The following is a 113,278-nucleotide window of genomic DNA, read 5'->3' as shown; positions in this document are numbered from 1 at the left end:
GCGGCAGTTCGACACGCCAGAAGGTCTGCCAGTCACTGAGCCCGCAGACCGACGCCGCTTCAGCGAGATTTTCGGGTATCGCCTCGAAGGCGCGCTGCACCGGCTGCACGATGAATGGAATGTTGAATACCAGCGAGGCGATCAGCAGGCCGGCGAAATTGAAGGTCAGCCTGACATCGAAGCTGTCGAGCAGCCAGCGGCCCAACGGCGAGCCGGCGCCCAGCGACACCAGCAGGTAGTAGCCCAGCACGGTCGGCGGCAGCACCAGCGGCAGCACGACGAAGGCTTCGATCCAGGCCTTGCCGGAAAAGCGCGTGCGCGCCAGCCAGCGCCCGGCCATCACGCCGAAGGGCAGCAGCACCAGCAGCGTCACCACAGCAAGTTCGATCGACAGCGAAAATGCCTGCCAGTCCATGTCAGCTCCCGTTTCCGGATCAGCACACCGGCGTCAGCCGCAGTGGCGCACGCCGGGTCACTCCTTCGGCATTTCGAAACCGTAACGACGCATCACGTCCTGCGCCGCCGGCGTCGCGACGTAATCGTAGAAGGCGCGCGCGGCCGGCGGCGCATCGCGCAGCAGCACCATGCGCTGCGCAAGTCTGCGATGCCAGCTTTCGGGGATCAGCGCAAACTCGCCCAGCCCGCCCACCTGGGGCGCCATGGCCAGCGACAATGCGATGATGCCGCCCTGACCCGAGCCGGAGGTGGCGAACTGGGCCGCCTGTGAAATGTTTTCGCCCAGCACCAGACGCGGTTCGATATCGGCCCACAGTCCGGCATGCTGCAGCGCCTCCTTCGCCCGCGCGCCATAGGGTGCATGCTCGGGATTGGCGATGGCGAACTTCTTCAGTCGTCCGTCACGCAGCGCGAGCGCCAGATCCTTCAATTCGCCGTCGGCCTTCAGCGACGAACCCCTGGGCACCATCACGCCGATCCGGCCATAGGCATACAGCCGGCCGCGGTCCTTGGTCAGCCCCAGCTCGGCGAGCTTGAACACGAAATCCTCGTCGGCCGACATGAACAGATGAAACGGCGCGCCCTGCCGGATCTGCGAGAAGAAATTTCCGGACGAGCCGAACACCAGACGCAGCTTGTGGCCGGTGTCGCGCTCGAAGCGGGCCGCCAGTTCCTCAATCGCAAACTTCAGATCGGATGCGGCCGCCAAGGTCGGCGGCTCGGCAGCGCGCGCAGGCGACGCGACGGACAACGCAACGACGCACAACAGCAGGATTCGGTGGAGCAAGCGGACAGGTTTCACGGGCGATACGCCTCCGCACGGTTCGATATACATTCGTATGGATATCGTTCGCTGAGTATAACGAGTACCGTATGCCGTGCAGGGTCTTCCATGCATCACTCTGACTGAAGTTCGTCCATCGACAGCAATGGACCGCGATCAACGATGAACACGAACGCCGCGCCCGACACGCCCGAACACAGCACGCGGTTTCGCGTGCAGATCAAGCACGCCGTCGCGATCGGCCCCGGCAAGGCGGACGTGTTGCAGGGCATCGCCGCAACCGGCTCGCTGGCTGAAACCGGACGCCGGCTGGGCATGAGCTACCAGCGCATCTGGTCGCTGGTGGATGCGCTGAACAAGGATTTCGTCGAACCGCTGGTCATCAAGCAGCGCGGCGGCGCGGCGGGCGGCGGCGCCCGGCTCACCCCCACCGGACAGCAGGTGCTCGCGCTCTACCGGGCGATCGAGGAGGATGCGCGCGTCGCCGCGGCACGCCGACTGCCCGAACTCGTGGCGCTGATCCGGCCCGGTGCCGGTCCGCACGAGCAGATCTGAAACGACGCGAAGCGGTCTCGCGCGTGAGCGAACCGCCGCGATCAGGGCGTGCTCGGGTCCACCGTCCAGCGGCGCGACACATTGCCCAGGCTGCCGACGCTTTCCAGGTGCACCGGAAAGCCCCACAGCCGGGCGACGTGCTTGAGCACTTCGTACGCGTTGTCGTGCAGCGGGCGCTCGTTGTGCTGCGTGTGACGCAGCATCAGCGATCGGTCGCCGCGCAGATTGACCGACCACACCTGGATGTTCGGCTCGCGCGAGCCCAGATCGTACTGGCGCGACATGGCCTCGCGCAGGCTGCGGTAACCCGCCTCGTCATGGATGGCCGACACTTCCAGCGTCGGATCGGTCTCATCGTCGACGATGGAAAACAGCCGGAAATTGCGCATGACGCGCGGCGACAGATACTGGCCGATGAAGCTTTCGTCCTTGAAATTGCGCATCGCGTGATCGAGCGTTTCCAGCCAGTCGCGGCCGGCGATGTCCGGAAACCAGTCACGGTCTTCATCGGTCGGCGCCTCGCAGATGCGCTTGATATCGCTGTACATGGCAAAGCCGAGCGCGTACGGATTCATGCCGCTGTAGGCCGGGTGATCGACCGGCGGCTGGAACACCACATTCGTGTGCGACTTCAACCACTCGATCATGATGCCGTCTTCGAGATAGCCGTCGTCGTACATCGTGTTCAGCAGATGGTGGTGCCAGAACGTGGCCCAGCCTTCGTTCATCACCTGGGTCTGGCGCTGCGGGTAGAAGTACTGCGCGATCTTGCGCACGATGCGCACGATTTCGCGCTGCCAGGGTTCGAGCAGCGGCGCATTTTTCTCGATGAAATACAGCAGGTTTTCCTGCGGATCGGCCGGAAAGCGCGCCTGTTCCTTTTCCGCGGCGTCCTTGCCCGACTTCGGCGGCAAGGTGCGCCAGATTTCATTCACCTGCTGCTGCGCATACGCCTCGCGGTCTTTCGCGCGCTCCAGCTCCTGCGTCAGGCTCAGCTTGCCCGGGCGGCGGTAGCGATCGACGCCGTAATTCATCAGCGCATGGCAGCTGTCGAGCAGCAGTTCGACTGCGTCGACGCCGTGCCGCTCCTCGCAGGCCGCGACATAGTTTTTCGCGTAGACGAGGTAATCGACGATCGAGCCCGCATCGGTCCACATGCGGAACAGGTAGTTGCCCTTGAAGAAGCTGTTGTGCCCGTACGCCGCATGCGCGATCACGAGGGCCTGCATGGCCATCGTGTTCTCTTCCATCAGATAGCTGATGCACGGATTGCTGTTGATGACGATTTCGTAGGCCAGACCCATCTGGCCGCGCCGGTAGTTCTTTTCGGTGCTGATGAATTCCTTGCCGTAGCTCCAGTGCCGGTAGTTGACCGGCATGCCGACCGACGCGTAGGCGTCCATCATCTGTTCGGCGGTGATGATTTCCAGCTGGTTCGGGTAGGTGTCGAGACTGAAGCGCTGCGCCGTGGCGCGGATCACTGCGTGATACTGATCGATCAGATCGAAGGTCCAGTCGCTCGGCGCGGGCAGCGTCTGCGCCGGTCTGTCGGTCGGCGGCAGCGGCACGCGCAGCGGCGGACGCGGGCGGCGGCCGCCGTACTCGTCGGGCGTGGCCGCCTGACCGACATGCCGGCGATTGAAGGTGTCGCTCATTTTGCCGCTCCTTCCTTCCTGAACAGGTCGCGGAACACCGGATAGATCTGGTCGACTTCGCTCGCCTTGCGCATCGCGAAGGTGTCGGATTCTTCCGCCAGCGAGGCGTACTCATGCCACAGGTTCTGTTCCTGATCGACCACCTGGATGTAGGCGAAATAACGGCACAGCGGCAGGATGCCGTGTTCCAGCAGCTGGCGGCAGCGCGGGCTGTCGTCGTGCCAGTTGTCGCCGTCGCTGGCCTGCGCGCCATAGACGTTCCACTCGTTGCGCGGGTAGCGCGCGCGGATGATTTCTTCCATCAGCACCAGCGCGCTCGACACCACGGTGCCACCGGTTTCGGTGGCGTGGAAGAAGTCGTGCTCGTCCACCTCCTGCGCCTGCGTGTGGTGGCGGATGAACACGATGTCGATCTTTTCGTAGTGCCGCGTCAGGAACAGATAGAGCAGGATGAAGAAGCGCTTGGCCAGATCCTTGCGCGCCTCGTCCATCGAGCCGGACACGTCCATCACGCAGAACATGACCGCCTTGGCCGTCGGCACCGGCGTGCGCACCCGGCTGCGATAGCGCAGGTCTATCGGATCGAGGTAGGGAATGCGATCGATGCGTGCGCGCAACGCCGCGATGTCGGTTTCGAGCTGCTCGATTTCGTGCAGCCGTTCGGCACTCACCGGCTGGGCGCGCAACTCGGTCAGCAGGTCTTCGAGCCGGTGCAGTTCGCGCCGCGATTCGCTGCCGAGCGCGATACGCCGGCCGATGGCGCCGCGCATCGAGCGCACGACGTGCAGGTTGTTCGGCGTGCCGTCGCTGGAAAAGCCGGCGCGATGCGTCTTGTACTCCGGCGTGTCGGCCAGCGTGGTGCGGATCAGGTTGGGCAGTGCGAGGTCGTCGAAGAAGACCTGCATGAACTCTTCCTTCGACAGGTGGAACACGAAGTCGTCCTCACCGCCGCCGGAATCGCTCGCCTGGCCACCGCCACCACCCTTGCCGCCCTTGGGCCGCTCGATGCGGTCGCCGCGCACGAAGTCCTTGTTGCCCGGGTGCACCATTTCGCGCTTGCCGCCCTGGCCGTGACCGAACACCGGCTCGCTGATGTCGCGCCGCGGGATGTGGATGTCCTCGCCCTGCGCGATATCGCGGATGCCGCGCCCTTCCACGGCCCGGCGCACCGCCTCGCGGATCTGCTCCTTGTGGCGGCGCAGGAAGCGTTCGCGGTTGCCGATGGACTTGTTCTTGCCGGCCAGCCGTCGATCTATGATCTGCTGCAAGATGTGTTCTCCGAGCCGTCAGTCGATCCGACTTCTACGTAACTGCCTGTTTTCCCACTGTCGCCATCACGAGCTCTTGCGCACGCGCAGGTACCACTCGCACAGCAGTCTGACCTGCTTCGAGGTATAGCCCTTGGCCACCATGCGGGTCACGAAATCTTCGTGCTTCTTGGCATCGTCGGCGCTCGCCTTGGCATTGAAGCTGATCACCGGCAGCAACTCTTCGGTGTTGGAGAACATCTTCTTCTCGATCACCGTGCGCAGCTTTTCGTAACTGCTCCACACCGGATTCTTGCCGCCGTTGTTGGCCCGCGCACGCAGCACGAAATTGACGATTTCATTGCGGAAATCCTTCGGGTTGCTGATGCCGGCCGGCTTTTCGATCTTTTCCAGTTCGGCGTTCAGCGACGCGCGGTCGAACACCTCGCCGGTGTCGGTATCACGGTACTCGCTGTCCTGGATCCAGTAATCGGCATACGTGACGTAACGGTCGAAAATGTTCTGTCCGTACTCGCTGTAGCTCTCCAGATAGGCCGTCTGGATTTCCTTGCCGATGAATTCGGCGTAGCGCGGCGACAGGTGTTCCTTGATGAACGATATGTACTTCTGCTCGACGTCCTGCGGAAACTGCTCGCGCTCGATCTGCTGCTCCAGCACGTACATCAGATGCACGGGGTTCGCCGCGACTTCGGTCGAATCGAAGTTGAACACCTTGGAAATGATCTTGAACGCGAAGCGGGTGGACACGCCGCTCATGCCTTCGTCCACCCCGGCGTAGTCGCGGTACTCCTGATAGCTTTTGGCCCGCGGATCGGTGTCCTTCAGGTTTTCACCGTCGTACACCTGCATCTTGGAATACAGACTGGAATTTTCCGGTTCCTTCAGGCGGGTCAGCGTGGCGAACTGCGCCATCATCTTCAGCGTGCCCGGGGCGCAGATGGCTTCGGCCAGCGACGAGCCGCGCAGCAGCTTTTCATAGATCTTCACCTCTTCGCTGACGCGCAGGCAGTACGGCACCTTGACGATGTAGATGCGGTCGAGGAAAGCTTCATTGTTCTTGTTGTTGCGGAAGGCCTTCCATTCACTCTCGTTCGAGTGCGCGAGCACCACGCCATCGAACGGGATGGCGCCGAACCCTTCGGTGCCCTTGAAGTTGCCTTCCTGGGTCGCGGTCAGCAGCGGGTGCAGCACCTTGATCGGCGCCTTGAACATTTCGACGAATTCCAGCAGACCCTGATTGGCCAGGCACAGGCCGCCGGAAAAGCTGTAGGCATCCGGATCGTCCTGCGCGAAGGTTTCCAGCTTGCGGATGTCCACCTTGCCGACCAGGCTCGAAATGTCCTGGTTGTTTTCGTCGCCCGGCTCGGTCTTGGCGATGCCCACCTGCTTGAGCACCGACGGGTAGCGCTTGACCACGCGGAACTTGCGGATGTCGCCGCCGAATTCCTCCAGCCGCTTGACCGCCCAGGGCGACAGGATGCGGTTGAGGTAGCGGCGCGGAATGCCGTATTCCTTCTCCAGGATGGCAGCGTCTTCGGTCGCATCGAACAGCCCGAGCGGCGAATCATTCACCGGCGAACCCTTGATCGCATAGAACGGCACTTCCTGCATCAGCGACTTCAGCCGCTCGGCGATCGACGACTTGCCGCCGCCCACCGGCCCCAGCAGATAGAGGATCTGCTTCTTCTCTTCCAACCCCTGGGCGGCGTGGCGGAAGTAGCTCACGACCTGCTCGATCGCGTCCTCCATGCCGTAGAACTCGGCGAAGGCCGGATAGATCTTGATCACCTTGTTGGCAAACAGCCGCGACAGCCGCGGATCGTTGCGCGTATCCACCGTCTGCGGTTCGCCGATCGCCTTCAGCATGCGCTCGGCCGCGCTGGCGTAGCTCAGCGGGTCGCGTTTGCACTCCGCCAGATATTCTTCCAGCGAAAGTTCTTCCTCACGCGTGCGTTCGTAGCGTGCGGCGAAATGACTGACGATGTCCATGTTGATCTCCACAATCCGTTGACCTGCAAAACACGTGTTGCCCGGCATGCGCGACCGGCGGCGCACGATCGTTCGCCCTGCTTTCAGCTTGGTCTACGGCAGCGCTTGTGCAAAGTTCGATCAGCACTGCAATCACCATTCTGATCCGATTGAACGCCTGTGCCGCGCGACGTCGGAACACCTGTCGAGTCGATGTCGCGACGCCTTCTAAGTTCCCCGTTCCGGGCGGTCCGGTCAGCGCGCGACACACTTCCTTTTTCAAGCGGTTGACGCGCCGGCAATCCAGACCGTTGACCGGTGTTCAGCAAGTAGCGGTCCAGTTCGCACCGGGTATCCGGCCAAGTCGCTCGCGGCCGCTCCGGATGACCGGCAGGCCGGGTCGGGGACCGCCTCGCAGCGCGCCGCCTGCAGGCGGAAGTCGCTGCAGCCGGCCAGCCGGAGACCTGGCGGGCGCTTCGTACGGCTGGCGCTGCGCCGCCAGCCGTCATGCACTGGCAGCGCCCGGATATGCACCATCAAGGTGCCTGACCGATACCCGACCGACGCCGCTGCGCGCGACGCGCCGCACCCGGACTACTGCATTTAATTACAGTATATTCGTGCAACCCATTCGTCCGTGCCGATGCACCATGCCCGCCCCACCCGTCGACTACGCCGAACTGCATTGCCTGAGCCACTTCACCTTCCTGCGCGGCGCCTCCGCACCGGACGAACTGGTGACGCGCGCCGCGGGGCTGGGCTATGCCGCGCTGGCCATCACCGACGAATGTTCGCTGGCGGGCGCCGCGCGCGCCCACCTGGCCTGGCGCAATCTGCCCGAACCGCGGATGAAACTGATCATCGGCAGCGAAGTGCAGCTGGCCGACGGACCGAAGCTGGTCCTGCTGGCCTGCGACCGCGACGGTTACGGCAACCTGTCGGAACTGATCACGCTCGGTCGCATGCGGACGGAGAAAGGCCGCTACCAGCTGAGCTGCGCCGATCTGGACGACGGCCTGCCCGGCTGCGTCGCGCTGCTGGTACCCGGCGATCCCCTGCCCGACACGGACGCTGCACTGGCGGCGTACGCCGGCTGGCTGAAGCAGCGCTTTGCGGAACGTGCCTGGCTGGCCGTCGAACTGCACCATGGTCCGGACGACGCCACCCGGCTGCACCGGCTGCAGGCCATCGGTGCCGCCGGCGGACTGCCGCTGTGCGCCGCCGGCGACGTGCACATGCATGTGCGCAAGCGCCGCCGCCTGCAGGACACGATCACGGCGATACGGCTCGGGCGCACGCTGGCCGAGTGCGGCTACGCGCTGTACGCCAACGGCGAGCGCCACCTGCGCCTGCCGCACAAGCTGGCTGCCCTCTACCCCGCCGCACTGCGGGCCGAAACGTTGAAGGTGGCCGCATGCTGCCGGTTCTCGCTCGACGAACTGCGCTATGAATACCCAGAGGAAATCGCGCCGCCCGGCCATACCACCACCTCCTGGCTGCGCGAACTGACCGAGCGCGGCTACGTCGAGCGCTGTGCGCAGATCCGCCGCATCGTCACGCTGGACGACGTCACCTTCGCGCGCAAGGCGCGGGAGATGCGCGCACAGATCGAAATCGAGCTCGCGCTGATCGCCGACCTGGAATACGAGCCCTACTTCCTGACCGTGTACGACATCGTCGCCTGGGCGCGCACGCAGGGCATCCTGTGCCAAGGCCGTGGGTCGGCGGCGAATTCGGCCGTGTGCTACTGCATCGGCGTGACCGAAGTCGACCCGTGGCGCGCCAACATGCTGTTCGGCCGCTTCATTTCGCGCGAACGCAACGAGGCGCCGGACATCGACGTCGACTTCGAGCACGAACGGCGCGAGGAGGTCATCCAGTACATCTATGGCAAGTACGGCCGCGACCGTGCGGCCCTCGCCGCCAGCCTGACCACCTACCGGCCGCGCTCGGCACTGCGCGACGTCGGCCGCGCGCTCGGCTACACCGACGACGCGCTCGACCGCCTGACCCAGGGCCACATGTGGTGGGACGGCGGCCGGGTGCGCGAGGACCGCCTGCTCGAAGCCGGCTTCCGGCCCGAAGCGCCGCGCGTGCAGCTGCTGCTCGAACTGTCGAACGAACTGATCGGCGCGCCGCGCCACCTGTCGCAGCACGTCGGCGGCTTCGTCATCGCGCGCGGCCGGCTGTCAAGGCTGGTGCCGATCGAAAACGCCCGCATGGCCGGGCGCTGCGTCATCCAGTGGGACAAGGACGACCTCGAAGCGCTCGGCCTGATGAAGGTGGACGTGCTGGCGCTGGGCATGCTGACCGCCATCCGCAAGTCGCTGGACGCACTGGCGGCGTTCGAAGACGGGGATCCGGCCGTGGCACGAAAAGCCCCGCGCACCCTGGCCGACATTCCGCACGAAGACCCGGCGACCTACGACATGCTGTGCCGCGGCGAGTCGACCGGCGTGTTCCAGGTCGAGTCGCGCGCGCAGATGAACATGCTGCCGCGACTGCGGCCGCGCCGCTACTACGATCTGGTGATCCAGGTCGCCATCGTGCGGCCGGGGCCGATCCAGGGCGGCATGGTGCATCCCTATCTGGCGCGCCGTCACCTGCCGCCGGAGCGCATCGACTATCCGTCGGACGCATTGCGCCCGGTACTCGAACGCACGCTGGGCGTGCCGATCTTCCAGGAGCAGGTGATGCAGCTGGCCATGGTCGCCGCCGGTTTCACCGCCGGCGAAGCCGACCAGATGCGCCGTTCGATGGCCGCCTGGCGGCAGCGCGGCACGATGGAAAAATTCCAGCAGAAACTGACCGATGGCCTGCTCGGGAACGGTTACACGCCGGCTTTCGCGGAGCAGATCTACCGCCAGATCGAAGGTTTTTCCGGCTATGGCTTTCCGGAATCGCACGCCGCGAGCTTTGCGCTGCTGGTGTACATCTCGTCCTGGCTCAAATGCCATCACCCGGCCGCCTTCCTGTGCGGCCTGCTGAACAGCCAGCCCATGGGTTTCTACGCGCCGGCGCAGCTGATCGCCGATGCCCGCACGCACGGGGTCGACATCAGGCCGGCCGATGTGTCGGTCAGCGACTGGGACTGCGTGCTTGAAGCGGCGCCGCATGGCGCGGCACCGGGTGTCCGCCTCGGCCTGCGCATGGTCAAGGGGATGGAGCAGGACGCCGTGCGGCGCATCGTGGCGGCGCGTGCGCAGGCGCCGTTGTCGAATGTCGATGAACTGACCCGCCGCGCCCGGCTGGACCGCCGGCAGCTCGGCTGTCTGGCCAGCGGCGGCGCACTGCAGTCACTGGCCGGCCACCGCCATCAGGCGCACTGGCAGGCCGCCGCGCGCCGGCCCGACGCGCTGCTGCGCGACGCACCGGTGAACGAGCAGGTGCTGGCGCTGACCGCGCCGCGCGAAGGCGAGGACATCGTGGCCGACTACGCCAGCCTAGGCTTCACGCTCGGCCGCCATCCGCTGGCGCTGCTGCGCAGCCAGCTCGCCGCGCAGCGCTTCATCACTGCGGCCGAATTGCGCCGCCTGCCCGACCGCGCACTGGCGCGTGCCGCCGGCATCGTCACCTGCCGCCAGCGCCCCGGTACGGCCAGCGGCGTCATGTTCGTCACCGTCGAAGACGAAACCGGGCTGGCCAACATCATCGTGCACAAGGACCTGCAGGAGCGGCAGCGCAGCGAAGTGCTCGGCGCCACACTGCTCGGCATCTACGGCCAGGTGTCGCGCGAAGGCGAGGTGATCCACCTGATCGCCCGCCGGCTGGTCGACCGCTCGCCACTGCTCGGCGCTCTTGCTCCGCGCAGCCGGGACTTTCACTGACGCCGGCGGGTCGTCCGCATGGGCATCGCAACCGCGCGACGTCCTGACGCAAAATTGAAACAATCGGATGCGATCGTGAGGGGTTGTTCACCCGAATCGCAGCCGATGGCATGAGCCGACCCCGCTCAGGCGCATAACAACAATACCTACATCCTTCACATGAGTACGCCACCGCCGTCGAGCGCAGTCCCTGATGAACAAAAGCCGGTCGGACCACGGGGCTGGCGAAAGGAGATCGGCGCGGGCGTGACCGTTGCGGCCGGATCCATCCCGAACGAACTCAGCTACGGCCTGCTCGCCATGGCGCCTCTGGGTCTGGCGATGGAAGGGCGCGGCATCCTCGCAGCCATGCTCGCGGGCATGCTGGGCACGCTGGTCGCCCTGTCGCTGGGCAGCCGGGTCGGACAGATACACGGTGCACGACCGGCGCTGGCGCTCATCGTGTCGGCCCTGATCGGACATACGCTGATCAAGGCGAACTGGCTGCCCGGCATACCGCATCAGGACGGCGCACTCATCCTGATGGGCCTGGCACTGGCCGGCGCCGCCCTGCTGCAGCTGACGACCGCAGCCGCCGGCTGGGGCCGCTTCGTGCGCTACATCCCCTATCCGGTGCAGGCCGGGTTCTTCAACGGCGTCGCGCTGCTGATGCTGCTCGGCGGGCTGAAGCTGGTTTTCATGCAGGGCGGCACCTGGCATCTGTCACCCGGCCCGGCGCTGGTGGCGGCGGTCATCGTGCTGCCTGGCTTCGTGCTGCAGCAGCGCTGGCCGGAGCGGCCTTTTCTGCCCGTGCTGCTGTGTGTCGGCGCACTGCTGCATCACGTACTGGCTGCACGCGGCATGGCGATGGGCCTGACACTGGGCGCGCTGGCCGAGACCCGGCTCAGCGTCGACCACCTGCTGCACCTGCCCGACGCACTGGCGCTGCACGGCGCGGGAGACTGGCTGCGCGTGCTTGGCGGCTCATGCGTGGCCATCGCACTGGTGTCGGCACTGGAAACCCTGTTTGCGGCCAACCGGCTCGACACGTTGACCCACAGCCGGCACGACACGCGGCGCGAACTGGCTGCCATCGGTGGCGCCAATCTCGCCCTCGCCGCGGCGGGCGCCCTGCCGGCCGCGGGTGCGGTATCGCGCGCCAATGCAGCCTATTCGGCGGGCGGCCGAACCCGGGTTCCGGCGCTGTGCTACGCCGTGTTGATCGCGCTGCTGTGGCTGTTCGGCCTGGACATGCTGGCCATGCTTCCACACTCGACCATCGGCGCCGGTCTGGTGCTGCTGTCCGTCGGCGTGGCCGATCGCTGGAGCGTTGATGCGGTACGTGACTGCCTGCGCGGCCGATCGCTCCCGGAACGGCGGCTGATGTCGAATCTGGCCGTCAGCGCCCTGGTCACGCTGGTGGCGGCGTTTGTCGGTCTGCTGGAGGCGGTGTCGGCCGGACTGGTGGGCGCCATGTTCCTTTTCGCACGCGATCACAGCAAAAGCATCGTGCGACGCGTCGCCGACGGTTCGGTCGCGTCCAGCCTGCAGGTCAGGCCAGCCTGGCAGCAGATCAGGCTGGCGTCCCAATCGACGCGCTATGCGCTGGTCGAGCTTGAAGGATTGCTGTTTTTCGGCACTGCCGAGGAACTCGAAGAAGTCATCGAAACGCGCTTGGCGGAGGCCCGCTTCATCGTGCTCGATTGTTCCCGCCTGATCGACATCGACCTGTCGGCCGCGCAGGTGCTGTCGCGCATGGCGACGCGCCTGCGTATCCGTCACACACGGCTCGCACTGGCCGGCCTCGATCCGGCCGGTGCGCGGGCAACCTTTCTGGCCAGCAGCGGCCTGGCGCAGGGACTGCCTCGCAAGCGATGGTTCGCCAACGCCGATGCGGCGCTCGAATGGGCGGAAAACCAGGTGCTGGACTCGGGTATGGCAACGCGCCGACTCGACTCGGCCACGCGGCTGCGCCATCTCGACGTGTGCGCGGGCATGAGCGCGGACCAGGCCGCCACGCTGGAACGCCTGATGCGGCGAGGGCTTTACGTGCGCGGAGACGTGCTGTTCAACGCCGGCGACGCCAGCGATGCCATGTATGTGCTGCTGGCTGGCAGCGTCAGCATTCTGCGCGCTGGCGATGCCGGCACGCCGCGGATACGCATCGCCTGCCTCAGCGCCGGTCTGGTGGTCGGGGAAATGGGCCTGATCGAAAATCAGCCGCGCACGGCCGATGCGATCGCCGACACGACGGTTGAATGTCTGGTGCTGGAACGCACCGCACTCGAACAGTTGCAGGTACAGCATCCGCAGATTGCCAATCTGTTGTACGCCAATCTGGCCCGCACACTGGCGCAGCGGCTGCGCGACACGACGATACGGCTGCACGGCTACATGAGACCGCACTGAGCGTACCCGCATTGCGATGCCTTCCCGGCGGCGTTCGCCGCTAGCGTGCCGGAAACACCAGCAATGCGTCGCCGACATCGAAGATGAGCACGATGTCGGCCTCTGGATGGGCTGCCGCCGCCTGCAGCGTATCCGACCAGTTGCGGAAGAAGACCGCCCGGTCGGGAGCGCCGGACCAGCTGCACAGCGCCACGTGCAGCCGATCGGGTGCCATGCACAGATAGTCGCCGGTACCGGTGTGGGTCAGCGCGAAGCCGAGGAAGCACGCTTCGGCCGGCACATCGAGCAGGTGCTTGAGCTGCGCGACCGGCGAACCGTCCGCCGAACCGTCCGGGGCGTCTCCGGCCACTGATCTGGTTGCATACCTTTTCATGTCGCCCCTCCATCAACCCGTTTGTCATGATAACAAGCGGGGTCGGATGACGGAAGATGCCGGGAGGTTCAGAGGTCGCGCGTGACCGCCTGCCAGCGCAGGCGGCGCGCGTGCGCGTGACGCGCACGCAGGCGTGGGTCGGACGCCACGATGCTCAGCGTTTCGCCGATCACCATGATCACGCCGAGCACCGGCAGCACCAGCAGCAGACCGGCCACGCCGGCCACCGCACCGCCAACGAAAATCATCAGCACGGTGATCAGAGGATGCATGCGCAGGCTGCGACCGATGGTCAGCGGCATGAAGATGAAGTCGTCGAGCAGGCGCACCAGGATGAACAGGCCGATCGACGCGTAGGCAATCGACGGCGAACCGGGAAAATCGGTTGCCGCGACCATGACCACCAGCGCGCAGCCGATGACCGAGCCGACGAATGGAATCCAAGCCAGTACCGCGGTGATGATGCCCAGCGTCAGCGGCGAAGACAGTCCGATGACCCACAGCCCGGCCGCCAGACAGACCGCATCGAGCACGGTCAGCTTGACCAGCCCCTGGAAGTAGGCGCGCGTCGTGCGGTCGACCTCGTAAAGAAGATGCAGCGTGCGCTCGAAGTAGGCGTTGGGCACGGCGCGCGCAAGAAAGCGCTGGAAGCGGCGGCCGTCGCGCAGGAAGAAATAGGCGAGGAAAGGTGCGAGCAGCATGGACGGCAGCCAGGCGGCGACCGACATCATCAGCGACGGCAGGCGGTTCTGCGCAAAGCCCTCGCCGGCCACCGCAATGTAGGACGACACGGCGTCGGCCACATGTGCATCGCGCATGAAACGGGACTGCTGTTCCAGCGCACGCAGGGTCTGGTCGAGCAGCAGCAGGCCGCCCTGCAGATAGCGCATGCCGGTTTCCTGCACGCCGACCGCCTGCGCGGCAAAGCGCGGCAACATGAATGCGAAGGCGCCGACCAGCAGCAGCGCGAACACGCCCACCGTGATGTTGGCCGCCGATTCCTGCGACAGGCCGGCGAACATCAGGCGCTGCATCGGGTACGCAAGAAAGTAGTAGGCGATGAGCCCGAACAGGAAGGGCAGGACCAGCCACAGCACCTGCTGGAACAGGTAGAGCGCCAGGGTGGTGGCGAGCAGGATGCCGCACCAGGCCAGCGGCCCGGCACCGGCAGGTCGCAGCCGCCTCATGCCTCGGGACTCACAGATGACCGTCCTGCCGCTGCCCCGCGTTGGCCTGACGCAGCCGACCACCGAGGTGGCGCGCCAGCGACAGTGCGATCTTCGACGCGATCTTCGGATGGGTTTCCAGCAGGTTCATGAAGTCGGCGCGAAAGAACACGACCAGCACGCAGTCGGCCGTGGCACGGGCCTGCGCTGCGCGCGGCGCCTGATCGAGCAGCGCCAGTTCGCCGAACACCTCACCGGCGGCCAGCACGGCCAGACGCTGCTGACGCCCGCCGTCATGGCGCAGGATTTCGACCTCGCCCGACACGATGGCGTAGATGGCCTCGCCCTCGTCGCCTTCGTCGAACACCACCTCGCCGGCGAGGTAGTTGCGCTCGTGGCGCAGTGCCTGCACCACCGGCAGTTCGCGCCGGCTCAAGGTCGAAAACAGCTTGATCTGGCGCAGCGGATGCGGCGCTTCGTGTGCATCATGGCGGCCAAACAAGCGCACGTCGGACTCCGTCGGGTGGGGCGTGGATATCAACGCCGCAGCATACCGAGTTTTGTGCGCGCAAAAGTACGCCGGGCGCGGAATTCCCCCTATCCTTGCCGGTCACAGGCACGGCCATAACAATCATTACGGACATGACATCCCGACTGCTGCACTGGATAGACCTGAACATCCTGTCGCTCGGGCGCGACATGCGCCTCTCCTACCTGCCGCCGCTGATGGTCTACATGGCAGCCGGCATCCAGGGCCTGACCGGCATCGTCGGCACCTTCTTCGTCAAGGACTACCTCGGCCTGTCGGCGGAGTTTCTCGCCGCACTGGGTTTCTGGGTCGGCATTCCATGGGCGCTGAAGATTCCGATGGGCCATCTGGTCGATCTGGTGTGGCGCTACAAGAGCCTGCTGATCTACCTCGGCGCCAGCATCATCGCCGCCAGCCTGTTGATCATGGCCAGCCTGATCGCCGAACGCGATGCGATGGCGGCCATCCTGCCGATCAATACCTGGTTCGTGCTGAGCGCGCTGTTGAGCCCGATCGGCTACGTGCTGCAGGACGCGGTGGCCGACGCGATGACGGTCGAGGCGGTGCCGCACGTCGAGGAAGACGGCACGCCGGTCACGCCCGAACGCCTCAAGCTGATGCACACCACGATGCAGACGCTCGGCCGGGTCGCCATCATCGGCGGCAGCGTGCTGGTGGCGCTGGTGAACCTGTATCTGTTCTCCGGCACCGAGGCGCTGCCGGAAGCGGAAAAGGTGCTGCTGTACCGCGACATCTATCTGATGGCGCTGGTCATTCCGGCGGTGTCGGTGGCCGGTGTCGCCTTCGCGGCGCTGCTCAAGATGCGCCACATCCGGGCGCACATGGCGCGCGGTCTGTCGCGCGCAGAAGCGGCCGCGCTGCTGCGCGAGGCGGACGGAAATACCCGGCCCAACTGGTGGATCATCGGCGGCAGCGCAGCCTTCGTCGCGTTCACGCTGACGATGGGGCTGTCGGACCTGAAGTGGAACCAGGAAATCATCTTCGTCGGATCCTTCACCATCATCGCCTTCCTGATGGCAAAACTGACCCGGGAACTGGATGCAACGGCACGCAACACGCTGATCGGCACCGCACTGGTCATCTTCATGTTCCGCGCGACGCCGGGCACCGGACCCGGCGTGTCCTGGTGGTCAATCGACGTGCTGGGCTTCGACCAGGCCTTCTTTTCGGTGCTGTCGCTGATCGCCAGTGCGCTCACGCTGATCGGCATGTTCCTGTTCCGCCGCTTCATGGCGGAGCGGTCCATCCTGTACGTCGTCGGATTCCTCACGGCAGCCAGCTTCGTGCTGTCGCTGCCCACGCTGGGCATGAGCATGGGCCTGCATGAATGGACGGCGAGCGTGACCGGCGGCGTCGTGGACGCACGCTTCATCGCGGTGATCGACACCGCGCTCGAATCGCCGCTGGGACAGATATCGATGATTCCGATGCTGGCCTGGATCGCCAATTCGGCACCGGCCCACCTGAAGGCGACCTTCTTCGCGGTGATGGCGTCGTTCACCAATCTGGCGCTGTCGGCCAGCCAGCTCGGCACCAAGTATCTGAATCAGATCTTCACGCTGGCGCGCGAAGTGAAGGACCCGGCAACCGGTGCCGTGGTGACCGCCGCCAACTACAGCGACCTCACATCACTTCTGCTGACCGTGGTCGCCATCGCCGTGCTGATGCCCGTCAGCGCCATCCTGATCGCCCGCGCCCTGCACCTGCGCAGCGCGTAACGGATTCGGGCGACACCACGACCGGTCCTCGGCGCACCGCGTCGCGACGCGCCTTCATCGGCGCTGACTGTGGGAGCCTGCTGTGGGAGCGGCCCCACAGCTGCTGCAATACGGGTCAAAGGCCGGCGGGTCCGGCGGCCGGCGCTCCGCCGGAAAAATCCACCCGGTGCGGCGACGCGAGGTATTCACGCGTGCGCATTTCGATCAGGCGACTGACCGTGCGGGTGAATTCGTTGGCATTCGGGCCATCCGTGTAGAGCAGGTGCGCTTCGACTTCGGCCGACAGGATGAGCTTGACCCGGAAGTCATACAGCACATCGACCAACCAGGTGAAACGCCGCGCCTCGTTCGCCTTTTCGCGACTCATCTTCGGTACGTCGGACAGGACGACGGAGTGGAAGCGCCGCGCCAGTTCAAGGTAATCGTTCTGCGAGCGCGGGCCGCCGCAGATTTCCTGGAAGTCGAACCACACCGCACCCAGCGAGCAGGCATGGGTCTTCAGCGTGCGGCCGAGGATGTCCAGCGTGCCGTCCGATGAGGGCTCGCCGCACAGCTCGCGGAAGTCCTCTTCAAGCCGACGGTCGGCGTCTGCGCCGTTGGGCACCATGTAGATGTCCATGCGTTCGAGCGAGCGCAGCCGGTAATCGATGCCGGCATCGAGTTCGAACACTTCGAGTTTCTTCTTCAGCAGCTCGATGGTGGGCAGGAAGTTCTGCCGCTGCAGACCGTTCGGGTACAGACCGTCGGGCGGATAGTTGGACGTGGCGACCAGCACCACGCCACGCTCGAACAGCGCCTCGACCAGCCGGCCGAGCATCATCGCGTCGGCGATGTCGGACACGTGGAATTCGTCGAAACACAGCAAGCGGGCGGACTGCGCCAGATCTTCGGCCACCCGGGCCAGCGGATCGGCTTCCGACTTGTGCTGCTTGAGCGCCGCGTGCACCTGCTGCATGAAGGCGTGGAAATGGACGCGACGCTTGCGGCGGTAGGGCACGGCGTCGAAGAAGCAATCCATCAGGAAGCTCTTGCCGCGTCCGACGCCGCCCCAGAAATAGACGCCACGCGGCGGTTGCGCGCGCGACAGCAGCTTGCGCAGCTGGGTACGGCGCGCCGCCTTGAAGCCGAGCAGTTCGGTGTAAAGCTGCTGCAGCCTGTCGGCGGCGGCGCGCTGCGACGCGTCAGCCTGGTAGCCGTGCGTTTTGAGTGCCGCCTCGAAGGCGTCCATCATGCCCCGTTCGGGCACCTGGAGGATTTCGTGCGGCATCGCCCGGTGTCAGAAGTGCAAAGGTCGCTTGTCGCAGGCCAGTGCAGCTTCGTGCATGACCTCCGACAGCGTGGGGTGGGCGTGGCAGATGCGTGCGATGTCTTCCGAGCAGGCGCCGAATTCCATCGCCACGACCGCTTCGGCAATCAGCTCCGAGGCATTGTTGCCGATCACGTGCACGCCGAGGATGCGATCGGTTTCGGCGCAGGCGTACATGCGCACGAAGCCGGTGGTGTCACCCTGCCCCAGCGCGCGACCATTCGCAGCGAACGGAATCTGGCCCGCCTTGAATTCGATGCCGGCCGCCTTGAGCTGTGCCTCGGTCTTGCCGACCCAGGCGATTTCCGGGTGGGTGTAGATGACCCAGGGCACGGTGTCGTGATTGACGTGCCCCTTCTGGCCGGCGATGCATTCAGCCACCATGACGCCTTCTTCCATGCCCTTGTGTGCCAGCATCGGGCCCGGGACGACGTCACCGACCGCCCACACGTTGGCGAGATTGGTCCGGCACTGTTCATCGACCTCGATGAAACCGCGTTCGCTCACCTTCAGGCCGACCGCTTCGGCGTTGAGGCCATCGGTATTCGGGATGCGGCCGACCGACACGATCAGGCGGTCGCATTCGAGCACCTTCTGCTCGTCCTTCAGTTCGTACTCGACGCGCACGCCATCGGCCGTGCGTTCGACCTTGCCGATCTTCACGCCGAGCTTGATGCCGAGCTTCTGCTTGGCGGTGAAGGTCTTCCAGGCTTCCTTGGTGATGGCCGCATCGGCTGCCGAAAGGAAGTCCGGTGCGGCTTCGAGGATGGTCACCTCGGCGCCGAGCCGCTTCCATACGCTGCCCAGTTCGAGACCGATGACGCCGGCACCGATGACGCCCAGACGCTTCGGCGCACCGTCGAACGCCAGCGCGCCCTCGTTGTCGCAGATCACCTCGTTGTCGACCGGAATGTCCGGCAGATGGCGGGCACGCGAACCAGTCGCCACGACGACGTGCTTCGCCATCACGTGTTCGGTCTCACCGTTGCGCGTCACGGCGATCTTCCATTTTTCATCCTCACGGCCGGCGAAACTGCCCAGACCGCTCAGCAGCGTCACCTTGTTCTTCTTGAACAGGCCGCGGATGCCGCTGGTCAGTTGATCGACGATGTTGTTCTTGCGCTTCATCATCACGCCGACGTCCATGCGCGGCGAATCAACGGTAATGCCGTGCATCACGAAGGAATGGTTCGCCTGCTCGAACAGCTCCGACGACTGCAGCAGCGCCTTGGACGGAATGCAGCCCACGTTCAGGCAGGTGCCGCCGAGACGCACTTCGCCCTTCGGATCGGCATAACTGTTGTACTCGATGCAGGCGGCATTCAGGCCGAGCTGGGCGGCACGAATCGCTGCGACATATCCGCCGGGACCGGCACCGATCACGACGACATCAAATTCTCTGGACATCTGGATTTGCTCCGCAAATCAGATTCAAGTTTCAAGACGCAAGTCGCAAGGAACGACATCCTCGCATCTTGCATCTTGAATCTTGCATCTTTGGTTATACGTCAAACAACAGGCGGGCCGGATCTTCCAGCGCTTCCTTCATCGTCACCAGACCGAGCACCGCCTCGCGACCGTCGATGATGCGGTGGTCGTAGGACATGGCGAGATAGTTGATCGGACGGATCACCACCTGGCCGTTTTCGGCGACCGGCCGGTCCTTGGTCGCATGCACGCCCAGAATGGCCGACTGCGGCGGGTTGATGATGGGCGTCGACAGCATCGAGCCGAATACGCCGCCGTTCGAGATCGAGAACGTGCCGCCGGTCAGCTCTTCCATCGACAGCTTGCCGTCCTTCGCCTTCTGGCCGAATTCGGCGATCTTCATTTCGATGTCGGCGAAGCTCATCTGGTCGGCGTCGCGCAGGATGGGCACAACCAGACCACGCGGGCTGCCGACGGCGATGCCGATGTCGAAGAAGCCGTGATAGACGATGTCGTTGCCGTCGATCGAGGCGTTCAGCAGCGGGAACTTGCGCAGCGCCTGCAGCGCCGCCTTCACGAAGAACGACATGAAGCCCAGCTTGACGCCGTGCGTCTTCTCGAACTTCTCGGCGTACTTCTTGCGCAGGTCCATGACCGGCTGCATGTTCACTTCGTTGAACGTGGTCAGGATGGCGTTCTGCGCCTGCGACTGCAGCAGACGCTCGGCGACGCGGGCGCGCAGGCGCGACATCGGCACGCGCTGCTGCGGCCGGTCGGCCAGCAGCTCTTCGAGCCGGACCGGCACCGGCGGCTGCGGCAGTGCCGCTGCAGTCGGGGCCGGCGCGGCAGCGGCACGCGGCGCGGCGGGCGGCGCGGCCGGTGCGGGTGCTGCGGCACCGACGGCATCCGGCTTGGTGATGCGACCACCGCGACCGGTGCCCTGCACATCACCACCTGCCAGACCGCGTTCGTCCATGATCTTGCGTGCGGCCGGGCTCGCCGGCGCCGACGAGGACGCACTGGCTGTTGCCACCGCAGCGGCGGCGGGCGCCGCGGCAGGTGCTGCCGGTGCAGCCGCCGCCGGTACCGCCGCGGCTGCCTTGCCTTCGGTGTCGATCTGCGCGATCAGCTCGCCGCTGGTGACCAGGGCACCGTTCTGCTTGATGATGGCAACCAGCACGCCGGCGTCCGGCGCGGGGGTTTCCAGCACCACCTTGTCGGTTTCGATGTCGATCAGGTTTTCGTCACGGGCGACCGCTTCGCCCACCTGTTTGTGCCAGCTGACCAATGTGGCTTCGGCCACCGATTCGGACAGCTGCGGAACCTTCACTTCGATAAGCATTTGATTCTGTCTCCCTGTCGGGGGCGTCTTAGCGCCCCACTCCTGCGAACGCTGCTTCGATGACCGCCTTCTGCTGAGCCTGGTGCTTGGCGGCATAGCCGACCGCAGGCGAGGCTGCCGCAGGCCGTGATACCAGTTCCAGCTTCATGTCGCCCACTGCCTTGCCCAGGTGCTGACGCGAAATGAGCCAGTACCACATGCCCTGGTTGCGCGGCTCTTCCTGTACCCAGGTGATGCCCTTCGCCTTCGGATAACGGGCCACCTGCGCGGTCACTTCCGCTGACGGGAAGGGATAGGGCTGTTCAAGACGTACGATGGCGACGTTCTTGATGTCGTTCGCACGCCGGTGCGCCAGCAGTTCGTAGTAGATCTTGCCGCTGCACATGATGATGCGTTCGACCTTCTTGTCGTCCAGCGCATCGACTTCCGGAATGACCGGCTGGAAGCGGCCGTTGGCCAGTTCGTCGAGCGACGAGACGGCGTCCTTGTGACGCAGCAGCGATTTCGGCGTGATGATGACCAGCGGCTTGCGTACCTTGCGCAGCATCTGGCGGCGCAGCAGGTGGAAAATCTGCGCCGGCGTGCTCGGAATCGTCACCTGCCAGTTGTTCTCGGCCGACAGCTGCATGTAGCGCTCGATGCGCGCCGACGAATGCTCGGGGCCCTGACCTTCGAAGCCGTGCGGCAGCATCATCGCAAGACCGCACAGGCGACCCCACTTCGCTTCGCCCGACGCGATGAACTGGTCGAACACGACCTGCGCGCCGTTGGCGAAATCGCCGAACTGCGCTTCCCACACGACCAGTTCGTTCGGTTCGGTCGTGGCGTAGCCGTAGTCGAACGCCAGCACGGCTTCTTCCGACAGCACCGAGTCGATCACCACGCAGGGCGCCTGATCTTCCTGCAGGTGCTGCAGCGGCATGTAGTTGCCGCTGTCCCATTTCTCGCGCCTCTGGTCGTGCAGCACGGCATGGCGGTGGAAGAAGGTGCCGCGACCGACGTCTTCGCCGGACACGCGAACGCCGTATCCTTCGACCAGCAGCGTCGCATAGGCGAGGTTCTCACCCATGCCCCAGTCGACCGGCAGGTTGCCCTGCGCCATGGCGGCGCGGTCGTCGATGATCTTCTGCACCCGCGAATGCAATGCGAAACCGTCCGGTACCGTCGTCAGGCGCTTTCCCAGGCGCGCCAGTTCGTCCTTCGGAACGCGCGTGTCGCACTCGTCGGTGTAGGGCTGCTTCAGGAACGGCGTCCAGTCGACCGCAAAGCGGCGCTGGTGATTGGTCAGCACCGGGTCCTGCGCCAGCCGGCCTTCGTCGAGCGCAGCACGGTAGTCGGCAATCATCTGCTCCGGCTCCTGCTCGCCGATGACCGCCTGCGAAATGAGCCGGTCGGCGTAGATCTTGCGCGTACCCGGGTGCGCCGCGATCTTCTTGTACATCAGCGGCTGGGTCACCATCGGCTCGTCCTGCTCGTTGTGGCCGAGCTTGCGGTAGCAGATGATGTCGATCACCACGTCCTTCTTGAATTCGGCGCGGAATTCCATCGCCATGCGCGTCACGTAGGCCACCGCCTCCGGGTCGTCGCCATTGACGTGGAAGATCGGCGCTTCGACCATCTTGAAGATGTCGGTGCAGTACAGCGACGAACGGTAGTCACGCGGATCGGAGGTGGTGAAGCCGATCTGGTTGTTCACGATGATGTGCACCGTGCCGCCCACGCCATAGCCGCGCGTCTGCGAGAAGTTCAGCATTTCCTGATTGACGCCCTGGCCGGCCACGGCCGCGTCGCCGTGCAGGATGACCGGAATGACCTGGGTGCCGCTCTTGTCGCCACGGCGGCGCTGGCGCGCGTACACCGAACCGACCACCACCGGATTGACGATTTCCAGGTGCGACGGGTTGAACGCCAGCGTCAGGTGCACCGGGCCGGACGGCGTATTCACGTCGGACGAAAAACCCATGTGGTACTTGACGTCGCCGGCCGACAGGTCGGATGCCGCCTTGCCCTCGAATTCCGAGAACAGCATCGACGGCGCCTTGCCCAGCGTATTAACCAGCACGTTCAGCCGGCCGCGATGCGCCATGCCGATGACGATTTCCTGGGCGCCCTGCGTGGCTGCGACACGCACCAGTTCGTCCATGGCGACGATGGTCGATTCGCCGCCTTCGAGCGAGAAGCGCTTCTGGCCGACATACTTGGTATGCAGATAGCGCTCCATCGTTTCGGCCGCCGTCACGCGTTCCAGGAAGCGCTTGCGGTCTTCGACCGAGTAGCCGTAATTGCCGCGCATCGGCTCCAGCCGCGCCTGGATCCAGCGCTTGTGCGCGATGTCGGTCATGTACATGTATTCGGCGCCGACGCTGCCGCAATACACCTGACGCACCGCTTCGAGGATTTCGCGCAGGCTGGCGCGGTCATCCGGCGGGAAGCGGAAGGAACCGGTGCTGAACACGTCGCCCAGATCGGCTTCGGTGAAGCCGTAGTGCGACGGCTCCAGTTCGGAAATGTCGGGCCGTTCGGCGCGCTTGAGCGGATCGAGCTGCGCCCAGCGATTGCCGAGGAAGCGGTAGGCGTTGATCATCTGCAGCACGCCGACCTGACGCTTGTCGTCGGCGGCCGGGCCGGCCGAACGGGTCGGACCGCGCTTGGCCAGTTCGGCAAACGACGCGACGACCGGCGCATGGGCCACATCGGCAGCAGCGCCAGGCAGATGTTGCAGGGATTCGAAGTAGCTGCGCCAGGCATCCGGTACGGAACCCGGATTGGCGAGATAGGACTCGTACAGTTCCTCGACAAAGGGCGCATTGCCCCCGAAGAGGTAGGAATGACTCAACATCTGCATCATGACTCGCTCCCCCGCCCGGGGTTGCCCGGGCTTGTTATGGCGATGCCCACGCGGTCGGATGCCGGCGCACCTGTCGTGCTCCGGACCCTCGCGTCTCGTGGGCGTCGAGAAGGCCTCCTGCATGCGGTTGTTCGTATTCACCCTGCGGTCTCCGCATGACCGCAGGGTGTGTTGCACAAACTGCTCCGATCAGGGCTTGATGTCGCGTCGTGCCGGGCCGACGTAGAGCTGGCGCGGACGACCGATCTTGTATTCCGGATCGGTGATCATTTCGTTCCACTGCGTGATCCAGCCGACCGTACGGGCCAGCGCGAAAATGCAGGTGAACATCGAGGTCGGAATGCCGAGCGCCTTCTGCACGATGCCCGAGTAGAAGTCGACGTTCGGGTACAGCTTCTTCTCGATGAAGTACTCGTCCTCCAGCGCGATGCGTTCCAGTTCCATCGCCAGCTTGAACAGGCGGTCGTTCTGCAGGCCCAGTTCGGTCAGCACTTCGTGGCAGGTCTGGCGCATCAGCTTGGCGCGCGGATCGAAATTCTTGTAGACGCGGTGACCGAAGCCCATCAGCTTGAAGCTGTCGTTCTTGTCCTTGGCGCGTGCAATGAATTCGGGCACGCGCGATACGTCGCCGATCTCTTCCAGCATCTGCAGGCAGGCTTCGTTCGCACCGCCATGCGCCGGTCCCCACAGGCAGGCGATGCCGGCAGCGATCACTGCATACGGGTTGGCGCCCGACGAGCCGGCCAGACGCACGGTCGAGGTCGAGGCGTTCTGCTCGTGGTCTGCGTGCAGCGTGAAGATGCGGTCCAGCGCCTTGACCAGCACTGGATTCGGCTTGTACTCCTCGCACGGCGTGCCGAACATCATGTACATGAAGTTGCCGGCGTAGCACAGGTCGTTGCGCGGGTACATGAAAGGCTGGCCGACCGAATACTTGTAAGCCATCGCCGCGATCGTCGGCATCTTGGCGATCAGGCGGTTGATCGAAATGTCGCGATGCGCCTGATCGGAAATGTCCATGCCGTCATGGTAGAAGGCGGACAGTGCGCCGACCACACCGGCCATGATGGCCATCGGGTGCGCGTCACGGCGGAAGCCGGCGTAGAAACGGGCCAGCTGTTCGTGCAGCAGCGTGTGGCGCTTGATCTGACTGACGTACTCGGCCTTTTCTTCGACGTTGGGCAGTTCGCTGTTCTTCAGCAGATAACACACGTCGAGGAAGTCGCAGTGCTCGGCCAACTGTTCGATCGGGTAGCCGCGATACCACAGCTCGCCCTTGTCGCCGTCGATGTAGGTGATGGTCGACTTGCAGCTTGCGGTGGAGAGGTAACCGGTGTCGTACGTGAACATGCCGGTCTTGGCATACATCGAACGGATATCCACCACATCAGCGCCAGCGACGCCGCTCATGATCGGGAACTCGGTGGTCTGACCTTCGATGGTCAGCGTAGCAGTGCGTTGATTTGTCATGTCTAACCTCTTCACTTCCTCAAAATGGCCCGGATCGACTCCGTTGCGCGCTCACGCTGCACGCAACAGGTCAACCATCCCCTTCAGACGCGTCTCCTCGCACTGCTCGCGTCCGCTGACAATCGCCAACAAGGTGATGTCGTCGTAATGGAGCAGTTCGAACAACTCTGCCCTCTGTTCTGTAGTCAAGCTTTCAAGATGATGCTCGATGAAGCGCTGCAGGATCAGGTCGAGCTCCAGCAAACCGCGTCGGCAATGCCACAGCAGCCGACCGGGGCTGACCTGCTGATCGTTCGCGCTGTCCATGCTCAGACGGCCCGGCGGACCATCATGTCCTTGATCTTGCCGATGGCGCGCGTCGGGTTCAAACCCTTCGGACATACATCGACGCAGTTCATGATGGTATGGCAACGGAACAGTCGGTAAGGATCTTCCAGGTTGTCGAGCCGCTCGCTGGTTGCCTGATCGCGCGTGTCGGCGATGAAGCGATAGGCGGCGAGCAGACCGGCCGGGCCGACGAATTTGTCCGGATTCCACCAGAAGGACGGGCAGGCTGTCGAGCAGCACGCGCACAGGATGCACTCGTACAGGCCGTTCAGTTCCTCGCGATCTTCCGGCGACTGCAGGCGCTCGCGCTCGGGCGGGTGCTCCGGGTTGATCAGGTAGGGCTTGATCGAGTGGTACTGCTTGAAGAACTGGGTCATGTCGACGATCAGGTCGCGCACGACCGGCAGGCCCGGCAACGGGCGCAGCACGATCGGCGTGGCGATCGAATCCATGTCGGTCAGACAGGCCAGACCGTTCTTGCCGTTGATGTTCATGGCGTCCGAACCGCACACGCCTTCGCGGCACGAGCGGCGGAACGACAGCGTGTCATCCACATCCTTGAGTTTGGTCAGCGCATCGAGCAGCTTGCGTTCGGTGCCGTCGAGCTCGAGCGAGATCGACTGCATGTAGGGCTTCTCGTCGCGGTCCGGATCGTAGCGGTAGATACTGAATTCGACAGTACGGGCGGTCATGCTGTGATCCTCAGTAAGCGCGCTTCTTCAGCGCGATGGTGTCAACGGTCAGCGGTGTCATGTTCACCGGCTTGTAGTCGAGCTTGTTGCCCTCGCGGTACCACAGCGTGTGCTTGAGCCAGTTGGCGTCGTCGCGGCCGTCCGGAAACTCCGGGCTGTCGATCGCGTCGTCGCGCACGTGGGCACCGCGCGATTCGGTACGCGCATTGGCCGACACCATGGTCGCCTTGGCGACCTCGATCAGATTGTCCAGCTCAAGTGCTTCAAGGCGCGCGGTATTGAACACCTTGGACTTGTCCTTGATTTCGGTGTTGGCCACCTGCCGCTCGATCTCGGTGATCTTGCTGACACCCTCTTCCAGCATGTGCTTGAAGCGGAACACACCACAGTGGGCCTGCATCGTGCGCTGCATCGCCAGCCGGGTCGCGCCGACGGCGGTGCCGCCGGTTTGCGTTTCGAGCCGGTTCAGGCGCGACAGCGAATAGTCGGCCGCGTTGGCCGGCAGCGGCTTGTGGGCCACCGGCTGCGCCTTGATGTACTCGACCATCGACTCACCGGACGACTTTCCGAACACCAGCAGATCGAGCAGCGAATTCGTGCCCAGTCGGTTGGCACCATGCACCGATGCGCAGGCGCACTCGCCGGCAGCGTAGAAGCCGGGTACCGGCTCGCTCGGATTGCCATTCTTCGGAACCACGACTTCACCGTGGTAGTTGGTCGGAATGCCGCCCATCTGGTAGTGACAGGTCGGCACCACCGGCAGCGGCTCCTTGATCGCGTCGACGCCGGCAAACTGGATGCCGATTTCGCGGATGCCAGGCAGGCGCTTCATGATCGTGGCCGGATCGAGGTGGGTGATGTCCAGCATCACGTGATCCTTGTTCGGACCACAGCCGCGACCTTCGTTGATTTCGGTGACCATGGCGCGCGAAACGACGTCACGCGATGCCAGATCCTTGGCGTTCGGCGCGTAACGCTCCATGAAGCGCTCGCCGTCGGCATTGCGCAGGATGCCGCCTTCGCCGCGCACGCCTTCGGTGATCAGCACGCCCGCACCGGCCACGCCGGTCGGGTGGAACTGCCAGAATTCCATGTCTTCCAGCGGAATGCCGGCGCGCGCCGCCATGCCCACGCCGTCACCGGTGTTGATGAAGGCATTGGTCGAACTGTAGTAGATGCGGCCGGCACCGCCCGTGGCGAACAGCACCGCCTTGGCGTGAAAGATATAGACCTCACCGGATTCCATTTCCATCGCGGTCACGCCAACCACGTCACCCGCTTCGTCGCGGATCAGGTCAAGCGCCATCCATTCGATGAAGAACTGGGTGTTAGCCTTGACGTTGCGCTGATACATCGCATGCAGCATCGCGTGACCGGTGCGGTCGGCGGCCGCACAGGAGCGGCGCACCGGCTTTTCGCCGAAGTTCGACATGTGACCGCCGAACGGACGCTGATAGATCTTGCCGCTGTCGGTCCGGTCGAACGGCATGCCGTAGTGTTCCAGTTCGATGACGACTTCGTTGGCCTTGCGGCACATGAACTCGATTGCGTCCTGGTCGCCGAGCCAGTCGGACCCCTTGATCGTGTCATACATGTGCCAGTGCCAGTGATCCTCTTCAGAATTGCCGAGGGATGCTGCCACGCCGCCCTGCGCCGCCACCGTATGGGAACGGGTCGGAAACACTTTTGACAGAACAGCCGTGCGCAGACCGGCTTCCGACAACTGGATCGCGGCGCGCAGACCGGCGCCGCCGGCGCCAACGATCACTGCGTCAAACTTGCGAATGGGTGTGCTCACTTACAGTCTCCACAAAACTTGCGCTGCCCAGCCCAGATAGCCGATCAGCAACAGCAGGGTCACCGCATGCAGCACGAGGCGCACGCTGGTGGGCTTGATGTAGTCCATGTAGATGTCGCGCACGCCGACCCAGGCGTGATACATCAGTGACGCGAAGAACAGGAAGGTCGCGAAACGCATGAACCCACCCGCGAACAGACCACGCCAGTTGTCGTAGTTCAATTCGCCCATGAAAAGCACGCCAACGGCGAATATCAATGTGTAAACCGCCATCACGACCGCAGTGATGCGCTGGCCCAGCCAGTCCTTCAGCCCGTAATGGGCACCGACAACAACCCGAGTCACCACAGTTTCACCCCCAGAATCACCGTAAGCGTCAAGCTCACCACCAGCACTGCAACAGAACTTTTGCGCGCGGCAGCCAGATCCAGTCCCTGGTGCATGTCTAGCATCAGGAAGCGGATGCCGGCGCAGAAATGGTGCAGGTAGGCCCACATCAGGCCCAGAAGAAGGAGTTTGGCCAGCGGGTGACTCACCACCGTGCTGAAGGTATCGAAGGTTTCCGGCGAACCGAGGCTGGCGGCGAACAGCCACAGCAGAAGCGGCAGACAGAGGAACAGCCCGGCACCGCTGACCCGGTGCAGGATGGACACGATGCCCGGGATCGGCAGCCGTATTGCGGTCAGCTGCAGGTGTTTCGGTCGGGTCTTGCTGGCTGTATTGGCCATCTGGCTCGCTCTCCTAGAATGATCGTGTGGCAGGAAACGGGATTGCGCCGGGTCTGCTAACTCAGTGTGTTCAGGTAATAGTGGTCGGCGGTGGAGCACAGGCCGCGCCGCCATTCGACCGGTTCGTCATCGTAGGTATAGGCCACGCGCTCGACCGACAGCAGCGGCGTGTTTTCCTGAACCTCGAGGTATTCGGCGCTCTGGCGGTCCGCCGGCACGGCGCGCAGGCGTTCCTCGGCGCGCACCATACGCACGCCGAAGCGCGTTTCGAAAAAGGAGTACAGGGAGCCCTGGTGTTCCTTGAGCACATCGAGGTTGAGCCCGGGAAACAGGTCACCGCGCAGATAGATTTCGTCTATGACGACCGGCTTGCCGGCGAACTTGAGCAATCGACGCACGATGATGATCTGCGACCCCACCTCGACATTCAGCGTCCGGGCCACTTCCTGACCCGCACGGGCGCGCCAGCATTCGAGCGGTACGCTCTGCGACGTTTCGATGCCGCCGTTGATCGGGGCAAGACGGAGAAAACGGAAGAAGGCACGTGGATCGTGATGCGTCGCAACAAAGGTGCCCTTCCCCTGTTTGCGGACCAGCAGATTGTCGGCCGCCATCTCGTCGATGGCCTTGCGCACCGTGCCCTGACTCACGCTGAAGCGCTGCGCCAGTTCGGTTTCGCTCGGTATCGACTCACCCGGACGCCATTCGCCGCTCTGCAGCGCCTGCGTCAGCAGCACACGTATCTGGCGATACAGCGGACTGAACGTTGGGGATTCCTGTGCCATGCAACAATTTCAGCACAGAAATCCCATCACGTCTACAAGGTGTCTCATGTCTTATATATGATATAAATCGAACCCGCGCTGACAGGCGCCCGGAAACCGGCCTCGTCCGGCTCCGGGGCGACTGTTTTGTGCTGTGTGTCAAAACACTGCAGGTCGGCCATAATCCGGCCGCGCACAACGCACTTTTACGCACCCGTCCCATCCTCATCCAGGAGACTCACATGTCAAAGACGCCCCTCCGCGTCGCGGTGACCGGCGCCGCCGGTCAAATCGGTTATGCCCTGCTGTTCCGTATTGCCAGCGGCGAAATGCTGGGCAAGGACCAGCCGGTCATCCTTCAACTGCTCGACCTGCCGCAGGCCCAGAAGGCGCTGACCGGTGTGATGATGGAACTGGACGACTGCGCGTTTCCGCTGCTCGCCGGCATGGTCGCCACCGATGACCCGAACGTCGCGTTCAAGGACGCCGACTTCGCCCTGCTCGTGGGCGCACGTCCGCGTGGCCCCGGCATGGAACGCAAGGACCTGCTGACCGAGAACGCCAAGATCTTCACCGTGCAAGGTGCCGCGATCGGCGCGCATGCCGCCCCGACCTGCAAGATCCTGGTGGTCGGCAATCCCTGCAACACCAACGCCTACATCGCGCTGAAGACCGCTGCCAAGGCGGGTGGCCGCGTGCCGGCGAAGAATTTCACCGCCATGCTGCGCCTTGACCACAACCGTGCGCTGTCGCAGCTGGCAACCAAGCTGAACCGTCCGGTGGCGTCGTTCAGGAAGATGGCCGTGTGGGGCAACCACAGCCCGACGATGTATGCCGACTACCGCTTCGCCACTTCGAACGGCGACAGCGTGGCCCAGCTGGTGAACGACCAGGAGTGGAACGCCAAGACCTTCCTGCCGACCGTCGGCAAGCGCGGCGCCGCCATCATCGAGGCGCGCGGCCTGTCGTCGGCCGCCTCGGCCGCCAATGCGGCCATCGACCACATGCGCAACTGGCATCTGGGTTCGGACGGTGACTGGGTGACCATGGGTGTGCCGTCGGATGGTTCGTACGGCATTCCGGAAGGCCTGATCTTCGGCTTCCCGTGCATCTGCGCCAACGGCGAGTACAGCATCGTCAAGGGCCTGGAAATCGACGAGTTCTCGAAGCCCTATGTGGCCAAGACGCTGGCCGAACTGGAAGAGGAGCGCGCCGGCGTCGCCGACCTGCTCTGATCCGTCAGGCTTGAAACAGAAGAAGCGGCCCGGTAACGTGGCCGCTTTTTTGTTGCCCGGACATCCCGCATGACTCCAGCCGCGCCGATTCATCCACGCGACGTCCTCTATCAGGGCGAGCGGGCCTTCCCCATCCTCCCGGCCGTCGATCACTACGCCGGTTCGGAAAAGCTGATGCGCAAGGCGCTCGCGCTGCAGGGCGAACGGGGCCCGGTGTTCGACCTCACCTGCGACTGCGAAGACGGTGCCGCGGCCGGCAACGAGGATGCACATCGCCTGCTGTGTGCGTCCATCATCAATGACGCCGACAACCTGTACGGGCGGATCGGCGTGCGCATCCACGACGTCACGCATGCGCAGTGGAAAGCCGACATGGATGTGCTGGTCGGCGAAGCCGGCGACCGCCTTGCTTTCATCACGCTGGCCAAGGCGCGCTCCGCCGACGACGTACGCACCCAGCTCGACTGGCTGCGCACCTGCGAAACGCGGGCCGGCGTGAAGCGCGCCATTCCGGTGCATGTGCTGATCGAAAGCCACGGCGCGCTGCGCGAGGTGTGGGACATCGCGCGCCTCGACCGCGTCGAATCGCTCGATCTCGGACTGATGGATTTCGTCAGCGCCCATCACGGCGCGCTGCCGGGCGACGCGATGAAAAGCCCGAAGCAGTTCGAGCACCCGATCATCGTGCGTGCCAAGTGCGAAATCGCCGCTGCGGCGCATGGGTGCGGGGTGGTGCCGACGCACAACGTCACCACCGAGATCCGCGACATCGAGCACATCCGGCGCGACGCCGAACGGGCGCGCCACGATTTCGGCTTCATGCGTATGTGGAGCATCCATCCGAACCAGATAGAGCCTATCCTGAGCGCCATGCGACCGGATTTCAGCGAAGTCGAAGACGCCATCGACATCCTGTGCGCGGCGCAGGACGCGAGCTGGGGGCCGACGCGCCACCGCGACACGCTGCACGATCGCGCGTCCTACCGCTACTACTGGGAATTGCTGGCACGTGCCCACGCCACCGGCATGGCCCTGCCGGACGCGGTGCGACAACGTTTTTTCTGATCCCACATGCCGATCAGCCCGCCCCGTACCCGTGAATGCGCCGTGCTGTTTGCCGATCTGGTCGGCAGCACCCAGCTTTACGAGCGCATGGGCGACACGGCCGCGTTCGCACTGATCGACCGCTGCCTGCGCACCATGTGCGATTCGGTGATCGGCAGTTCGGGCACCGTCATCAAGATGACCGGCGACGGTCTGCTGGCGGTGTTCCGCGCCTGCGACCACGCAGCCGAAACCACGCTGGCCATCCACCGCGACATCGACGGACTGCCGCTGGCCAAGCACTTTTCACTCGGCGTGCGCACCGGCTTCCACTTCGGCCCGGTGGTCGAGTCGGGCAACGACATCTTTGGCGAGTCGGTGAACATCGCGGCGCGACTGTCGGAACTGGCCAGCCACGGACGCGCCATCGTGTCGACCGAAGCGGCGGTGCGGCTGAGCGAACACTGGCAGCCGAAGATCCGCCCGATGCCGCCGCGCGTCGTCAAGGGCGTCGCGCGCTCGGTCGAACTGTGCGAAATGCGCTGCGAACATTCCGACCACGTCACCCACATCGGCGGCCTGACGATGAGCAGCGGCCGCGTCGAAATGCGTGTCTATCACGGCGGCCGCGTCTGGTTGCTGGGCGATGAACACCCGCGGCTGCGCATGGGGCGCGACATCGATGTCGACATCGGCATCAAGGACGCGCGCGCGTCGCGCCAGCACTGCGACCTCGAATTCAGGCGCGACCGCTTCGTGCTGACCGACCGCTCGAGCAACGGCACCTTCGTCACCATCGAAGGCCGGCAGGAATTCGCGCTGACCCGCGAAGAAGTGGTCATCGACGGCCACGGCTGGCTGGCTTTCGGCTCGCCGCGCAGCGCGGCGAGCGATGTGGTCGAGTTCTTCTGCCTCGGCTGATCGCCGCTCCCGCGCCCCTCTTTCCGCCCCTTCACGCCTGTCCGCACCGGGTGCAGACCGTAGACTTTCAATCGTGAATTTTTGTCATCCGTCGATGACATTGCGATTCAACGTCTATAGTCCGCGCGCCCCGCAAGATTCAATTCGTTCTGCATATAACTAAAGTCGTATTTCACAACCGGCGGGGCATTTCATCATGAGGATTTCCCCTTGAAGACGTCCCTCCCCGCGCTGCTTCTGAGCACATTGCTGTTCGGTGGCTGCGCCACCATCACATCCAATGAAATGCAGTCCGTCACGCTCAACACGCTCTCCTCGAAAGGCGACAGGGTCGATCAGACCCGATGCACGCTGAAGAACGACAAGGGCAGCTGGACCGCCACGGCGCCCGGCAACGTCATGGTTCGCCGCTCGGCCGAAGACCTCAATGTGGAATGCAAGAAGGAAGGCATGAGCGACGGATTCCTGCGCGCGATCTCGCGTTCGGCCGGCGGCATGTGGGGCAACATCGTCCTCGGCGGTGGTATCGGCGCCATCATCGACCACAACAAGGGCACGGGGTACAACTACCCGAACGACCTTCCGGTGCGCATGGGTGAGTCGGTGACGGTTGATCGCCGCGATGAGAAGAATCCGAACGCGCAGGACACGACTGAATCGACAGCAACGAGTTCTTCTGCACGCTACTGACAAGACAACAAGGCCGATTACTTCGTCGACGTTCCACCCGTAAAGCAGGCGCTGAGCTCGATTTCCGGGATTGCCAATAGGTCGTCGATCGACACGGCCGCAGGCTAGCTTCACTACTTCTGGCGGAAAGTGAAGATGGACGTGCTGTACGCGCGCACCCGCCCGCACCTCGCCACCAAGGATGCGGGTCGCAAGGTCGTGCTCGAGTCGACACTGGCGAACGGCGTCGGCCCAGAGTGCCGATCCGGCGAAATCCCGGGGGCGACGCCCCCGGCGCTGGCAGCGTATTCTCGGGACATCACCCTTCAAGCCGCCAGCCATGACCCGCGACAAGAACGCACGCCTCGCCACCCGCGCGATTCACGGCCACACCGCCGATGATGCCTACGGCAGTCCCTACCCGCCGATCTACAACACCACCACCTTCGGTTTCGATTCGACGGCCGACCTGCTCGACGTGATCGACGGCCGCACGCGCGGCGGGCTGTACACGCGTTACGGGCTGAACCCGACGATCTACGCGCTCGAAGAGACGCTGGCCGGTCTCGAGTCGGCCGAGGCCGCGTGGGTGTTCTCTTCCGGCATGGCGGCGCTGAGCGCGCTGTTCCTGACGCACGGCCGCGCAGGCATCGTCTGCGTCGGTGACGCCTACGGCGGCACGCTGGAACTGCTGGAACAGCAGTTGCCCGGTCTCGGACTGCGCACGCACTGCATCCTCGGCAATGAGGGTGACAAGCTGGATGCCCTGCTCGCAGACGGCGTGAAGCTGGTGTTCTTCGAAACGCCGACCAATCCGACGCTGGATATCGTCGACATCCGCGCCATGGCTGCCAAGGCGCATGCGCACGGCGCGCTGGTCGCCATCGACAACACGTTCGCCTCGCCGGTGAACCAGCGTCCGCTGGAACTGGGCGCCGACCTGGTGATGCACAGCGCGACCAAATATCTGGGCGGTCACAGCGATCTCACCGCCGGCGTCCTGATGGGCAGCAAGGCGCTGCTCGAACCGGTGTGGGCGTGGCGCAAGAACCTCGGCACCGTGCCGTCACCGGAAACCGCCGCGCTGCTGTCGCGCAGCCTGCGCACGCTGGTCGTGCGCGTGCGTCAGCACAACGCCAATGCGCAGGCGGTGGCCGAGGCCATGGCGCGTCACCCGAAGATCGCGCGCGTGCACTACCCGGGCCTGCCGGATGCGCCGGGCCACAGACTGGCGAAGGCGCAGATGGACGGCTTCGGCGGCATGTTGAGCATCGTCGTGCGCGGCGACGGCAGCGAAGCCACCCGCGTCGCCGACCGCCTGCGCCTGATCAGGCTGGCGCCCAGCCTGGGCGGCGTCGAAAGCCTGGTCACCCAGCCCTGCACCACCACCCATCACGGCCTCGCACCGGAAGCGCGCGCCCGACGCGGCATTCCGGACGCGATGCTGCGGCTGTCCATCGGCATCGAAGACGCCGATGACCTGATCGCGGATCTGCAACAGGCGCTGGGCGACGCAGAGCGCTGATACGTGGGCGCGTGCAGGTGGGTGCGTGACCCGCCCTAGAACCCGAAGCCCATCTGCGCGCCGTCATCGGACTTCGCCTTGCGACGACGACGCACGCCTTCGCGATCGGGGTTGCGGCTGCCGTGCTGCACGAATACGCGGCGCGCTTCGGCACCGGCTTCCGGCAGTCGTCGAACCGCCCACACCGCATCGCGCGCCGCGCGGGCGGCAGCGAGGTGCTCGACCACCGGCGCCGGATAGTCGCGGCCGATCACACAACCCGCCCGCATCTGCTCACCCGGCGTCATGCGCCACGGTTCGGCCAGCGATTCGATCGGCACGCGCGCCAGTTCCGGCAGCCAGCGGCGAACGAAAATGCCTTTCGGGTCCTGATCGATCTGCTGCTTGACCGGGTTGTAGATGCGCAGGGTGTTGATGCCGGTCACGCCGGACTGCATCTGCACCTGCGGGTAATGGATGCCCGGCTCGTAGTCGGCGAACAGGCGCGCCAGATGCAATGCCGGCTCGCGCCAGTGGTTCCACAGCTGATAGGACGAAAACGCGATCAGCATGGCGCGCATGCGGAAATTGATCCAGCCAGTCGCATGGAGTGAGCGCATGCAGGCATCGATGAACGGGTAGCCGGTTTCGCCGCGGCACCACGCGGCGTGGCGGGCAGCAGAAAAGTCAGCCTCGCGCAGCCCTTCGTACAGGCGATTCACCGGGCGGAATTCGATGTCCGGCTCGGATTCCAGCTTCTGCATGAAGTGACAGTGCCAGTGCAGCCGGCTTTCGAACGACTTCAGCCCGGCCAGCGCCGCCGCACCCTGCGGAACGTGCGCACGGACCAGCCAGTCGGAACGCGCGCGCCACACCGCATGCACCACCTCGCGCAGCGACACGATGCCCAGTGCCAGATGCGGCGACAGGCGCGAGCAATCGTCGCCGGCCGACAGCGGGCTGGACATGCCGCGCCGGTAACGCAGCACGCGCTCATCCAGAAACTCATCGAGTTCGTTCAGCGCCCGCGCCCTGCCCGCGCGCTGACGGCCGTCGATGTCGCGCGACACCAGACCGACTGCCCCAGCGTCCGGCGGCGCCACGCTCATCATGCCGGCCAGCCTCGCCGGCGTGATGCGCGGCGGCGGGCCGGCCGGCGCCGGGCGCATGACCGACATCCAGTGCGCGGACCACTCGTCGCGATCGCGCAGGCGCCGGACCACCGCACCATTCGGAACCTCGCGCCACGGAACCCCCTGGGCACGGCACCACGCAGCCACCGCGCGATCCCTGGCAAAGCTCGACGCATTGCCAGTCTCTTCATGACTCCACAGGCCTTCGATGCGGTGGCGGCGATGCAGCGCATCGAACACCTCGGGCAGCGCGCCGCGCAGCCGCAGCAGGTTCAGGCCGATGCCCGCGAGCGCGGCGTCGAGGTCATCGAGTGCTTCGTTCAGGAAACCGAGGTGGCGGGCATCGGCATCGGGTGCGCCCAGCAGCGCGTCTTCGTAGACGTACAGGGCGAGCACCGCGCCGGCCAGCGCCGCCGCGCGCAGCGGTGCATGATCGGTGATGCGCAGGTCGCGCTTGAACCAGACGACCTGCATCGCCGGTTCAGGGCAACGCCAGCGCCGACGCGGCGAGGCAGATCGTGACGATGACGCTGAGCAGCGTGCGCAGCTCCAGGTACCAGGGTTCGAGCGTCAGCGTGCGCGCGAGCCGCGCGTCCATCCACCAGCAGACGGGCACGGCGGCGCACAGCAGCCAGAAGCCGGTGCCGAGTGGCGCAAGCAGCGCCAGCCAGGCCAGCAACGACGGCAGCACGCCCCAGCCCAGCGCCTGCCACAGTGCGGCGCGGTCGAGCGTGGCATCGCGCATCGCCAGCCCCCAGTGCAGCGCGCCGATGAAGCTGACGATGGTGGCCGCGTACGCCAGCTGGGCCAGCGCCACCCAGCCGCGAGGCGCGGCGTCGACATACATGGCGACGGTCAGGCCGACGAACGGGATCAGCCCGGCCAGACCCAGCACCCGGGCCGGCGCGCGCGCCAGCGGATTCAGCACGGTGTTCATCGGCGTCAGCGGTGCCAGGGCCGGCCCACCTCGGCTTTCGGTGCCACGCTTTGCCAGAAGCGCGTGAACGACGGCATGGCGCGCGGCGGGTCGTCGAACTGCCGCGCCACCGGTTCGGCCAGCATGCCTGATTCGGTGATCGCCTCCCGATAACCCGGGTTATGCGTCTGCATGGTCATCAGCCGGACACCGCCAAGTTGCCGATGCAGGGCCTTCGCATCGCCGACGACGATGCCGTCGCAGGCCTCCCGCATCCGGGCCAGCACGAACTGCCAGCGCGCTTCGTTCCACGCAAAGCGTTCATGGAACGACGGCTCGATCCAGCCGATCACCCGTCCCTGCGGCGGACAGCCGAGCGACCAGGGGTGCATCAGCCAGACTTCGTCATCCTGCGGCATGGACCAGTTGTCGGGGTCCAGCACGGCACCGACCGGCGGCTCATCGATCGCTTCGGCATGCAGGCTGTGCGGGCCGCAATCGCCGCCATGGCGGGCAAGCTGGTCAAGCGCGTCGTATCCGGCATCGAGCACCGTATCGCGACTGGTCCATTGCGGTGCGTAGCGCTCGACGTTTTCCGCGTTGAACAGATAGGGTTTTCCGGTCAGCGTGCCGGCCACCCACTGCCAGGACAGCGTGTTGGACGCCAGATCGCCGTCCAGCAGATGGCGATACATCCACATCGCGCCGGCGCGCCAGTCTGTCTTGCGCAGATGCACGACATAACTGGCCAGCCACATCCGGGCATGGTTGTGCAGATAACCGGTGCGGTACAGCGTGCGCACCGCCTGATCGATCACCGGCACACCGGTGCGTCCTTCGACGACATCCTGCGGCATGGCCGGCGCGTAGTGCGCAGCCGGCGGCGGGCGGCGCGACTCGAAGATATCGTCGCCCCAGTGCCGCCAGAGGTGATGGAAGTACTCGCGCCAGGCCAGCTCGAACACGATCTTGTCTTCCGGCGCCAGCGCGCAGCGCTGCGACAGGCGCTCGATCACCTGCGGCACGTCGACGAAGCCGTGCGTCAGGTAGGGCGACACGCGGCTGACCGCGCCATCGATGTGGTTGCGCGTACGGGCGTATGTCAGGGGCTGGATGGCATCGATGCGCGCGAGGGCCGCGGCGACGGTCGCCGGAAAGTCGGCCACGCCGACGGTGGCATAGGCAAAGTGCGGATCGGAAAAAAGATCTGTCATGTCAGGGCGTTCACTTGTGTCATCTGAGGACACAGACCCGAAGAAGCGGTAAAAAATCCCGCTGTCGCAGGGCAATACTCCGGCGACGCCCGGAATGAAATGACGCGGGGACTATCGGCTGACCAGCGCGAGCATCAGCGGTGTCGTCACGGCGGCCAGCGCGGTCGACATCAGCAGGCTGCCGGCCACCGGACCCTGCATGACCTGGAACTGGCGCGACATCAGATAGACATTGGCGCCGACCGACAGTGACGCAAGCAGCACGACGGTGCGCGTTTCGGTTTCGGGCAGGCCCAGCGCCACGGCCAGCCCCCAGACGATCAGCGGATGCAGGCCCAGCTTGAGCACGCTGATCGACGCGCTCTGCCGCCAGTGCGAACGCACACCGAATTCCGCCAGCCCCATGCCGAGCGCGATCAGCGACAGCGGCAGCGCGGCGTCGGCCAGCAGTTTCAGCGGCTGATCGATCAGCCCGGGCAGCGTCAGTCCGCTCAGACCGAACAGTGTGCCGGCAAGAATTGCGGCCACCAGCGGGTTGGTCAGCACACCGCGTGCGGTCTTGCCGAATCCGGCCAGGGTCAGCGCACCGTGGCGCGCCCATTCCACCGAAACGGTGACCAGCGTCCACAACATCAGGGCGTTGAACACGACCACCAGCGCCGCCGACGGCATGGCCGACTCGCCGAGCAGCGTATGCGTCAGCGGCAGACCGAGCAGCACATTGTTGGAAAACACGCCCCCCAGCGCGAACAGGGACTGCGACACACCGTCCAGACCGTACAGTCGTGCCGACACGAGACGGCCGATCACGAACACGATCAGGCAGGCACCGAAAAAGGCGATCAGCAGGCGTGCGTCAACCGGCGGCAGGTCGGCGAAGCCACTCATCAGGCGGAACAGCATGGCCGGCAGTGCGATCGTGAACACGAACTTCGCCAGCGCATCGGCGCCGGCCTTGTTCCAGCCACCCCATTTCATGATGGCGTAGCCGATGAACACCAGCCCGAACAGCGGCGCCGCCAGCAGGATCTGTTGCAGGACCGGGTTCATGACTGCGGCACCGGCCGGTCCGAGCGCCTTGCGGGATGGGAGAAACGGGGGGCTTCGAACACGGAAACGGACAGCGACGCAAGGGATGGACTACGCGCAGGATAGCAGCGGGTGCTGAGGGCATCGGCGCGACCGACATTCAAGAGTGCTGCATGCACTGCCGTTAACACCCTTAACTTCCCTATTCGAGCGCCCCTCATGGCCCAAGCAACGTTAGCAGTGGTAGCGGAGGCCGAAACGCCCTGCGGTGCCGATATCGTCCACAGCGCCAGTGGCGTGTCGGCGCGATACAAGGGTTTGAAGCTGACCAGTCACTTCCAGCCCATCTTCAGCCTGTCGCACTGTCGCGCCATCGGCCACGAAGGCTTGCTTCGCGCGGCCGACGCCGACCTCAACCCGGTTGCTCCGGGCCGCGTCCTCGCCAGCACGTCGGGCTACGAAGATCTGCGCTATCTCGACCAGCTGTGCCGCTATCTGCACGTGAACAACCATGAGATCCACGATACGCATGGCGGCTGGCTGTTCCTGAACATCCATCCGGAAGTGTTCCGGCGCGGACCGGACAGCGACCTGTCGGACTTCCTGCCCGAGTTGTGCGAACACCCGGACATCGATGCACGCCGCATCGTCGTCGAAGTGATGGAGCAGGCGGTATCGGAACACGCAGGCTTTGCCCGCACGGTCGAGTACCTGCGAGAGATGGGCTGCATGATTGCGCTCGACGACTTCGGCGCCGGCCATTCGAATTTCGACCGCATCTGGTCGCTGCAGCCGGAAATCGTCAAGCTCGACCGATCCTTCGCGATCAAGTCGGTAGAAGACCCGTCGGCCCGTCGCCTGCTGCCGCAGATCGTCAGTCTGATCCACGAAGCGGGCTCGCTGGTGCTGCTCGAAGGCGTCGAAACCGAAGCGCAGGCCCTGGCCGCGTTCGATTCGGACATCGATTTCGTGCAGGGCTTCTACTTCGCCATGCCGGCCGCCGTACCGGTCGATACGCGTGAAGTGAATCCGGTGATCAATGCGCTGTGGGACCGCTTCAACACCACGCGCGGCAACGGTGCCCAGCGGTACCGCGAATTGATCGGCCCCTACATCCACGCCATGGGCGGCTGCGCCGTGCTGCTCGAAGAAGGCATGCCGATGGCCGAGGCCTGCCAGGCCTTCCTGCAACTCGAACGCGCCGACTGCTGCTTCCTGCTCGACGACCAGGGCCGCCAGGTCGGACGCAATGTGCGTCCGGGTCATTCGGCCGGCCCCGAAGAAAGCCAGTACCGCGCGCTGTCGATCAATCGCCATGCCCGCTGGTCGCGTCGACCCTACTTCCGGCGCGCGGTCGACAATCTGGGCAAGGTGCAGGTCACCCGTCCCTACCTGTCGATTTCGTCCGGCGTGCTGTGCGTCACCGTGTCGGTCGCCTACCGCGACTGGGACGACGAATTGCGCGTGCTGTGCGGCGATCTGCACTGGCCGCAGGTGATCTGACGCACCGGGACGCCGCGGCACGGTTGAACCGACGCACGCGCGGCCTGTCTTCATCGTCGTTGCCGTGCTACCTTTTTCCGATGAATGCGTTCTCCAACCTGCTGCGCCCCTGGATGCGGACCCTGGTCCTGCTGCTCCTGATTGGCGCCGTGCCGCAGCAGGCATTTGCGCTGCAGTGCCAGGTTCGTTGCGCACTCGTCGACCCGGCGATGCCCGGGCATGTGCAGATCGATGCGGCCATGGGTGACGCCCTGTCCGGCCATGATTGCCACAGTGCGGCCGACGTGCCCGATGACTGCCCGAATGGCGGACAGTGCGGTGCGCAGTGCGCCGCCGCCCACGCGATCGCGCTGCCGCTGACCGGCGCCACACACTGTCCGGCGGCCATCGACCGGGTCAGCGCTCAGCCCGCGCCCGACCGGTCGTCGCATACGCCACTGCCTCCCGAACGTCCGCCCAGACACGGCTGAACACGCTGATCGCGACGCCTGCGCGTCGCAGCCGTTGTTCAACGTCCAGGAGTTCACCATGCTCGATCCATCGGGTTCGCCCGCGCGCGACATCCGCTCGCGCACGCTGGCCGCCATTGCACTCAGTGCGCTCGCCGGCCAGTCGCAGGCGGGTTTCTTCATCCCGCGCGACATCACGATGTTCATGTTCACCGCGTCGCCCGACGCGCAGATGGCCGAAGTGGCGCACGGTTTCCGTGCCGACCTGTCGGTGGCCGCCGGTCAGTCGCGCTACCTGTCGGACGACGAAAGCATCGAACGCCGTTACACCACGCTGCAGGCCAACTGGCTGGTGCATCGCCACTACGGCCGGGACGGCATCGCCAATGCATATGTATATGGCGGACCGCTCGCCGCACGCGGCAGCGCCTACGACGAAGGTGGCACCGACGGCGGCAGCCGCAGCGGTGTGCATGGCGGCTTCTGGATGGACTACGAAACCCGGCGCATCTACACCCGGCTGTCCACCCACCTGTACCACGCCGGCAGCCAGACCCAGGCGGTCACCACCGCCCAGGCGCTGTGGGCGCCCTACGCCGCCGACTACGAAGACATCGCGCTGTGGTTCGGCCTGCAGGCCGAACGGCGCAGCACCCTGTCGGACGCAACCCAGATCACCCCGCTGGTGCGGCTGTTCCAGCGCCGCTGGTGGGTGGACGTCGGTGTCAGCGTCAACAGCCAGCATCGTGGCGACGGCTTCGTGAACGTCATGCTTCTGTTTTGAATTCAAGGAGATATCAAATGAATATTCGTACCTTTGCCGCTGCCCTGTCGCTGTGCGCCCTGTCCGTCGGTCAGACCTGGGCGGCCCAGACCATCCGGATGCAGGTGGACGGTCTGGTCTGCGCCTTCTGCGGCTCGGCCATCGAGAAGAAACTGCGCGCCAACGCCGCGACCGACGACGTGCTGGTCAGTCTGGAGCACAAGATCGTTGCACTGAGTCTCAAGGACGGGCAGGACCTTGCGGACGACGTGCTGCGCAAGCAGATCACCGACGCCGGCTATCTGGTGAAAAGCATCGAACGCGTGCCTGACACGCTGGACAGCCTGCGCGCCGGCCTGAAGGCGCGCTGACATGGAGCCGGCGGAAAGTCTGCGCGCCACACTGGGCGCGAGCTGGCTGTCGCTGCTGACCAGCGGCTCGACCCTGGTGTGTTGCGCGCTGCCGGCACTGCTGGTGACGCTGGGCGCCGGCGCCAGCCTGGTCACGCTGACCGGCCACGTACCGCAGCTGATCTGGCTGTCGGAACACAAGGCGCTGGTATTCGGCGGGGCGGCACTGGCGCTGCTGCTGGCGGGCCTTGCGCAGTGGCGCGCCCGCTCGCTGCCCTGCCCGGCCGACCCGGCGGCCGCACGCACCTGTCAGCGGGCGCGCCGGCTGTCGGCCGGCGTGTACTTGGCATCGGTTGCGCTGTACGCAATCGGCGCGTTCTTCGCCTTCGTGGCGCCGCTCTGGCTGTGACCAGCCTCAGGCGGCGCGCAGGCTGGCCAGCGCCGGTGCGCGCAGCGCCGCACGCAGGCCCAGCATGCCGGCGCCGACCACGGCCAGCGTACTGAACAGCATGCCGCCCAGCGGCTGGACGATGGACGGCACGTAGGGCAGCTGGAACGCTTCGCGCGCCAGCACCATCGTCATCACGACTGCGCCCGCGGCGGCCAGCATGCCGGCCAGGGCACCGAGCAGCGCGAATTCGGTCAGCAGCGATGCCCGGAGCTGACGGTTGCGCGCGCCCAGCGTGCGCAGCACCGCCAGTTCGAAGCGGCGTTCGTCGTGCGTCGCCTCGATGGCCGCGAACAGCACGACCACGCCGGCCAGCAGCGCGAAGCCGAACACCACGCTGACGGCTGCCGACAACTGGTCCATCAGCGCGCGGAACTGGCGCACCACGGCATCGACATCGATCGCCGTCAGGTTCGGGAAGCGCGCCACCAGCTCGTTGGTGAAGCCGGCCGAGGCCGCCGGCAGATGGAAGGATGTGATGTAACTGGCCGGAAAGTCCTCCAGCACGCCGGGTGAGGCGACGACGAAGAAATTGACGTTCATCGAGTCCCAGGCCAGCTCGCGCAGGCTGTGTATCGTCGAGTCGACGCGCTGGCCCGCGATGTCGAAGGCCAGCCGGTCGCCGACGCGCAACCCCAGTTCCTTCGCCAGCCCGGCTTCGACCGAAAAACCCGGCTGGTCGGCCCGCCAGGCGCCCTCGACGATGCGGTTGCCGACCTGGAAGCTGTCCGACCAGGACAGGTTGAATTCGCGCTCGACCAGACGCTGCGCGCGCATCGAGTCGTAGTTGTCGGGCGACGCCGGCTTGCCGTTGATGGCGGCCAGCCGGGCGCGCGCCATCGGCAGCAGTTCCGGCGGTGTCAGGCCGGCGCGGGCGAATTCCTCCCGCACCGCGGCCAGCTGATCGGTCTGGATGTTCAGGATGAAGCGGTTCGGCGCATCGGCCGGCAGCCGGTTGTGCCACGCATCGAGCAGGTCCCCGCGCACGATCACCAGCAGCAGGACGGCCGTCAGGCCCAGCCCGAGCGCGGCGATCTGCATGACCGACGCAGCGCGGCGCCGGGTCAGGCTGGCCAGGCCGTAGCGCCAGCCGCCGGCCGTGCCGCCGCGCAGCCGCGCGACGGCGGCCAGCGCGAGCCAGGCCACGGCGGCATAGACCCCGCAGGCGATGACGAACCCGCCGACCACCACCAGACCGAGCGTCACATCACCCGCCATCAGCACGATCAACGCCGACAGGCAGGCCAGACCGAAGCCGTATGCACCCCATGAAATGCGGTCGGTTTCGTCCCATTCGCGACGCAGCACGCGCAGCGTCGACACCCGGCGCAGGCGCAGCAGCTGCGGCCAGACGAAGCCCAGCATCAGCGTCATGCCGACGGCGAAGCCGTACACCAGCGGCAGCGGTCCCGGCTGCGGCAGCTTCGCGACGAACAGCCCGGCCAGCAGCGCTTCGACGCCGAACTGAGTCACGTAACCCACCGCGCACCCGGCGGCACAGGCCACGATACCGACCAGCGCGAATTCGATCAGGAACAGCCGGGTCAGCCGCGCCTGCGTGGCGCCCAGGCAGCGCATCACGGCGCAACCATCCAGGTGCCGCTGCATGTATCGGCGCGCCGACAGGCCGACCGCCACCGCGGCGAACACCACCGCCAGCATGGCGGCCAGACGCAGGAACTTCTGCGCCCGGTCGAGCGCTCCGCGCACTTCGGGCTGCGCCTCATCGACGGTTTCGATCTTTTCGCCCGCCGTCAGCTTGGGCTTGAGCCAGGACGCATAGCTGCGCACGGCGGCATCTTCGCCTGCCAGATGCAGCCGGTAACTGATGCGGCTGCCCGGCTGGATCAGCCCGCTTGAGGGCAGGTCGGCGGCGTTGAGCATGAGTCGCGGCACGATGGCGAAGAAACTGGCGCCGCGGTCGGACTCGAACGTGAGCACGGCCGCCACCTTCAGCGTGAGCTGGCCCAGCGTCAGGGTGTCGCCGGTGCGCACGCCCAGCGCGCTGGTTGCGCGTTCGTCCAGCCACACGGTGCCCGGCGCGGGCAGCGAACGGGTTTCGGCGTCCGGCGCATTGAGCGCCGGTGCCGTGCGCAGCTTGCCGCGCAGCGGGTATCCGTCGGACACCACCTTGACGCCGACCAGCTGGGCGCCCTCGGCGCTCGACGCCATGCTGGTGAAGCTCCAGGTATTGACGGCGCGCAGACCGCGCGAGCGCGCCTCGTCGGCATAGGCGTCCGGCACCGGGTCGCGCGAGGCGACCAGCAGATCCCCGCCCAGCAGCTGGTTGGCCTCGCTGACCACCGAACGCGACACGCGATCGGTGAAGAAGGACACCGAGGTGAGTGCGGCCACCGCGAGCAGCAGCGCCACCAGCAGGATGCGCAGCTCGCCGGCGCGGAAATCGCGCAGCGCCATGCGCGCGGCAAACATCAGGTCAGCTTTCATCGGGTGCTTTCTGCTTCCAGTTTTCGGTGCGGGTTCTTGTCATGCACAATGCGCGCCTTTCGTGTCCGGCCGGTGAGACCTTCGATGTCCGCAAACGATCTCGACAATTTCGTGACCGCAGTCGTCGCCGGCGCGCTGATTCCCGACCCGGGCATGATGTTCAACCCGTGGGGCGACCACGACCCGGTACATGACTGCTCGCCGGACGCCCCGCAGATCCGCGCTGACCACCTTCATCGCTACCTGGCCGCCCGGCTGGGCCGCGCCCGCGTGCTGCTGATCGCCGAGGCACCCAGTTACAGCGGCGCCAAATTCTCCGGCATGGCGATGACCAGCGAACGCGACGTGCTGGCGCGCGGTGCCGACGGACATGGCGACGACCGCTTTGGTGACTATTTCGACGGGTGTTTCCGGCGCACCAGCCGCGAGCTGCCCCAGCTGAAGAACCGCGATGGCATGCTGGAACGCACCGCCACCATCGTGTGGGGCGCGATGCGCGACCAGCGCTGGCAGGCGCGCGACTTCGTGCTGTGGAATGCAGTCGCCTATCACCCTCACCTGCCGGACCAGCCGCTGACCAATCGCGCACCCAGCGTGACCGAGCGGCGCGCGCTGAGGCCTTTGCTGGAACGGTTCCTCGCGCTCTTTCCGGGCGTGCCGCGACTGGCGATCGGCCGCATCTGCCAGGCCAGCCTGGCAGACATGGGCATCGACGCGCTGCCGGCGCGTCACCCCAGTTACGGCGGTGCGCCCGAATTCCGCGCGGCGGTCAGCGCGCTGCGCGAACGGCTCACTGACGGGCAAGTTTGACGAAGCGCGCGTCCGGCTGTTCGAAATTGCTGCGCCAGGGATTGATGTCCAACCCGCCACGCCGCGTGTAGAAGGCGGTGACCGTCAGACGCTCGGGCCGGCAGCGCTGCAGCAGATCCATATAGATCCGCTCGACGCAGTGTTCGTGAAAATCGGCGTGGTTGCGGAAGGACACGACATAGCGCAGCAGACCTTCGCGATCGATGCGCGGACCGCGATAGCGCACCACCAGGGTCGCCCAGTCCGGCTGCAGCGTGACCGGGCAGTTGGTTTTCAGCAGGTCGGAGCGCAGGCATTCCTCGACCGGGTCACCGCCCGCCGACAGCAATGAGGCATCCGGCTGGTAGAGGTCGAAGCTCAGCTCCGGCGCATCGATCGAGTCGCCCGGCAGTGCGCCGCCCTGCTCCCCGACCCGCGCCGGCAAGGCGTCGAGCGCATACAGCTCGACCATCACGCCCGCCTGGCAGGCGGCCGACAGGTCGGTCTCGATCAGCGCCCGCACCGCTTCGCGCGACACCATGCGCTCGTTGTTGTAGCTGTTCAGGTAGAGCTTCAGCGATTTGGATTCGACCATGCACAGGCTGTCGGCCGGAATGTCGAAGCGTCCGATCGCCACCTGCGGTTTGCCGTGCGGGTCCAGCCAGGATATTTCCCACGCGTGCCAGCGATCGATGCCGGAAAACGGCAGCGGGTGGCCCTGCACCAGACCGAGCGACTGGCGCGATGCGGTGCGCTGCATCGGGAACAGCAGGCCGGCGTCGTAGCGGTCCGGATAATCGGAGCTGCGCCCGAGCGGCGAATGCGATGGCAACTGGCGTTCGTCGTCCATCACGGCCCCATCGACTTGCGGATCAGCGCCGCCGCATCGGTATTGCCGACCTTCAGCGCCCAGTCGACCGCCGTTTCGCCGTCGCGCCCGCGCACCCGGGCGTCGGCACGCGCCGCCAGCAGGACGCGCACGGTGTCGATGTTGTTGCTGCGCGCGGCCAGCATCAATGCGGTCGCGCCATTCGGCGCCAGTGCATCGACCGGAGCGCCGCGTGCGATCAGCGCCTTCAGCGGCGCGCTGTGGCCCTGCATGGCGGCGTAATGCAGCGCCGACCAGCCCTGCGTATTGACCGGGTCGGCGCCCTTCGCCAGCAGCAGGTCGACCACTTCGGCGTGGCCGTTGTAAGCCGCCACCGCGAGTGCGGTTTCGCCCACCGCATTGACGGCTTCGAGTCTGGCGCGGCGGTCGAGCAGTGCCTTGACCAGATCGAGGTGACCGGCGCGCGAAGCGATAATCAGCAGCGTTTCGCCGCGTGGATCGACCGAATTCACGTCCAGCCCGCGATCGACGAACGCGGACACGGTGCGTGCGTCGCCCAGATTGGCGGCATTGATCAGGTCGTCGTAGGCGGCGCCCAGCACGCCGCTGGTCGCCGCGAGGCAGGTACTTAGCACCACGATGCGCAGTGTCTTCATGCCGCCACTCCGAGGCGACCGGCCAGCCGCGCGGCGTCGCTGAACACGCGGAAGAAGTTGTCGCTGGTGACGCGGGCGACGTCGTCGAGCGACATGTCGCGCACGCGCGCCAGTTCGGCCGCCACATGCGGCACGAAGGACGGCTCGTTCATCTTGCCGCGGTAGGGCACCGGCGCGAGGTAGGGCGAATCGGTCTCGATCAGCATGGCGCGCGCCGGAATGGCTCTGGCCACATCCCGCAGCGACTGCGCGTTCTTGAACGTGACGATGCCGGAAAAGGAAATGCAGAAACCCATGTCGATCGCCGCTTCGGCCACTTCCAGCGATTCGGTGAAACAGTGCATGACGCCACCGACCTCGTGCGCCTTCTCCTCGCGCATGATGGCCAGCGTGTCTTCGGCGGCCGATCGGGTGTGGATGATCAGCGGCTTGCCGCATTCGCGCGCGGCCCTGATGTGAGTGCGGAAGCGTGCGCGCTGCCACTCGAGGTCACCGGTCAGGCGGAAGTAATCGAGCCCGGTTTCGCCGATCGCCACGACGCGCGGGTGGTCGGACAGCTTCACCAGCTGTGCGACATCCGGCTCGGTCACGTCTTCATAGTCCGGATGCACGCCCAGCGAGGCGAACACATTGTCGTGCCGGCCCGCCATCGCAGTGACGCGCGGCCACTGTTCGATATTGACCGACACGCACAGCGCATGACTGACCTGCTGCGCACGCATGTTGGCGATCAGTTCGTCCTCGCGGACGGCCAGGTCGGGAAAGTCGATGTGGCAATGGGAATCGATGAACATTGAAGAACCGGAAAAACGTATTCGTTGGGGTCACCCGGATCACGCCCGGGCGGCCCGGTCAAAGCGTGTGCGTCTGCCGCGTGGACGCCAGATGGCTGCCGATGACGGATTCGATCTTGGCGCGCGCCGCCTTGCTGCTGTCGTCTTCACCGAAGCGCAGGCCGATGCCCTGCTGCTTGCCGCCCTGCGCGTCCGGCGGTGTCACCCACGCGACGGTGCCCTGGATCGGCAGCTTGGCCGGATCGTCCATCAACTGGAGCAGCAGGAATACCTCGTCACCGATCTTGTAGACGCGGTTGGTCGGCAGGAATATCCCGCCGCCCTTCAGGAAGGGCATGTAGGCGGCGTACAGCACCGATTTCGAACTGACGGCGAGTGACAGTACGCTGCGGCGGTTGCCCGACGTGACCTGCGGTTCGCTCATTCCTGTTGTCCTGGGGTCTGCTGACATCAAGTACATCAAGTTTCGCTCAGCGTGCCGCCCGGAACAGCCTGGCGTAACGCAGCAGCATGTCTTCCACGAAAAGGCGGGCATTCAGCGGGTGATGCGCCAACGCCCGGACTTTCAGCAATTCATTGTACCCACGCAGCACGGTCGCGACATCGCTGCGTTGTGCAAGCGCTTGCAACGCCGCCTGACGCGCCACGAAAACGCGCGGTGCACCGGCCGTCGACTGCATGACCAGATCGGCCATCCAGCGCTGCAGCCAGGTCACCAGCGTCGGCAGGTCGGTCAGCCCCGGCTCGCCCTTCTTGCGGCCCTGCAGCCACCCAGCCCAGCGCGCCGCCACATCCAGCGGAGCGTCGATGGCGAGCCTCGATACATCATCGACAAACTGGCCTTGAATTTGAGCGTCTTTTGACGCGGCGAGATCGCGTGCATGCAGTGGCGCGCCAGCACACAGCGCCAGCGCATCGGCCGCCTGCGCAATGCCCTGAGCCTTGAGCCAGGCCATCGACTGGTCGATCGGCGGCAGGTGAAAGGGCAGCAGACGGGTCCGGCTGCGTATCGTGGGCAACAGATTTCTCGGCCGGTCTGAAATCAATAAAAACAATGTATTTACGGGCGGCTCTTCAAGTACCTTGAGAAGTGAATTGGCAGATTCGGACAGCATGGCTTCGGCCGGATACAGCAGCACCACGCGGTAGCCGCCCTGGTGCGATCCCACGCCGAGCCGTTCGATGACGGCGCGCACCTGCGCGATGCGGATCAGTTTCGACCTCGCCTTGCCGCCTTCGCCGTCCTCTGCCTCGTCGCCCTCGCCGGCTTCGTCGTCGAGCGCTTCCGGGCGTACCGTCAGCAGATCAGGATGATTGTCGGTCGTGATCAGCACGCAGGACGCACACGCACCACAGGCGGTTTCAGCGCCTCGGGCGCGCTCGCACAACATGCGCGCCGCCAGCGCCTCGGCGAATTCACGCTTGCCGACACCGGACGGGCCGGCCAGCAACAGCGCGTGCGGCATGCGGTCCGCGCCGGCGAGCACCTGATTCCACTGTGGCTTCAACCAATCATGAATCATTTAATTACAGTGCTTTGAAAGTATTTCTTCAAGTTGAATCGAGACCAGATCCGGGCTCGTTGAAGCATCGATGACGCGAATGCGCACAGCCTCGGCGGTGGCGCGTTCGAGATAGGCCGCCCGTACGCGGTTGAAGAAGTCGGCCTGCTCGCGCTCGAACCGATCCGGGTCGCCGCCACTCGCCGCCAGGCGCTTCGCCGCCACTTCGCACGGCAGATCGAACAGCAGCGTCAGGCCCGGCTGCAGACCGCGCTGGACCCACTGTTCCAGCACGCCGAGCCGTGCCGCAGCGATGCCCCGCCCGCCGCCCTGATAGGCGAAGCTGGCGTCGGTGTAACGGTCGCACAACACCCACTCGCCACGCGCCAGCGCCGGCTCGATCACCTGCGCCAGGTGTTCGCGACGGGCGGCGAACATCAGCAGGGCCTCGGTATCGGCATGCATGGCTTCGTGCAGCAGCAATGCGCGCAGCGATTCGCCCAGCGGCGTGCCGCCCGGCTCGCGGGTCAGCAGCACGGTGTCGCCGCGCGCGCGCAGCCAGTCTGCCGCATGGGCGATCTGGGTGCTCTTGCCGGCGCCATCCATGCCTTCGAAAGTGATGAAACGGTATGTCTGCATCCGTAAGGCGGCCTTGCCTGTGTTCATCGTGTCTGCGGTCATTCGTTATCGGCATTCATTTGCGCTCACTCTTCGCCGGACGGCGCTGATAGCGGTCGACGGCGCGGTTGTGTTCGGCCAGCGTGCGCGAGAACTCGCTGCTGCCATCACCGCGCGCGACGAAGTAATAATAGGGGCTGGGCGCCGGATTGAGGGCGGCATCGATCGCTGCCCGACCGGGCAGCGCGATCGGCGTTGGCGGCAGCCCACCCCGGGTGTAGGTGTTGTACGGCGTATCGGCACGCAGATGAGCGCGCGTGAGATTGCCATCAAAGCGCTCGCCCAGACCGTAGATCACGGTCGGATCGGTCTGCAGCGGCATGCCGACACGCAGGCGATTGACGAACACCGAGGCGATCATCGGCCGGTCGGTGGCGGTACCGGTTTCCTTTTCGATGATGGACGCCATGATCAGCGCGTCCTGCGGCGAGCGATAAGGCAGATCGGCCGGACGGTTCTGCCACGCCTGCGCAAGCTGGGCCTGCATCGCGTGATGCGCCCGCCTGAGCACCGAAAGATCGCTGTCGCCCCTGGCGAACAGATAGGTGTCGGGGAAAAACCAGCCTTCTGCGAAGGGCGCATCGCTGCCGATGCGGGCAAGCAACTGCGCGTCATCCAGCGCCGCCGCCTCCTGCAGCAGATCCGGGTGCGCCGCCAGCGCCGCGCGTGCCTGACGCCAGGTCCAGCCTTCGATCAGCCGCACTTCGCGCAGCGTCACGTCGCCGCGCGTCATCATTTCGAGCAGTTCGACCGGCGTCAGCCCGCTGCGGAAGGCATAGCTGCCCGCCTGCAGCTTCGTGCCGTCAACGGCCACCCGCCCGATCAGCCCCATCAGTACCGGCTCGACCGGCACGCCGGCTGCGGCAATCTGACGCGTCGCCTGACGCAGGGCCGTTCCGGGGCGCAGCGTGAATTCGACCGCCTCGCCGTCCCAGACCAGCGGACGCTGGGCATACCAGGCCAGTGCAGCGACGGCAGCGAGCGCGGCGACCAGCGCAAGCAGGGCGAGACGGACGAAGACACGGATCATGCGGAAAAGGCGTTTGGCGGGCGGCGCAGCACGCCGGGTCGCATATGTTAACCTCTCCGACGTGGTCGCCGACCTTCAGCATCAACCGCCTGACTTCCGTTTCCGCCTACCATGACCTTCACCGATCTTCTCCCGGCCGGCACCGTGGCCGACGATGGCCAGTTTCCGGCCATGCAGGATGCCGCCGCCGAAATGCGCGCGGCGCACGACGCCACCGTGCTCGTTCCGCTGAGCCACCTGTCGCGTCTGCACGCCGACGGCGAGGACGCCGCAGCCTTCCTGCACAACCTGCTGACGCAGGACGTCAAGGGCCTGCCGGCCGACACCGTACGGCTCGCCGGCTTCTGCAGCGCGAAGGGACGCCTGCTGGCCGCCTTCACCCTCTGGCGCGAAGGCAGCGCCGTGGTCGTGCAGTTGCCGACCGCGCTGGCCGAACCGATGCGCAAGAAGCTGTCGATGTATGTGCTGCGCTCGAAGGTCACGCTTTCGGACAGCAGCGCGGCGCGCCCGGCGCTCGGACTGGCCGGCGGCAACGCCGTCGCCGCTCTGGGTGCAGCCGGGCTGACGGTGCCTGCGGGTGTGATGTCCAGAGCCGCCACCGGCGACGTGACAGTGCTCAGGCTGGCCGAAGACAGATTCGAAATCGTGTTGCCGGCAGAACGCCTCGCATCGCTGTGGGGTGCGCTGTCGGCGCACGCAACGCCCGCCGGCACCCCGGTCTGGCGGCATTTCGACATCCGCGACGGTCTGGTCAGTGTCTGGCCGGAAACGCAGGAGTCCTTCGTGCCGCAGATGGTCAACTTCGAGCTGACGGGCGGCGTCAATTTCAAGAAGGGCTGCTATCCGGGGCAGGAAATCGTCGCCCGCACCCAGTATCTGGGCAAGCTCAAGCGACGCATGTACCGCGCGCAGGCCGACTGCCCGCCGCCGCCCGCCGGAACACCGGTGTATGGCGCCGACACGAACGATCAGGCCTGCGGCGCGGTGGTCGATGCGGTCGCCCATCCGGATGGCGGCTGCGAACTGCTGGCCGTGATCCAGATGTCGAGCACGACCGCCGGCGCGGTGAAGCTGGCCAGCCCGGATGGCGCGGCGCTGACGCTGCTGCCGATGCCCTACTCGCTGGGCGAGTGATGGCCGTGCGGATCGACTACTTCGTCTATTACCGCATTGAAGCCGGGCGCGAAGCCGAACTGCTGGCGGCGCTCGCCACCATGCAGGCCTCGCTGCATGCGGCGACCGGCATCGCCGGCCGGGTGCGGCGCCGGCTCGACGACCCGTCGACCTGGATGGAAAGCTACGAAGGCGTCAGCGACCAGTACGAATTCGAGATCGAGCTGGGCAGTCACGCGTTCCGCCATGGTCTGTACGAACTGCTGGCCGAAGGCAGCCGCCGCCACCTGGAACGTTTCCGCGCGCCCGGATGAGCGGCCGGACAGCCCCGTCATGTGCCTGATCGCGCTCGGCTGGCGGGTGTGGCCCGACATGCCGCTGCTGGTCATCGCCAATCGCGACGAGTTCTACCACCGGCCGACCGTACCACTGGCCTTCTGGCCGGACGCGCCGGACGTGCTGGCCGGGCGCGATCTGCAATCCGGCGGCACCTGGATGGGGGTCACCCGCGATGGCCGCTTTGCTGCGCTGACCAATTTCCGCAATCCGTCCGCGCAGCGCGCCGACGCCCGCTCGCGCGGCCTGCTGGTGTCGGATTTCCTGACCGGGCAGGCAAGCGGACCGGAGTACGCGGACGCGCTGCGTCGCGACGGCGGCGACTACAACGGCTTCAATCTGCTGCTGTGCGACGGCGCCTCGCTGGTGTGGATCGGCCATCCGGGCGACGGCGCGCTCGACGTACGGACACTCGAACCCGGTCTGCATGCCGTGTCCAACCACCTGCCGGGCACGCCGTGGCCCAAGCTGGTCAGGGCGATGGACGGCCTTTCGCGGATGCTGGGCAGTCCGGACGCCGCCGCGGCGCCCGGCTTCGACACGCTCACCGACCAGGCCTTCGCCGTGCTTGCCGATGCCACGCCCGCCGACGATGCCGACTTGCCGGACACCGGTGTCGGCATCGAGTGGGAGCGCCGGCTGTCACCGGTTTTCATCAGCGGCGACGAGTACGGCACCCGATCGGGCACAATACTGCAGCTGACCGATCTGCACCTGCGTGTCGAAGAACGCCGCTACGGCAGCGGCGGCAGGTACCAGGGCGCGTCGCGCTTCGGTCTGCAGCGTTGAAGGCCGGCGAGCCCCTTTTTCGTGCACGTCCGATCAAGTTTTGTGTCAAACATGTCGAAAAAGCAGATTGTTGCGGCCGTGCCCCCGCCCCCAGTCCCCGTCCAATGATTGCAGCACCCCTGCCCCCCACCGAAACGCAACGACTGGCCGCGCTGTACGGCACAGCGCTGCTCGACACGCCGGCCGAGCTGTCGTTTGACGACCTGACGAGGCTGGCGTCGCAGATCTGCGGCACGCCGATGGCGGTCATCAGTCTGGTGGACAAGGACCGGCAATGGTTCAAGTCGCGCGTCGGCGTCGAGGCGTCGGAGACACCTCGCGACATCGCCTTCTGCGCTCACACCATACTCAAGGCCGACGTGATGACGGTGGACGATACCCGGTGCGACGAGCGCTTTCACGATAACCCGCTGGTGACCGGCCCGATGGGTTTGCGCTTCTATGCCGGCGCGCCGCTCGACATCGGCATGGGCGAGCGCATCGGTGCACTGTGCGTGCTGGACACCGTGCCGCGCCAGCTCGACGCCGCCCAGCGCGAGGCGCTGGCTGCGCTGGCACGCCAGGTCGTCGCGCAGATCAGGTTGCGCGAAAAGGTGATTGCACTGCAGGAAGCCACGGCGCGCCAGTCGTTGTTCGAGCAGCAGTTGCAGCGCTTCAACGAGGAGATGCAGGCACTGGTGACGCTGCGTACGCGCGAGCTCCAGCAGGCACGCGACCGGGCAGAACTGTATTTCGACGTCGCCGGCAACATGATGGTGGTCACCGATCTGACCGGCCGGATCGAGCGCGCCAACTGCCGCACCGGCGAGGTATTGCGCCGACCGAGCAGTTCGCTGCGCGGCGAGGACTGGTTCGACCTGTGCTTCCCGGTACAGGAACGTGCCGCCGCCCGTGAATTCTTCACCGGCCTGATCGACGCCGGAAGCGACAGTTCGCGTCGTTTCCACGGCCGGGTGATGACGTCGGACGGGCAGTTCCGCACCGTATCGTGGCATACGACGCGGCTGGTCGATGAACGCGGCATCGGCATCGGTCTGCTCGGCATGGGTGAAGACATCACGGCCAGGCTCGAAGCCGAAGAGCACCTGCGCCGGACGCTGGACGAACTCGAGCGCAGCAACATGGGGCTGCAGCAGTTCGTGCATGTCGCCTCACACGACCTGCGCGAGCCGATCAACTCCATCCTCAATTTCGCCAAGCTGCTGGCGCGCGACCGCCATGAGGCGGACAGCGAACGCATCGACCGCTACATCGATTTCATCCTGCGCGGCGGTGAGCGCCTGCGCACGCTGGTCAATGACCTGCTTTCCTTCGTGCGCATCGACAACAGCGAAGCGCGGCTGGACCGCGTGGACCTGAACGAAAGCATCGAAGACACGCGGCAGGTACTGTCCGATGCGATCGAAAGGGCCGGCGCCACGCTGCACGTGGCCCCGCTGCCGGCGGTACGGGGCGACCGCACGCTGCTGGGCCTGCTGCTGCAGAACCTGGTGAGCAATGCGCTGAAGTTTCACCGGCCGGGCGAAGCCCCGGTCATCCGCATCCGGGCCGAATCGGATGAACACGAGCTGCGCATCCTGGTGATCGACAACGGTATCGGCATCGCGGACGGCTTTCACGAGAAGATATTCGGCGTGTTCCAGCGTCTGCACGCGCGCTCGGAATACGAAGGCACCGGTCTTGGCCTCGCGTTGAGCCGGCGCATCGCCGACATGCACGGAGCGCGACTGTACGTGCAGTCGGAAGAAGGCCGCGGCAGCTGTTTCGTGCTTGCGCTGCCGCTGTCGGCCTGCCTGCCGACCGCTCCGCCACGGATGGCAGCCGCATGACCCCGCCGCAGCTGCGCACCATCATGCTGATTGACGACAGCGAAGCCGACAATTTCTTTCACGGCCTGCTGCTGGAACGGTCCGGTCTGGCGTTGAGCGTGAAGGTATTCGAATGGGCGGAACAGGCGCTTGCATGGTTCGCCGACCATCCGTTCCACGACGTCGATCTCATTCTGCTCGACATCAACATGCCGCGCATGGACGGTTTCGAATTTCTCGACCGCTTTCATGAGCTGCCCGATGAGCAGCAGGGTGATGCGCGCATCTGCATGCTCAGTTCGTCGCCCCTCGATCACGAGCGCGAACGCGCGATGGGTTACCCACGGGTCACCGATTTCATCGTGAAGCCGCTGGAGGACGAAACGCTGCCTCAGCTGACCAGGGTGCGCACCATCCTCTGATGCTCGATGCCGACCTCGTCGAACGGCGGGCCCTCGGCGGTGAAGCCTGCCTTTTCGTAGAATCCGGTTGCGTGCATCTGGGCGTGCAGTTGCAGCAAGGGCATGCCGGCCTGCTGCGCCGAGTCGATCAATGCATCGAGAATGGCCCGGCCGAACCCCTGGCCGCGCCACGCTGCCCGCACCGCCATGCGCCCGATGTGTCCATCCGGCAGCAGGCGACCGCAGGCCACCGGCGCGCCATCGATGCAGGCCAGTGCGTGCCGGCTGGTTGCGTCATCGGCATCCCACTCCAGCTCGGCCGGAATCCCCTGTTCAAGGATGAACACCGCCTCGCGCACCGTCCGAAGTGCCGGTTCGAGCGACATCCAGTCGCCGACAACGACGGTGAGAGCGCTCAATCGCGGATATCCACCGGGGTGCCCGCCGGCACCAGATCGAACAGTTCGATGATGTCGCGATTGCGCATGCGTACGCAGCCGATCGACCCGGGCACCCCCATTTCGGCGGTGTCCGGACTGCCGTGCAGGTAGATGAAGCGGCGCATCGTATCGACCTCACCCAGACGGTTGAAGCCCGGCTGGCAACCGGACAGCCAGAGGATGCGGGTCAGTATCCAGTCCCGGCCCGGATGACTGGCCGCGAGTTCGGGCGACCAGCATTCGCCGGTCGGGCGACGGCGCACGAACACCGTGTTGGCCGGCACACCGGCGCCGATGCGCGCCCGAATGACATGGCGTCCGCGCGGCGTGCGGTAGCTGCCACGCTGTTCGCCGCTGCCGTTGCGCGCGGTCGACACACGGTAGCGACGGATCAGCACCTCCCGATCGTCGTACAGCTGCATCCACTGGGTGGGAATGTCGAGCACCAGGCGCATCAGGCGGTGTCGGTGCGACGCCGGCGGGCGGCGAAGAAATCGCTGAGCAGACGGCCGCACTCCGCTTCGAGCAGACCGGATTCGACCGTCGCGTGGTGATTCAGGCGCGCTTCGGCAAACAGGTCGGTGACGCTGCCGCAGGCCCCGGTCTTGGGATCGCGCGCCCCGAACACCACGCGCGCGATGCGCGCATGCTGGATCGCGCCGCTGCACATGGCACAGGGTTCGAGCGTCACGTACAGCGTGCAGCCCGGCATGCGGTAATTGCCGAGCGCCTGGCCGGCAGCGCGCAGCGCCATCACCTCGGCATGTGCCGTCGGATCGTTTGCCATGATGGGGCGGTTGTAGCCACGACCGACGATTTCACCGTCGCACACGACAACGGCGCCGACCGGTACCTCACCGAGCGCACCGGCCTCGCGCGCGAGCGCGAGTGCTTCGTTCATGAACACGAGGTCGGTATCGGTACCGCTCATGAACTTCGCGGACCCGGTCTCAGCTGGCGCGTGGCTCGGCCACCCGCACGCCGAAGCGCAGCATCGAGTCGACGCCGATGATCAGGATGAGTGCGCTGATGAACAGCACCATGCCGGCAAAGCCATGCAGGAAGCCCTGCCCCGCCTCGTCGCCGAAATGATAGGTGATCAGCGTGAGCACGATGACCCGGATGACGTTGGCGCAGAACGAGATCGGGACGATCAGGATGGCCAGCGTGATGTTGCGGCTCAGTGAATCGTGCTTCACCAGATTGAGGTAGAGCAGGCCGAGCGCTTCCAGGGTGAACAGCGAATGCAGGCCGGCGCAGGCGTCGGCCACCAGCAACTGGTACTGGCCGATGACGAGGATGACGCCGGTGCGTGCGATCGGATAGCCGAGGGCGTACAGCAGGTGTTCGGCCGCCCACGACACGCCCATCTTCATCGGCTGCGTGATGGTGTCGACCAGCACACCGGGCAGCGGAATCATGAACAGCATGAAGAACAGCGGAAACCACAGCCTGAGCAGCGTCGACTTGCCGAAGAACACCAGCAGCAGGCCGGCCAGCAGCGGAATCAGCGAGCCGATCTCGAAGATCAGGATGTCCTGCGAACGCCCGAGCGCGTACAGCAGCAACGCAAACACCAGTACCGGCCAGCCCAGCGCAGGCGCCGGGGCGTACTCGATGCTGTCGGCGATTTCGTTCCACTTGGTGTAGAGCAGCCACAGCGAAACCGCGAGCACGATCGGGCCGTGCGCGTTTTCATCGGTGGCCCAGATACCGTTGAACAGGTCGTGAAAGCTCGGCCCGTACATCGCCGCCATGCCGGCGATGACGATCCAGAATGGCGCCCAACCTGCGGACAGGGCATGCAGACCGAGCCGCATCGAAGTCTGGGAAGACATGGAAGGAAGACTCACGAGCGGGAAACCCTTTCGACCAAGTACATCAGGGCTCGTTCATCACCGAACCGACCACGGTGGCACTCGCGGTGACCAGTTCGTCAGCGAGGCGATGCAGGCGCGATGCACGGCTCACGTTCTTGCGTGCCACCATCAGCGCGCCACTGGCACGCACGGCGATGGTCTGCGCGTCGGCGTATTCCGCGCCCGCAGGCGTGTCGATCAGGATCACGTCGAAATCCTTCGCCAGCTGGGCAAGCAGCTGGCTGAACATCGGCCGCGACAGCAGTTCCTGCGGGTTCGGCGGCACGGCGCCTGCCGGCATGACGCACAGGTCAAGCAGCGCCGGCACGCGCTGAACGGCTTCCGGGCCGCCGCGTCCGACCAGGGTTTCCGACAGGCCGAGCCGGTTGCTGACGGAAAACAGGGTGTGCTGGCGCGGATTGCGCATGTCGGCGTCAATCAGCAGCGTACGTTCGCCCAGCTGCGAAAAGACCACCGCCAGATTGGCGGCGATGAAGCTGCGCCCTTCGCCGCGTTCCGGACTGACGATGGCCAATGTCTTGCGCTCGGCCTCGGCATCGAACCAGCGCAGCATCAGCTGGCTGCGCAGTGCGCGCAATTCTTCGACCTGGTGCGTGAACGGGCGGTAAGCCGCGACGACCTCGTCGCTGACACTGCTTTCGCCGGGTTGCAGGAAGGGGTAGTCGAACTGGCGCGACAGCGCAAACTGGATGTCCGATTCCTTCAGCAGCCCGAGCGAGATGGCCGCATCGCCAAAACGCAGGCCGCCATCGCGCTGCGCGCGCAGGATGCGTTCCGCACCATCCGGGCTGAGCCGGCCGGCGTCGATCAGGATGGCGCCGATGGCCCGGCCGGAGCCGGTGTCGAGCGAAGTGGATGCATTCATTCCAGAGTGTCCTTCAGGCGGCGGCAGCGCGGGCGCGCTTGGCGCCCTTGCCGAATTTGGCGGTCGAAATCAGACCCAGTACGGGCACCCCGAGAAGCTGCTGCAGGTCATCGTCACCGCGGATGCGCTGGTCGAGCAGTTCGAGCAGCAGCACGGTACCCACAGCCAGCAGCACGCCGAGGAATACGGCGACCAGCGTGTTCAGCAGCAGGTTCGGACTGGAATGTTCCAGCGGCGGCGTGGCCGGCGTCAGCACGACGATATTGGTCTGCGTGGTCTGACTTTCCAGGCTGGTCTGCGTGAAGCGCTGCGCCACCGCATCGTAGGCACGCTGCGCACTTTCGACCTCGCGCTGGAGCACCGCCAGATCGTCACGCTGCTTCTTCAGCTCCAGAACCTTGTCCTTCTGCGCCGCCAGGGATGCCTTGACCTCGGCTTCCCGCTGCACATTGACCCGGTTGCTGGTGCCCAGGGTGCTGGCCACCTTCTTCATTTCCGCTTCGAGCTTGGCACGCAGCGAATCCACTTCGCCCTGCGCGCGCTGGTACTCCGGATGATTGCGTCCGAAGCGCTGGCTGGCGTCGGTCATGCGCGCTTCACCGCGCGCAAGTTCGGACTTGAGTCCGATGATGAGCGAATTCTGCTGTACTTCCGGCAGCGTCTCGATCTGCGACTGGCTGACCTGTGCCTGACGCGACGCGCTGTCGCTGCGCTGCGCCTGGATCGCGGTGTATTGACTCGACAGCTCTGCCAGACGGGCGCTTTCGATGTCGAGTCGCTCGTCGGTGTTCACGATGCCGGTTTCCTGCTGGAATTCGGACAATTTGGTCTGCGCCTGTTCAAGCGCTTCGCGCAACGACTTCGACTGGCCGGAGAACCAGGCGGCGTACTGCTTGGCCGGCTCGATCTTCAGTTCGAGATTGGTATCGATGTAGGCCTGGGCAAAGGCATTCGCCACGGCCGCCGAGAACGCCGGATCCTGGCCGGAGAACGCGATCGACAGCACATTCGATTCACGCGACGGACGGACATCGAGCTTCTTCTTCAACAGCTCGGCGAAGTAGGCATCGATCGAACCCCTGCCTTCGGTCGCCTCGCGCCACTGTTCGACGGCCTGCGCGCTCTTTTCGAAACCGAGCACCCGCACGACGCGCTGTGCAACGCGGTCCGAGGTCACGATGTCGATCTGTGTTGCCATGTAACCCGGCGACACCAGGCCCGGCAGCGTCACACCCAGGATGGGGTCCGGCGACTTGACGTCGATCAGCACCGACGCGGCCGATTCGTACTGCTTGGGCAGAACGAGACTGACCGCCACGGTCGTCGCCACAACGACAAGAAGCACGGCCAGCCCGACCAGCCAGCGTGCGCGAAGAATCAGAAGAAACTGCTGGAAAGTCATGAATTCATCCGATCAGAAAAGGCTTTCGCGCACATACACGACATCATCACTTTGCAGTGGCAACGCCATTTCGGGTTCCATCGTGTCAACCTGACCCGAAGCGTTGCGGCGATGCAGCCGGATGCGCTTGTCGGTGCCGCGCAACGTGATGCCACCGCCCTGCGCAAGCGCCTGCATGACCGACATGCCGCGCTCCAGACGATAGGCACCCGGGCGATTGACCTCGCCGTAGATGTAGAACACCGGGGCGCGATGCACATACACCATGTCGCCGCCCTGCACTGCGATGTCAGATTTCATGCCGTCCGGCTGGAACAGTGAAGGCACGTCGATTTCCTTGCGGAACGGCTCGCCGTTGCGCGTACCGACCAGCGTCACGACGTCTGCACCATTGACCGACGCACCGCCGGCGATCGCAAGGATGTCCGTCACCGTGGTGCCGGCAATCTCGATCGGGTAACGGCCCGGGCGATTCACCTGCCCGAGCACTGAAACCTGGTTGCCGCGGATCTGCAGCACCAGCACGTTCACCTGCGGCTTCAGCACGAAGCCACCCTCGCGCAGCTTGTCGGCGATCAGCTTCTCGGTGGCCGGAAGCGTCAGGCCACCGACATTGACCGCGCCGATCAGCGGGTAGGTGATGCTGCCGTTTTCGGTCACCCGCGTTTCAACGGTGAGATCGGGATTCTGGAACACGGTCACGCGGACCACGTCGCCGGAACCCAGCGCGTACTCACGGGCATCGACCGCATGGGCCATCGGCAGCAGGAGTGCGCTGAACCAGAGTGCACACAGCAGGCGCAAAAACTTCGTCATGGTGGACATATCCAGGTGATGAAGGTGACTGAAGCCCTCCTGAAGAGGGCCGAAAAGCGCGGCAGGACGTCCTACTTGAGGCCCGACAAGCCCTTGTCCACCGCGGTGCCGGCATCCGGCGACGCTGCCGGAGCGGGTTCGGTCGCCGATACTGGCGCCGTGGTGGCCGCCGGCACATCGGCGGGCGCGCTGAACTCACCGAGGTACTCGATCTTCCCCGACTCACGCAATTTCTTGACCTCGGCCTTTGCCAGTTCGGTCTTGCGCTGGTTGAACAGGAACTGTTCGATCACCGGCTGGGCAGCCTTCTCGTCCACCGGCACACTGCGCGACGCGGCCACTTCAAGCAGCAGTATCGTGTTGCCGGAACGCACGATGCCGACCTGGCCATCCTTGAGCGTGTGAATGTTCTTGACCATTTCCAGCGGCAGCTGCTCGGCCGGCTTGGTCACCGCGTTGGCCGTGAAGCGCACATTCTCGGACCGCAGCCACTCGGCAACCTGCTGCATGTTGCGCGGTTCCGCCATGTACTGCTGCAGCTTCGGCATGAACTCCGGGCCGGCCTGGATCGCAAGCTCGCGCAGGCTGAAGATGCGTCGTTCGGAGAACAGTTCGGGGTGTTCGGCGTAATACGCGCTGATATCGGACTCGGTCGGCTTGGGCGCACCCGCCGAAACCTGCTCGAGGTAAGCGCGCGACAGCACTTCGCGCTTTGCCGCTTCGATTGCCTGCAGGGTTTTCGGGTCGCGATCGAGCTTCTTGTCGATCGCCTGCTGGACGAGCAATTCCTGGTCGATCAGTCGTTCCAGTACCTGACGGCTCGCTGCCTTCGCCTGTTCGGGGCTGCTCACATTGGTGCGCTGCATGACCTGGTTGATCTGATGCACCGACACTTCGCCGCCGTTCACCTTCACTGCGACCTGCGTCGCGACCTTCTTGTCACCGCTCTCTCCACCGCACGCCGCCAGCATTGCCGTCGCCAGAATGGAAAGAACGAGTGCTCGACCTGCGTGGTGTGACATGTTGTCCCCGAAAAATTTGTTGCGGATTTGTGACACTTAGGTCGATTGCCAAGATAGCCCAAGTCCTCAAGCATTAACAGTACCCGCGCTGTGTTACGGCGCCATTGCGTGAAATGTTTCCGTAATGGAGCGGACTCCGGATGCGGGTTTGCAGAATGTTTCAAGTCCGGCCGGCCACGCGTGCTTCGACGTCCGGTCGCGGGCCGTGTGCGATCGGGCCGATGTGGCGGGTATGGCGGCACAGGCTAGAATCGACGCTGATCCTGCATCCGGTTCCACCATGTCCATTCCAGCCGAATCATTTGTCAGCGCCTTGCAGGTCTTCGCGGCCCATGAACGCATGGATCCGCTGATGCTGCTGTGCAAAATGACCGAAGAGTGCGGAGAACTGGCCGAGGCCGTCCTGGTGGAGCAAGGCTTCAAGCCGCACAAGACGCTCGAACCGGAAGCCGCCATTAGCGAGGCCGCCGACGTACTGTTGTGCATGTTGCTGGTTCTGAGCCGGCTTTACCCGGGACTGACACCCGAACAGCTGGCCGCCCGGCTGTCGCAGCAGGCCGACCACAAACTCGCGCGTTACGTCGCGCGCCAGCCCGCACTGCGGGCCTGACCGACCATGCCGCTTTTTGAACTTTGTGCCCTGCTGCTCATCGGTGGCTTGATATGGTTGTGGCTGGACAGTCTCAGCGCGCGCGAAATCGGCATGGAGGCGAGCCGCGCCGCCTGTCAGGCCGACGGTGTGCAGCTGCTTGACGACACCGTGGCCATCCGCAAGGCCTGGCTGGCACGCGACGACGGCGGGCAGATGCGCATCCAGCGCACCTATGGCTTCGAGTACAGCGATGACGGCACGCGGCGCCGGCAAGGGTCCGTCACCCTGATCGGCAAGCGGGTCGTGGCGCTGTACATCGCCCCCCACATCATCTGACACGTCCGACATTGAAACGACCCAACGCACCCGCCTGCCCATGACCTTCATCCTGGATTTCGCGTCGCCCAGCCGGTTGCCCCGGCGCCTGGTGTTCGGCCCGCCGGTGGAGATCGTCCGTGCCGAAACGCCGGCTGCGGTCAGGCCGGCGCTGCAGCGGATTGCGCAAGCGGCGCGCGACGGTCTGCATGCGACGGGTTTCGTGGCGTACGAGGCCGCCCCGGCATTCGACCGCGCTGCCCGCGTACTGCCGGGCAACCGCTTGCCGCTGGTGTGGTTCGGCCTGCACGAGGCGCCACTCGATGCCCCGCCCCATGCGCCCGCCGCCTTCTCGGTGTCCGAGTGGACGCTGGACACCCCGCGCGAGCGCTACGAACAGTGCATCGAGGCCATCCATGCCGCGATCCGGCGCGGCGACGCCTACCAGATGAACTACACCATCCGCGCGCTGGCCTCGTTCGAGGGCGATGCGCGGGCTTTCTACGAGCGCCTGCGCGTCGCCCAGCAGGCCGACTTCTGCGCCTATGCAGACATCGGCAGCCACCGCATCCTGTCCGCCTCGCCCGAACTGTTCTTTTCCTGGCAGGACGGCGTGCTCACGACTCGACCGATGAAAGGCACGGCACGGCGCGGCCAGTTGCCGCGCGAGGATGCAGAACTGGCGCGCTGGCTACGTGACTCGGAAAAGAACCGCGCCGAAAATCTGATGATCGTGGACCTGCTGCGCAACGACCTGTCGCGGCTGTCGATGCCCGGCGGCGTGCAGGTGCCGCATCTGTTCTCGATCGAGAACTACCCGACCGTGCTGCAGATGACCTCGACCATCACCGCACGCACGCGCCCTGACGTGACGATCGAGGACGTGTTCGCCGCACTGTTTCCATGCGGTTCGATCACCGGCGCGCCCAAGCTCAAGGCGATGGACATCATTTCGGACCTGGAAACCACGCCGCGCGAAGTCTATTGCGGCGCGATCGGCCATCTCGCGCCGGGCGGCGCCGCCCGCTTCAACGTCGCGATCCGCACCGTCACGCTGGACGTGGCCAGCGGCCGGATGCGCTGCGGTCTGGGCGGCGGCATCACCTGGGATTCGGTGGCGGCCGACGAGTACGAGGAAGTGCGCACCAAGAGCCGTTTTCTGTCCCGGGCCGCGCGGGATTTCGAGCTGCTCGAAACCTTGCTGCTTGAAGATGGCCAGTATGCGTTGCTGGAACGACACCTGTCGCGGCTTGCCTCGTCGGCGCGCTTCTTCGGCTTTGACGCCCCGGATGCGGCCCGCGCAGCACTCGAAGCCCACGCGCTGCGCCACCCGACAGGGCGCTTCCGCGTGCGGCTGCTATATGGCGCCGATGGCGCCGTGCGGCTCGACGGCACGGCGGCCGGCAGCGCCGACACGCGTGCCTGCAGCGTGCGTCTTGCGGTCGAACCCGTGTCGCGCGCCGAACCTTTTCTGTATCACAAGACGACCCGTCGCTCGGTCTATGACGCGCACTTCTCGCACTGTGCCGGCTCCGCTTTCGATGTGCTGCTGTGGAACGACGCCGGTGAACTGACCGAGTTCACACGCGGCAACCTGGTGCTCGACATCGATGGCGAACAACTGACGCCCCCGGTATCCAGCGGCCTGCTCGATGGCACCCTGAGGCGCGATCTGGTGGACAGTGGCGTGCTGCGTGAGCAGGTACTGACACGCGACGATCTCGCCCGGGCGCAACAGATTTGGTTCATCAACAGCGTACGCGGCTGGATCCCCGTCCATCTCGACATGAGTCCGGCCGACACCACACCGGTGCCGGTACCCGCCTACGCAGACCCGTTCGCCGGTGACCGTGACCCGGGCTGAGTCAACCTTGCGACGCCTGTTCCTGCTGTGCCTGACGCCGCTGATCGTCAGCTGCAACGGCAGTTTCTCGCCGCGCTACTACTGGCAGGCCGCCAGCGGACAGTTCGAACTGTGGCGACTGGCCAGACCGGTCGGACAGATCGGTGCCGACCCTGCGACGCCGCAGACCTTGCGCGAAAGGCTTGCGCTGGCGGTCGAGATCCGCGACTGGGCCAGCCGCGAAATGGCGCTGCCGGACAACGGCAGCTACCGTCGTTACGCCGATCTGGGTCGGCCCTACGTCGTGTGGAACGTATTTGCCGCCGATCCGCTGTCGGTGCAGCCGGCCCAATCCTGCTTCCCCATCGCGGGCTGCGTCAGCTACCGCGGCTTCTTCAGCGAAGCCGACGCGCGGGCCTATGCCGAGGCACGCCGCGGTGAAGGGCTCGACGTGCATGTCGGCGGTGTGCCGGCGTACTCGACCCTCGGCTGGTTCGACGATCCGCTGCTGAACACCTTCATGCACTACCCGGAAATCGAACTGGTGCGGCTCATCGTGCACGAGCTGTCGCATCAGATCGTCTATGTGCGCGACGATACCGAGTTCAACGAATCCTTTGCCAGTGCGGTGGAAGAGGAAGGCGTCCGGCGCTGGCTGATGCGTCCGGGCAAGGACGCACTGCGCGCAGGCTTCGAACGCAACCAGCGCATCCGCGCCGATTTCGCCGCATTGGTGTTGAAGTACCGCGAAGCGCTGGATGAGGTCTATCGGTCATCGTCGAGCGACGCCGACAAGCGGCAAGAAAAGGCGCGCCTGATCGGCGCGCTCGGCGACGAATACGCCCGCGTGCGCGACCAGGACTGGGGTGGCTTTCGCGGCTATGACCGCTGGTTCGCGCAGGACATCAACAACGCCACCCTTGCGTCGATCGGCCTGTACAGCGCAGCCAAGCCCGCCTTCACGCGGTTGATCGACACCTCTCCCGACCTGCCTGCCGTCTGGGCAAGCCTGCGCGCGCTGGCCGCATTGCCGCGCGACGAGCGCCGCGCCCGCCTCGATCTGCCACCGGCAAAGGAACCGACCCGATGAACCTCGACGACGCACGCCACCTGCAGGCGCTGATCCGCACCATTCCGGACTTTCCGTCGCCCGGCATACAGTTCCGGGACGTGATGCCGCTGCTGGCCGATGCGCACGGCTTCGCGCGGGCGATCGAAGCGCTGGCCGAAGACATCGCACCGCACAGCATCGATCTGGTTGCCGCGATCGAAGCAAGAGGATTCCTGCTCGGCGGGGCCGTCGCGCAGCGACTCGGTTGCGGTCTGCTGCCGGTGCGCAAGCCCGGGAAACTCCCGGGTCCGAACCACGGCATCGATTACGCGCTGGAATATGGCAGCGACCGGCTGGAAATGCAGGTCGGCGCAGTGAAGCCGGGCGCCCGGGTACTGGTGATCGACGACCTGATCGCCACCGGCGGGACCGCGCTGGCCTGCGGTGAATTGATTGGCCTGGCGGGCGGCGAAGTCGCCGGCTTCCGCTTCCTGATCGACCTGCCCGATCTCGGAGGCACGGCGCGGCTCGCCACACGGGGCTGGGACGCGCGCGCGCTGCTGCGCTACTGAAGGACGTTCAGAACACGTACTGCAGCGACGCGGACACGCTGCGCACGCGGTACTGGAAGAACTGGTTGTTCGATTCGCGCTCGTCGCGGCGCACCTCGACATTGGCCGACAGGTTGCGCTCGATCGCCCACGTTGCGCCGAGACTGTAGGTGGTCAGATCCTCCTGACGCGGCGAGCCGTCAAACCCCAGCGCGGTGAAAAATGTGTCGCCCTCACCTTGTCGTGCCACCCACTGTGCACGGCCATCGACGCGGATCTTGCCGGTGGCCTGCCACACCGGCGCAACGGTGTAGGTCGTGGTGCGGAAATAGCTGGAAAAATTGTCATCCAGCGCCGAAATCTGCCGTTCGGCCTGGAAGTTCACGGCGGTGTGTCCGGTCGGCTGCCATTCCCAGCCGACCCGGCCGTAAACATCGTCGTAGTCGCGCTGCGGCACGTTCTCGTGCTCCCGCTTCGACTGGCCGATGGCGCCCGACAATCGCGAGTGACCGACCGGTTGCCAGCGCACGCGCGCCTCGATGTCCTTCTGCTTGTAGGAATTGGTCTGGTTCAGGATCGGCAGGCGCTGCGGATAGTCACCATCGCTGCGCCGTCCGAGCAGTTCGAACTGCGTGCCGCCACGCGTCGTGTAGCGCACACCGGCTTCCAGCCGTTCGATGTCGAAATCGTTGCGGCGCCGGATTTCCGTACTGTTGCGCTGGGTGTCCTTGCTCACGCCACCGAACAGCGACCAGTAGGCATCGATCTTGTAGGCGCCATCGAAGCGCAGGCTTTCCGCATCAATGATGTTCTTGGCCAGCACGGTCGATCTGAAGTCGCCGAATCCGCCGAGGTATTTGCGGTTGGTGTAACGGAGGTTGCCCGAGAAGTCGCTGCCGATCTGCATCTGCCAGCCAGCGGCGATGTTCTGGCCCTCGTAGTCGAGCAGCGTCAAATCGTTGTAGCGCACGGCCGACTGCGAAGCGCTCGCGGTCAGTCGCTGTCGCCCCACCATCTTGTCGGCCGTAAAGCCGAGCGTGGCGGTCCAGCTGTGGTCGCCGCGTGGCGTGTTCGGACCGAAAGACGTCGGCTCCAGTCCGTCGGGCAGATAGAACACGTTGTCCTGATACTGCCAGGCACCGGACGTCACGAGGCTGAATACGTCACCCTCCCCGGCAAGCGCGGAAAACGGGGTGATCAGCATCAGCAGGCACTGCAGCGAGCGCGGAAGAAGCGAGAAGTTATTGTTCATTGCACTAAAATAGTATGGCCGCAGACTGTGACGCTTTCCTTGCCAACGCGTAAATCGTAAAAATCGTATAACCGCGGTCCGCTATTCTACGGCGACGCATCTCCCCAAGATTTTCCCAAGTTTGAATACATCGGTTTCAATCTCAATGCTCGCCAAGTTTGAGCGTAACACTTCCGTATTGCGGGCACCGCTAAGTCTTCCCGGAATGGTCGAGATGTTCCTCGACCCGCTGTCGCTCATCCTTTCGCTGATTGCATGTGCCCTTTACTTCGGCGACACCGTCGACGCGCGCTACGTCGTGCTGTCCCTGGTGGTGTTCTCGCTGTCCTTCCCGGGCTCGTCGCTGCTCAGCATGCGGCCGCGTCGCGTTGTCCGGCAGTGCGTGATCAACTGGATGCTCATTGCGTTCATCCTGCTGTTCTTCGGTTACGCGAGCCAGTACATCGAGAACTTTCCGATCGACGTCGTGCTGGCGTGGCTCGTGGCCGCGCCGGCGACCCAGCTGGTGGCGCACTTCACCGCACGGGCCTACCTGAAGCGGTCTGCCGCGCAGGTGGAGAACCAGACCCGGGTCATCATCGTCGGCTGCAACGACATCGGCGTTCAGCTGGCTGAACAGTTTGCCTTCAACCCCTTCCTCGGCATTCATTGTCTCGGCTACTTCGATGACCGGTCGAGGGAGCGCATCACGCAACTCAACGGGCATCCGCTGCTCGGGCGGTTGAGCGAACTCGCCGCCTATGTGAAGACGCATCGCATCGACCAGATCTATCTGGCGCTGCCGATGGCCAGCCAGCCGCGCATCCTCGCGCTGCTCGACGATCTGAAGGACACCACGGCCAGCGTGTTCTTCGCACCGGATATTTTCCTGACCGACCTGATCCAGGGCCGCATGGACTACGTTGCCGGCGTGCCGGTCGTGGCGGTCTGCGACACGCCGTTCACCGGCATCAACGGCCTCGTCAAGCGCAGCAGCGACGTGGTGCTTTCGTGCCTGATCCTGCTGCTCATTTCGCCGCTGCTGCTGGCGATCGCCATCGGCGTGAAGGTGACTTCACCCGGACCGGTGCTGTTCCGGCAGCGCCGCTACGGTCTCGACGGCCGGGAAATCGTCGTCTACAAGTTTCGCTCGATGACGGTGCAGGACGACGGCGCGGTGGTGAAGCAGGCCACCCGGAACGATCAGCGCATCACGCCCTTCGGCGGCTTCCTGCGCCGCACGTCGCTCGACGAACTGCCGCAGTTCATCAATGTGGTGCAGGGGCGGATGAGCATCGTCGGTCCGCGACCGCACGCCGTGGCGCACAACGAAACCTATCGCAAGCTGATCAAGGGCTATATGGTCCGGCACAAGGTCAAGCCGGGCATCACCGGCTGGGCACAGGTCAATGGCTATCGCGGCGAAACCGAAACGGTGGACAAGATGCAGAAGCGCATCGAATTCGACCTGGAATACCTGCGCAACTGGTCGATCGGCCTTGACCTGTGGATCATCGTCAAAACCGTTGCGGTGGTGTTCAAGGATCGCAATGCGTACTGAGGCCGTGAAGCGCCCGCCGGTCGTCCAGTGGCTTGCGATGCTGGTCGCCACGGTGATGATTGCCAGCCTGGTCAGACTGGGCGAAACCGAACTGGCGGTCGGGCTGATCCCCAGCCCATGGGACAAGCTGGCCCACATGGTCACCTTCGGCACCATCGCCTTTTCGCTCTGGCTCGCACTCGGTCAGCGCTGGCTCTACAGCTGTGCCGTCTTCGCATTCGCGATCGCGCTGTATGACGAATGGCGCCAGCTCGCCCTGCCCGGTCGCGAAGCCGAGTTGGCCGACCTGCTTGCGAATGGCGTCGGCATCATTCTTGCCGTGCTGCTGGCCCGGTACATCGTCGCCCGGGGCCTCCGTCCATGACGCGCGGATGGTTCGTGCTGCTGCTTGCCGGTCTGCCGCTGCTGGCGCTGGCCAACGGCTCGGAATATCAGCTCAGGCTGGGCGACGGCACGACCTATCGCCTGCTTCAGCCGGAACAGTTGCGGATCAGTGAGGTGGAGAAACGGGAAGCCAGGCGGCAGGCCTTGAGCGGGCTGCCGTTCGCCGCACAGATCGAACAGGCGGCGGTGGCAGGCGGCATCGATCCCGAACTGCTGCATGCGGTCGTGCAGGCGGAATCCGCCTACAACCCGCACGCCGTATCGCCGAAGGGCGCGCTCGGTCTGGCGCAGATGATGCCGGAGACCGCACGGGCCTATGGCGTGACCGACGCGCTCAAACCGGTCGACAACCTGCGTGCCAGCGCACGTCACCTGCGCGACCTGCTTGATCACTTCGGCGACGTCGAACTGGCCCTGTCGGCCTACAACGCCGGTGCCGGTGCGGTCCGCCGGTTTGGCGGCATGCCGCCCTACGCGGAAACACGCGCCTATGTGCCGCGGGTGAGCGATCGCTACGAAGCGCTGAAGCGCCTCGCCACACCGCCTGAACCGGTCGTGCCGCCCAGCCCGTACAAGCTGCGCGCCGACAGCAACGAGATGCGCCTCATCCAGTCCGCCAACTGATGCACGCCAGTCTGTCGCCGGCGCTGGATGTCGCCATCGTCGGCGGGGGCCCGGCCGGCCTGATGGCCGCAGAAGTGCTGTCGTCCGCCGGCATCCGGGTCGACCTGTTCGATGGCAAGGCCTCGGTCGGGCGCAAGTTCCTGCTGGCCGGCAAGGGCGGGCTCAACCTCACGCACAGCGAAGCCCTGCCGCAATTCACCGGACGCTTCCGCGAGCGCAGCGACGAGGTCGCGCGCTGGCTGGCCGGCTTCGACGCCGACGCCCTTCGCGCCTGGTCGCACGGGCTGGGCGTCGACACCTTCATCGGATCATCCGGCCGCGTCTTTCCGCGCGACATGAAGGCGGCGCCGCTGCTGCGCGCCTGGCTGGTGCGACTGCGCGCGGCCGGCGTGCGCTTCCACATGCATCACCGCTGGACCGGCTGGGACGACGAGGGTCGGCTGTGCTTTCACGCGCCGGACGTCGATGTCGCCAGACCGGCTGCGGTCACCCTGCTTGCACTGGGTGGGGCGAGCTGGCCGCAACTGGGTTCGGATGGCCGCTGGACGACGCTGCTCGAAAGCCGCGGCGTCGCGGTGTCGCCGCTGCGCGCGGCCAACTGTGGCTTCGACGTTGCATGGAGCCCCCATTTCGCGCAGCGGCATGCCGGGGTGCCACTGAAGAATGTGCGCATCGGCTTCACCGACGCGACGGGCCGGTTTGTATCGCGCAGCGGTGAATGCCTGATCAGCGCGAGTGGTCTGGAAGGCAGCCTGATCTATGCGCTGTCGGCCGCGCTGCGCGAGCGGCTCGAGGTCGACGGCTTCGTCGAACTCTCACTCGATCTGCTGCCGGCCCACGACCCGGCGCGCGTGCTGGCCGAAGCCGCCCACCCGCGCGGCGCGCGCTCACTGTCGTCGCATCTTGCCGGGCGACTGGGCATCAGCGGGGCAAAAGCCGGATTGTTGTTCGAGATACTCGACAAGACGGCACTGACCGATCCGGCGCGCATCGCCGCGACGCTCAAAGCCCTGCCGCTGCGCCTCACCGCCACGCGGCCGGTGGCCGAAGCCATCAGCACTGCGGGCGGCGTGACGCTGGAGTCGCTCGATGCCGACCTGATGCTCCAGGCGCTGCCCGGTGTGTTCTGTGCCGGAGAAATGCTCGATTGGGAGGCGCCGACCGGCGGCTATCTGCTGACCGCCAGCATGGCGAGCGGCCGCGTCGCGGCCGCCGGCATGCTCAAGCGGCTTGCCGCCGGGCAACCTCAGGCCGCCATTCAGGCCGCACTTCAGGCCGAGTGATAACCGAGCACGCGCTCGACTTCGTTCTTCGAACCCAGGATGACCGGCACCCGCTGATGCAGTTTTTCGGGCTGCACGTCCAGGATGCGCTGATAGCCGGTAGTCGCCGCGCCGCCGGCCTGTTCGATCAGCATCGCCATCGGGTTGGCTTCATACATCAGGCGCAGCTTGCCCGGCTTGGTCGGGTCCTTCGTGTCCTTCGGGTACAGGAAAATGCCGCCGCGGGTCAGGATGCGATGCACGTCGGCCACCATCGACCCGACCCAGCGCATGTTGTAATCCTTGCCGCGCGGACCGGTTTTGCCGGCGATCAGCTCGTCGATGTAGCGCTTCACCGGTGCTTCCCACGACCGCGCATTCGACGCGTTGATCGCGTACTCCTTCGTATCGTCCGGAATGCGCATGTGGGCGGTGGTCATGACGAAACTGCCGGTTTCGCGATCCAGCGTGAATGCGTGCACGCCTTCGCCCAGCGTCAGCACCAGCTGGGTCGCCGAACCGTACACCGCATAACCCGCCACCCGCTGGCGCGTACCGGGTTGCAGGAAGGCGCTTTCATCCACCGGCGCAGCGCCGCCGTTGGCAAAGTCCGGGCAGCGCAGCACCGAAAAGATGGTGCCGGTCGAAATGTTCACATCGATGTTCGACGAGCCGTCGAGCGGATCGAACAGCAACAGGTACTCGCCCTTGGGGTAGCGGTTCGGAATCTGGTGCGGCGCATCCATCTCCTCCGACGCCATCGCCGCAAGGTGGCCGCCCCACTCGTTCGCCTCAAGCAGGATTTCGTTGGCGATCACATCCAGTTTCTTCTGCACCTCGCCCTGCACGTTCTCGCCGCCGGCTTCTCCGAGCGAATTGGTCAGTCCGCCCTTGCCCACCGCGTTGCCGATCGCCTTGACTGCGCGCGCGACCACCTCGACCAGAAAGCGCAACTCGGCGCTGATGCGCTCGCCGTCGCGTTGCTGCTGGATCAGGAACTGGCTGAGGGTGATGCGGGACATGGGGTACGGCTCCGTAGGGTGAGAAAATCGATTATCGTGCACAGCACCATGAAACGCCTCGCAGGATTTCACGCAGGCTGCCGTTTCGACCATGTTTCCGGTACCGGATCGGTGCTCACACAAGGAACCTGCAGACGGCTCCAGCGGTCCTGATGGCGTCCTCAAGAATCAGATCCGCATGCACATACTCGTTTTAGGTGCCGGCGTCGTCGGCATCACCACCGCCTGGTACCTCCGTCAGGCGGGACACACCGTCACCGTGGTCGACCGCCAGAGCCAGCCGGCCATGGAAACAAGCTTCGCCAACGGCGGCCAGATTTCGGTCAGCCACGCCGGCCCCTGGGCCACCCCGCAGGCGCCCGGCATCGGTCTGCGCGGCATGGGTCGCTCGACCGCACCCGTGCGCTTCTCGCCCACTGTCAACCACCGCCAGTGGCGCTGGATGGCGGCGTTCCTGCTGCAATGCCGCCCCGGACGCGTGCGGGCCAACACCGATGCACTCGCTCGGCTGGCCATCCGCAGCCAGGTCGAACTCGGCCTGCTGCGGCGTACCCAGCAGCTGGACTACGTGCACGCCGAAAGCGGCATCCTGCATGTGTTCTTCAACCGCACGGAACTGGCCCGGGCGCAGCAGCGTTCGCGCATCCTGCACAAGCACGGCATCCGGATCGACGTCTGCGATGCCGCGCGCTGCATCGACATCGAACCGGCGCTCGCGTCGACCACCCGCAACCTGATCGGCGGCCTGTTTGCGCCGAACGACGAATCGGGCGACGCCTGCGCGTTCACCCGCCAGCTGGCGCAGCGCTGTGCCGACGCCGGTGTTGTGTTCCACTACGAAACCACGGCGGACAGCCTCGACCTGCACGAAGGCAGGGTGCGCGGCGTGGCCGTCCGCGATGCACGCGGCGTGCGCGGGCTTTTGTGCGCGGACCAGATCGTGTGTTCGCTGGGCACCCACACGCGCGCGCTGGTCGAACAGCACGGCCCGCGCCCGGCGCTGTATCCGATCAAGGGCTATTCGATCACCTTTCCGGCCGGTCCGAATGCACCGCACGTCAGCATCACCGATGAAGAGCACCGCATCGTGATGTCCCGTCTCGGCGACACCATCCGCGTGGCGGGTCTGGCCGAGTTGGGCGGCCACACCGTCACCGTGGACGACGAACGGGTGCGGCTGCTGACCGGACTGACCCGCACGCTGTGTCCGGATGCCGGCGATATCGATGCCGCGCAGGCGTGGGCCGGACTGCGCCCATGCACGCCGGGCAATGTGCCGCTGATCGGCCGCAGCCGCATACCGGGGCTCTGGTACAACACCGGTCACGGCTCGCTCGGCTGGACGCTGGCCTGCGGCTCGGCCCGCCTGCTCGCCGATCTCGTCGACAGCGGCCGCTCGGACATCGAATTTCCCTACCTCACCGGCAAACGTCACTGACGCGCCGGCACCCGACAGGACACGTCCCATGCGCGCCGCCTTCTACGACCAGACCGGCCCGGCCCACCAGGTGCTGCAGGTCGCGGAGCTGCCCGATCCGGTTCCGGCTGCGGGCGAGGTGCGGGTCAGGCTGCAGTGGTCCGGCGTCAACCCGTCCGACGTCAAGGCGCGCGCCGGCCTGCGGGCGGGCGGCATGCCCTTCCCGCGCATCATCCCGCACAGCGACGGCATGGGCATCGTCGACGCGGTCGGACCGGGCGTCAGTGCTTCGCGCATCGGCGAGCGGGTCTGGCTGTGGAACGCCGCGTGGGGCCGCGCCTGCGGCACCGCGGCGCAGTTCATCACGCTGCCGCAGGCACAGGCGGTCGCACTGGCTGACGCGATCAGCGGCGAAGCCGGCGCCTGCCTGGGCATTCCGGCGACCACGGCACTGCACGCCCTGCTGACGCTTGGTGGCGTGGCCGGCAAATCGTTACTGGTGGCGGGCGGCGCAGGTGCGGTCGGTCACTACGCGGTGCAGTTCGCAAAGCTGCTCGGCGCACGGCAGGTCATCGCGACCGTCAGCAGCGCGGCCAAGGCCGGACTTGCCCGGGACGCCGGTGCCGACCGCGTGATCGACTACCGCACCGAAGACGTCGCTGCGCAGGTGGCCGACGCGACCGGCGGCCGGGGCGTCGACCGCATCGTCGAAGTCGATGTGGCCGCCAATGCCGTCATGGACATCGGACTGGTGCGTCCGGGTGGCGAATGGATCGTCTATGGCAGCGGAACGCCGCAGTTTGCACTGCCCTTTTTCGCCCTGGCTGCCCGCAACATCACGCTGCGCATCATCCTCGTCTATACGCTGGACGAGGCCGAACGCCGCGCCGTGATCGACACCCTGACACGGTTACTCGCGACCGGCCACGTGATCCACCCCATCGCGGAGCGCCTGCCGCTGACGCAGATCGCCGACGCGCACGCGCGGATCGAACAGGGGCAAGTGATCGGCAACATCGTGCTGGCGCTCGACTGAGCTTCAGGCACCCGGGCGCGCAACCCTGCGCGCAATGGATGTACGATGGTGCTGCGTTGCCGTGCGCTTTCGTGGGCACGCGACGGCAGCGCGACCCGGCATGCAAGCGGACATCTGCGTCGCCCCTCGCTGGTGCCCCTGGAGGACGGAACATGACTTCGAATGCGACGTCAGTACGCCGCTACGGCTTCGCGATGATGGTGGTCGCATGCTGCCAGGGCGCATCGGCCGGCGAAGCCGGCCAGACACCGTGTGACCTCGTCGACACCGCAGATCTGGCTGAAATGGGCTTCGGCATCGTGCGCCTTCCGGCGACGGACGTGCTGAACCTCTACAAGGGCCAGGCCGATGCGCCGGTCGATACCCACACTGAAATCTGCACCTTCCTCGCCGGGCGCAGCGGTGACCGCATGGGTCTGCAGCTGACGATAGAAACCTTCGGCGAGCGGGTCACACCCGCGCAGCTCAGCGCCTGGACGGCCCTGATCATGAAGGACGATCCGGCCTACTTCTCGTCCGTCCGCGTCGGCGACACCAACTGCGAAACCGGCGAATTCGACCTCATCGACGAACGCACCGACGCGCGCGAGGGCACGCAGCACTATGTGTCGTGCGACGCACTTGAGCCGTTCGGCAACCATCGCGTCAATCTGTACTTCCAGGCACCGGAATTCAAGGCGTTGCTGCCGACCCCGGAAGAAGTGAAGGCGCTGCTCGACAAGGCGACCGGCAAGGTCAGGGCACGTGGCGCGATCAGCATCTGACATTGCGCGCACGCCACGTGACAAGGCCCTTGCGCACATCGTGCGCAAGGGCCTTGAGTGCTGCGGACGGCTGCGTCTTACTTCAGGCGCATGTCGTTCTTGACCGACTTGACGCCGCCCACGGCGCGCGCCACCGCAACCGCTTTCGTGATGTCGGCGGCCGAATTGACGAACCCGCTGAGCTGAACCACGCCCTTGAAGGTTTCGACATTGATCTCGGCGACCTTGAGCGTCTCCTCGTTCAGGATGGCGGCCTTCACCTTGGTGGTGATGATGCTGTCGTCCACATATTCGCCAGTACCTTCCTGCTTCGAGGTAGCCGCGCAGCCTACTGCGCCGGCAAGCGCAACGGCCAGAAAGGCGGCCGACAGATATCGTCTGATGTCATGCATGAAAGACTCCTTTGAAAACTGCTTTACGAGCGCCTGACGTCGCTCGGCAAGGCGTCGCGCGCAGGCGTTCGATGAACGGGACAAGCGGTTGGCGACCCTGTCTGTCAGGAAACGTCCGGCCTTGCGGCATCGCTGGCCGGAACACCCGAAGCATGCGCGTGCCATAGTCGCGCGTCGGTGCGCTGCCGTACAGAATCACGGCGTCAGCGCCGCTTCGGCGGACGGGCACGGCAGTCGCCGGGCTTCGATGTCACGGCACAAGGTACCCAGTACCCACGGCGTACCCGGCAGCCAAGGCGCCTGAACGTTGCGCAACCCGGTGTGCCCGTCGTCAGCGACGCTGCCGTCCACACGCCCGGGCACGGATCCGATACCGGGTCGGGACATCAGCAACACCAGAACATCCGGCTTCACCCGGCGAACGCGATCGAGCATGTCGACGCTGTCGCCGGCACACAGACGGGTGTCCAGCAGCACGGCCTCGATTTCCGCCCGGCCAAGGCACTGAAGGGCATCGGGCAGCGTGGCAACCCATTCGACACGCAGGCAGGCGGTGGCCGGCCCGGCCAGCGCAAGCCTGATCTGACCCGCTCGCGCAGGGTCGGGTTCGAGCAGCAGGATCGTGCGCGGCACCCGATGTCCGAGGCCGCCGCCTGATGGCGCACGGCTGCCGTCAGGTGTCTGACCGGCAGTGCGTTCCGGACTCATTTGCCCGGATTTGAAGACGGGGCGGCGCCTGACGGCTCCGCCGCCGTGACCCGCAGATTGCCTTCCCAGACGCAATGTATCGATTCGCAGCGGAAACGCTGTATCGACACGAAGCGTCCGATCACGCGATCGACGAACCGTCGCCGGATGCGGCAGACCGTCGACGCGCAGCGTGGGCAAACACGCTTCAAGTCAGCCTGTCGGGCGTTCGCGTACCGTCTTCGTTCAGCTTTTCGAACTGCTCGATCTGACGTTCCGCTTCGTCCTTCGTAATGCCGTACGCTTCCTGGATCCGCCCGGCCAGTTCGATGCGTTTGCCGGCGATCACGTCGAGCTGGTCGTCCGTCAGCTTGCCCCACTGCGACTTGACCTTGCCCTTGAATTGCTTCCAGTTGCCTTCGGCGATATCCCAGTTCATTTCGTGTCCTTTCGGTTTCCAGCTACAGATTGAGCGCTGCAGGCAAGTCGCCCGCAGCCGTTCCGCGAGACAGTGGTGTTCAGCGGCGACGCATCAGCAGCGCCACCAGCAGTCCGGCGGCGGCGGCCACGCCGACCGCCTTCCACGGGTTTTCGCTGACATAGACGCGCGTGTTGTCCGCCGCGCGGTGCACCTTGTCCGACACCGCATGCGCCGCGCGATCCAGGCCGGCACGGGCATCGGACAGACGCGTTTCGATCTTCGTGCGCGCCGCGGAAATTTCACCCGCCGTGCTGTCGATCACCTGCTTGACCAGGGCATCGGCGTCGCTGACCACCGCTTTCACATCACTCACCAGTACATCCTTCTTGCCCTGGATGCCTGCGTCACCACCATTGAAATCCGTATTCATCGTGCCTCCTTGATTAAGGCGCAGCCGGCAAGCGGGCGCAGCCCTGAAACTCGCCACTGCATTGAAGATCCGGCGGACCCGCCGAGCGCTGACGACCCTGCAGGCAGGGTTCGCCCCGCGATGACAAGTGTGTGTCGCACACCAAACAGTGTCTGTTCGGCAGCGAACGCAGCGCCCGCGGCGTGACCTTACTTTCCGTCGCCCCGTGTCGCATCCTTGATGCTGTCGCCGGCTTCTTCGAGCTTGTCGCCCGCCTTTTCGGTCGCATCACCGATCGCGTCCGAGGTGTTGCCCACCGCAGCATCCAGCTTCTTGCCGGCGGTTTCGGCCGGGCCTTCCTTCTGGCATCCCGACAGCACCGCGAGAAACAGGCCGGCAACCATCACGGCACCCAGCTTTTGCGCATTCTTCTTCATGGAAAACTCCGTCGTTCAACTGCACATCTGAAAGGGGCCATGGGGCGGGACCGCTTCCGGTCGCGCCGCATGACCCCCTGTACCAAGCCAGCGCTCAATGGCCGGCTTACTTCTTGATTTCGCGTCCGATCAGGCCACCGACGGCGGCTCCACCGACGGTGCCCACCGCGCTGCCGCCGGTCAGGACCGCACCGCCGACCGCACCCGCACCCGCGCCGATGGCGGTGTTGCGATCACGCGCCGACATGCCCGAGCAGGCGCTCAGGCCGAGGAGCAATGCCGCACTGATGGCAATCGTTGCAATGTTTGATTTCGTCTTCATGTTGTGACCTCGTATCCGGATATCGCGGCCGGGCGGCCGCGAGGTGCTGCATGTGAGACTGATTTACTTGCCGGCGCGCATCTTTGCCGCGTCGATGCAACGATCCTTCGCGTCGCCCGCGAGGCTGTCGCACTTCTCCTGCTCGACGTCATAGCGCGCGTCGACCTTGTCTTCCTTCGCTTCCTTGCGCGTCTCGGCGTTCTGCTCGGCCGCTTTGCTGCGCGCGTCACTCGTTTTTTCGCCGGCTGCGGTATTGCTTTCCGACATCTTCATCTGCGCCGTCGCATCGGCCTTGGCAGTGGTGCGCGCGGCCTTGGCTTCCTCGACGCAGACATCCTTCGGGTTGCCGGCGAGGTCGTCGCAACGTTCCTTTGCCACCATGTAGGCCGCATCGGCACGTGCCACGCGAACGTTGTACTGCGCCGTACCGGACGGCGCACGTTTCGCTTCCAGATCGGCCTTGGCGACCTTCTCGGCACCCTTCGCTTCAGCCTCGCAGATGTCCTCGGCATTGCCGGACAGCGAATCGCAGGCCTTCTTCGCTGCCTTGTAATCGGATGTGATTTGCGCCTTGGCCGCTTTGTGCTCGGCCTTGGTCAGTGATTCAGCGATGGCGCCAGTGCTGAAGGCAAGGGCGATGGCAAGCGCCAGCGCATGGGTATGGAGTGTTTTCATGGGTGTCCTCGTGTCGTGATCTGCCGTCACGTCGCAGGCGCGGCCGGAGCGGCCACTGCATGGACGGACCCGGACCTGTGCAGTCCGGCAAGATCACGGTACGCAGTCATGCGGACGCTGTCTGTCTGCTGACACACAAAAGGTCTGTGCGTCACCGAGCAGACGTCGGTGACCTCCAGACCTCGAAATGAAGCCTGCATTTCCAGGCCCGACCGCTGCACTCCGTGGCTTCGGGCGCGCGTCCGCTCACCCCACCCTCGATACGGAAATCCATGATCCCCGACAGCCGGGCCCTGATCTTCTCTCTAGCAGCTGTCAGCGTCCTTCTCGTGACCCTGGAACTGCCCGCAGACAGCCGGCTGACGCTCGGCGCATTCAGCCTCGGCGCGGGTGTCTCCGCACTCGCGCTGATGGCCGCTGCAGCGATACTGGGCGCACGCTGGCAATGGATCGAATCCGCTTTCGGCGGTCTTGATCGCGTTTACAGCACCCACAAGTGGCTCGGCATCTGGGCCCTCGTGTTTGCGTCCGCTCACCTGTTGTTCAAGGCAGACGGCGACAGCTGGACAAAGGCGGCCATCTTCGCGCTCGACCCGGCGGTCGCGCGACTGGCCCGACAGTCCGGTTTCGTCGCACTGATGCTGCTGATCCTGCTGGCACTGAACCGGAACATTCCCTACAGCGTCTGGCGGTGGTGGCACAAGCTGTCCGGCCCGGCACTGCTGGTCGTCGTGTTTCACGCCGTCAGCATCAAGTCGCCGATCGCCCTGATCAGCCCGGCAGGTGTCTGGCTGGCGGCACTGTGTGGCCTCGGCCTGGCCGCTGCGGTCTACAAACTTCTGCTGTATCCGCTGATGTCGCGCCACGCGGCGTATGAAATCGTGGCCGTCGAGCACGGCCCCTCGGCGGTGCACCTCGATCTGCGGCCGCTGGGGCAACCGATCCGGTTCGAGGCCGGGCAGTTCGCATTCCTGTCGCTCAGCGAGGATGGACTGCGCGAACCGCATCCGTTCACCATCGCTACGGGTAGCCGGCAGGACGGCCGGATCCAGTTCGTCATCCGGGCTCTGGGTGACTACACGCAGCGACTGGTCTCGCGTGCGAGGATCGGCATGCACGCCGACCTTTATGCGCCATTCGGGCGTTTCGAGCGCCTGCCCGACTCGCGCTGCGAAATATGGATCGGCGGCGGCGTCGGCATTTCACCCTTCGTCGCCTGGCTGACCGATGCCGGCGGCAAGCACTTCGACCGGGTCAGCCTGTTCTACTTCTGCAGCCCGGGCCGCGATTTTCCCGATGTCGACAGCTTGCGCGGGCAGGCGGAGGAACGCGGTGCGGCGTTCTTTCCGGTCAAGGGGGGTGGCGGCGATCCGGCGTTCGGTCATGCGCTCGACGCCCTGGTCTTCACGCACCCGCCAGCGACGATAGACATCAGCTTCTGCGGTCCGAAAGGCTTGTTGCAGGCGGTCCGGGCCCGGATGCAGGAAAGCGGCATCCCGGCCGGCAACATCCGCTACGAAATCTTCGAGTTCAGATGATGCTGCAGGAAGAAACGCATCATCTGTCTCGATGCGTCAGGTCCCGAAGCATCGGTATGGGGCTGCATGCCGTCGCCGCCTGTCCATGCATGGCCGGCGCCGTGAATGATCCAGCGCTCGCTCCGACTCACGCCCGACGCGCCGAACATGGCGGAACGGGTGTAGCCGCGCTGCCCTTCGCCCGGAGGCGTCGCTTCGGACGATGCATGCCCGCTCGCCGCATCGTCGCCAGCCGGACCCGAAGCGGCGTACAGCGCATCGGCGTTCGACGGATGCACGGTGGTGTCCGCGTCGCCGTGGAAGACGATGCATGGCAGCCGAAGCGCCCCTTGTTCGGTCGGCGAAAGCAGGTCCTGCGGCAGCTTGTCCGGCCCGGACGCCATGATGCGCATGGCCGACAGCGCGTCGTGTGCGCGTCCTGCCGCAATGCCCGAATGCACGCCAAGCGCGGCAAACAGACCCGGATAGTCGCGCGCAAGCACTGCCGCCATGGCACCGCCGGCCGACATGCCGGCGATATAGACGCGCGCCGGATCGATATCCTGGTCCTGCATCACCCGGCGCGTGAGGCGGGCAATCAGGGCCGCGTCTCCGGCGCTGTTCGACACGTCCTGCAAGGCGTACCAGTTCCAGCAGCGCAGTGCATGGGCACCCATCGACTGTTCCGGGTACAGCACGACAACGCCCGAATCTTCCGCCACCTCGTTCATGCGCGTGCCGGCAGCGAATTCGGCGGCGCCCTGATTGCAGCCATGCAGCATGACCAGCAGCGGCGCAGGACCCGCGGTGCGGAATGCGGGTTCATACAGCATGTAATGGCAGTCGGCGCCCTCGGCCGCTTGTCCGGCCCCGAATCGGCCGATCAGCCGACCGACCCGCCGGCCGTCCGGCGCGGTCGGGCAAGCCGCCCCGTCTGCCACAGGCACATCCGGTCGCAAATGCGAAGGATGGCGCGGGCCGCCCGCTGCGTGCACCGGGGATGCGGCCCTGATCAGATTCATCATCGCGCCGCCCAGCCGTGCCAGCCGCGCACGCTGCCGTCGCCAGAAGGGTTGCCAGCCAGCGGCTGCCTGATGCGACCTTCGACCTGCCGCGCGCGGACGCGCTGCGGTCGCGTGCCCAGGCGCCGAGCCGTCCATCGGCGGAACGCGGCGCGCGATGCGCCGGCCGAGCAGTTCGAGCTTGCGCTCGTAGGCGTCGTCATCCGGATCGCATGACGCAAGTTCGTCCAGCAGACGCCGGATCACCCGTCGTCGCCGGGTCTGTTCGATCTGCGGGCTTGTTTGCATGAGGGTCCCCGGCGCGGCGCAAGTGTGGCCCCGCTCCGACGGGCGGCCGGAGCGTAGGCGTGCGGCGCCAGTGCGCGCGAGAAATCTGCGCGACAGGCCTCTTCCGGTCTGTGCGCTGCCGCACTTCGAGCGCGCGGCCCCATGGCGCGCGCCGGCACGGATGTGCGCAAACAGACAGACAGCGGACCGGCCGGCGTTCAGGCTGCGTCCGGAGCCTCACCACCACTGTCCGCCACCCGGCCGCAGTCGATGGACACATTGCCCAGGGAATCACCATGACCATGCACAGCCCGCACATCCGCGTCGCACCCACACTGCCAGCCATGGTCCGGACGACCTGGCCCCTGCTGGCCCTGGCACTGGCTGCCCTGTTGCTTGGCGCCTGCGCCTCCACGCCGCTGCCAGTGGAAAAGATGGCCGTCGCGGAAGCCGCTGTCGAACGGGCCAGCAGCGCCGGCACCCGCGAAAGCGCCCCGGCCGAACTGCAGATCGCCATCGGCAAGCTCACCCGTGCCCGCCAGGCGGTGGTCAACAAGGACTACGAACGCGCCGGCCAGCTGGCCGAGCAGGCCGAGCTCGATGCCCACGTGGCCGAGGCGCATGCGCAGGCAGTGCGCTCGCAGCGCAGCGCCACCGAGTCGCAGAACGCCGCCCGCGTGCTGCAGGAAGAAATCAACCGCAAGATCGTTCGCTGACCTGAACGTTCAGCGCATCAGGAGCCCCAGATGACACCCCATACCAAGATCCGCACCCTGTGCATCGCGCTGTTCGGCGCTTCGCTGGCCGCCTGCAGCAGCGTGCCGGAGCGCAACAGCGCGCTCGACCAGTCACGCGAACGCGTGGTCGCCGCGCGCAGCGATCCCCAGGTCAGCGCGCTGGCCGCCGACGAACTGCGCGACGCGGAAGCGTCCGTCAGCAAAGCCGAACAGGCCTGGACGGCGGGCACGCGCAAGGACACCGTCGACCACCTCGCCTATCTGGCCGACCAGCGCATCGTGATTGCCCGTGAAACCGCGACCGGTCGCGCGGCACAGGCCGTGACCGCGGGAGCGGCCGCCGAGCGCGACCGCATGCGGCTGGCCGAACGCACGGCCGAGGCCGACAACACACGCCGTCAGCTGATCGCCTCCGAGCAACGCAGCCAGGTCAAGAGCAATCAGCTTGCCGAGGCCGAATCGTCGGCTCTGCGCGATCAGGCGAGCATGGAACAGAGCCGGTCACGGGTCGAAACGCTGGAAGCCGAACTGACCGCCCTGAATGCGAAGAAGACCGATCGCGGCATGGTCGTCACGCTGGGCGGCGTGCTGTTCTACAGCGGCAAGGCGGATCTGCTGTCCAGCGGATCAGCCGACATGATCCGTCTGGCCGATTTCTTCAAGCGCAACCCGCAACGCAGCGCAACGATCGAGGGCTACACCGACAGCGTGGGCTCCGCTTCGAGCAACCTTGCGCTATCCGGGCGCCGGGCGAACGCCGTCATGGCTGAACTGGTCAAGCTCGGTGTGGCGTCGGATCGGTTGAGCACGCGCGCTTTCGGCGAAGATCAGCCGGTGGCCGGCAACGACACCGCCGCGGGTCGGCAGATGAACCGGCGCGTGGACATCGTGTTCGGACCGCCGCCGAGCGGAGTGTCCAGCAATTAACCGGCACGGGATGCTGCGCCCGGCCGCCCGACTGCTGCCGCACCGCAGGCAGCCCGGGGGCGTCGGCGCGAAAAGCCGAACGGAAGAACGGTCCCGGGGCGTACCATCAGCAAGCAGCCGCGAGCCAACCACCACCGGACCATCGATGCAAAGCGACTCACGAGACGTCGGGGAAGCGGGATCTCACCAGGCGGATGCCGCCACCCCACTGCCTTCGGCTGCATCCACGCTCGATGCGGCAGTCGCCGCATGGGAGACGCTGCACGCAAGTCTTTCACCCATCATCGGCCAGCGCGGCGTAGCCGCGCTCGTCAAGCGCAGCCTTTATCTGACGCGTGACACCCATCCCTGGCTCGCTCCGGTCTGCGATACCGCGGCCGGGCAGGATGTAGTGGCCACCCTGCGCAGTGCATTGCTGCTGCAGGCCGAAGCCGAAGCCGCCGCCGCTCATGGCGCGCTGCTCGAAAATTTCCGTGATCTGCTGTCGACACTCATCGGTGCATCACTGACCGAGAGGTTGCTGCGGCCGGTACTCGACAACACTTCAAGCGGCTCCGCCGCGCAGGACACCTCGCAATGAACACTGGCAAAGCAAGCATCAATCGCCTGAAGACGGGTGTTCCAGGGCTGGACGAAGTGCTCGGCGGCGGGCTGCCGGAGTTCTCCTGCAATCTGATCGCCGGCCCGCCGGGCTGCGGCAAGACCACGCTGGCGCACCAGATCATGTTCGCACTGGCCACGCCCGAGCGGCCAGCGATCTATTTCACCGTGCTCGGCGAGCCGCCGCTGAAGATGCTGCGCTATCAGCAGCAGTTCGATTTTTTCGAGCTGGACAAGCTGAACCGCTCGATCCGCTTCGTGAATCTGGCCGACGATGTCGCCTGCGGCAATCTGGACAAGGTGCTCGAACACATCGTGGCCGAGGTGGAAGCGCGCGGACCGGGGCTGGTGTTCGTCGATTCCTTCCGGTCGGTCATTCTGGCCAGCCAGAACGAAGGCACGTCCTTCATCACGCTGCAGCACTTCATCCAGAATCTCGGCGTGCTGATGACGAGCTGGCAGGCGACCACCTTCCTGATCGGCGAATACTTCAGCGATTGTGATCCGAACCCGATCTTCACCGTCGCCGACGGCCTGATCTGGCTGCGCCAGAGCGTCGAACGCAATTCGATGGTGCGCAAGATGGAAATCATGAAGATGCGCGGCCAGCCTTCGCTGCCCGGCCTGCACACCTTCCGCATCGGAAGTTCGGGCATCCAGGTGTTTGCGCCGCCGCAGGTATCCGGCGCACCGCGCGTCGACCGCGCGGCGGCCGGTGCGGCCCGGGTGGGCATGGGCGTGCCCGGTCTGGACGACATGATGGGGGGTGGCCTGCCGCGCGGCTTTTCGCTGCTGGTCGCCGGCCCGTCAGGTTCAGGCAAGAGCACCCTGGCCACGGCCTTTCTGACCGAAGGTGCGCGCCAGGGTGAAACGTCGGTCATCGCCGCCTTCGAACAGCGGCCACGGCTGGCCCAGGGTGCAGCGCTCGCCCCGCTGATCCGGGCCGACCGCATCGGCGTGGTCGACAGCAGCGCACCCGGTGTATCGGTCGATGAGATCGCCCGTCTGCTGATCACCGAAATCAACCGCCTGAAAGCCAGCCGGGTCGTCATCGATTCGCTGTCCGGCTTCGAACTGGCGCTGGCGCCGACTTTCCGCGCCGACTTCCGCGAATCGTTGTCCCGTCTGGTGTCGGCACTGGCGAGCACCGGTGTCACCGTGCTGATGACATCGGAACTGGAAGATCGCTTCAACGACCTGCGCTTCAGCCCCTATGGCACCGCCTTCATGACCGATGCCATCATCGTGCAGCGCTATGTCGAGGTCGACAGCCGGCTCAGGCGCGTGATGGCCGTGGTGAAGGTGCGCGGCAGCGCGCACTCGAACGAGCTGCGTGAGTTCACCATCGGCGATGCAGGCATCTGCATCGGCGACCGGATCACCGGCCAGGAAGGACTGCTCGGCGGGCAGCCGGCGCGGCGCGATGCGGACGGACTGGATGGTTCGGCGTTTCAGGGTTCGGCAACCTGACTCGCCACGGCGGGTTCAGGTCATCATGAGCAACCGGCCGCCGGATGAAGCGCCGGCCGCCGCAGCCGACGCGACCGTTGCGCATTTCGAAGCGCAGGCCCATGCGCTGAAAGGCGAACTGACGCGCCTGCAGCGCGAACTCGATGAGCTGAAGCATGCCTTCAGCGCGACACAGGCCGCCGATCTGCTTGAAGCGAACGAAAACCTCGTGCTCGCCGCCCTGCAGGCGGAGGCGATCGCCGAAAGCGCCACACTGACGCTGGACGAACTGGCGCGCAACAGCCAGCGCGACCCGCTGACCGGCATGCCCAACCGCGCCCTGATGAATGACCGGCTGGACAGCGCGATCACGCTGGCCCGACGGCGCGGTACGCACATCGCGGTGCTGTTCATCGATCTGGACTACTTCAAGCCGATCAACGACACGCTCGGCCATCCGGTCGGCGACGCCGTGCTGTGCGAGGTCGCGCGCCGTCTCGAAGATGTGGTGCGCGACTCGGACACCGTCAGCCGCTACGGCGGCGACGAATTCCTGGTGCTGCTGGCTGAAGTGACCCAGGCGTCGGATGCGGCCCAGATTGCCGCCAAGATGCTGGCGTCGCTGACGGAGCCCTGCCACGTCGGAGACACCGTGCTGCGTCTGTCGGCCAGCATCGGCATTGCGCTGTTTCCGGAAGATGGTGATGACGCCGGCACCTTGATCGACCGCGCCGATGTCGCGATGTATCGCGCCAAACGCGAAGGCGGCGGCTGCTTCGACTTTCACCGTGAAGACACCGCCCGCGCGGTCGGCCTGATACCGCGCGTCGGCCCGGTCAAGCCGCTGCCGATGTCGCGCCACGAATTCGTGCTGGCGGAGCGCGAAATGCACGTGCGCGATCTGCGTGAAGCCAACGAAAACCTGACGCTGGCACTGCTCGCCGCACGGGAGCTCGACGAGCACGCCGATCAGGTGCGCTGGCGGCAGATCCGCTTCCTGTCGATGGTGGCCCAGAATCTTCGCAAGCCGCTGCACCCGATCCGCACGGCGGCCGGACTGTTCAGCCGCGCGCGGCAGGACGAGGCGATGCGCGCCCGGCTGCCGGCCATCATCAAGCGACAGGTCCGTCGCATGTCGCGACTGGTGGATGATCTGGTCGCGGCGGCCCAGCCCGGTGGCGCCGATGTCATGTTCGAGCGGCGGCCGATCGACCTGATGACGGTGCTGGGTCAAGCGTCAGAACAGGCACGCCGCACGCTCGAAGGCAGGCGTCAGCGTCTGGTGACCTCCTGGCCGGCCGGATTGCCGGCTGCGCGGGGCCATGCGGTGCGCCTGATCGGCATCATCGCCCGGCTGCTCGACAACGCATCCAGTCATTCAGCCGACGGCAGCGAAATACGCCTTTCGGTCGACACGCTCGATGGATGGGTGCGGATCACCGTGTCCGACGACGGCGCAGGCATCGCAGCCGACGCGCTGCCCACGATCTTTGCGCCCGCCGAGTCGACCCTGCCTTCTCCACGCCGCCGCGGCATGGCCCTGTACATGCTGCGCGATCTGGTCGAAGCACAAGGTGGCAACCTGCTCGCCACCAGTGGCGGACACGGACGCGGCAGCCAGTTTTCGATCAGCCTGCCGCAGGACGTCCATGCGGTCGCCAGACCGAAGGGGTGAAGGCGTTCAGTGCCCGCGGGCTGCGGCTGACCCGCCCGCGCGCGGCGGCGCGGCCGGTATGACTTCCACCGCCAGCGCAGCACCGAGCAGGAAGATCTGGCTCGATCCGTAGAACCAGATCAGCAGCGCAGCAAAGGAGCCGGCCGCACCCAGCGCCGATTCCGTGGCGGTGGTCGCGATGTACAGCCCGATGCCGTAGCGCCCCAGCATGAACAGCATGGCGGCGAAGCAGGCGCCGACCGCGGCGTGCAGCCACGGCATGCGATGGTCCGGCAGCCAGCGCAGCAGCGTGGCGAACAGCAGCGCGATCACACCGAACGAAAACACCGCTTCGACCAGCAGCACCACCGGCAGCAGCACTGGCCAGTGGCTGGTCACCTTGTGCATCGCCAGCAGCACCGCGGTCTGTGCGACCAGCGCCACCGCGAGCAGAAAGCCGCCGCCGAGCACGATGCCCAGCGCCAGCAGCCTCACCTGCAGCAGACGGAGCCACGAAAATGGCACGGCCTTTTCGCCCAGCATGGCCTGCAGTGCGGCGCGCAGTTCGATGAACACACCGGTCGCACCGATCAGCGTGCCGCCGAGCGCCAGCCAGGGCCCCACCGAGCCGTTGCCGTCACCGTTCGAACGTTCGCTCGCACGCTCCAGCAAGTCCGCCACGGTACCGGCTTCGCGCGGCCCGATCAGCCCGGACAGTGCATCGATGAGCGCCACCTGCGCACTTTCGTCGCCGAGCACCCAGAACATGACGCGGGTCACGACGACGATCAGCGGCGCGATCGCAAACGCTGCGTAGAACGCCACCGCCGCGCCGTACGTCATGCCGCGCGCGTCGTCGTAGCGGCGCAGGGTCGCCAGCGCGATCCGCCAGACTTCGGTCAGCGCGCGCGGCGGCGTCATGCCGTGACCGCCTGTACCGGCGGGCGGGTGGTCGAGGTCACATTCGCCGCAGCGATCACCAGATGGCGGCTGAGATCGCCGGCAGACGCCAGATCCAGCCATTCGCCGACCGCCAGCGGCAGCAGGCCGGCCGCACGCGCGCGGGCGATCTCGGACAGCGCCCCCGCCGCACACACGGTGACTTCGTGCCGACGACCGGCGCGCAGCACCGTCAGCGTCACGGTCGGCCAGTGGCTGGGCAGACGAGGCACCACGCACAGGCGGCTCTGACGCACCCGCAGGCCGCATATCGATTCGATGGCCGCGTGGTGCATCCAGGCGGCCGAACCGGTGTACCAGCTCCAGCCGCCGCGTCCGGCATAGGGGGGCTGGGTGTAGATGTCGCCCGCCATCACATAAGGTTCAATGCCATAGGCGGCGCCCCGCACCTCGTTGTCCGAGCGGTGAGCCGGACTGAGCCCGGTGAACGTGCGCCAGGCCGCGTCGACGTCACCCAGTTCGGCCTGCGCCATCAGTGCCCAGACCGCGGCATGTGCGTACTGGCCGCCGTTCTCGCGCACGCCGGGCGGATAGGCCTGGATGTAGCCGGCGTCGGGCCGGGCGTGCTGCAGCGGCGGATCGAGCAGTCGCACGAGGCCGTTCGTCTCGTCGGTCAGCAGTCGGCCGACCGATGCCATCGACGCCTGCTGCTGCGCCGGTGTCGCCACGCCGGACAGCACCCCCCAGGCCTGCGCGATGAGGTCGATGCGGCATTCTTCGTTGCGGCGCGAGCCGAGCGGCGTGCCGTCGTCGAAGAAGGCACGCACGAACCATTCGCCGTCCCATGCCTCGCCGTGCAGGGCATCGCGCCAGCCGGCCGCGGCCAGCTGCCATCGTTCGGCGCGGCCTGTTTCGCCCTCGGCATGCGCAAGCACGCTGAAGCGGGCCACCACCTGACACAGGAACCAGCCCAGCCAGACCGACTCGCCCCGTCCTTCATGACCGACCCGGTTCATGCCGTCGTTCCAGTCGCAGGTGCCGATCAGCGGCAGCCCGTGCGTGCCGACCGCGAGACTGCAGTCGATGGCCCGTGCGCAGTGTTCATACAGCGACACCGGCTGCGTGCCGACCCGCGGCACGAAATAGGCATCTTCCGCACCGTCCGGTATCGGATCGCCTTCGAGGAACGGCACCAGCTCGTCGAACACCTCGACATCGCCTGTGACCTCGATGTAGCGGGCCGCGGCAAACGGCAGCCACAGGCGGTCATCGGAACAGCGGGTGCGCACGCCGGCACCGGTCGGCGCATGCCACCAGTGCTGCACGTCGCCTTCGGGAAACTGGCGCGACGCCGACAGCAGCAGCTGGGCACGCAGCAGCGCGGGCGCGGCGACGCACAGCGCCATCGCATCCTGAAGCTGGTCGCGAAAGCCGAAGGCGCCGCCCGACTGGTAGAAGCCGGCACGCGCCCACAGGCGGCAGGCCACCGTCTGGTAAGGCAGCCAGCGATTCACCAGCACATCGAACAGCGGGTCGGGACTGCTCACCGTGACGGCATCGAGCAGGCCGGCCCATTTCGCGCGCACGGCCTGTTCGCGCTGCACGGCGCCCTGCTCCGCGGCGGCGCGCGCCAGCGTGCCGGCGGCACGCGGCGAGTCCCCGTGACCGAGCAGGAACACGTGGGTGCACGCCTCACCCGGCGCCAGGCTGACCGTCGCAGACAGCGCGGCGCACGGATCGACGCCGAGGGCGTCCTGCGCGCCGAACCGGTCCGGCATGACTTGCCGGCCGTCCGGGCCGAACAGTTCGCGCCGATCGCAGGTCCAGTCGGCCAGCGTGGCGACAGCCGGTCTGCCGTCGGCACCCTCGCGCTGCAGCACGACAAAGGCGGTGCTGTTGCCGAAGCCGGCATGGCCATCGCACTGGGTGGCCAGCAGCGCCTCGATCGGCCGCGCCGAAGCCTCGGGCGGCGCCAGCCGCATGAACATCGTGCGGACCGACTGGCGATCGGTGCGCAGCGCGCCGATCACCCACTCGAACAGACCGATCACCCGCAATGACTGTGCGCGGGTACCCCGATTGGTCAGCACGATGCGCACCTGCTTGACCGACTGCTCCGGGTCGACGCACCAGGTCGCCTTCACCTCGATGTCGCCGCGCCGGTGACGCAGCGTCGTCAGGCCCTGCCCGTGTTCGATGCGGTAGGGCACGTCGGCTGCAGCGGCGCCGGCGCCGATGCTCCAGATGTCGCCGCTGCGCAGGTCCTGCAGATGAAAGGTTTCGCCGCCCGCATCGCCGACCGGGTCGTTGGACCAGCCGGTGAGCTGGTTCAGCCGGCTGTTGCCGGCCCAGGAGTAGCCGGTGCCGGCTTCAGACACCTGGCTGCCGAAATCCGGATTGGCGAGCACATTGATCCACGGCCGCAGCGTGCGGTGCGCATCGGTCACGGTGAAGAGGAAATCGCCGCTTGCACCGTCGAACGCACCCTTCGGCGGCAGACCGATGGCGCCGTGACGTGGGGCGGGCAGCGCCGTCGCCGGCTGGTCGGCGCGCGCCTCAAGCGCGCTGTCATGCCAGTCGACCAGATCCTGCACGTGATGCGACAGGGGCCGGCCGTCGGCGTGCAGGCTGGCCCGGGCCAGCGCATTCAGCGCGGCGCGCTCGGCCGGCGACAGTTCGTCGGCGTGCACCAGATACAGGCCGCAGGCACGTGCCGGTGCCGTCGCGACAACCTCGGCCGCGTAGCGCTCGCGCAGCGCGGCCAGTTCGGCCTGCAAGGGCATCAGATAGGAGCGGGCCTCGCTGTTCATCACCACCAGATCGCAGGTCAGTCCGCCCCACGACCACCAGCGCAGCGCCTGGAACAGCGACCTCAGCATGCGCACGCCCTGCACGGCGCTGGCCCACACGACGATGATCGGCCGGTCGCCCGACATGCCGAGCCGCCACAGCGTGCGCCGGTCATGCAGCGCGTCACCCGCCGGCGCTTCAACCGGTGCCGGACGCGACATCAGCAGCGCCAGTGTCGTCGTCAGCAGCTGGATCGCGGCGCGATCGTCGGCATTGACCCGCATTTCGCGCAGCCGGATGCTCGCGAACGTGCCGGACATCAACGATGAACGTTCGACCATGGCGTCCTGCCGGTAGCGCTCGACCAGCGCCTGCAGCGTGTCGCGCGCATCCGCAGCCGCGGTGCCGACAGTGAGCGACGCCATGCCGTGCGCCGGCAGATTCAGGCGCATCGAAAGCGAAGCCAGCGGGTCGAGCCCGGTCACGCAGTCCTGTTCCGCTGCGTGCGAGGCGATCGACGGATCCGCCGCCCTGCCGTAATCCGCCCGCGGATGCGCGGCGTCGCAATGGCGCCCGAGCCAGCGCGCGCGGTCGGTCTGCACCGTGACCGACGTCAGGTGCAGGTCGGCGTGCGCGATGAAATGCACCGCGTGCAGCCCGGTTTCGGTCGACAGCCGCGGCTTGCGCGAAAAGTAGGCGGCACGGCTGGCTTCATCCCAGGTCGCCTGGACGAACAGCTTGGCGAAGGCCGGATGCATTTCGTCGGCGCGCGCCTCGGACAACGACACTTCGAACATCGACATCAGTTCGACTTCGATCGGCTCCGACGAGGTGTTCCACAGCTCGATGCGGCGCAGCTCGACGTCGTCTTCCGGGCTGACCCACACGGTGCAGCGCGTGCGCAGGTCGGCCCACTGCGCGTCGAGACAGACGCGGTCACTGTGGAAGGTGGCGCTGTAGTCCGCCAGCGGGTCGGCCGCCGGATGCTGGGTGATCGACACCGGTGCGGCCTGCGGCGTGCGCCGCAGATAGAAGAAGGTGCCGTAGACGTCGCGCAGCGCGTCGTCGCGCCAGCGCGACACGTCGGCCGTGCCGAAGCGGCTCCAGCCGGCACCGTTGGCGCGCAGCGCGACCGAATAGCGACCATTCGACAGCAGGTGGGTCGGCTGCAGCGCCGACGCGCCCGGACGGACCAGGCGGGTGACGCCGGGCAAGGCATCGCGCCGGTCGTTGCGGGTCGGCGCCGGCGGCGGCGCGAGCAGTCGCGACACCTCGCGCGGCACGCGTTCCTGCAGCAGCGACGCGACGGCGTCGATGCGCGGCTCGGCCATGCACCAGCGCCGGGGCGCACCGTCGAGCAGCAGGTTGGCCAGGGCGACGATGGTCATGCCCTGATGATGCGCCATGAAGGTACTGACCACCGTGAACGCGCTGCCGTCGGTCTGGCGGTCGGCCACGAAGTCCAGCGCTTCGGCGAACCCCATGTCGCGGCGGGCATTCAGGCCTTCCATGCGCCGCAGGTTGTCGATGGCGGCCGCCGGTTCGAACATGGCGGCCAGCGCCGTGGCATAGGGCGCGACGACGATTTCGTCGGCCGGCGTGCGGCGCAGCGCCAGTCGCGGCACGCCCTGCGGCGAATACTGGTAGGCCAGCGTGTGGTCGCTCGCGGCATAGGCCGATTCCGACAGGCCCCACGGCACGCGGTGGGTGCGCCCGAACGCCCGGTGCTCGCGCACGGCGGCCTGCGCGGCGCTGGCCAGTGCGCTGCCCGGCAACTCTTCGAGCACCAGCGACGGCATCAAGTATTCGAACATCGAACCCGACCAGGAGCGCAGCCCCGCTTCGCTGCCGGTCGCGAAGAACGGCCGCCCGAGCGCCGCCCAGTGCTTGACCGGCACGTCGCCCTTGGCAATCGCCCACAGGCTGGCCAGCCGCGCCTCGGAGGCGAGCAGGTCGTAGTAACTCTTGTCGAGCGTCTGTTCCTCGACCAGATAGCCGATGTGGAACAGGCGCCGGCGCTCGTCGTACATGAAGGCGAATTCCGCTTCGAGCGCCAGCCGGCGGCACTGTGCCGCCAGCGCGATCAGGCGCAACGGTGCGTTGCAGGCGCGGTCGGCGTCGTCTGCCGGTCGCGCCGCCAGCGCGTCGCAGGCACCAGCCAGCGCGATCAGGTGACCGCACAGATTGCCGCTGTCCACCACCGACACATAGGCCGGCGCCAATGGCGCGAGCGTCTGCGTGTCGTACCAGTTCAGGAAGTGGCCGCGATGTCGCGGCAGCACCGCCAGCGTGGCCAGCGTACGTTCGCAGCGGGTCAGCAGTTCGAGCGTGCTGATCCAGCCGAAACGCCGCGCGCAGGCGGCCGACAGCAGGTAGAGGCCGATGTTGGTCGGCGAGGTGCGCTGCGCGACCATCACGTAGGGCACGGTCTGCACATTGTCCGGCGGCAGATAATTGCTGGCCGGTCCGACGTGGCGCTCGAACAGCCGCCAGGTATGGCGTGCCACATCGAGCAGGTAGGCGCGATCGCCGGCGGGCAGTCGGTAGCGATGGCGGTGCGCCGATGCGCGGCTGGCCAGCGCGATCCACAGCGGTGTGCCCGCCCACAGCGCACACACCGACAGCGCCAGCACCGGCGCAGACGTTCCGCGCCACCAGAGCAGCGCGAACACACCGATCGCCAGCGCGCTGACCGGCCAATGCACGCGCCACAGGCCGGTCAGGCTGTGCCGTGCCGCGGACTGCGCATCGGCTGCGGTGGTCCATTGCAGCAGGCGCCTGCGGCTGATGGCCGTGCGCCAGAGCGCGCGCACGATGGCGTCACCCAGATGCAGCGCATTGCGCAGCAGCAGCGCCAGATTCCACAGCATGCCGCCGAGCGCGCGACCGATGTCGACCAGCCCCTGATGATAGAAGTGACGCAGCGCAAGGTCGTCACGCGCCGGTGCCATGCCGGCCAGGGCGCCGAGCAGCGGGCCACCGCCGAACGCGGCAGCCATCAGCGCGAGCACGCCCCAGGGCGACAGCAGATCGCTGCCCAGTGCGAGCAGCAGCAGCACGACCGAGAACGGCGCGACCAGCGAACGGCGCAAGTTGTCGATCATCTTCCAGCGGTTGATCGCATCGAGGTCGAACCGGCGCGCCCGCCACAGCAGCGGCCACAGCTGCCAGTCGCCGCGCGTCCAGCGGTGCACGCGCGAGGACGCGACGTCGGCGTGCATCGGCGCCTCCTCGATCAGCGTGATGTCGCTGACGCCGCCGCAGCGCGCGATCGACCCTTCGATCAGGTCGTGACTGAGCACCTGGCCCTCGGGCAGCCGCCCTGACAGCACCGCGTGCATGGCCTTGACATGAAACAGCCCCTTGCCGGTGAACGTGCCTTCGTCGAACAGGTCCTGATACAGCTCGGAGGTTTCGGCGCTGTACGGGTCGACGCCGCAGCGTCCGGCGAACAGGCTGTGGAAGGGCGTGGCATGCAGCGGCGACGGCAGCGGCGTGACGATGCGCGGCTGCAGCACCGCGTAGCCGGCCACCACGCGGCCGCGCGCAGCATCGACCCGCGGACGGTTCAGCGGATGCGCCGCCACACCGACCAGTTCGCGCAAGGCCCCCGGCGGCAGCAGGGTGTCGCTGTCGAGCGTGACGACAAACGGCGTGTCGAGCGCCGGTTTCGAGCGGGGCCCCAGATCGACGAAGCCCGACAGTCCGCCCGCCAGCAGGTCGATCAGCTGTTCGAGCTTGCCGCGCTTGCGTTCCCAGCCCATCCAGCACTGTTCGCTGTCCGACCAGCGCCGGTCGCGGTGCAGCAGCAGGAAGCGGCGCTGCGGCAGGCCCTCGTCGACGGCGTCGGGCGGATACAGCGCTTCGAGCCGGTCGATTTCGGTGACGGCGCTCGCCAGCAGTGCGGCGTCCGGCCCGTCGTGCGCGACCTTCGAATCGCTGAAATCGGTGAGCAGCGCGAACTGCGCGTACGGCTCGCAGTTCGCCAGGTGGTGGCGTTCGAGCTGGCGCGCCAGTGCGCGGATGGCCGTGGCCGACGACAGCATGGCCGGGATCACGACCAGCACGCGCAGCGTGGGTGGAATGCCGGCGAGCAGCGCTAGCCGGGGCAGGCGGCGCGGCGGCACCCATTCGCTGATGAGCCGGTTGAGCACGGCGATCACCGCCTCGCTCGCCGGCAGCAGCGCCAGCACCGCCAGCATCGCCCACACCGGCGCCGTGACGGACGGTGCCACGGCGTGCTGCAGGAACGCCAGCGCGAGCAGCGCACTGCCGACACCCAGCACGGCGAGATAGACCGGCACCGCACAGCGGTTGCGCAGCTCGCCGAAGCCGGACAGCAGGGCCGGGCGCAGGCCGAGCGACCGGCGCATCGCACCGGCCCCGCCGCCGCGCAGCCAGAAACTTGGCGACTCGATCGGCGCCGACGGGTCGAGCTGCGGATCGCTGACCGGTACCCGCATGTGCTCGAGCAGCCGCTCCGCCACCGCCAGTTCGCTGTGGCCGCTCGTGCGCGCCAGCCGCTCGATGGCGTGCAGCGTGGCGTCCTGCGTGTCGTCGCGCTCGGCGCGGAAGGTCGCTGAAGCCAGCATCAGCTGCATCAGCATGCTGGTCTGCGCGATCAGCGCGCGCCAGTCGGCGTCGCCCAGCATGCGCAGTGAACCGATGGCGTTGCTGACGCTCAGGTTGTCGGCCGCTTCGTCGGCCTGCTGCCTGGCCTGCGCGCTGGCCGGATCCGGCAGTGCGCGCGCCAGCGCTTCGCGCACCGACTCCCGGCCGCGCAACCCGGCGGCGGAGCGCGATCCGGAATCGGAATGCAGCCGCTGCATCACCTGCAGCGCAAACACGGTACCGACACGACGCGCCTGCATCAGGCCGAACATCGCATCGGCATCGATCATGCGGGCGTGGCCGCCCGCGCGGCCGCTCGCTTCGCGTTCCAGCCCGTCGCACCACAGATTGGCCAGTTCACGTGCCGCCTTGTCGGCCGCCACGCGCTCGGACAGGCGGCGCAGGTTTTCGATCAGCACCACGCGCAGCGTGGTCGGCAGGGCCCACAGTTCGCCGAGGTTCAGTTCGCTGGTCTGCTGGTAGGCATTCAGGAATTCGATCAGCAGATCGTCGTTGAAGGCGCTGTCGGTGTGCGCGACGAAGGCCCAGGCGACGCCGTAGATGCGCGGCAGGCCGGCCAGATGATCGCCGACCAGCACCGGCAGGTCGCGAAAGTACCGTCGCGGCAGACCGTCATGCACGGCCTTGATCTGGGCGGCGACCAGATGGAAGTTGTCCAGCAGCCATTCACCGGCCGGACTGACGTGATGGCCGATGCGTTCCTGCAGCCCGATGTAGTGCTGCGCCTCGCGCAGCACCTTCATGTTGTCGTGCAGGCGCGGGAAGAAGGCGGTCGAGCGCGGCGCCTTGAGCCGCGCGGTCTGCGCTTCGCCCAGGCTGCGGCCGTGCTGCCGGAAACGTTCGGCGCTGAACAGCTCGCCGCGGATCGGTGACTCGATCACGCCGCGTGACGGATCGATCAGTGCGAGCGCCTCGGCGCCGGCGTCGGGTATCTGCCGGCGCAGTCGCGCCCGGCTCATGTAGACATTGGCATTGGAACCCTGGGCCGGTCTTACAGCGACAGGCCGCCGAGCAACAGCGCCGACATCACCAGCAGAAGACTGACGAAGCGCGGCGCCAGAAAGGCGTCGACCGCCTCGGCTGCACAGCGCATGCGATGCATCGGTCCGAGTGCCACGACGCACTGGCTGAGATGATCGTTCAGACGGGTCGGGTCCGGACTGGCGGAAGAGAGGGTATTGGCAGGCATGTGATCTCCCGTGACGTGAAGCGATATGAAGGTTCGACCGGGCGCAGCGCCGACGGCTGCGCGGTCATGGTTGCCGGACGCGGCGATCGACGCTTTCAGTCGCGCGGCTTTCCGGTCCGTCCGACGACCGACAGCAGCAGCGTTGCCACGGCGCCCAGCGCGGCGGCGAACAGCAGGGACCTGACCGGCTTCTGGCGCACGTAACCCAGCGTCGAGTCGGTGGCGCGTACGGCCTGATAGCGCATTCGCTGCGAGCCATCGCGCATCGCTGCCATACCGCGATACTTCATCCCGTCGGCGCGGTGCGCCAGGCGATCGAACACCGGTGCAGCCTGCAGGCGGGCGCTGTCCACACGGTCGGCCAACTGGTCCAGCGTCTGATGGGCGATCTGGTTCGAAGAGCGGACCGCTTCCCCGGCGGTATGGACGAGCGCGTCAGCGAAGCTATCTGCCGCAACAACGGAACCTTCTCGGCGGTCGTTCCTGGTGCGATCGTTCATGGGATACCTGCTTTCTCTGATCAGGGGAGGCCAGCGGCCCGCGAACGCCTCATCCACGACGGACAAGACCGAACACGAAACTTGCAACAGCAAGCACGATGAAGATGAAGAACAGGATTTTCGCGATGCCGGCGGCGCTGGCTGCGATGCCTCCGAAGCCGAACAGCGCGGCGATCAGGGCGATGACGAAGAACACGATGGCGTAATGCAGCATGACAAACCCTCCTCGATGACGATGCTCCCGGCCTCTGACGGGTTGCAGCGCGAAGCCAGGGAAGAAACGGGGTGCGAGGCTCACTTTTCCGAGGCATCCCGCCACAAGGCCTATTGAGCGCTCGGCGGCCGTGACCGTCTGTGCGGTGGCGAACGTGGACCATGGATTGCGCGCTAAGTGTTCCACCGCACGGACCAGGCGGTTTCATCCCGCCAGAGTGGACCGATGTCCGGTCACCCCCGCCCGGGTGGATCGGGTCGGACCCCCGCTTCCACCTCCCCCGCTGTCCCAGACTTTTGCCGAGGAACGCCATGAACACCGAATCACAGCTGTCAGAGGTTGCCGACCTGCGTAAGCGCGCCCGCAAGCATGTCGAGGATGGCGCCGTCACCGCCGGCTACGACGCCGATCGCATGCAGGTGCTCAAGCTGCTCAACGAAGCGCTGGCCACCGAACTGGTGTGCGTACTGCGCTACCGCCGCCATCACTTCATGGCGAGCGGCATTCACTCGCAGTCGGTCGCCGGCGAGTTCCTGACGCATTCGAAGGAAGAACAGGGGCACGCCGACGAACTGGCCGGACGCATCGTGCAGCTGGGCGGCTCACCCGATTTCTCGCCCGATACGCTGACCGCGCGCAGTCATGCCGAGTACGTCGAGGGCGGCACACTGGCCGAAATGATTCGCGAAAACCTGGTCGCCGAGCGCATCGCCATCGACAGCTATCGAGAATTCATTCTCTACCTGGGTGAGCAGGACCCGACCACGCGTCGCATGCTCGAATCGATACTGGCCGTGGAGGAGCAGCACGCCGACGAACTGGCCGATCTGCTGCAGGGGGTGGCGGTGTAAGGGCCGATGTCCCCGACGCCCTGTTCCTGGATGACGACGGGGCCGGGACAGGCAGCGCCTGTCCCGGCCCCCTGTGCAGCCGCAAGGCTGCCGCGTTCAGAGCTTCGAGTCGTCCGAATACGGACGGGTGCCGTAATAGTCGTGGATCTGCTGCGACCACGACTGGTCGGCCATGTCGGGCCAGCAGTCCTGATTGAAGCCCGGCGCGCCTTCGAGGCGTTCCTTGGCGACGTCGAGCGTGAAGCGCTTGTTTTCGGTGTCGAGCGTCAGCGCGCTCCACGGCACGGCAAAAAGCTTGTCGCCGATGCCGAGAAATCCGCCGAAGGACAATACGGCATAGCTGACCCTGCCGTTGCGCATGTCGAGCATGATTTCCTGAATGTCGCCGAGGTCATCGCCTTCCTTGTTGAACACGTCGTTGCCCATCAGCGTGTCAGCCCCCATCAGGCCCGGCCCGGGGCCATGGCGCATGAGCGGTCCCGGTGCGGCGCCTTCGCCTTTGTACATGCCGTGCTTGTCCCTGTCTTGGTAGCTCATGGTCGTCTCCTCTGGTTGATGCTGCTGTGCAGCGTGGTCGAGCCCGGTGCAGGGCTCGTCTTTCGGGTCGCCGTAGCCCGCCTTGATGCGACGGATCAGCCGGCGAACCCTGATGCGGTGGCGCCGCAGCAGGCCGGGGTCGAAGCGGGGCACCTCAGGGGGCGAGTGAGCTGGCCCCACAGGCGACGCCTCCGCCTGGCGCGGTTGAGCGGCATGCAAGGCAACTCGTTGATTCGGCTGCATCCGGAAAACCTCCGTCGGATCGGTCGCCCCGGGAAGCACGTCGGGGCAACAGGGTCAGAAGCGATGCAGTGCATGATGAACAGGGGGCCCTTCGGGGTCTGTACGGTGTCGCACCCCCGGCAGGCGGCGGACAGGAGATGTGGCTATACTTTCATCGCACTTCGGCGCCCCGACCGCATGTTGTTGAAGGCTGCAGCGCCTTTCGCTTCATCCGCGTGATGCGGTTTGAACAGGCTCCCTGCCCCACCTTGACCGACCTTGATCGATACGCGATCGGGGCCTCCACACGAGACCGCTGAAGATGCAAATGAAACCTCCCACTGTTTTCGCCCGCACCAACGAACTGCTCGCCGCGCTGCCCGATGCCGAATGGGAACGCTGGCTCCCGAACCTCGAACCGGTGGACATGCCGCTGGGCAAGGTGCTGTACGAGGCCGGCACGCGCCTCAGCCACGTGTACTTTCCGGTCACGGCCATCGTGTCGCTGCTCTACGTGATGGAAGACGGCGCCTCGGCCGAAATCGCCGTGGTCGGCAAGGAAGGCCTGGTCGGCGTATCGCTGTTCATGGGCGGCGAATCGACGACCAGCCGTGCCGTGGTGCAGAGCGCCGGCGAGGGTTATCGCCTGAAGTCCAACCTGATGATGGTGGAGTTCAACCGCGCCGGACCGGTGCTGCACCTGCTGCTGCGCTACACGCAGGCGCTGATCACGCAGATGGCCCAGACCGCCGTGTGCAACCGCCACCATTCGCTCGACCAGCAGCTGTGCCGCTGGCTGCTGCTGAGCCTCGACCGGCTGCCGACCAACGAGCTGGTGATGACGCAGGAACTGATCGCCAACATGCTCGGCGTGCGTCGCGAAGGCGTGACCGAAGCGGCCGGCCGGCTGCAGGAATGCGGTCTGATCAGCTACCGGCGCGGCCACATCACCGTGCTCGACCGCGCCGGGCTGGAACAGCGCACCTGCGAGTGCTACGCCGTCGTGAAAACCGAGTACGACCGGCTGTTGCCGGCGCTCAAGGCTACCTGAGGGGAACATCAGGCGGCGTGGCCAGCCAGCGCCAGTTGCGGATGTCCGGCAGGTCTTCGCCATGCTCGGCGATCCACGCCTTGTGGGCGGCGATGCTGGCGCGATGCCTTGCCTTGGCCTCATCCACCTGATCGGCCAGCCGCGGAATGCGGCAGATCGCGTCGAGCGCGAGCTGGTAGCGGTCCATGTGGTTCAGCACCACCATGTCGAACGGCGTCGTGGTCGTGCCCTCTTCCTTGTAGCCGCGCACGTGCAGCTTGTCGTGATTCGTTCGCCGGTAGGTCAGACGGTGGATCAGCCAGGGATAGCCGTGGAAGGCGAACACGATGGGCGCATCGCAGGTGAAGAGTGCGTCGAACGCCGTATCGCTCAGGCCGTGCGGATGTTCGGACGCCGGTTGCAGCGCCATCAGGTCGACCACATTGACGACGCGGATGCGGATGTCGGGCACGTACTCGCGCAGCAGCATCACCGCGGCGAGGGTTTCCAGCGTCGGCACGTCGCCGGCGCAGGCCATCACCACATCGGGTTCGCGTGCGTCCGTGCCATGCTCAGTGCCTGCCCAGTGCCAGATGCCGGCGCCGATGGCGCAATGCAGCGCGGCGGCTTCGGCGTCGAGCCACTGCCATTCCGGCTGCTTGCCGGCAATCATCAGATTGACCTGATTGCGGCTGCGCAGGCAGTGATCGGCAATTGACAGCAGACAGTTGGCATCGGGCGCGAGGTAGATGCGCACGACATCCGGGTTCTTGTTCGCGACGTGATCGATGAAACCCGGGTCCTGGTGCGAAAAGCCGTTGTGGTCCTGCCGCCACACGTGCGAGGTCAACAGGTAGTTGAGTGACGCGATCGGTGCGCGCCACGGAATGTCGTTGCACACCTTGAGCCACTTGGCGTGCTGGTTGAACATCGAATCGATGATGTGGATGAACGCTTCGTAGCACGAGAACAGGCCGTGGCGGCCGGTCAGCAGATAACCTTCCAGCCAGCCTTCGCACAGGTGTTCGCTCAGCACGTCCATCACCCGGCCATCGGCCGACAGGTCGATATCGACCGCTTTGCACTCTGCCATCCAGGCCTTGCCGGTCACCTCGATCACCGCGCCCAGGCGGTTCGACGCGGTTTCGTCCGGCCCGAACACGCGGAAATTGCGCGCCTGCAGATTCGCGGTCATCACCTCGGCGAGAAAGCTGCCCAGCACGCTGGTGGCGCTGGCCTGGACCGCGCCGGGCGCGTCCAGTGCGACGGCGAAGTCGCGCCAGGGCGGCATGCGCAGCGGCACCCGCAGCAGGCCGCCGTTGGCATGCGGGTTGGCGCCCATGCGACGCGAGCCGGACGGCGCAAGGCTGGCAATCTCGCGGTACAGCGCGCCGGTGTGATCGAACAGCTCCTGCGGCCGGTAACTGTGCAGCCAGTCTTCGAGCTGGCGAACGTGTTCCGGCTTGCTGAAATCGGTGATCGGCACCTGATGCGCGCGCCACGTGCCTTCGGACGGCAGGCCATCGACCTCGGCCGGACCGGTCCAGCCCTTGGGCGACTCGAACACCAGTACCGGCCAGCGCGGTCGCGGCGGCGGCACCGGGGCATCGACGGCGCGTGCGGCGCTCTGGATGGCGCGGATGTCCGCCAGCACGGCGTCCAGCGTGTCCGCCATCTGGCGGTGCATCGTCATCGGATCATCGCCCGACACGAAATGCGGCGCGTAACCGTAGCCACGCAGCAGATCGGCCAGTTCATCGCGACCGATGCGTGCCAGCACTGCCGGATTGGCGATCTTGTAGCCATTCAGATGCAGGATGGGCAGCACCGCGCCATCGCGCGCCGGATTCAGGAATTTGTTGGAATGCCAGCTGGCGGCCAGTGCGCCGGTTTCCGCCTCGCCGTCGCCGATGACGCAGGCGACGATCAAGCCGGGATTGTCGAAGGCGGCGCCATAGGCGTGCGCCAGCGAGTAACCCAGCTCGCCGCCCTCGTGGATCGAGCCGGGCGTTTCCGGTGCGACATGGCTCGGAATGCCACCCGGCCACGAAAACTGGCGAAACAGCGCCTGCATGCCAGCGCGGTCCTGCGTGATCGCCGGATAGGTTTCGCTGTACGAGCCTTCCATATAGGTCGACGCGACCAGCGCCGGCCCACCGTGCCCCGGACCGATGATATTGATCAGGTCGAGGTCGTGCGCCTTGATCAGCCGGTTCAGGTGCACGTAAAGAAAATTCAGCCCGGGCGTGGTGCCCCAGTGGCCGAGCAGGCGCGGCTTGATGTGTTCGCGCGTCAGCGGCGTTTCGAGCAGCGGATTGGCACGCAGATAGATCTGCCCGACCGACAGGTAGTTGGCGGCACGCCACCAGGCATGCATGCGGACCAGCAGTTCTTCGCGCGGTGCGCGGTGCAACAGCGCGGCGGTCACGATACGGCCACCCGGGGCGTGAGTGCGGTGCCAGGGCTGGCGCGGCTTTCGATGCGCTTGAGCAACTGCCGCCAGGCCTTGGCGAACGCGCCCACGCCATCGCGCTGCAGCCGGTCTGCCAGCACTGCGACCTTCACGCCTGCGGCATCGATGCGCGCGATCACCGCGTCGCAGTCGCCGCCGTCGTCGGGCATCACGGGCTGCGGCCGGCCGTGATCGGCGAACGCCAGCAAGGTGGCTTCAGGCAAGGTGTTGATGCTGCCGGGCGCGATCAGCGCATCGACATACAGGGTGTCGGACACGGCCGGATCCTTGCTGCCGGTGCTCGCCCACAGCAGGCGCTGCGGCAGGGCACCGCCCGCCAGCGCCGTCTGCCAGCGCGGCGACGCAAGCGTGTCGACACGGCTGCGCCACACCTGGCGGGCGACCGCGATGCCGAGCCGGTTCTGCAGCGACACCGAAATCACGCTGTTGGCCGCCACATCCCAGCGGCTGACGAACAGCGATGCCACGGTGGCGACCTTCGGATCGAGCCCGGCCGCAATGCGCCGTTCGATGCCGCGCAGGCAGGCGTCGTTGGCGGCCAGATACTGCTCACGCGAAAACAGCAGCGTCACATTGACCGGAATGCCGGCGAATACGGTGTGCTCGATCGCCTGCAAGCCTTCCGGCGTACCCGGAATCTTCACCAGCAGGTTGGCGCACGCGGCATCGGCATGGATCTGCCGCGCCGCGGCGACGGTGGCCGCACTGTCGGCAGCGAGCAGCGGCGACACCTCCATCGACACCCAGCCGTCGGCGCGACCGCTGGCGTCGAAGCACGGGCGCAACAGCGCCGCCGCACGCCTCAGGTCGGCCAGCGCCAAGCCGGCAAACAGCGCTTCGCCGGACAGACCGTCGCGCGTACCGGCGCGGATGTCTTCGTCGTAGGCGCCGCCCTCACCCAGTGCGGCGTCGAAAATCGCCGGATTCGACGTCAGTCCGGTGATGGCGTACTGGTCGATGTAGCGCGCCAGCCGCCCGTCATCGATCAGGGTGCGGCTGATGCTGTCCAGCCAGAGACTCTGGCCGGCGTCGCGCACGTGCTGTAGTGCCGTCATGCAGGCTCCCCGTGTATCACTTCCGCCTGCCGGGCCAGATGTCCCCGGCAGCAATCGTCAGGATCAGCCTGCGCGGGCCACACCGGATGGTCTGTGCGCTGACGCACCCGCATCGGTGCGCCGGGCAGGCATTCAGATTTCCAGCAGCGCGCTCGCCTGCTGGGCGATCACCCGCGCCTCATGGGTCGGAATGACCCAGGCCGATGCGCGACTGCGCGGCGTGCTGATGCGGGTCTCGCCCGCGTCGTTGGCGCCGGCCGACAGCTCGATGCCGAGCCAGGCCGCGTCGCGGCACACGCGTTCGCGGATCTGCGCACTGTGCTCACCGACGCCGGCAGTGAACACCAGTGCATCGAGACCGCCGAGCAGCGCGACCATGCTGCCCAGCTCGCGCGTGATCGCATGGACATACAGATCGATGGCGAATCGGGCAGCCGGCTCGGTGCTGGCTTCGAGCACCCGCATGTCGCCTGAAATGCCGGAGGCGCCCAGCAGTCCCGAGTGCTCGTACAGCAGGGTCTGGACCTCATCCGGCGTCATGCCCAGGCCGCGTATCAGATGCAGCACGGCGCCCGGATCGATGCGGCCGCAGCGCGTGCCCATCACGAGGCCGTCCAGAGGCGTCATGCCCATGGTGGTCGCCACGCTCTTGCGGCCGCGCATCGCGCACAGGCTGGCACCGTTGCCCAGGTGCGCCACCACGACGCGCCCACCGGCCAGTGCGCCCAGGTGCAGCGGCAGCACGCCGGCGATGTACTCGTACGACAGGCCGTGAAACCCGTAGCGCCGGACGCCGGCGTCCTGCAACGGCTGCGGCAGTGCGTAGGCCTGCTCGACAGGCGACCGGGTGGCGTGGAAGGCGGTGTCGAAGCACGCGATCTGCGGCACGTCGGGCCAGCGTGCCGCTGTGGCGCGCAGCGCGGCCAGGCAGTGCGGCTGGTGCAGCGGCGCCAGCGGCACGAAGTGCTGCAGCTGCGCCAGCACATCGGGCGTGACGCGCAGGGGACGCGCGAAGGCCGACCCGCCATGCACGACGCGGTGCGCGACCGCATGCGGACCGTCCGGCCATTCGGGTCCGGCGATGCAGTCGAACAGTGCGGCCAGTGCGCCGGCGTGGTCGGCGGCCAGATCGCCGGTCGGCTGGAGCACGCGCTGCGTCATGCAGCCGCCCAGCCGGTCATGGACGACCAGCTGAGGCGCACGGCCCAGCCCTTCGATGTGGCCCTGCATGCCGCGAACGGGCTGCACGCCCGAAGCCAGCTCGAACTGCGCGAAGCGGATGCTCGAAGAACCGGCATTGATGACCAGCAAGGATGTTTTCAAGGTGACGCGCGACGCGGTGGATGAGCAGACATGACGAAAGCGCAGGCCCCGACACCGCGCGGCAGCTGCGCCTTCACTGAGATGCCGGACCGGACAGCCATGAGGCGTTGCGTCATGAAGCCGTTGGGCGCAGCAGCTTCGTACCGTTCAGGCGGCGATCGTGATGTTGTCGGCCACCTTGTTCACGCCGGCAGCACTCCACGCGGCACGTCGCGCCAGTTCGCGTTCCGGCGCGCTCGACACCTGACCGGTCAGCGTGGCCTGCGAGCCCGTGACGGCAACGTCGATCGGCTTGGCACCGGCCGTCGCGCAGCGCTTCAGTGCGGCGGCGATGTCGGACTGCACCGTGGCGTTGCACGAACGCGGCGTGAGCACCAGATTGTTGCTGACATCGGTCACGCCCTGCAGACGGCTCACGGCGGCATTGGCGGCGTCGATCTGGTAGGCCCAGACCACATCGCCGCTGAGCGACATCATGCTGTTGTCAACCTTGACCTTGACCGAACCCTTCGGCAGACCGGCCATCCAGTACAGCGCGATCTCGGCGTTGCGGGCGACCTCGGTGTCATCGCGACCTTCGCCCTTGACCAGTTCAACCTTGATTTTGGACACCAGCGACACAACGCCCGACACGCGCTGTGCGGCGCACCCGGCGTGCCACTTGTCGGCAAAGGTCGCCAGGTGGCCGCCCAGCGTGACGACGCCGTCCTTGACCTTCACGCTCACGTCGTCAGCCTTGATCGACGGATCCCATTTCAGTTCGGCCTGCCATCGGCCAGCAGTTGTTCGTCGGTCTTCATGTTGGTGTGCTTCATGTTGTTGCCTTTCCTCGTTGTTCAAGCGAGGACTGTGGGCGTGCGGCGTGCCGGTGTATGTACGCCGGCACGCATAGCGGGCCGGCTCGTTTCAGCACGGTCACTGTTCGCCAGCGAACGGAAACCCGCCGTGGCACGCGTCATGCTTCGCTCTTGGCAGTGCTGTGACAGATCCGCTGCCGGCAAACCGCCGCGTTCTACCCTTTCCGACAACCTCCCGGGTCGCGCACGCGACCCCACCCCGCGGAGCCCGCACCATGATCCGCATCGAATTGCAGATTGAACTGAATTACCAGATCGACTTTCAAGGCGCCGACTTCGTCTTCAACATCCATGTCGCGCAAACCGCCAGCCAGACCGTGTCGGGCGAAGTCCTGACGCTGAGCCAGCCGATCGAGCCGCACATCCACGTCGATCCGCTGACCGGCAACCGCTACATGCGGCTGCGCGCCGAGCCCGGACCGCTCACCGTTTCGTACCAGGCGACGGTCGATCTGGTGCACCACTGGGCCGACCCGGCACAGCTGGCCGAAGTGCCGGTGCACCGCCTGCCGCCTGAAGTGATGGGCTACATCTACCCCAGCCGCTATTGCCAGTCCGACCGGCTGATCCGGCTGGCGACGCGCGAATTCGGCAGCATGTGGCAAGGCCACAGCCGGGTGCAGGCGATCCGCGACTGGGTGCTGAGCCACGTCGCGTTCACGTCGAACAGCTCGAATTCGAGCACCTCCGCCGTCGACACCGTGATCGAGCGCGTCGGCATCTGCCGCGATTTCGCTCACCTGATGATCGCGCTGTGCCGCGCCATCAACATACCGGCCCGCTTCGTGACCGGCACCGACTATGGCGCCGACCCGATACTCGGCCCGCCGGACTTCCACGCCTACGTCGAGGTGTATCTGGGCGACCGCTGGTACATCTTCGATCCGTCCGGCACCGCCATCCCGATGGGCCTGGTACGCCTGGGCACCGGTCGCGACGCCGCCGACGTCGCGTTCGCCACGATTTTCGGCGGCGTGCTGTCGCAGGCCCCGTTCATCCGCGCCACCGCGGTAGACGATCCGTCGCGCAACATGGTGCTGCCGCAGCACTGCCACGAAGCGCTATCGACCGACGGCATCGGCTGAGCGTTATACGGGGCACGCGCAGCGATCCCGATATCGCTGCGTGAGCGGCTGTGGGATGGGCTGTGGGATGGGCTGTGGGAGCGGCGGCCTCGCCGCGATCGTGCCGCGACTGTCGTTGTGCGGAGTGCGTATCGCGGCGAGGGCGGAGCGGGGGTTTCGGCGAGCTCTGCTCGCCGCCCGCAGAGCCGGCCAGCCATGCAGGGCCGGCAGTGGATCGCCGCTCCCACAAAAAACATCAATGCTCGCCGCTCTCACAGGCTGCCGCGCCCGCCGGTACAGCTCCAATAAAGGCCGACCCCACAAAGCCCGGCGCTGCCGGTAAGCTGCGCCGCCATGTCGAACACCCTTGCCGCTGCGGTTCACAGCGAACTGCTCATCAAGAAGAGTCGTTTCATCGGTTGCGTCGAGCCGATGCGCGACCGCGCGGCGGCGCAGGCGCGGGTGATCGAGCTGTGGCGGCAGCATCCGGGGGCGACGCATGTGTGCTGGGCGCTGCTGGCCGGGGGGCAGTCGGCAGCGGTCGATGACGGCGAACCCAGCGGCACCGCCGGTCGGCCGATGCTCGAAGTGCTGCGCCATCAGGATCTGGAAGGCGTGCTGGCCACCGTCGTGCGCTACTACGGCGGCATCAATCTCGGCGCGGGTGGCCTGGTGCGCGCCTACACCGACGCAGTGGCGCAGGCGCTGCTGACGGCGACCAAGGTGCCGCTGACCCGTCGCATCACGCTGCGCTGCACCCTGCCCTATGCACTCGAAGGCACGGTGCGGCGCGAAATCGAAGCGGCCGGTGCCACGCTGGGCGCGGTGAGCCACGGCTCGCTGGTCGACATGCGCATCAGCCTGCCCGAACCCGCGGCCGCAGCCTTCATGACGCGCCTGAACGACGCCACGCAGGGACGCATCGGCTGGATCCGCGACGACGCCGGCTGAGCGTCAGTCCGGCCTGACCGCCCGGACAGAACGTGCCTTCACCGCAAATATAGCGCGGCACATCCCTCACGCCGCTCAATGCAAGCACCCACCCCCGGCAAGCACACCGCCCCTTGCACCTTGCACCTTGCACCTTGAATCTTGCATCTTGAATCTTGCATCTTGCATCTCAAGCAGCGACCAGCGTATGCAGGCCGCTCCACAGCGCGCCGGGCGCCAGTTCGAGCGGCTTGTCGGCGAGCGCCGGTTCGAGGCATAGAAAATGGCGGAAGTCGCGGTCCGGCAGGTCGGTCAGCGCGCGTGCCTTGTGTTCCCAAGGATTCCACACGACGAGATCCGGAAAGCCGGTGCTCTGAAGCCCGAGCGCGCGGCCGGGTTCGTTCAGCACGACGCTGTCGGGTGCGCCGACATACACGCGGTCGATTTCGTCCTCGACCACCACCGCATCGAACTTGTCCTGCGTCGCCCGGTCGCCCGCGGTCGCGTCCAGGTAGCGCTTGCCGCGCAGCCCTTCGACACGGCAGTTTTCGACTTCGCCGACGCGCAGATAGGTGTGCAGTGCGGCGGCGAACACGAAAGGCGCCTCCCCGGTGTTTTCGGCGCTCAGTTCGAGGTCGAGCCGGTTGCCGCTCAGCATGACGGTCAGTTCGAGCAGGAAGGCATGCGGCCACAGTGCGCGCGTGGCCGCGTCATCCTGCAGCGTCAGCGTGACGGTGACGAAATCGGCGGCCGCCCGTTGTTCGGTCAGTTGCCACACGCGAGTGCGCGCGAAGCCGTGGCGCGGCCCGTCGCCGCGCGCCGCGAACTGCGGAAAGATGACCGGGATGCCGCCGCGGATCGCCGCCTGCCCGTCGAAGCGCGCCTCGGGCGACAGGTAGAGCCGCTCCTTGCCGCCGGCCGGGACCCACGACAGGATGTGACCGCCGAACAGGCTGACGACGCAGCGCGCGCCGTCAGCCGCTTCGAGCGACAGCGCAGGCTGGCCGTGGAATTCGGTGGGAAGGATGTGTCCGGTCTTGTCGGTCATGGTGTCGCCAAAGTAAGCATTCAGTCGTCGAGCCCGGCGCGCACGCAGGCCACATAGGCCGCGCCATCGGGCGGCTGGCGATCGCGCTGGGCGCGCCAGATGCTCTCGCCCAGGCAGTCGAGCACCCGGTGCAGCGCCTCGTGCTCGTCACCCATCTTCGCGCGCTGTGCCTCGAAGGCGGCGCGCAGCCCGGGAGGCTGGTCGATGGCGAGTTGTTCCTCGATCGCCAGGTGCAGCGACAGGTGCAGGAAAGGATTCGTCTCGCCCAGTTCCGGCGGATATTCGCGCGTCAGCGCGCGTTCGCCCTGGTCGAGCAGCGCGTGGTATTCCGGGTGGCGGCCGATCAGCGTCAGCGCGATGATTTCCATCTGCGTCAGCGGCTGGCCGCTGTCGCGCTTGGCCCAGGTGTCGAGAAAGAACTGCCGGGCCTGGTCGCGGGTGGGATTGAACATGGGGTGGAGCGGGATCGTGCGGGCGGTCATTGCACCACAAAGCGCCGCCTGGCGTCATCGGCGCGTCAGCTGTCGTCTTCGACATGCACCGCCTGCAGCACGACAGCGGCAATCTCCTCGATCGACTTGTGGGTCGATTCGAGCCAGCGTATGCCTTCCATGCGCATCAGCTTCTGCGCCGCATCGACTTCAAAGCGGCAATTGGAGAGCGACGCGTACTGACTGCCGCGCCGCCGCTCTTCGCGGATCTGCGCCAGCCGTTCGGGCGCGATCGTCAGGCCGAACAGCTTGGCGCGGTACTTCACCAGTTCGGTCGGCAGCTTGCCGCGCTCGAAATCTTCCGGAATCAGCGGGTAATTGGCGACCTTCACGCCGAACTGCATCGCCATGTACAGGCTGGTCGGCGTCTTGCCCGAGCGCGATACGCCAACCAGGATCACGTCGGCCTTTTCCAGTTCCTTGTGCGACATGCCGTCATCGTGCGCCAGCGAAAAATTGATCGCCTCGATGCGGTTCTGGTAATCGGCGCTTTCTTCCAGACCCTTCTGCCGGCCGACGTTGTGATTCGCGGCCTGCCCCAGTTCGTCTTCCAGCGGCCCGACGAAATGTTCGAACAGATCGAGGAAGAGCGCATCGGCCTGGCGCACGGTGCGCGCCACCTCGGCATTGACGATGGACGTGACCACGATGGGCCGCACGCCGTCGCGCATCTGCGCCTCGGTGATGCGTTCGACGCAGTCGAGCGCGTTATCGACCGAATCGACGAAAGGCACGCGGGTGTGCCTGAACTTCACGCCCTCGAACTGCGAAAGCAGGCTGCGGCCGAGCGTTTCGGCGGTGATGCCGGTGCTGTCGGAAATGAAGAAGACGGTTCTCATGATGTGTTCTGATCCAGTTCGGTGCGCAAACCGCACAGTCCGCGCAAAATTTTCCGCAGTGCACCACCGACATTAACTAAAATACCGCGTTTCCGCGCACCCATCCGGTGCATCGGAGAAATGCACGGTCGCCGCAACAAGCGATCGCCCCATGTTCAAGAGAGGATACCCATGTCTCGCTACGTCATCCCGTTCGAACAGCTGCGCATGACCGACGTCGAAAGCGTCGGTGGCAAGAATGCGTCACTGGGCGAAATGATCAGCCAGTTGCCCAAGTCGGTGCGCGTACCCGGCGGCTTTGCCACCACGGCAGAGGCCTTCCGCGAGTTTCTCGCACAGGACGCACTGGCCGATCGCATCCACGCCGCTCTCGAAGCGCTGGATGTGGATGACGTGAATGCCCTCGCGCGCACCGGCGCGCAGATCCGTCAATGGATGATGGACACGCCCTTCCCGGCCGCACTCGAAGCCGGCATCCGCGCGTCGTACGCCGAGCTGGATGCCGCCGGCAACGGCTCGTTCGCGGTGCGCAGCTCGGCCACCGCCGAAGACCTGCCGGACGCGTCCTTCGCCGGCCAGCAGGAAACCTTCCTGAACATTTCCGGCATCGACAACGTGCTGCACGCGATCCGCGAAGTGTTCGCCTCGCTCTACAACGACCGCGCGATCAGCTACCGCGCGCACAAGGGCTTCATGCACGCGGGTGTCGCGCTGTCGGCCGGCGTGCAGCGCATGGTGCGTTCGGACAAGGGCGCAGCCGGCGTCATGTTCACGCTCGACACCGAATCGGGCTTCCGCGACGTCGTGTTCATCACGTCCAGCTACGGCCTGGGCGAGACGGTCGTGCAGGGCGCGGTCAATCCGGACGAGTTCTACGTGCACAAGCCCATGCTGGCCCAGGGTCGCCCGGCGGTCATCCGCCGCACCCTCGGCAGCAAGATGATCAAAATGGAATTCACCGCCAGTGCGTCGGCCGGCCGCAGCGTGCAGACGGTCGATGTGAGCGACGCCGAGCGCCAGCGCTTTTCGCTGACCGACGAACAGGTGCTCGAACTGGCGCGTTACGCGATGACGATCGAGGGGCACTACGGCCGCCCCATGGACATCGAGTGGGGCCTGGACGGCATCGACAGCCAGCTCTACATCCTGCAGGCGCGTCCGGAAACCGTGAAGTCGCACGAGTCCGGCATGACGCAGCATAAATTCCGCCTCAAGCAGTACGGCAAGGTGCTGGCCAGCGGCCGCGCCATCGGCCAGAAGATCGGCGCCGGCCCGGTGCGCATCGTCGAAAGCGCGACCGAGATGGACAAGGTGCAGGCCGGCGACGTGCTCGTCACCGACATGACCGACCCGAACTGGGAGCCGGTCATGAAGAAGGCCGCCGCCATCGTGACCAACCGCGGCGGGCGCACCTGCCACGCCGCCATCATCGCGCGCGAACTGGGTATTCCGGCCATCGTCGGCTGCGGCGACGCGACCGAAACGCTGACCGAAGGCGAACTGGTCACCGCCAGCTGCGCCGAGGGCGACACCGGCAACATCTATCGCGGCCGGCTCGATTTCGAAGTGGTCACGTCAGACCTGTCGAACCTGCCCGACCTCGATCTGAAGATCATGATGAACGTCGGCAACCCCGAACTGGCCTTCGATTTCGCGCAACTGCCGAACGAAGGCGTGGGTCTGGCGCGGCTCGAATTCGTCATCAACAACACGATCGGCATCCACCCGAAGGCCATCCTCGAAATCGACCAGGCACCGGCCCGGTTGCGCGAGGAAATCCGCCGCCGTGCGCGCGGCTACGCGAACCCCGAAGCCTTCTTCGTCGACAAGCTGGTCGAGGGCGTGGCCACCATCGGCGCCGCCTTCTGGCCCAAGCCGGTCATCGTGCGCCTGTCCGACTTCAAGTCGAACGAATACAAGAAGCTGCTCGGCGGCGACATCTACGAGCCGGACGAAGAGAACCCGATGCTCGGCTTCCGCGGCGCGTCGCGCTACATCGCGCACAGCTTCCGTGACTGCTTCGAACTGGAATGCCGCGCCATGCGCTACGTGCGCAACGAGCTCGGCCTGACCAACGTCGAAATCATGGTGCCCTTCGTGCGCAATCTGGGCGAAGCGGCCGAAGTGGTGAAGCTGCTCGGCGAGCACGGCCTGAAGCGCGGCGAGAACGGCCTGCGCCTGATCATGATGTGCGAAATCCCGTCCAACGCGCTGCTGGCCGAGCAGTTCCTCGAATACTTCGACGGCTTCTCGATCGGCTCGAACGACCTGACCCAGCTCACGCTCGGCCTCGACCGCGACTCCGGCCTCGTCGCCGGCGCCTTCGACGAGCGCGACCCGGCGGTCAAGATGCTGCTGTCGATGGCCATCCGCACCGCCAACCGCCTCGGCAAATACGTCGGCATCTGCGGCCAGGGCCCGTCTGACCACGCCGACTTCGCACTGTGGTTGATGGACGAAGGCATCCAGAGCATGTCGCTCAACCCCGACACCGTCGTCGAAACCTGGCTCAAACTCGCCGCCCACGCCACCGAGAAGTAAACACCGCAGTCCCTGCGGGAGCGACGCGCAGCGCTGCTTTGTCTGTACGAATCGCGATGCTCATCGCTCCGGTTGTGGGTACCACGATGCTCGACGCTCCGGCTGTGGGAGCGGCGTCCTCGCCGCGATATGCACTTTGATCAACGGCCATCGCTGCACCGATTACGGCGAGGACGCCGCTCCCACAAAAACTTCGCTGCTCGCCGCCCGCAGAGCCGGCTGACCATGCAGGACCAGCAGTGCATCACTGCTCACACAGGAAAGCAGTGCTACTCGCCGAACACGGCGCCACCGGACCGGAGCGCTGATCCCACAGGACAACTGCACTGCCGGCCAAACAGCGAGCCAATTGACCGGAGGGCTGTGGGAGCGGCGTCCTCGCCGCGATATGCACTTTGATCAACGGCCATCGCTGCACCGATTACGGCGAGGACGC

The 113,278-nt window shown here is 66.1% G+C and carries 105 protein-coding genes (1 of these 105 cut by a window edge); 43 read left to right on the top strand and 62 right to left on the bottom strand.

All coding sequences use genetic code 11. The annotated features are described in order from the left end of the window. Positions 1–415, bottom strand: the 5' portion of a protein-coding gene (gene modB / locus ACTIFF_RS10310; RefSeq protein ID WP_439536749.1) for a molybdate ABC transporter permease subunit. The gene continues 251 nt to the left of window position 1, outside the view; the window shows 415 of its 666 coding nt (coding positions 1–415); the start codon lies at positions 413–415; its stop codon lies beyond the left edge, outside the window. Positions 416–472: 57 nt separating this feature from the next. Next, positions 473–1,243, bottom strand: a complete 771-nt coding sequence (gene modA / locus ACTIFF_RS10305; RefSeq protein ID WP_439536748.1) for a molybdate ABC transporter substrate-binding protein — start codon at positions 1,241–1,243, stop codon at positions 473–475. Between the two features lie 159 nt (positions 1,244–1,402). On the opposite strand from modA, the gene ACTIFF_RS10300 reads away from it, so the two are divergent. Then, on the top strand, positions 1,403–1,795 hold the full coding sequence (locus tag ACTIFF_RS10300) for a winged helix-turn-helix domain-containing protein (RefSeq protein ID WP_439536747.1): 393 nt from the start codon (positions 1,403–1,405) through the stop codon (positions 1,793–1,795). 41 nt (positions 1,796–1,836) lie between these two features. Here the strand turns inward: ACTIFF_RS10300 and ACTIFF_RS10295 are convergent, their stop codons facing one another. The 3 genes from ACTIFF_RS10295 to ACTIFF_RS10285 all read right to left on the bottom strand — a co-directional run bounded on the left by ACTIFF_RS10295 (position 1,837) and on the right by ACTIFF_RS10285 (position 6,707). Further along, positions 1,837–3,450: a SpoVR family protein gene (locus ACTIFF_RS10295; protein WP_439536746.1), complete on the bottom strand. Its 1,614-nt coding sequence runs from the start codon at positions 3,448–3,450 to the stop codon at positions 1,837–1,839. Further along, positions 3,447–4,718, bottom strand: coding sequence for a YeaH/YhbH family protein (locus ACTIFF_RS10290; protein WP_439536745.1), 1,272 nt, complete (start codon positions 4,716–4,718; stop codon positions 3,447–3,449). Before ACTIFF_RS10290 ends, ACTIFF_RS10295 begins: the two co-directional genes overlap by 4 nt. Positions 4,719–4,784: 66 nt before the next feature. After that, entirely contained in the window at positions 4,785–6,707 is a 1,923-nt protein-coding gene (locus tag ACTIFF_RS10285) for a PrkA family serine protein kinase (protein ID WP_306477853.1), read from the bottom strand. A 629-nt stretch (positions 6,708–7,336) separates the two neighbouring features. Between ACTIFF_RS10285 and ACTIFF_RS10280 the strand changes: the two genes are divergently transcribed. Further along, positions 7,337–10,513 carry an error-prone DNA polymerase gene (locus ACTIFF_RS10280; protein ID WP_439536744.1) on the top strand — a complete coding sequence of 1,059 codons (3,177 nt, stop codon included), beginning with the start codon at positions 7,337–7,339 and terminating at the stop codon, positions 10,511–10,513. Between the two features lie 159 nt (positions 10,514–10,672). Further along, positions 10,673–12,901 (top strand): SLC26A/SulP transporter family protein, encoded by a 2,229-nt coding sequence (locus ACTIFF_RS10275; RefSeq protein WP_439536743.1) that lies wholly within the window; start codon positions 10,673–10,675, stop codon positions 12,899–12,901. A gap of 40 nt (positions 12,902–12,941) precedes the next feature. On the opposite strand, the gene ACTIFF_RS10270 is transcribed toward ACTIFF_RS10275, so the two are convergent. From ACTIFF_RS10270 to ACTIFF_RS10260, 3 genes are all read right to left on the bottom strand, one after another. Next, entirely contained in the window at positions 12,942–13,274 is a 333-nt protein-coding gene (locus tag ACTIFF_RS10270; protein WP_439536742.1) for a hypothetical protein, read from the bottom strand. Positions 13,275–13,342: 68 nt separating this feature from the next. Continuing rightward, complete coding sequence (locus ACTIFF_RS10265; RefSeq protein ID WP_439536741.1) at positions 13,343–14,461, bottom strand: AI-2E family transporter; 1,119 nt, start codon at positions 14,459–14,461, stop codon at positions 13,343–13,345. Positions 14,462–14,471: 10 nt separating this feature from the next. Continuing rightward, on the bottom strand, positions 14,472–14,948 hold the full coding sequence (locus tag ACTIFF_RS10260; protein ID WP_439536740.1) for a cyclic nucleotide-binding domain-containing protein: 477 nt from the start codon (positions 14,946–14,948) through the stop codon (positions 14,472–14,474). A gap of 134 nt (positions 14,949–15,082) precedes the next feature. Between ACTIFF_RS10260 and ACTIFF_RS10255 the strand changes: the two genes are divergently transcribed. After that, positions 15,083–16,708: a hypothetical protein gene (locus ACTIFF_RS10255; RefSeq protein ID WP_439536739.1), complete on the top strand. Its 1,626-nt coding sequence runs from the start codon at positions 15,083–15,085 to the stop codon at positions 16,706–16,708. 115 nt (positions 16,709–16,823) lie between these two features. On the opposite strand, the gene zapE is transcribed toward ACTIFF_RS10255, so the two are convergent. The 11 genes from zapE to ACTIFF_RS10200 form a co-directional block, all read right to left on the bottom strand. Further along, positions 16,824–17,975, bottom strand: a complete 1,152-nt coding sequence (gene zapE / locus ACTIFF_RS10250; protein WP_439536738.1) for a cell division protein ZapE — start codon at positions 17,973–17,975, stop codon at positions 16,824–16,826. Positions 17,976–17,984: 9 nt separating this feature from the next. Then, entirely contained in the window at positions 17,985–19,421 is a 1,437-nt protein-coding gene (lpdA, locus tag ACTIFF_RS10245) for a dihydrolipoyl dehydrogenase (protein ID WP_439536737.1), read from the bottom strand. Positions 19,422–19,515: 94 nt separating this feature from the next. Next, positions 19,516–20,784: a 2-oxoglutarate dehydrogenase complex dihydrolipoyllysine-residue succinyltransferase gene (gene odhB / locus ACTIFF_RS10240; RefSeq protein WP_439536736.1), complete on the bottom strand. Its 1,269-nt coding sequence runs from the start codon at positions 20,782–20,784 to the stop codon at positions 19,516–19,518. 28 nt (positions 20,785–20,812) lie between these two features. Continuing rightward, entirely contained in the window at positions 20,813–23,632 is a 2,820-nt protein-coding gene (locus ACTIFF_RS10235) for a 2-oxoglutarate dehydrogenase E1 component (protein ID WP_439536735.1), read from the bottom strand. Between the two features lie 189 nt (positions 23,633–23,821). Then, positions 23,822–25,102, bottom strand: a complete 1,281-nt coding sequence (gene gltA / locus ACTIFF_RS10230) for a citrate synthase (protein WP_069037592.1) — start codon at positions 25,100–25,102, stop codon at positions 23,822–23,824. A 51-nt stretch (positions 25,103–25,153) separates the two neighbouring features. Beyond that, on the bottom strand, positions 25,154–25,408 hold the full coding sequence (locus tag ACTIFF_RS10225; RefSeq protein WP_439536734.1) for a succinate dehydrogenase assembly factor 2: 255 nt from the start codon (positions 25,406–25,408) through the stop codon (positions 25,154–25,156). A gap of 2 nt (positions 25,409–25,410) precedes the next feature. Beyond that, positions 25,411–26,121: a succinate dehydrogenase iron-sulfur subunit gene (locus tag ACTIFF_RS10220; RefSeq protein ID WP_439536733.1), complete on the bottom strand. Its 711-nt coding sequence runs from the start codon at positions 26,119–26,121 to the stop codon at positions 25,411–25,413. A 10-nt stretch (positions 26,122–26,131) separates the two neighbouring features. Next, positions 26,132–27,919 (bottom strand): succinate dehydrogenase flavoprotein subunit, encoded by a 1,788-nt coding sequence (gene sdhA / locus ACTIFF_RS10215; protein WP_439536732.1) that lies wholly within the window; start codon positions 27,917–27,919, stop codon positions 26,132–26,134. Further along, on the bottom strand, positions 27,920–28,267 hold the full coding sequence (gene sdhD / locus ACTIFF_RS10210) for a succinate dehydrogenase, hydrophobic membrane anchor protein (RefSeq protein WP_257096550.1): 348 nt from the start codon (positions 28,265–28,267) through the stop codon (positions 27,920–27,922). It lies immediately after the preceding gene. After that, positions 28,261–28,647 carry a succinate dehydrogenase, cytochrome b556 subunit gene (gene sdhC, locus ACTIFF_RS10205; protein ID WP_439536731.1) on the bottom strand — a complete coding sequence of 129 codons (387 nt, stop codon included), beginning with the start codon at positions 28,645–28,647 and terminating at the stop codon, positions 28,261–28,263. The genes sdhD and sdhC overlap by 7 nt, the downstream gene beginning before the upstream one ends. A gap of 56 nt (positions 28,648–28,703) precedes the next feature. Beyond that, positions 28,704–29,432, bottom strand: a complete 729-nt coding sequence (locus ACTIFF_RS10200; protein ID WP_439536730.1) for a GntR family transcriptional regulator — start codon at positions 29,430–29,432, stop codon at positions 28,704–28,706. 221 nt (positions 29,433–29,653) lie between these two features. Here ACTIFF_RS10200 and ACTIFF_RS10195 point away from each other — a divergent pair, with 221 nt between their 5' ends. The 5 genes from ACTIFF_RS10195 (at position 29,654) to ACTIFF_RS10175 (ending at position 34,805) form a co-directional block, all read left to right on the top strand. Beyond that, positions 29,654–30,646 carry a malate dehydrogenase gene (locus tag ACTIFF_RS10195; RefSeq protein WP_069037599.1) on the top strand — a complete coding sequence of 331 codons (993 nt, stop codon included), beginning with the start codon at positions 29,654–29,656 and terminating at the stop codon, positions 30,644–30,646. 69 nt (positions 30,647–30,715) lie between these two features. Continuing rightward, positions 30,716–31,711, top strand: coding sequence for an HpcH/HpaI aldolase/citrate lyase family protein (locus ACTIFF_RS10190; RefSeq protein ID WP_439536729.1), 996 nt, complete (start codon positions 30,716–30,718; stop codon positions 31,709–31,711). Between the two features lie 6 nt (positions 31,712–31,717). Then, the gene (locus tag ACTIFF_RS10185; protein WP_439536728.1) at positions 31,718–32,611 is read left to right on the top strand and encodes an FHA domain-containing protein; all 894 of its coding nucleotides are present in this window, start codon (positions 31,718–31,720) and stop codon (positions 32,609–32,611) included. 210 nt (positions 32,612–32,821) lie between these two features. Next, positions 32,822–33,301 carry a hypothetical protein gene (locus tag ACTIFF_RS10180; protein ID WP_439536727.1) on the top strand — a complete coding sequence of 160 codons (480 nt, stop codon included), beginning with the start codon at positions 32,822–32,824 and terminating at the stop codon, positions 33,299–33,301. A 319-nt stretch (positions 33,302–33,620) separates the two neighbouring features. Beyond that, on the top strand, positions 33,621–34,805 hold the full coding sequence (locus ACTIFF_RS10175) for a trans-sulfuration enzyme family protein (RefSeq protein WP_439536726.1): 1,185 nt from the start codon (positions 33,621–33,623) through the stop codon (positions 34,803–34,805). 35 nt (positions 34,806–34,840) lie between these two features. Here the strand turns inward: ACTIFF_RS10175 and ACTIFF_RS10170 are convergent, their stop codons facing one another. From ACTIFF_RS10170 to ACTIFF_RS10155, 4 genes are all read right to left on the bottom strand, one after another. Then, entirely contained in the window at positions 34,841–36,391 is a 1,551-nt protein-coding gene (locus ACTIFF_RS10170; protein ID WP_439536725.1) for a deoxyribodipyrimidine photo-lyase/cryptochrome family protein, read from the bottom strand. A gap of 7 nt (positions 36,392–36,398) precedes the next feature. Continuing rightward, the gene (locus ACTIFF_RS10165; protein WP_439536724.1) at positions 36,399–36,854 is read right to left on the bottom strand and encodes a DUF3429 domain-containing protein; all 456 of its coding nucleotides are present in this window, start codon (positions 36,852–36,854) and stop codon (positions 36,399–36,401) included. Between the two features lie 5 nt (positions 36,855–36,859). Next, entirely contained in the window at positions 36,860–38,047 is a 1,188-nt protein-coding gene (locus ACTIFF_RS10160) for an FAD-binding domain-containing protein (protein WP_439536723.1), read from the bottom strand. Between the two features lie 111 nt (positions 38,048–38,158). Continuing rightward, positions 38,159–39,097 (bottom strand): AEC family transporter, encoded by a 939-nt coding sequence (locus ACTIFF_RS10155; RefSeq protein ID WP_439536722.1) that lies wholly within the window; start codon positions 39,095–39,097, stop codon positions 38,159–38,161. Between the two features lie 198 nt (positions 39,098–39,295). Between ACTIFF_RS10155 and ACTIFF_RS10150 the strand changes: the two genes are divergently transcribed. From ACTIFF_RS10150 to ACTIFF_RS10130, 5 genes are all read left to right on the top strand, one after another. Continuing rightward, positions 39,296–40,579 (top strand): sensor domain-containing phosphodiesterase, encoded by a 1,284-nt coding sequence (locus ACTIFF_RS10150; protein ID WP_439536721.1) that lies wholly within the window; start codon positions 39,296–39,298, stop codon positions 40,577–40,579. 80 nt (positions 40,580–40,659) lie between these two features. Further along, positions 40,660–41,049: a hypothetical protein gene (locus ACTIFF_RS10145; protein ID WP_439536720.1), complete on the top strand. Its 390-nt coding sequence runs from the start codon at positions 40,660–40,662 to the stop codon at positions 41,047–41,049. 58 nt (positions 41,050–41,107) lie between these two features. After that, entirely contained in the window at positions 41,108–41,812 is a 705-nt protein-coding gene (locus ACTIFF_RS10140) for a hypothetical protein (protein ID WP_439536719.1), read from the top strand. A gap of 17 nt (positions 41,813–41,829) precedes the next feature. Next, positions 41,830–42,162, top strand: a complete 333-nt coding sequence (locus ACTIFF_RS10135; protein ID WP_439536718.1) for a heavy-metal-associated domain-containing protein — start codon at positions 41,830–41,832, stop codon at positions 42,160–42,162. A gap of 1 nt (position 42,163) precedes the next feature. Further along, complete coding sequence (locus ACTIFF_RS10130) at positions 42,164–42,550, top strand: hypothetical protein (protein ID WP_439536717.1); 387 nt, start codon at positions 42,164–42,166, stop codon at positions 42,548–42,550. Positions 42,551–42,556: 6 nt separating this feature from the next. Here ACTIFF_RS10130 and ACTIFF_RS10125 read toward each other — a convergent pair whose 3' ends face one another. Further along, positions 42,557–45,037 (bottom strand): ABC transporter permease, encoded by a 2,481-nt coding sequence (locus tag ACTIFF_RS10125; RefSeq protein WP_439536716.1) that lies wholly within the window; start codon positions 45,035–45,037, stop codon positions 42,557–42,559. 84 nt (positions 45,038–45,121) lie between these two features. Here ACTIFF_RS10125 and ACTIFF_RS10120 point away from each other — a divergent pair, with 84 nt between their 5' ends. Then, entirely contained in the window at positions 45,122–45,847 is a 726-nt protein-coding gene (locus ACTIFF_RS10120) for a uracil-DNA glycosylase (protein ID WP_439536715.1), read from the top strand. Here the strand turns inward: ACTIFF_RS10120 and queF are convergent. The 7 genes from queF to mltG are packed head-to-tail and all read right to left on the bottom strand — an operon-like array spanning position 45,828 to position 51,315. Then, positions 45,828–46,676: an NADPH-dependent 7-cyano-7-deazaguanine reductase QueF gene (gene queF, locus ACTIFF_RS10115; protein WP_439536714.1), complete on the bottom strand. Its 849-nt coding sequence runs from the start codon at positions 46,674–46,676 to the stop codon at positions 45,828–45,830. The genes ACTIFF_RS10120 and queF overlap by 20 nt on opposite strands. Beyond that, positions 46,676–47,311, bottom strand: coding sequence for an ankyrin repeat domain-containing protein (locus tag ACTIFF_RS10110; protein WP_257081150.1), 636 nt, complete (start codon positions 47,309–47,311; stop codon positions 46,676–46,678). Before ACTIFF_RS10110 ends, queF begins: the two co-directional genes overlap by 1 nt. Then, positions 47,308–48,105 (bottom strand): TatD family hydrolase, encoded by a 798-nt coding sequence (locus ACTIFF_RS10105; RefSeq protein ID WP_439536713.1) that lies wholly within the window; start codon positions 48,103–48,105, stop codon positions 47,308–47,310. Before ACTIFF_RS10105 ends, ACTIFF_RS10110 begins: the two co-directional genes overlap by 4 nt. Positions 48,106–48,163: 58 nt before the next feature. After that, complete coding sequence (locus tag ACTIFF_RS10100) at positions 48,164–48,529, bottom strand: PilZ domain-containing protein (RefSeq protein ID WP_069037618.1); 366 nt, start codon at positions 48,527–48,529, stop codon at positions 48,164–48,166. 46 nt (positions 48,530–48,575) lie between these two features. After that, positions 48,576–49,628, bottom strand: a complete 1,053-nt coding sequence (gene holB / locus ACTIFF_RS10095; protein ID WP_439536712.1) for a DNA polymerase III subunit delta' — start codon at positions 49,626–49,628, stop codon at positions 48,576–48,578. After that, complete coding sequence (gene tmk, locus ACTIFF_RS10090; RefSeq protein ID WP_439536711.1) at positions 49,629–50,246, bottom strand: dTMP kinase; 618 nt, start codon at positions 50,244–50,246, stop codon at positions 49,629–49,631. It lies immediately after the preceding gene. A gap of 55 nt (positions 50,247–50,301) precedes the next feature. After that, the gene (gene mltG, locus ACTIFF_RS10085) at positions 50,302–51,315 is read right to left on the bottom strand and encodes an endolytic transglycosylase MltG (protein WP_439536710.1); all 1,014 of its coding nucleotides are present in this window, start codon (positions 51,313–51,315) and stop codon (positions 50,302–50,304) included. A gap of 111 nt (positions 51,316–51,426) precedes the next feature. Here mltG and ygfZ point away from each other — a divergent pair, with 111 nt between their 5' ends. The 5 genes from ygfZ to ACTIFF_RS10060 all read left to right on the top strand — a co-directional run bounded on the left by ygfZ (position 51,427) and on the right by ACTIFF_RS10060 (position 55,783). Continuing rightward, positions 51,427–52,449: a CAF17-like 4Fe-4S cluster assembly/insertion protein YgfZ gene (gene ygfZ, locus ACTIFF_RS10080; RefSeq protein WP_439536709.1), complete on the top strand. Its 1,023-nt coding sequence runs from the start codon at positions 51,427–51,429 to the stop codon at positions 52,447–52,449. Next, entirely contained in the window at positions 52,449–52,742 is a 294-nt protein-coding gene (locus tag ACTIFF_RS10075) for a DUF4936 family protein (protein ID WP_439536708.1), read from the top strand. The genes ygfZ and ACTIFF_RS10075 overlap by 1 nt, the downstream gene beginning before the upstream one ends. Before the next feature lie 19 nt (positions 52,743–52,761). After that, entirely contained in the window at positions 52,762–53,553 is a 792-nt protein-coding gene (locus ACTIFF_RS10070) for an NRDE family protein (RefSeq protein ID WP_439536707.1), read from the top strand. Positions 53,554–53,657: 104 nt separating this feature from the next. Beyond that, positions 53,658–55,382, top strand: a complete 1,725-nt coding sequence (locus tag ACTIFF_RS10065; RefSeq protein WP_439536706.1) for a sensor histidine kinase — start codon at positions 53,658–53,660, stop codon at positions 55,380–55,382. Next, positions 55,379–55,783 (top strand): response regulator, encoded by a 405-nt coding sequence (locus ACTIFF_RS10060; RefSeq protein WP_439536705.1) that lies wholly within the window; start codon positions 55,379–55,381, stop codon positions 55,781–55,783. Before ACTIFF_RS10065 ends, ACTIFF_RS10060 begins: the two co-directional genes overlap by 4 nt. Here the strand turns inward: ACTIFF_RS10060 and ACTIFF_RS10055 are convergent. From ACTIFF_RS10055 to ACTIFF_RS10020, 8 genes are all read right to left on the bottom strand, one after another. Next, entirely contained in the window at positions 55,753–56,181 is a 429-nt protein-coding gene (locus ACTIFF_RS10055; protein ID WP_439536704.1) for a GNAT family N-acetyltransferase, read from the bottom strand. The genes ACTIFF_RS10060 and ACTIFF_RS10055 overlap by 31 nt on opposite strands. Further along, on the bottom strand, positions 56,178–56,657 hold the full coding sequence (locus ACTIFF_RS10050; protein ID WP_439536703.1) for a L,D-transpeptidase family protein: 480 nt from the start codon (positions 56,655–56,657) through the stop codon (positions 56,178–56,180). The genes ACTIFF_RS10055 and ACTIFF_RS10050 overlap by 4 nt, the downstream gene beginning before the upstream one ends. Continuing rightward, on the bottom strand, positions 56,657–57,133 hold the full coding sequence (gene tadA, locus ACTIFF_RS10045) for a tRNA adenosine(34) deaminase TadA (RefSeq protein WP_306477892.1): 477 nt from the start codon (positions 57,131–57,133) through the stop codon (positions 56,657–56,659). The genes ACTIFF_RS10050 and tadA overlap by 1 nt, the downstream gene beginning before the upstream one ends. Before the next feature lie 19 nt (positions 57,134–57,152). After that, the gene (gene xrtB, locus ACTIFF_RS10040) at positions 57,153–58,022 is read right to left on the bottom strand and encodes an exosortase B (protein WP_439536925.1); all 870 of its coding nucleotides are present in this window, start codon (positions 58,020–58,022) and stop codon (positions 57,153–57,155) included. Positions 58,023–58,083: 61 nt separating this feature from the next. After that, entirely contained in the window at positions 58,084–58,947 is an 864-nt protein-coding gene (epsG, locus tag ACTIFF_RS10035) for a chain length determinant protein tyrosine kinase EpsG (RefSeq protein WP_439536702.1), read from the bottom strand. Between the two features lie 13 nt (positions 58,948–58,960). Continuing rightward, on the bottom strand, positions 58,961–60,349 hold the full coding sequence (gene epsF / locus ACTIFF_RS10030; protein WP_439536701.1) for a chain length determinant protein EpsF: 1,389 nt from the start codon (positions 60,347–60,349) through the stop codon (positions 58,961–58,963). Between the two features lie 12 nt (positions 60,350–60,361). Continuing rightward, positions 60,362–61,165 carry a polysaccharide export protein EpsE gene (gene epsE / locus ACTIFF_RS10025; protein WP_439536700.1) on the bottom strand — a complete coding sequence of 268 codons (804 nt, stop codon included), beginning with the start codon at positions 61,163–61,165 and terminating at the stop codon, positions 60,362–60,364. Positions 61,166–61,236: 71 nt separating this feature from the next. Next, on the bottom strand, positions 61,237–62,187 hold the full coding sequence (locus tag ACTIFF_RS10020) for an EpsD family peptidyl-prolyl cis-trans isomerase (protein ID WP_439536699.1): 951 nt from the start codon (positions 62,185–62,187) through the stop codon (positions 61,237–61,239). 280 nt (positions 62,188–62,467) lie between these two features. Between ACTIFF_RS10020 and ACTIFF_RS10015 the strand changes: the two genes are divergently transcribed. Genes ACTIFF_RS10015 through ACTIFF_RS09995 form a run of 5 tightly spaced genes read left to right on the top strand, consistent with a single transcriptional unit; the run spans position 62,468 to position 66,560 of the window. Beyond that, positions 62,468–62,797 carry a hypothetical protein gene (locus ACTIFF_RS10015; RefSeq protein WP_439536698.1) on the top strand — a complete coding sequence of 110 codons (330 nt, stop codon included), beginning with the start codon at positions 62,468–62,470 and terminating at the stop codon, positions 62,795–62,797. Between the two features lie 6 nt (positions 62,798–62,803). Continuing rightward, positions 62,804–63,115: a DUF3301 domain-containing protein gene (locus ACTIFF_RS10010; protein ID WP_439536697.1), complete on the top strand. Its 312-nt coding sequence runs from the start codon at positions 62,804–62,806 to the stop codon at positions 63,113–63,115. 40 nt (positions 63,116–63,155) lie between these two features. After that, on the top strand, positions 63,156–64,958 hold the full coding sequence (pabB, locus tag ACTIFF_RS10005; protein ID WP_439536696.1) for an aminodeoxychorismate synthase component I: 1,803 nt from the start codon (positions 63,156–63,158) through the stop codon (positions 64,956–64,958). Positions 64,959–64,965: 7 nt separating this feature from the next. Continuing rightward, positions 64,966–66,027, top strand: coding sequence for an aminopeptidase (locus tag ACTIFF_RS10000; protein ID WP_439536695.1), 1,062 nt, complete (start codon positions 64,966–64,968; stop codon positions 66,025–66,027). Beyond that, positions 66,024–66,560 (top strand): adenine phosphoribosyltransferase, encoded by a 537-nt coding sequence (locus tag ACTIFF_RS09995; protein WP_439536694.1) that lies wholly within the window; start codon positions 66,024–66,026, stop codon positions 66,558–66,560. The genes ACTIFF_RS10000 and ACTIFF_RS09995 overlap by 4 nt, the downstream gene beginning before the upstream one ends. A gap of 7 nt (positions 66,561–66,567) precedes the next feature. On the opposite strand, the gene epsL is transcribed toward ACTIFF_RS09995, so the two are convergent. Further along, entirely contained in the window at positions 66,568–67,791 is a 1,224-nt protein-coding gene (gene epsL, locus ACTIFF_RS09990; protein WP_439536693.1) for an XrtB/PEP-CTERM-associated polysaccharide biosynthesis outer membrane protein EpsL, read from the bottom strand. Positions 67,792–67,996: 205 nt separating this feature from the next. On the opposite strand from epsL, the gene ACTIFF_RS09985 reads away from it, so the two are divergent. Genes ACTIFF_RS09985 through ACTIFF_RS09970 form a run of 4 tightly spaced genes read left to right on the top strand, consistent with a single transcriptional unit; the run spans position 67,997 to position 71,622 of the window. Further along, a complete protein-coding gene (locus ACTIFF_RS09985; protein ID WP_439536692.1) occupies positions 67,997–69,331 on the top strand; it encodes an undecaprenyl-phosphate glucose phosphotransferase in 1,335 nt (444 codons plus the stop codon). Next, positions 69,321–69,695 (top strand): VanZ family protein, encoded by a 375-nt coding sequence (locus ACTIFF_RS09980; protein ID WP_439536691.1) that lies wholly within the window; start codon positions 69,321–69,323, stop codon positions 69,693–69,695. Before ACTIFF_RS09985 ends, ACTIFF_RS09980 begins: the two co-directional genes overlap by 11 nt. Then, entirely contained in the window at positions 69,692–70,339 is a 648-nt protein-coding gene (locus ACTIFF_RS09975; protein ID WP_439536690.1) for a lytic transglycosylase domain-containing protein, read from the top strand. Before ACTIFF_RS09980 ends, ACTIFF_RS09975 begins: the two co-directional genes overlap by 4 nt. Next, positions 70,339–71,622 carry a TIGR03862 family flavoprotein gene (locus tag ACTIFF_RS09970; RefSeq protein WP_439536689.1) on the top strand — a complete coding sequence of 428 codons (1,284 nt, stop codon included), beginning with the start codon at positions 70,339–70,341 and terminating at the stop codon, positions 71,620–71,622. The genes ACTIFF_RS09975 and ACTIFF_RS09970 overlap by 1 nt, the downstream gene beginning before the upstream one ends. Here ACTIFF_RS09970 and ACTIFF_RS09965 read toward each other — a convergent pair. Further along, positions 71,610–72,623 carry a class 1 fructose-bisphosphatase gene (locus tag ACTIFF_RS09965; RefSeq protein ID WP_439536688.1) on the bottom strand — a complete coding sequence of 338 codons (1,014 nt, stop codon included), beginning with the start codon at positions 72,621–72,623 and terminating at the stop codon, positions 71,610–71,612. The two genes, ACTIFF_RS09970 and ACTIFF_RS09965, sit on opposite strands and share 13 nt — an antisense overlap. 178 nt (positions 72,624–72,801) lie before the next feature. Between ACTIFF_RS09965 and ACTIFF_RS09960 the strand changes: the two genes are divergently transcribed. The 3 genes from ACTIFF_RS09960 (at position 72,802) to ACTIFF_RS09950 (ending at position 75,840) form a co-directional block, all read left to right on the top strand. Then, positions 72,802–74,061 carry a D-amino acid dehydrogenase gene (locus ACTIFF_RS09960; protein ID WP_439536687.1) on the top strand — a complete coding sequence of 420 codons (1,260 nt, stop codon included), beginning with the start codon at positions 72,802–72,804 and terminating at the stop codon, positions 74,059–74,061. A gap of 28 nt (positions 74,062–74,089) precedes the next feature. Continuing rightward, complete coding sequence (locus ACTIFF_RS09955; protein WP_439536686.1) at positions 74,090–75,076, top strand: NADPH:quinone reductase; 987 nt, start codon at positions 74,090–74,092, stop codon at positions 75,074–75,076. A 152-nt stretch (positions 75,077–75,228) separates the two neighbouring features. Continuing rightward, on the top strand, positions 75,229–75,840 hold the full coding sequence (locus ACTIFF_RS09950; RefSeq protein ID WP_439536685.1) for a hypothetical protein: 612 nt from the start codon (positions 75,229–75,231) through the stop codon (positions 75,838–75,840). Positions 75,841–75,917: 77 nt separating this feature from the next. Here the strand turns inward: ACTIFF_RS09950 and ACTIFF_RS09945 are convergent, their stop codons facing one another. The 7 genes from ACTIFF_RS09945 to ACTIFF_RS09915 all read right to left on the bottom strand — a co-directional run bounded on the left by ACTIFF_RS09945 (position 75,918) and on the right by ACTIFF_RS09915 (position 79,183). After that, the gene (locus ACTIFF_RS09945) at positions 75,918–76,232 is read right to left on the bottom strand and encodes a BON domain-containing protein (RefSeq protein ID WP_439536684.1); all 315 of its coding nucleotides are present in this window, start codon (positions 76,230–76,232) and stop codon (positions 75,918–75,920) included. A 195-nt stretch (positions 76,233–76,427) separates the two neighbouring features. Continuing rightward, the gene (locus tag ACTIFF_RS09940; RefSeq protein ID WP_439536683.1) at positions 76,428–76,940 is read right to left on the bottom strand and encodes a hypothetical protein; all 513 of its coding nucleotides are present in this window, start codon (positions 76,938–76,940) and stop codon (positions 76,428–76,430) included. Between the two features lie 187 nt (positions 76,941–77,127). Continuing rightward, entirely contained in the window at positions 77,128–77,358 is a 231-nt protein-coding gene (locus ACTIFF_RS09935) for a CsbD family protein (protein ID WP_439536682.1), read from the bottom strand. A 79-nt stretch (positions 77,359–77,437) separates the two neighbouring features. Next, complete coding sequence (locus tag ACTIFF_RS09930; protein WP_439536681.1) at positions 77,438–77,770, bottom strand: DUF883 family protein; 333 nt, start codon at positions 77,768–77,770, stop codon at positions 77,438–77,440. Positions 77,771–77,958: 188 nt separating this feature from the next. Then, the gene (locus ACTIFF_RS09925; RefSeq protein ID WP_439536680.1) at positions 77,959–78,186 is read right to left on the bottom strand and encodes a hypothetical protein; all 228 of its coding nucleotides are present in this window, start codon (positions 78,184–78,186) and stop codon (positions 77,959–77,961) included. 106 nt (positions 78,187–78,292) lie between these two features. Then, positions 78,293–78,508, bottom strand: coding sequence for a glycine zipper 2TM domain-containing protein (locus tag ACTIFF_RS09920; RefSeq protein ID WP_439536679.1), 216 nt, complete (start codon positions 78,506–78,508; stop codon positions 78,293–78,295). Between the two features lie 63 nt (positions 78,509–78,571). Continuing rightward, the gene (locus ACTIFF_RS09915; RefSeq protein ID WP_439536678.1) at positions 78,572–79,183 is read right to left on the bottom strand and encodes a hypothetical protein; all 612 of its coding nucleotides are present in this window, start codon (positions 79,181–79,183) and stop codon (positions 78,572–78,574) included. A 329-nt stretch (positions 79,184–79,512) separates the two neighbouring features. Here ACTIFF_RS09915 and ACTIFF_RS09910 point away from each other — a divergent pair, with 329 nt between their 5' ends. Beyond that, complete coding sequence (locus ACTIFF_RS09910; protein WP_439536677.1) at positions 79,513–80,721, top strand: ferredoxin reductase family protein; 1,209 nt, start codon at positions 79,513–79,515, stop codon at positions 80,719–80,721. On the opposite strand, the gene ACTIFF_RS09905 is transcribed toward ACTIFF_RS09910, so the two are convergent. Next, entirely contained in the window at positions 80,697–82,010 is a 1,314-nt protein-coding gene (locus tag ACTIFF_RS09905; protein WP_439536676.1) for an extracellular catalytic domain type 1 short-chain-length polyhydroxyalkanoate depolymerase, read from the bottom strand. The genes ACTIFF_RS09910 and ACTIFF_RS09905 overlap by 25 nt on opposite strands. A gap of 275 nt (positions 82,011–82,285) precedes the next feature. On the opposite strand from ACTIFF_RS09905, the gene ACTIFF_RS09900 reads away from it, so the two are divergent. The 5 genes from ACTIFF_RS09900 to ACTIFF_RS09880 all read left to right on the top strand — a co-directional run bounded on the left by ACTIFF_RS09900 (position 82,286) and on the right by ACTIFF_RS09880 (position 87,377). Continuing rightward, positions 82,286–82,705 carry a DUF4398 domain-containing protein gene (locus ACTIFF_RS09900; RefSeq protein WP_439536675.1) on the top strand — a complete coding sequence of 140 codons (420 nt, stop codon included), beginning with the start codon at positions 82,286–82,288 and terminating at the stop codon, positions 82,703–82,705. A 30-nt stretch (positions 82,706–82,735) separates the two neighbouring features. Next, positions 82,736–83,653 (top strand): OmpA family protein, encoded by a 918-nt coding sequence (locus tag ACTIFF_RS09895; protein ID WP_439536674.1) that lies wholly within the window; start codon positions 82,736–82,738, stop codon positions 83,651–83,653. Positions 83,654–83,798: 145 nt separating this feature from the next. Further along, positions 83,799–84,233, top strand: coding sequence for a hypothetical protein (locus tag ACTIFF_RS09890; protein ID WP_439536673.1), 435 nt, complete (start codon positions 83,799–83,801; stop codon positions 84,231–84,233). Continuing rightward, entirely contained in the window at positions 84,230–85,723 is a 1,494-nt protein-coding gene (locus ACTIFF_RS09885) for an RAD55 family ATPase (RefSeq protein WP_439536672.1), read from the top strand. Before ACTIFF_RS09890 ends, ACTIFF_RS09885 begins: the two co-directional genes overlap by 4 nt. A gap of 25 nt (positions 85,724–85,748) precedes the next feature. Beyond that, positions 85,749–87,377 (top strand): diguanylate cyclase domain-containing protein, encoded by a 1,629-nt coding sequence (locus ACTIFF_RS09880; protein ID WP_439536671.1) that lies wholly within the window; start codon positions 85,749–85,751, stop codon positions 87,375–87,377. 6 nt (positions 87,378–87,383) lie between these two features. Here ACTIFF_RS09880 and ACTIFF_RS09875 read toward each other — a convergent pair whose 3' ends face one another. From ACTIFF_RS09875 to ACTIFF_RS09855, 5 genes are all read right to left on the bottom strand, one after another. Beyond that, positions 87,384–88,277, bottom strand: a complete 894-nt coding sequence (locus ACTIFF_RS09875) for a YihY/virulence factor BrkB family protein (protein WP_439536670.1) — start codon at positions 88,275–88,277, stop codon at positions 87,384–87,386. Continuing rightward, positions 88,274–96,637 carry a GH36-type glycosyl hydrolase domain-containing protein gene (locus ACTIFF_RS09870; RefSeq protein ID WP_439536669.1) on the bottom strand — a complete coding sequence of 2,788 codons (8,364 nt, stop codon included), beginning with the start codon at positions 96,635–96,637 and terminating at the stop codon, positions 88,274–88,276. The genes ACTIFF_RS09875 and ACTIFF_RS09870 overlap by 4 nt, the downstream gene beginning before the upstream one ends. Positions 96,638–96,669: 32 nt before the next feature. Then, the gene (locus ACTIFF_RS09865) at positions 96,670–96,867 is read right to left on the bottom strand and encodes a hypothetical protein (RefSeq protein WP_439536668.1); all 198 of its coding nucleotides are present in this window, start codon (positions 96,865–96,867) and stop codon (positions 96,670–96,672) included. 95 nt (positions 96,868–96,962) lie between these two features. Further along, complete coding sequence (locus ACTIFF_RS09860) at positions 96,963–97,367, bottom strand: hypothetical protein (protein WP_439536667.1); 405 nt, start codon at positions 97,365–97,367, stop codon at positions 96,963–96,965. Positions 97,368–97,416: 49 nt separating this feature from the next. Further along, positions 97,417–97,581, bottom strand: a complete 165-nt coding sequence (locus tag ACTIFF_RS09855) for a DUF1328 domain-containing protein (protein ID WP_439536666.1) — start codon at positions 97,579–97,581, stop codon at positions 97,417–97,419. A 311-nt stretch (positions 97,582–97,892) separates the two neighbouring features. Between ACTIFF_RS09855 and ACTIFF_RS09850 the strand changes: the two genes are divergently transcribed. After that, positions 97,893–98,432, top strand: a complete 540-nt coding sequence (locus ACTIFF_RS09850) for a ferritin-like domain-containing protein (protein ID WP_439536665.1) — start codon at positions 97,893–97,895, stop codon at positions 98,430–98,432. A gap of 96 nt (positions 98,433–98,528) precedes the next feature. Here the strand turns inward: ACTIFF_RS09850 and ACTIFF_RS09845 are convergent, their stop codons facing one another. Beyond that, positions 98,529–99,212, bottom strand: a complete 684-nt coding sequence (locus tag ACTIFF_RS09845) for a PRC-barrel domain-containing protein (RefSeq protein WP_439536664.1) — start codon at positions 99,210–99,212, stop codon at positions 98,529–98,531. 301 nt (positions 99,213–99,513) lie between these two features. Between ACTIFF_RS09845 and ACTIFF_RS09840 the strand changes: the two genes are divergently transcribed. Further along, the gene (locus tag ACTIFF_RS09840; RefSeq protein ID WP_439536663.1) at positions 99,514–100,242 is read left to right on the top strand and encodes a Crp/Fnr family transcriptional regulator; all 729 of its coding nucleotides are present in this window, start codon (positions 99,514–99,516) and stop codon (positions 100,240–100,242) included. Here the strand turns inward: ACTIFF_RS09840 and ACTIFF_RS09835 are convergent. The 4 genes from ACTIFF_RS09835 to ACTIFF_RS09820 form a co-directional block, all read right to left on the bottom strand. Next, positions 100,235–102,649, bottom strand: a complete 2,415-nt coding sequence (locus ACTIFF_RS09835; RefSeq protein ID WP_439536662.1) for a phosphoketolase family protein — start codon at positions 102,647–102,649, stop codon at positions 100,235–100,237. The genes ACTIFF_RS09840 and ACTIFF_RS09835 overlap by 8 nt on opposite strands. After that, positions 102,646–103,749 (bottom strand): transaldolase, encoded by a 1,104-nt coding sequence (locus ACTIFF_RS09830; protein ID WP_439536661.1) that lies wholly within the window; start codon positions 103,747–103,749, stop codon positions 102,646–102,648. Before ACTIFF_RS09830 ends, ACTIFF_RS09835 begins: the two co-directional genes overlap by 4 nt. Positions 103,750–103,881: 132 nt before the next feature. Continuing rightward, entirely contained in the window at positions 103,882–105,072 is a 1,191-nt protein-coding gene (locus ACTIFF_RS09825; protein ID WP_439536660.1) for an acetate/propionate family kinase, read from the bottom strand. 147 nt (positions 105,073–105,219) lie between these two features. Continuing rightward, on the bottom strand, positions 105,220–105,912 hold the full coding sequence (locus ACTIFF_RS09820) for a BON domain-containing protein (RefSeq protein ID WP_439536659.1): 693 nt from the start codon (positions 105,910–105,912) through the stop codon (positions 105,220–105,222). Positions 105,913–106,144: 232 nt separating this feature from the next. Between ACTIFF_RS09820 and ACTIFF_RS09815 the strand changes: the two genes are divergently transcribed. Both ACTIFF_RS09815 and ACTIFF_RS09810 read left to right on the top strand, forming a co-directional pair. Further along, positions 106,145–107,014 carry a transglutaminase-like domain-containing protein gene (locus ACTIFF_RS09815; protein WP_439536658.1) on the top strand — a complete coding sequence of 290 codons (870 nt, stop codon included), beginning with the start codon at positions 106,145–106,147 and terminating at the stop codon, positions 107,012–107,014. Between the two features lie 333 nt (positions 107,015–107,347). Next, complete coding sequence (locus ACTIFF_RS09810; protein ID WP_439536657.1) at positions 107,348–107,944, top strand: IMPACT family protein; 597 nt, start codon at positions 107,348–107,350, stop codon at positions 107,942–107,944. Positions 107,945–108,113: 169 nt separating this feature from the next. Here ACTIFF_RS09810 and ACTIFF_RS09805 read toward each other — a convergent pair whose 3' ends face one another. The 3 genes from ACTIFF_RS09805 to ppsR form a co-directional block, all read right to left on the bottom strand. Next, complete coding sequence (locus tag ACTIFF_RS09805) at positions 108,114–108,971, bottom strand: D-hexose-6-phosphate mutarotase (RefSeq protein ID WP_439536656.1); 858 nt, start codon at positions 108,969–108,971, stop codon at positions 108,114–108,116. Between the two features lie 20 nt (positions 108,972–108,991). After that, a complete protein-coding gene (locus ACTIFF_RS09800; protein ID WP_439536655.1) occupies positions 108,992–109,423 on the bottom strand; it encodes a DUF1841 family protein in 432 nt (143 codons plus the stop codon). Positions 109,424–109,488: 65 nt separating this feature from the next. Beyond that, a complete protein-coding gene (ppsR, locus tag ACTIFF_RS09795; protein WP_439536654.1) occupies positions 109,489–110,301 on the bottom strand; it encodes a posphoenolpyruvate synthetase regulatory kinase/phosphorylase PpsR in 813 nt (270 codons plus the stop codon). Positions 110,302–110,472: 171 nt separating this feature from the next. Between ppsR and ppsA the strand changes: the two genes are divergently transcribed. Next, complete coding sequence (ppsA, locus tag ACTIFF_RS09790) at positions 110,473–112,842, top strand: phosphoenolpyruvate synthase (RefSeq protein ID WP_439536653.1); 2,370 nt, start codon at positions 110,473–110,475, stop codon at positions 112,840–112,842. Positions 112,843–113,278: the final 436 nt, after the last annotated feature.

It is taken from the genome of Methyloversatilis sp. (assembly GCF_051861465.1).
Classification (GTDB): domain Bacteria; phylum Pseudomonadota; class Gammaproteobacteria; order Burkholderiales; family Rhodocyclaceae; genus Methyloversatilis.
This window is presented reverse-complemented; position numbering and strand designations above follow the sequence as displayed.

Excerpts from the sequence above, each read along its gene's own strand:
- ACTIFF_RS10300 (WP_439536747.1), top strand. The coding sequence starts at position 1,403 with ATGAACACGAACGCCGCGCCCGACACGCCCGAACACAGCACGCGGTTT.
- ACTIFF_RS10295 (WP_439536746.1), bottom strand. The coding sequence starts at position 3,450 with ATGAGCGACACCTTCAATCGCCGGCATGTCGGTCAGGCGGCCACGCCC.
- ACTIFF_RS10285 (WP_306477853.1), bottom strand. The coding sequence starts at position 6,707 with ATGGACATCGTCAGTCATTTCGCCGCACGCTACGAACGCACGCGTGAG.
- ACTIFF_RS10280 (WP_439536744.1), top strand. The coding sequence starts at position 7,337 with ATGCCCGCCCCACCCGTCGACTACGCCGAACTGCATTGCCTGAGCCAC.
- ACTIFF_RS10275 (WP_439536743.1), top strand. The coding sequence starts at position 10,673 with ATGAGTACGCCACCGCCGTCGAGCGCAGTCCCTGATGAACAAAAGCCG.
- ACTIFF_RS10270 (WP_439536742.1), bottom strand. The coding sequence starts at position 13,274 with ATGAAAAGGTATGCAACCAGATCAGTGGCCGGAGACGCCCCGGACGGT.
- ACTIFF_RS10265 (WP_439536741.1), bottom strand. The coding sequence starts at position 14,461 with ATGAGGCGGCTGCGACCTGCCGGTGCCGGGCCGCTGGCCTGGTGCGGC.
- ACTIFF_RS10255 (WP_439536739.1), top strand. The coding sequence starts at position 15,083 with ATGACATCCCGACTGCTGCACTGGATAGACCTGAACATCCTGTCGCTC.
- zapE (WP_439536738.1), bottom strand. The coding sequence starts at position 17,975 with ATGCCGCACGAAATCCTCCAGGTGCCCGAACGGGGCATGATGGACGCC.
- lpdA (WP_439536737.1), bottom strand. The coding sequence starts at position 19,421 with ATGTCCAGAGAATTTGATGTCGTCGTGATCGGTGCCGGTCCCGGCGGA.
- odhB (WP_439536736.1), bottom strand. The coding sequence starts at position 20,784 with ATGCTTATCGAAGTGAAGGTTCCGCAGCTGTCCGAATCGGTGGCCGAA.
- ACTIFF_RS10235 (WP_439536735.1), bottom strand. The coding sequence starts at position 23,632 with ATGATGCAGATGTTGAGTCATTCCTACCTCTTCGGGGGCAATGCGCCC.
- gltA (WP_069037592.1), bottom strand. The coding sequence starts at position 25,102 with ATGACAAATCAACGCACTGCTACGCTGACCATCGAAGGTCAGACCACC.
- ACTIFF_RS10225 (WP_439536734.1), bottom strand. The coding sequence starts at position 25,408 with ATGGACAGCGCGAACGATCAGCAGGTCAGCCCCGGTCGGCTGCTGTGG.
- ACTIFF_RS10220 (WP_439536733.1), bottom strand. The coding sequence starts at position 26,121 with ATGACCGCCCGTACTGTCGAATTCAGTATCTACCGCTACGATCCGGAC.
- sdhC (WP_439536731.1), bottom strand. The coding sequence starts at position 28,647 with ATGGCCAATACAGCCAGCAAGACCCGACCGAAACACCTGCAGCTGACC.
- ACTIFF_RS10200 (WP_439536730.1), bottom strand. The coding sequence starts at position 29,432 with ATGGCACAGGAATCCCCAACGTTCAGTCCGCTGTATCGCCAGATACGT.
- ACTIFF_RS10195 (WP_069037599.1), top strand. The coding sequence starts at position 29,654 with ATGTCAAAGACGCCCCTCCGCGTCGCGGTGACCGGCGCCGCCGGTCAA.
- ACTIFF_RS10190 (WP_439536729.1), top strand. The coding sequence starts at position 30,716 with ATGACTCCAGCCGCGCCGATTCATCCACGCGACGTCCTCTATCAGGGC.
- ACTIFF_RS10185 (WP_439536728.1), top strand. The coding sequence starts at position 31,718 with ATGCCGATCAGCCCGCCCCGTACCCGTGAATGCGCCGTGCTGTTTGCC.
- ACTIFF_RS10175 (WP_439536726.1), top strand. The coding sequence starts at position 33,621 with ATGACCCGCGACAAGAACGCACGCCTCGCCACCCGCGCGATTCACGGC.
- ACTIFF_RS10170 (WP_439536725.1), bottom strand. The coding sequence starts at position 36,391 with ATGCAGGTCGTCTGGTTCAAGCGCGACCTGCGCATCACCGATCATGCA.
- ACTIFF_RS10165 (WP_439536724.1), bottom strand. The coding sequence starts at position 36,854 with ATGAACACCGTGCTGAATCCGCTGGCGCGCGCGCCGGCCCGGGTGCTG.
- ACTIFF_RS10160 (WP_439536723.1), bottom strand. The coding sequence starts at position 38,047 with ATGACAGATCTTTTTTCCGATCCGCACTTTGCCTATGCCACCGTCGGC.
- ACTIFF_RS10155 (WP_439536722.1), bottom strand. The coding sequence starts at position 39,097 with ATGAACCCGGTCCTGCAACAGATCCTGCTGGCGGCGCCGCTGTTCGGG.
- ACTIFF_RS10150 (WP_439536721.1), top strand. The coding sequence starts at position 39,296 with ATGGCCCAAGCAACGTTAGCAGTGGTAGCGGAGGCCGAAACGCCCTGC.
- ACTIFF_RS10145 (WP_439536720.1), top strand. The coding sequence starts at position 40,660 with ATGAATGCGTTCTCCAACCTGCTGCGCCCCTGGATGCGGACCCTGGTC.
- ACTIFF_RS10140 (WP_439536719.1), top strand. The coding sequence starts at position 41,108 with ATGCTCGATCCATCGGGTTCGCCCGCGCGCGACATCCGCTCGCGCACG.
- ACTIFF_RS10135 (WP_439536718.1), top strand. The coding sequence starts at position 41,830 with ATGAATATTCGTACCTTTGCCGCTGCCCTGTCGCTGTGCGCCCTGTCC.
- ACTIFF_RS10130 (WP_439536717.1), top strand. The coding sequence starts at position 42,164 with ATGGAGCCGGCGGAAAGTCTGCGCGCCACACTGGGCGCGAGCTGGCTG.
- ACTIFF_RS10125 (WP_439536716.1), bottom strand. The coding sequence starts at position 45,037 with ATGAAAGCTGACCTGATGTTTGCCGCGCGCATGGCGCTGCGCGATTTC.
- ACTIFF_RS10120 (WP_439536715.1), top strand. The coding sequence starts at position 45,122 with ATGTCCGCAAACGATCTCGACAATTTCGTGACCGCAGTCGTCGCCGGC.
- queF (WP_439536714.1), bottom strand. The coding sequence starts at position 46,676 with ATGGACGACGAACGCCAGTTGCCATCGCATTCGCCGCTCGGGCGCAGC.
- ACTIFF_RS10110 (WP_257081150.1), bottom strand. The coding sequence starts at position 47,311 with ATGAAGACACTGCGCATCGTGGTGCTAAGTACCTGCCTCGCGGCGACC.
- ACTIFF_RS10105 (WP_439536713.1), bottom strand. The coding sequence starts at position 48,105 with ATGTTCATCGATTCCCATTGCCACATCGACTTTCCCGACCTGGCCGTC.
- ACTIFF_RS10100 (WP_069037618.1), bottom strand. The coding sequence starts at position 48,529 with ATGAGCGAACCGCAGGTCACGTCGGGCAACCGCCGCAGCGTACTGTCA.
- holB (WP_439536712.1), bottom strand. The coding sequence starts at position 49,628 with ATGATTCATGATTGGTTGAAGCCACAGTGGAATCAGGTGCTCGCCGGC.
- tmk (WP_439536711.1), bottom strand. The coding sequence starts at position 50,246 with ATGCAGACATACCGTTTCATCACTTTCGAAGGCATGGATGGCGCCGGC.
- mltG (WP_439536710.1), bottom strand. The coding sequence starts at position 51,315 with ATGATCCGTGTCTTCGTCCGTCTCGCCCTGCTTGCGCTGGTCGCCGCG.
- ygfZ (WP_439536709.1), top strand. The coding sequence starts at position 51,427 with ATGACCTTCACCGATCTTCTCCCGGCCGGCACCGTGGCCGACGATGGC.
- ACTIFF_RS10075 (WP_439536708.1), top strand. The coding sequence starts at position 52,449 with ATGGCCGTGCGGATCGACTACTTCGTCTATTACCGCATTGAAGCCGGG.
- ACTIFF_RS10070 (WP_439536707.1), top strand. The coding sequence starts at position 52,762 with ATGTGCCTGATCGCGCTCGGCTGGCGGGTGTGGCCCGACATGCCGCTG.
- ACTIFF_RS10065 (WP_439536706.1), top strand. The coding sequence starts at position 53,658 with ATGATTGCAGCACCCCTGCCCCCCACCGAAACGCAACGACTGGCCGCG.
- ACTIFF_RS10060 (WP_439536705.1), top strand. The coding sequence starts at position 55,379 with ATGACCCCGCCGCAGCTGCGCACCATCATGCTGATTGACGACAGCGAA.
- ACTIFF_RS10050 (WP_439536703.1), bottom strand. The coding sequence starts at position 56,657 with ATGCGCCTGGTGCTCGACATTCCCACCCAGTGGATGCAGCTGTACGAC.
- tadA (WP_306477892.1), bottom strand. The coding sequence starts at position 57,133 with ATGAGCGGTACCGATACCGACCTCGTGTTCATGAACGAAGCACTCGCG.
- xrtB (WP_439536925.1), bottom strand. The coding sequence starts at position 58,022 with ATGCGGCTCGGTCTGCATGCCCTGTCCGCAGGTTGGGCGCCATTCTGG.
- epsG (WP_439536702.1), bottom strand. The coding sequence starts at position 58,947 with ATGAATGCATCCACTTCGCTCGACACCGGCTCCGGCCGGGCCATCGGC.
- epsF (WP_439536701.1), bottom strand. The coding sequence starts at position 60,349 with ATGACTTTCCAGCAGTTTCTTCTGATTCTTCGCGCACGCTGGCTGGTC.
- epsE (WP_439536700.1), bottom strand. The coding sequence starts at position 61,165 with ATGACGAAGTTTTTGCGCCTGCTGTGTGCACTCTGGTTCAGCGCACTC.
- ACTIFF_RS10020 (WP_439536699.1), bottom strand. The coding sequence starts at position 62,187 with ATGTCACACCACGCAGGTCGAGCACTCGTTCTTTCCATTCTGGCGACG.
- ACTIFF_RS10015 (WP_439536698.1), top strand. The coding sequence starts at position 62,468 with ATGTCCATTCCAGCCGAATCATTTGTCAGCGCCTTGCAGGTCTTCGCG.
- ACTIFF_RS10010 (WP_439536697.1), top strand. The coding sequence starts at position 62,804 with ATGCCGCTTTTTGAACTTTGTGCCCTGCTGCTCATCGGTGGCTTGATA.
- pabB (WP_439536696.1), top strand. The coding sequence starts at position 63,156 with ATGACCTTCATCCTGGATTTCGCGTCGCCCAGCCGGTTGCCCCGGCGC.
- ACTIFF_RS09995 (WP_439536694.1), top strand. The coding sequence starts at position 66,024 with ATGAACCTCGACGACGCACGCCACCTGCAGGCGCTGATCCGCACCATT.
- epsL (WP_439536693.1), bottom strand. The coding sequence starts at position 67,791 with ATGAACAATAACTTCTCGCTTCTTCCGCGCTCGCTGCAGTGCCTGCTG.
- ACTIFF_RS09985 (WP_439536692.1), top strand. The coding sequence starts at position 67,997 with ATGGTCGAGATGTTCCTCGACCCGCTGTCGCTCATCCTTTCGCTGATT.
- ACTIFF_RS09980 (WP_439536691.1), top strand. The coding sequence starts at position 69,321 with ATGCGTACTGAGGCCGTGAAGCGCCCGCCGGTCGTCCAGTGGCTTGCG.
- ACTIFF_RS09975 (WP_439536690.1), top strand. The coding sequence starts at position 69,692 with ATGACGCGCGGATGGTTCGTGCTGCTGCTTGCCGGTCTGCCGCTGCTG.
- ACTIFF_RS09970 (WP_439536689.1), top strand. The coding sequence starts at position 70,339 with ATGCACGCCAGTCTGTCGCCGGCGCTGGATGTCGCCATCGTCGGCGGG.
- ACTIFF_RS09965 (WP_439536688.1), bottom strand. The coding sequence starts at position 72,623 with ATGTCCCGCATCACCCTCAGCCAGTTCCTGATCCAGCAGCAACGCGAC.
- ACTIFF_RS09960 (WP_439536687.1), top strand. The coding sequence starts at position 72,802 with ATGCACATACTCGTTTTAGGTGCCGGCGTCGTCGGCATCACCACCGCC.
- ACTIFF_RS09955 (WP_439536686.1), top strand. The coding sequence starts at position 74,090 with ATGCGCGCCGCCTTCTACGACCAGACCGGCCCGGCCCACCAGGTGCTG.
- ACTIFF_RS09950 (WP_439536685.1), top strand. The coding sequence starts at position 75,229 with ATGACTTCGAATGCGACGTCAGTACGCCGCTACGGCTTCGCGATGATG.
- ACTIFF_RS09945 (WP_439536684.1), bottom strand. The coding sequence starts at position 76,232 with ATGCATGACATCAGACGATATCTGTCGGCCGCCTTTCTGGCCGTTGCG.
- ACTIFF_RS09940 (WP_439536683.1), bottom strand. The coding sequence starts at position 76,940 with ATGAGTCCGGAACGCACTGCCGGTCAGACACCTGACGGCAGCCGTGCG.
- ACTIFF_RS09935 (WP_439536682.1), bottom strand. The coding sequence starts at position 77,358 with ATGAACTGGGATATCGCCGAAGGCAACTGGAAGCAATTCAAGGGCAAG.
- ACTIFF_RS09930 (WP_439536681.1), bottom strand. The coding sequence starts at position 77,770 with ATGAATACGGATTTCAATGGTGGTGACGCAGGCATCCAGGGCAAGAAG.
- ACTIFF_RS09925 (WP_439536680.1), bottom strand. The coding sequence starts at position 78,186 with ATGAAGAAGAATGCGCAAAAGCTGGGTGCCGTGATGGTTGCCGGCCTG.
- ACTIFF_RS09920 (WP_439536679.1), bottom strand. The coding sequence starts at position 78,508 with ATGAAGACGAAATCAAACATTGCAACGATTGCCATCAGTGCGGCATTG.
- ACTIFF_RS09915 (WP_439536678.1), bottom strand. The coding sequence starts at position 79,183 with ATGAAAACACTCCATACCCATGCGCTGGCGCTTGCCATCGCCCTTGCC.
- ACTIFF_RS09905 (WP_439536676.1), bottom strand. The coding sequence starts at position 82,010 with ATGCAAACAAGCCCGCAGATCGAACAGACCCGGCGACGACGGGTGATC.
- ACTIFF_RS09900 (WP_439536675.1), top strand. The coding sequence starts at position 82,286 with ATGACCATGCACAGCCCGCACATCCGCGTCGCACCCACACTGCCAGCC.
- ACTIFF_RS09895 (WP_439536674.1), top strand. The coding sequence starts at position 82,736 with ATGACACCCCATACCAAGATCCGCACCCTGTGCATCGCGCTGTTCGGC.
- ACTIFF_RS09890 (WP_439536673.1), top strand. The coding sequence starts at position 83,799 with ATGCAAAGCGACTCACGAGACGTCGGGGAAGCGGGATCTCACCAGGCG.
- ACTIFF_RS09885 (WP_439536672.1), top strand. The coding sequence starts at position 84,230 with ATGAACACTGGCAAAGCAAGCATCAATCGCCTGAAGACGGGTGTTCCA.
- ACTIFF_RS09880 (WP_439536671.1), top strand. The coding sequence starts at position 85,749 with ATGAGCAACCGGCCGCCGGATGAAGCGCCGGCCGCCGCAGCCGACGCG.
- ACTIFF_RS09875 (WP_439536670.1), bottom strand. The coding sequence starts at position 88,277 with ATGACGCCGCCGCGCGCGCTGACCGAAGTCTGGCGGATCGCGCTGGCG.
- ACTIFF_RS09870 (WP_439536669.1), bottom strand. The coding sequence starts at position 96,637 with ATGAGCCGGGCGCGACTGCGCCGGCAGATACCCGACGCCGGCGCCGAG.
- ACTIFF_RS09865 (WP_439536668.1), bottom strand. The coding sequence starts at position 96,867 with ATGCCTGCCAATACCCTCTCTTCCGCCAGTCCGGACCCGACCCGTCTG.
- ACTIFF_RS09860 (WP_439536667.1), bottom strand. The coding sequence starts at position 97,367 with ATGAACGATCGCACCAGGAACGACCGCCGAGAAGGTTCCGTTGTTGCG.
- ACTIFF_RS09855 (WP_439536666.1), bottom strand. The coding sequence starts at position 97,581 with ATGCTGCATTACGCCATCGTGTTCTTCGTCATCGCCCTGATCGCCGCG.
- ACTIFF_RS09850 (WP_439536665.1), top strand. The coding sequence starts at position 97,893 with ATGAACACCGAATCACAGCTGTCAGAGGTTGCCGACCTGCGTAAGCGC.
- ACTIFF_RS09845 (WP_439536664.1), bottom strand. The coding sequence starts at position 99,212 with ATGCAGCCGAATCAACGAGTTGCCTTGCATGCCGCTCAACCGCGCCAG.
- ACTIFF_RS09840 (WP_439536663.1), top strand. The coding sequence starts at position 99,514 with ATGCAAATGAAACCTCCCACTGTTTTCGCCCGCACCAACGAACTGCTC.
- ACTIFF_RS09830 (WP_439536661.1), bottom strand. The coding sequence starts at position 103,749 with ATGACGGCACTACAGCACGTGCGCGACGCCGGCCAGAGTCTCTGGCTG.
- ACTIFF_RS09815 (WP_439536658.1), top strand. The coding sequence starts at position 106,145 with ATGATCCGCATCGAATTGCAGATTGAACTGAATTACCAGATCGACTTT.
- ACTIFF_RS09810 (WP_439536657.1), top strand. The coding sequence starts at position 107,348 with ATGTCGAACACCCTTGCCGCTGCGGTTCACAGCGAACTGCTCATCAAG.
- ACTIFF_RS09805 (WP_439536656.1), bottom strand. The coding sequence starts at position 108,971 with ATGACCGACAAGACCGGACACATCCTTCCCACCGAATTCCACGGCCAG.
- ACTIFF_RS09800 (WP_439536655.1), bottom strand. The coding sequence starts at position 109,423 with ATGTTCAATCCCACCCGCGACCAGGCCCGGCAGTTCTTTCTCGACACC.
- ppsR (WP_439536654.1), bottom strand. The coding sequence starts at position 110,301 with ATGAGAACCGTCTTCTTCATTTCCGACAGCACCGGCATCACCGCCGAA.
- ppsA (WP_439536653.1), top strand. The coding sequence starts at position 110,473 with ATGTCTCGCTACGTCATCCCGTTCGAACAGCTGCGCATGACCGACGTC.